This is a genomic window from Nonomuraea pusilla (assembly GCF_900109355.1).
GTDB lineage: Bacteria > Actinomycetota > Actinomycetes > Streptosporangiales > Streptosporangiaceae > Nonomuraea > Nonomuraea pusilla.
In genome coordinates, this window is sequence record NZ_FOBF01000003.1 from 563279 (window position 1) to 652064 (window position 88786).

Annotated in this window: 81 protein-coding genes (1 of these 81 only partly in view); 46 read left to right on the forward strand and 35 right to left on the reverse strand. The window is 72.6% G+C overall.

Annotated elements, in window-relative coordinates:
* The 3 genes from BMX74_RS08575 to BMX74_RS08585 all read left to right on the forward strand — a co-directional run.
* Positions 1–468 carry the 3' portion of a TetR/AcrR family transcriptional regulator gene (locus BMX74_RS08575; protein ID WP_236714961.1) on the forward strand. Its footprint begins 96 nt before the window's first position, so only the last 468 of its 564 coding nucleotides appear in the window; its start codon lies off the left edge, out of view; the stop codon is at positions 466–468.
* A 150-nt stretch (positions 469–618) separates the two neighbouring features.
* A complete protein-coding gene (locus BMX74_RS08580) occupies positions 619–1497 on the forward strand; it encodes a copper resistance CopC family protein (RefSeq protein WP_082535313.1) in 879 nt (292 codons plus the stop codon).
* Positions 1494–2525: a copper resistance D family protein gene (locus tag BMX74_RS08585; RefSeq protein ID WP_055506024.1), complete on the forward strand. Its 1032-nt coding sequence runs from the start codon at positions 1494–1496 to the stop codon at positions 2523–2525. Before BMX74_RS08580 ends, BMX74_RS08585 begins: the two co-directional genes overlap by 4 nt.
* Here BMX74_RS08585 and BMX74_RS08590 read toward each other — a convergent pair.
* Positions 2483–3661 carry a hypothetical protein gene (locus BMX74_RS08590; RefSeq protein ID WP_236714962.1) on the reverse strand — a complete coding sequence of 393 codons (1179 nt, stop codon included), beginning with the start codon at positions 3659–3661 and terminating at the stop codon, positions 2483–2485. The genes BMX74_RS08585 and BMX74_RS08590 overlap by 43 nt on opposite strands.
* 145 nt (positions 3662–3806) lie before the next feature.
* Positions 3807–5114, reverse strand: a complete 1308-nt coding sequence (locus tag BMX74_RS08595) for a cytochrome P450 (RefSeq protein WP_256256834.1) — start codon at positions 5112–5114, stop codon at positions 3807–3809.
* A 136-nt stretch (positions 5115–5250) separates the two neighbouring features.
* Between BMX74_RS08595 and BMX74_RS08600 the strand changes: the two genes are divergently transcribed.
* The 3 genes from BMX74_RS08600 (at position 5251) to BMX74_RS08610 (ending at position 9267) form a co-directional block, all read left to right on the forward strand.
* Positions 5251–5658 (forward strand): PaaI family thioesterase, encoded by a 408-nt coding sequence (locus BMX74_RS08600; RefSeq protein ID WP_218153916.1) that lies wholly within the window; start codon positions 5251–5253, stop codon positions 5656–5658.
* 79 nt (positions 5659–5737) lie between these two features.
* Entirely contained in the window at positions 5738–8395 is a 2658-nt protein-coding gene (locus BMX74_RS08605) for a CocE/NonD family hydrolase (protein ID WP_055506027.1), read from the forward strand.
* Entirely contained in the window at positions 8395–9267 is an 873-nt protein-coding gene (locus BMX74_RS08610) for an ABC transporter permease (protein ID WP_091099421.1), read from the forward strand. The genes BMX74_RS08605 and BMX74_RS08610 overlap by 1 nt, the downstream gene beginning before the upstream one ends.
* Before the next feature lie 69 nt (positions 9268–9336).
* Here the strand turns inward: BMX74_RS08610 and BMX74_RS42925 are convergent, their stop codons facing one another.
* Positions 9337–9525 carry a hypothetical protein gene (locus BMX74_RS42925; RefSeq protein WP_143078594.1) on the reverse strand — a complete coding sequence of 63 codons (189 nt, stop codon included), beginning with the start codon at positions 9523–9525 and terminating at the stop codon, positions 9337–9339.
* 410 nt (positions 9526–9935) lie between these two features.
* Positions 9936–10703 carry a class I SAM-dependent methyltransferase gene (locus BMX74_RS08620; RefSeq protein WP_420538117.1) on the reverse strand — a complete coding sequence of 256 codons (768 nt, stop codon included), beginning with the start codon at positions 10701–10703 and terminating at the stop codon, positions 9936–9938.
* On the opposite strand from BMX74_RS08620, the gene BMX74_RS44905 reads away from it, so the two are divergent.
* Positions 10689–10967: a hypothetical protein gene (locus tag BMX74_RS44905; RefSeq protein ID WP_218153927.1), complete on the forward strand. Its 279-nt coding sequence runs from the start codon at positions 10689–10691 to the stop codon at positions 10965–10967. The two genes, BMX74_RS08620 and BMX74_RS44905, sit on opposite strands and share 15 nt — an antisense overlap.
* 88 nt (positions 10968–11055) lie before the next feature.
* Here the strand turns inward: BMX74_RS44905 and BMX74_RS08625 are convergent, their stop codons facing one another.
* Positions 11056–11661 (reverse strand): XRE family transcriptional regulator, encoded by a 606-nt coding sequence (locus BMX74_RS08625; RefSeq protein ID WP_176573476.1) that lies wholly within the window; start codon positions 11659–11661, stop codon positions 11056–11058.
* Between the two features lie 315 nt (positions 11662–11976).
* Here BMX74_RS08625 and BMX74_RS08630 point away from each other — a divergent pair, with 315 nt between their 5' ends.
* Together BMX74_RS08630 and BMX74_RS08640 are read left to right on the forward strand one after the other, a co-directional pair.
* Positions 11977–13569, forward strand: a complete 1593-nt coding sequence (locus BMX74_RS08630; protein WP_091099426.1) for an MFS transporter — start codon at positions 11977–11979, stop codon at positions 13567–13569.
* Between the two features lie 805 nt (positions 13570–14374).
* Positions 14375–16477: an ATP-binding protein gene (locus BMX74_RS08640; protein ID WP_055506032.1), complete on the forward strand. Its 2103-nt coding sequence runs from the start codon at positions 14375–14377 to the stop codon at positions 16475–16477.
* Between the two features lie 16 nt (positions 16478–16493).
* Here BMX74_RS08640 and BMX74_RS08645 read toward each other — a convergent pair whose 3' ends face one another.
* A complete protein-coding gene (locus BMX74_RS08645) occupies positions 16494–17495 on the reverse strand; it encodes a terpene synthase family protein (RefSeq protein ID WP_143078595.1) in 1002 nt (333 codons plus the stop codon).
* A 305-nt stretch (positions 17496–17800) separates the two neighbouring features.
* Here BMX74_RS08645 and BMX74_RS08650 point away from each other — a divergent pair, with 305 nt between their 5' ends.
* Both BMX74_RS08650 and BMX74_RS08655 read left to right on the forward strand, forming a co-directional pair.
* Complete coding sequence (locus BMX74_RS08650) at positions 17801–18700, forward strand: proteasome assembly chaperone family protein (RefSeq protein ID WP_055506034.1); 900 nt, start codon at positions 17801–17803, stop codon at positions 18698–18700.
* Positions 18701–18719: 19 nt separating this feature from the next.
* Positions 18720–19760: a Gfo/Idh/MocA family protein gene (locus BMX74_RS08655; protein ID WP_091099431.1), complete on the forward strand. Its 1041-nt coding sequence runs from the start codon at positions 18720–18722 to the stop codon at positions 19758–19760.
* A gap of 158 nt (positions 19761–19918) precedes the next feature.
* On the opposite strand, the gene BMX74_RS08660 is transcribed toward BMX74_RS08655, so the two are convergent.
* Entirely contained in the window at positions 19919–20701 is a 783-nt protein-coding gene (locus tag BMX74_RS08660) for a tyrosine-protein phosphatase (protein ID WP_091099435.1), read from the reverse strand.
* Positions 20702–20774: 73 nt separating this feature from the next.
* Between BMX74_RS08660 and BMX74_RS08665 the strand changes: the two genes are divergently transcribed.
* A complete protein-coding gene (locus tag BMX74_RS08665; RefSeq protein WP_143078596.1) occupies positions 20775–21647 on the forward strand; it encodes a hypothetical protein in 873 nt (290 codons plus the stop codon).
* 19 nt (positions 21648–21666) lie between these two features.
* Here BMX74_RS08665 and BMX74_RS08670 read toward each other — a convergent pair whose 3' ends face one another.
* Together BMX74_RS08670 and BMX74_RS08675 are read right to left on the reverse strand one after the other, a co-directional pair.
* Positions 21667–24255: an ATP-binding protein gene (locus BMX74_RS08670; RefSeq protein ID WP_177227285.1), complete on the reverse strand. Its 2589-nt coding sequence runs from the start codon at positions 24253–24255 to the stop codon at positions 21667–21669.
* A gap of 70 nt (positions 24256–24325) precedes the next feature.
* Positions 24326–26434, reverse strand: coding sequence for a M6 family metalloprotease domain-containing protein (locus tag BMX74_RS08675; RefSeq protein ID WP_055506039.1), 2109 nt, complete (start codon positions 26432–26434; stop codon positions 24326–24328).
* Between the two features lie 102 nt (positions 26435–26536).
* Here BMX74_RS08675 and BMX74_RS08680 point away from each other — a divergent pair, with 102 nt between their 5' ends.
* The 3 genes from BMX74_RS08680 (at position 26537) to BMX74_RS08690 (ending at position 29584) form a co-directional block, all read left to right on the forward strand.
* Positions 26537–27700: a PucR family transcriptional regulator gene (locus tag BMX74_RS08680; RefSeq protein WP_143078597.1), complete on the forward strand. Its 1164-nt coding sequence runs from the start codon at positions 26537–26539 to the stop codon at positions 27698–27700.
* Positions 27701–27846: 146 nt separating this feature from the next.
* Positions 27847–29211 carry an MFS transporter gene (locus BMX74_RS08685; protein ID WP_091099440.1) on the forward strand — a complete coding sequence of 455 codons (1365 nt, stop codon included), beginning with the start codon at positions 27847–27849 and terminating at the stop codon, positions 29209–29211.
* Between the two features lie 76 nt (positions 29212–29287).
* The gene (locus BMX74_RS08690) at positions 29288–29584 is read left to right on the forward strand and encodes a DUF5709 domain-containing protein (protein ID WP_082535316.1); all 297 of its coding nucleotides are present in this window, start codon (positions 29288–29290) and stop codon (positions 29582–29584) included.
* Positions 29585–29654: 70 nt separating this feature from the next.
* Here BMX74_RS08690 and BMX74_RS08695 read toward each other — a convergent pair whose 3' ends face one another.
* The 3 genes from BMX74_RS08695 to BMX74_RS08705 form a co-directional block, all read right to left on the reverse strand.
* Positions 29655–30308, reverse strand: coding sequence for an HAD family hydrolase (locus tag BMX74_RS08695; RefSeq protein WP_055506043.1), 654 nt, complete (start codon positions 30306–30308; stop codon positions 29655–29657).
* Between the two features lie 70 nt (positions 30309–30378).
* A complete protein-coding gene (gene hrpA, locus BMX74_RS08700) occupies positions 30379–34251 on the reverse strand; it encodes an ATP-dependent RNA helicase HrpA (RefSeq protein ID WP_055506044.1) in 3873 nt (1290 codons plus the stop codon).
* A gap of 104 nt (positions 34252–34355) precedes the next feature.
* Positions 34356–34715 carry a VOC family protein gene (locus BMX74_RS08705; RefSeq protein ID WP_055506045.1) on the reverse strand — a complete coding sequence of 120 codons (360 nt, stop codon included), beginning with the start codon at positions 34713–34715 and terminating at the stop codon, positions 34356–34358.
* Positions 34716–34772: 57 nt separating this feature from the next.
* Here BMX74_RS08705 and BMX74_RS08710 point away from each other — a divergent pair, with 57 nt between their 5' ends.
* Positions 34773–35204 carry a MarR family winged helix-turn-helix transcriptional regulator gene (locus BMX74_RS08710; protein ID WP_091099443.1) on the forward strand — a complete coding sequence of 144 codons (432 nt, stop codon included), beginning with the start codon at positions 34773–34775 and terminating at the stop codon, positions 35202–35204.
* An 18-nt stretch (positions 35205–35222) separates the two neighbouring features.
* On the opposite strand, the gene ppgK is transcribed toward BMX74_RS08710, so the two are convergent.
* A complete protein-coding gene (gene ppgK / locus BMX74_RS08715; RefSeq protein ID WP_055506047.1) occupies positions 35223–35942 on the reverse strand; it encodes a polyphosphate--glucose phosphotransferase in 720 nt (239 codons plus the stop codon).
* Between the two features lie 102 nt (positions 35943–36044).
* Between ppgK and BMX74_RS08720 the strand changes: the two genes are divergently transcribed.
* Both BMX74_RS08720 and BMX74_RS08725 read left to right on the forward strand, forming a co-directional pair.
* Positions 36045–37181: a TIGR03118 family protein gene (locus BMX74_RS08720; protein WP_091099446.1), complete on the forward strand. Its 1137-nt coding sequence runs from the start codon at positions 36045–36047 to the stop codon at positions 37179–37181.
* 153 nt (positions 37182–37334) lie between these two features.
* The gene (locus tag BMX74_RS08725) at positions 37335–37985 is read left to right on the forward strand and encodes a TenA family protein (RefSeq protein WP_055506049.1); all 651 of its coding nucleotides are present in this window, start codon (positions 37335–37337) and stop codon (positions 37983–37985) included.
* Positions 37986–38004: 19 nt separating this feature from the next.
* Here BMX74_RS08725 and BMX74_RS08730 read toward each other — a convergent pair whose 3' ends face one another.
* The gene (locus tag BMX74_RS08730; protein ID WP_236714965.1) at positions 38005–38583 is read right to left on the reverse strand and encodes an HAD family hydrolase; all 579 of its coding nucleotides are present in this window, start codon (positions 38581–38583) and stop codon (positions 38005–38007) included.
* Positions 38584–38711: 128 nt separating this feature from the next.
* Here BMX74_RS08730 and BMX74_RS08735 point away from each other — a divergent pair, with 128 nt between their 5' ends.
* From BMX74_RS08735 to BMX74_RS08750, 4 genes are read left to right on the forward strand one after another with little or no spacing between them, the layout of a single operon-like run.
* The gene (locus tag BMX74_RS08735) at positions 38712–39530 is read left to right on the forward strand and encodes a DUF4253 domain-containing protein (RefSeq protein ID WP_055506051.1); all 819 of its coding nucleotides are present in this window, start codon (positions 38712–38714) and stop codon (positions 39528–39530) included.
* Between the two features lie 45 nt (positions 39531–39575).
* On the forward strand, positions 39576–41093 hold the full coding sequence (locus BMX74_RS08740) for a hypothetical protein (protein ID WP_055506052.1): 1518 nt from the start codon (positions 39576–39578) through the stop codon (positions 41091–41093).
* Entirely contained in the window at positions 41090–41509 is a 420-nt protein-coding gene (locus tag BMX74_RS08745) for a hypothetical protein (RefSeq protein WP_055506053.1), read from the forward strand. Before BMX74_RS08740 ends, BMX74_RS08745 begins: the two co-directional genes overlap by 4 nt.
* Before the next feature lie 17 nt (positions 41510–41526).
* Positions 41527–43113 carry an MFS transporter gene (locus BMX74_RS08750; protein WP_055506054.1) on the forward strand — a complete coding sequence of 529 codons (1587 nt, stop codon included), beginning with the start codon at positions 41527–41529 and terminating at the stop codon, positions 43111–43113.
* A gap of 148 nt (positions 43114–43261) precedes the next feature.
* Here BMX74_RS08750 and BMX74_RS08755 read toward each other — a convergent pair whose 3' ends face one another.
* Both BMX74_RS08755 and BMX74_RS08760 read right to left on the reverse strand, forming a co-directional pair.
* Complete coding sequence (locus BMX74_RS08755) at positions 43262–44092, reverse strand: SAM-dependent methyltransferase (RefSeq protein ID WP_337959842.1); 831 nt, start codon at positions 44090–44092, stop codon at positions 43262–43264.
* Positions 44093–44281: 189 nt separating this feature from the next.
* Positions 44282–45535 carry a helix-turn-helix domain-containing protein gene (locus BMX74_RS08760; protein WP_055506056.1) on the reverse strand — a complete coding sequence of 418 codons (1254 nt, stop codon included), beginning with the start codon at positions 45533–45535 and terminating at the stop codon, positions 44282–44284.
* 221 nt (positions 45536–45756) lie between these two features.
* Between BMX74_RS08760 and BMX74_RS08765 the strand changes: the two genes are divergently transcribed.
* Positions 45757–46491, forward strand: a complete 735-nt coding sequence (locus BMX74_RS08765) for a hypothetical protein (protein WP_055506057.1) — start codon at positions 45757–45759, stop codon at positions 46489–46491.
* A 197-nt stretch (positions 46492–46688) separates the two neighbouring features.
* Here BMX74_RS08765 and BMX74_RS08770 read toward each other — a convergent pair whose 3' ends face one another.
* Positions 46689–46883, reverse strand: a complete 195-nt coding sequence (locus BMX74_RS08770) for a hypothetical protein (protein WP_143078598.1) — start codon at positions 46881–46883, stop codon at positions 46689–46691.
* A 129-nt stretch (positions 46884–47012) separates the two neighbouring features.
* Here BMX74_RS08770 and BMX74_RS08775 point away from each other — a divergent pair, with 129 nt between their 5' ends.
* The 4 genes from BMX74_RS08775 to BMX74_RS08790 all read left to right on the forward strand — a co-directional run bounded on the left by BMX74_RS08775 (position 47013) and on the right by BMX74_RS08790 (position 51351).
* Positions 47013–47294: a hypothetical protein gene (locus BMX74_RS08775; RefSeq protein ID WP_055506059.1), complete on the forward strand. Its 282-nt coding sequence runs from the start codon at positions 47013–47015 to the stop codon at positions 47292–47294.
* A gap of 85 nt (positions 47295–47379) precedes the next feature.
* Positions 47380–48117 (forward strand): maleate cis-trans isomerase family protein, encoded by a 738-nt coding sequence (locus BMX74_RS08780; protein WP_091099447.1) that lies wholly within the window; start codon positions 47380–47382, stop codon positions 48115–48117.
* Positions 48114–49292, forward strand: coding sequence for an FAD-dependent oxidoreductase (locus BMX74_RS08785; protein WP_055506061.1), 1179 nt, complete (start codon positions 48114–48116; stop codon positions 49290–49292). Before BMX74_RS08780 ends, BMX74_RS08785 begins: the two co-directional genes overlap by 4 nt.
* Before the next feature lie 115 nt (positions 49293–49407).
* Positions 49408–51351 carry a hypothetical protein gene (locus BMX74_RS08790; protein WP_055506062.1) on the forward strand — a complete coding sequence of 648 codons (1944 nt, stop codon included), beginning with the start codon at positions 49408–49410 and terminating at the stop codon, positions 51349–51351.
* A gap of 76 nt (positions 51352–51427) precedes the next feature.
* Here BMX74_RS08790 and BMX74_RS08795 read toward each other — a convergent pair whose 3' ends face one another.
* Entirely contained in the window at positions 51428–53350 is a 1923-nt protein-coding gene (locus tag BMX74_RS08795; RefSeq protein WP_055506063.1) for a Xaa-Pro dipeptidyl-peptidase, read from the reverse strand.
* Positions 53351–53542: 192 nt separating this feature from the next.
* Between BMX74_RS08795 and BMX74_RS08800 the strand changes: the two genes are divergently transcribed.
* Entirely contained in the window at positions 53543–54205 is a 663-nt protein-coding gene (locus BMX74_RS08800; RefSeq protein WP_055506064.1) for a FadR/GntR family transcriptional regulator, read from the forward strand.
* A gap of 130 nt (positions 54206–54335) precedes the next feature.
* On the opposite strand, the gene BMX74_RS08805 is transcribed toward BMX74_RS08800, so the two are convergent.
* Positions 54336–54905 carry a YybH family protein gene (locus BMX74_RS08805; RefSeq protein ID WP_055506065.1) on the reverse strand — a complete coding sequence of 190 codons (570 nt, stop codon included), beginning with the start codon at positions 54903–54905 and terminating at the stop codon, positions 54336–54338.
* Between the two features lie 347 nt (positions 54906–55252).
* On the opposite strand from BMX74_RS08805, the gene BMX74_RS08810 reads away from it, so the two are divergent.
* The gene (locus tag BMX74_RS08810; protein ID WP_082535369.1) at positions 55253–55468 is read left to right on the forward strand and encodes a CDGSH iron-sulfur domain-containing protein; all 216 of its coding nucleotides are present in this window, start codon (positions 55253–55255) and stop codon (positions 55466–55468) included.
* Positions 55469–56513: 1045 nt separating this feature from the next.
* Here the strand turns inward: BMX74_RS08810 and BMX74_RS08825 are convergent.
* The 7 genes from BMX74_RS08825 to BMX74_RS08855 all read right to left on the reverse strand — a co-directional run bounded on the left by BMX74_RS08825 (position 56514) and on the right by BMX74_RS08855 (position 65810).
* A complete protein-coding gene (locus BMX74_RS08825; RefSeq protein WP_091099450.1) occupies positions 56514–57518 on the reverse strand; it encodes an iron-containing redox enzyme family protein in 1005 nt (334 codons plus the stop codon).
* Positions 57518–58261 carry a class I SAM-dependent DNA methyltransferase gene (locus BMX74_RS08830; protein ID WP_256256835.1) on the reverse strand — a complete coding sequence of 248 codons (744 nt, stop codon included), beginning with the start codon at positions 58259–58261 and terminating at the stop codon, positions 57518–57520. The genes BMX74_RS08825 and BMX74_RS08830 overlap by 1 nt, the downstream gene beginning before the upstream one ends.
* 49 nt (positions 58262–58310) lie before the next feature.
* On the reverse strand, positions 58311–58631 hold the full coding sequence (nirD, locus tag BMX74_RS08835; RefSeq protein ID WP_055506068.1) for a nitrite reductase small subunit NirD: 321 nt from the start codon (positions 58629–58631) through the stop codon (positions 58311–58313).
* Positions 58628–61057 carry a nitrite reductase large subunit NirB gene (nirB, locus tag BMX74_RS08840; protein ID WP_055506069.1) on the reverse strand — a complete coding sequence of 810 codons (2430 nt, stop codon included), beginning with the start codon at positions 61055–61057 and terminating at the stop codon, positions 58628–58630. The genes nirD and nirB overlap by 4 nt, the downstream gene beginning before the upstream one ends.
* Positions 61054–62448: an FAD-dependent oxidoreductase gene (locus BMX74_RS08845; RefSeq protein WP_091099455.1), complete on the reverse strand. Its 1395-nt coding sequence runs from the start codon at positions 62446–62448 to the stop codon at positions 61054–61056. Before BMX74_RS08845 ends, nirB begins: the two co-directional genes overlap by 4 nt.
* Positions 62445–64421, reverse strand: a complete 1977-nt coding sequence (locus BMX74_RS08850) for a molybdopterin oxidoreductase family protein (protein WP_091099593.1) — start codon at positions 64419–64421, stop codon at positions 62445–62447. Before BMX74_RS08850 ends, BMX74_RS08845 begins: the two co-directional genes overlap by 4 nt.
* 78 nt (positions 64422–64499) lie before the next feature.
* Positions 64500–65810, reverse strand: a complete 1311-nt coding sequence (locus tag BMX74_RS08855) for an MFS transporter (protein WP_091099456.1) — start codon at positions 65808–65810, stop codon at positions 64500–64502.
* Between the two features lie 226 nt (positions 65811–66036).
* Here BMX74_RS08855 and BMX74_RS08860 point away from each other — a divergent pair, with 226 nt between their 5' ends.
* Positions 66037–66324, forward strand: a complete 288-nt coding sequence (locus BMX74_RS08860) for a hypothetical protein (protein ID WP_055506072.1) — start codon at positions 66037–66039, stop codon at positions 66322–66324.
* 311 nt (positions 66325–66635) lie between these two features.
* The gene (locus BMX74_RS08865; RefSeq protein ID WP_055506073.1) at positions 66636–67331 is read left to right on the forward strand and encodes a GntR family transcriptional regulator; all 696 of its coding nucleotides are present in this window, start codon (positions 66636–66638) and stop codon (positions 67329–67331) included.
* Between the two features lie 16 nt (positions 67332–67347).
* Here BMX74_RS08865 and BMX74_RS08870 read toward each other — a convergent pair whose 3' ends face one another.
* Positions 67348–67830 (reverse strand): GNAT family N-acetyltransferase, encoded by a 483-nt coding sequence (locus BMX74_RS08870; protein WP_055506074.1) that lies wholly within the window; start codon positions 67828–67830, stop codon positions 67348–67350.
* Between the two features lie 91 nt (positions 67831–67921).
* On the opposite strand from BMX74_RS08870, the gene BMX74_RS08875 reads away from it, so the two are divergent.
* The gene (locus BMX74_RS08875) at positions 67922–68899 is read left to right on the forward strand and encodes an aldo/keto reductase (protein ID WP_091099462.1); all 978 of its coding nucleotides are present in this window, start codon (positions 67922–67924) and stop codon (positions 68897–68899) included.
* 23 nt (positions 68900–68922) lie between these two features.
* Here BMX74_RS08875 and BMX74_RS08880 read toward each other — a convergent pair whose 3' ends face one another.
* On the reverse strand, positions 68923–69198 hold the full coding sequence (locus tag BMX74_RS08880; RefSeq protein WP_091099465.1) for a hypothetical protein: 276 nt from the start codon (positions 69196–69198) through the stop codon (positions 68923–68925).
* 208 nt (positions 69199–69406) lie between these two features.
* Here BMX74_RS08880 and BMX74_RS08885 point away from each other — a divergent pair, with 208 nt between their 5' ends.
* The 8 genes from BMX74_RS08885 (at position 69407) to BMX74_RS08915 (ending at position 76147) form a co-directional block, all read left to right on the forward strand.
* Entirely contained in the window at positions 69407–69556 is a 150-nt protein-coding gene (locus BMX74_RS08885; protein ID WP_082535319.1) for a putative ATP-grasp target RiPP, read from the forward strand.
* A 105-nt stretch (positions 69557–69661) separates the two neighbouring features.
* Positions 69662–70711 carry an MvdC/MvdD family ATP grasp protein gene (locus BMX74_RS43940; RefSeq protein WP_177227286.1) on the forward strand — a complete coding sequence of 350 codons (1050 nt, stop codon included), beginning with the start codon at positions 69662–69664 and terminating at the stop codon, positions 70709–70711.
* Positions 70708–71781 carry a TIGR04500 family putative peptide maturation system protein gene (locus BMX74_RS43945; protein ID WP_177227287.1) on the forward strand — a complete coding sequence of 358 codons (1074 nt, stop codon included), beginning with the start codon at positions 70708–70710 and terminating at the stop codon, positions 71779–71781. Before BMX74_RS43940 ends, BMX74_RS43945 begins: the two co-directional genes overlap by 4 nt.
* On the forward strand, positions 71766–72041 hold the full coding sequence (locus BMX74_RS08895) for a hypothetical protein (protein WP_055506079.1): 276 nt from the start codon (positions 71766–71768) through the stop codon (positions 72039–72041). Before BMX74_RS43945 ends, BMX74_RS08895 begins: the two co-directional genes overlap by 16 nt.
* Entirely contained in the window at positions 72041–74179 is a 2139-nt protein-coding gene (locus tag BMX74_RS08900; protein WP_091099468.1) for a peptidase domain-containing ABC transporter, read from the forward strand. The genes BMX74_RS08895 and BMX74_RS08900 overlap by 1 nt, the downstream gene beginning before the upstream one ends.
* Before the next feature lie 178 nt (positions 74180–74357).
* Positions 74358–74600 carry a hypothetical protein gene (locus BMX74_RS08905; RefSeq protein ID WP_055506081.1) on the forward strand — a complete coding sequence of 81 codons (243 nt, stop codon included), beginning with the start codon at positions 74358–74360 and terminating at the stop codon, positions 74598–74600.
* A gap of 109 nt (positions 74601–74709) precedes the next feature.
* On the forward strand, positions 74710–75561 hold the full coding sequence (locus BMX74_RS08910; protein WP_055506082.1) for a TIGR03619 family F420-dependent LLM class oxidoreductase: 852 nt from the start codon (positions 74710–74712) through the stop codon (positions 75559–75561).
* Positions 75562–75667: 106 nt separating this feature from the next.
* Entirely contained in the window at positions 75668–76147 is a 480-nt protein-coding gene (locus BMX74_RS08915) for a YcxB family protein (RefSeq protein WP_091099470.1), read from the forward strand.
* 34 nt (positions 76148–76181) lie between these two features.
* Here the strand turns inward: BMX74_RS08915 and BMX74_RS08920 are convergent, their stop codons facing one another.
* The gene (locus tag BMX74_RS08920) at positions 76182–77216 is read right to left on the reverse strand and encodes an alpha/beta hydrolase (RefSeq protein WP_091099473.1); all 1035 of its coding nucleotides are present in this window, start codon (positions 77214–77216) and stop codon (positions 76182–76184) included.
* Between the two features lie 249 nt (positions 77217–77465).
* On the opposite strand from BMX74_RS08920, the gene BMX74_RS08925 reads away from it, so the two are divergent.
* Positions 77466–78311, forward strand: coding sequence for a hypothetical protein (locus tag BMX74_RS08925; RefSeq protein WP_143078599.1), 846 nt, complete (start codon positions 77466–77468; stop codon positions 78309–78311).
* A gap of 145 nt (positions 78312–78456) precedes the next feature.
* Here the strand turns inward: BMX74_RS08925 and BMX74_RS08930 are convergent, their stop codons facing one another.
* Positions 78457–80028 carry a TROVE domain-containing protein gene (locus tag BMX74_RS08930; protein ID WP_091099480.1) on the reverse strand — a complete coding sequence of 524 codons (1572 nt, stop codon included), beginning with the start codon at positions 80026–80028 and terminating at the stop codon, positions 78457–78459.
* A gap of 1317 nt (positions 80029–81345) precedes the next feature.
* On the opposite strand from BMX74_RS08930, the gene BMX74_RS08940 reads away from it, so the two are divergent.
* Positions 81346–81804, forward strand: a complete 459-nt coding sequence (locus BMX74_RS08940; protein WP_055506087.1) for a glycine-rich domain-containing protein — start codon at positions 81346–81348, stop codon at positions 81802–81804.
* A gap of 63 nt (positions 81805–81867) precedes the next feature.
* Here the strand turns inward: BMX74_RS08940 and BMX74_RS08945 are convergent, their stop codons facing one another.
* Positions 81868–82128, reverse strand: a complete 261-nt coding sequence (locus tag BMX74_RS08945; RefSeq protein WP_091099481.1) for a hypothetical protein — start codon at positions 82126–82128, stop codon at positions 81868–81870.
* Positions 82129–82232: 104 nt separating this feature from the next.
* Between BMX74_RS08945 and BMX74_RS42935 the strand changes: the two genes are divergently transcribed.
* Positions 82233–82451, forward strand: coding sequence for a hypothetical protein (locus tag BMX74_RS42935; protein WP_143078600.1), 219 nt, complete (start codon positions 82233–82235; stop codon positions 82449–82451).
* Positions 82452–82470: 19 nt separating this feature from the next.
* Here BMX74_RS42935 and BMX74_RS08950 read toward each other — a convergent pair whose 3' ends face one another.
* Positions 82471–83277 carry an MBL fold metallo-hydrolase gene (locus tag BMX74_RS08950; protein WP_091099482.1) on the reverse strand — a complete coding sequence of 269 codons (807 nt, stop codon included), beginning with the start codon at positions 83275–83277 and terminating at the stop codon, positions 82471–82473.
* Between the two features lie 59 nt (positions 83278–83336).
* On the opposite strand from BMX74_RS08950, the gene BMX74_RS08955 reads away from it, so the two are divergent.
* Entirely contained in the window at positions 83337–83753 is a 417-nt protein-coding gene (locus tag BMX74_RS08955; RefSeq protein WP_091099484.1) for a MerR family transcriptional regulator, read from the forward strand.
* Between the two features lie 101 nt (positions 83754–83854).
* On the opposite strand, the gene BMX74_RS08960 is transcribed toward BMX74_RS08955, so the two are convergent.
* Positions 83855–84226, reverse strand: coding sequence for a DUF5997 family protein (locus BMX74_RS08960; protein WP_055506091.1), 372 nt, complete (start codon positions 84224–84226; stop codon positions 83855–83857).
* A gap of 54 nt (positions 84227–84280) precedes the next feature.
* On the opposite strand from BMX74_RS08960, the gene BMX74_RS08965 reads away from it, so the two are divergent.
* Positions 84281–85009 carry a LysR substrate-binding domain-containing protein gene (locus BMX74_RS08965; RefSeq protein WP_256256837.1) on the forward strand — a complete coding sequence of 243 codons (729 nt, stop codon included), beginning with the start codon at positions 84281–84283 and terminating at the stop codon, positions 85007–85009.
* A gap of 735 nt (positions 85010–85744) precedes the next feature.
* Here the strand turns inward: BMX74_RS08965 and BMX74_RS08970 are convergent.
* Entirely contained in the window at positions 85745–87157 is a 1413-nt protein-coding gene (locus BMX74_RS08970) for an FAD-dependent monooxygenase (protein ID WP_091099487.1), read from the reverse strand.
* Between the two features lie 74 nt (positions 87158–87231).
* Here BMX74_RS08970 and BMX74_RS08975 point away from each other — a divergent pair, with 74 nt between their 5' ends.
* The gene (locus BMX74_RS08975) at positions 87232–87873 is read left to right on the forward strand and encodes a TetR/AcrR family transcriptional regulator C-terminal domain-containing protein (RefSeq protein ID WP_055506094.1); all 642 of its coding nucleotides are present in this window, start codon (positions 87232–87234) and stop codon (positions 87871–87873) included.
* Positions 87874–87912: 39 nt separating this feature from the next.
* Here BMX74_RS08975 and BMX74_RS08980 read toward each other — a convergent pair whose 3' ends face one another.
* Positions 87913–88227 carry a transposase gene (locus tag BMX74_RS08980; RefSeq protein ID WP_337959843.1) on the reverse strand — a complete coding sequence of 105 codons (315 nt, stop codon included), beginning with the start codon at positions 88225–88227 and terminating at the stop codon, positions 87913–87915.
* Between the last annotated feature and the right edge of the window lie 559 nt (positions 88228–88786).

The following is an 88786-nucleotide window of genomic DNA, read 5'->3' on the forward strand; positions in this document are numbered from 1 at the left end:
CTCTTCTACCACTTCGAGACCAAGGAAGGGCTGTTCGCGCAGGCCTTCGGCTACGCGGCCCGGCTCCACCTCGGCACGCTGGAGGACATCGAGCAGGCCGACGGCAGCCCCCTGGAACGGCTGCGCATCCTGCTCAGACGCTGCTCCCCCGCCGCCGGGGCAGACGGCTGGCGGCTCTGGATCGACGCCTGGGCCGAGGCCATGCGCAGCAGCGAACTGGAGGAGATCTCCCGCAGGATCGACGCCAGAGGCCGCGCCCTCCTGCTGGACATCATCAGGGAAGGCACCACGACCGGCTGCTTCACCTGCGCCGACCCCGAAGGCGCGACCTGGCGCATCCTGGCGCTGATCGACGGTCTGGCCATCCAGATGCACGTCCACCCGAAGAGCCTGACCAAGCGCCGCGCCAACGCCCTCGTCCGCGAGGCGGTGGCCCAGGAGCTCGGAATCACCACCGAAGACCTCTGACCAGGGCTTCCACCTCCGCCCCGGCGCCCTGAGGACCGGCCCGCGCCACCGGACCTCCCCCGACCACCCGCACGCCGCACCACGGGCGGACCGGTTCGCCGCAGGTGGCACCATAGACGGGTTCCCAGAAGGCTCGACGGAAGGTGCTCGGTGCGGCGCTTGCTCACGGTCCTGCTGCTCGCCTGTTCGGCTGTGACCTGCTCCGTGGTGGCGGCGGGCACTCCCGCGCTGGCCCACAACGTGCTCGTCGGCAGCGACCCCAAGGACGGCGCCACCCTGACGGCCGCGCCCGCGCGCGTGACGCTCGTGTTCGACCAGGCGGTGCGCCAGGGGTACGCCCACGTCTCCGTGACCGGCGCCGACGGCTCGTCCTGGGCCGACGGAGCGGCCGAGGTGGCCGCCGAGCGCGTGTCGGTCAAGGTCGGGGCGCTGCCCGCGGGCGGCCCGTACGTGGTCGGCTACCGCATCCTGTCATCCGACGGCCACCCCGTGACCGGCAAGATCACATTCACCGTCTCCGCCACCGCCACCAATGCCGCTCCCGCTCCTGGAGACCCGGCCCAGCCCGGCTCGGGCGCCCCGTCCCCCGGCGCCGTGAGCGCATCGCCCGGCACCGCACCGGCATCGCCCAGCACCCCGGAGGCGTCACCCGGCACTGCGGAGGCGTCGCCCGGCACCGCGGGGGCGTCACCCGGTTCCGCGGAGGCGGGATCGGGCTCTGAAGCGGCGCGGCCGGGGGCGGCCGAGGCCGCCGAGGCGGCGGCGAACGGCGGCGCGGGCATGGCCGTCGTGTGGATCGTCGGCGCGCTCGTCGTGCTCGCGGCGGGCACGGTCGTGGCCCTCCGCCGCACCCAACCGGCCGCGGCCCCCACCGCCGCGCAGACCACCGCACCGGCCACAGCACCGGCCACAGCACCGGCCACAGCACCGGCCACCGTGCCTCCCGCCGCTCCGCACCCCGAGGACGCCGCCGGGGCCTCCGGTGACGATGGCGGTGCCGGCGGCTCCGGTGAGGGGGTGCGGGCGTGAGCGTCGTCGCGTCCGACGTGCGGCAGCGGCGGGCGGGCGGCGGGGCCGTCGCGGGCGCCTTCGGCGTGTGCGCCGTCGTCGCGGCCGTCACCGCCAGCACGCTCACCGCGCAGGAGGCCGTGCCGGGCATCGCCATGCCGGGCCCGATGGTGACGTTCGGGCTGCCGCTGGTTCGGGTGCTGCTCGACGTCGCCGCCGTGGCGGTCGTCGGGCTGAGCCTGCTGCCCAAGCTGCTCGGTTTCGACGATCCCGCACGTACGGAGCCGGTGCTGCGGCGGGTCAGGCCGCTGGCCGTGACCTTCGCATGGGCGTGGGCGATCTGCGCCCTGCTCACGATCGTGTTCCAGACGGCCGAACTGAACCCGGGCGCCGTGCCGACGTTCGGCATGATCGCCGCGTACGTCGACGGCGTCGGCACCGGGCAGGGACTCCTGTTCAGCGCGGCGTGCGCACTGGCGGCGGCCGGCATCGGGCTGATGGCGGTGCGGTTCGGCGAGAAGGTGCCGGCCGAACTGCGGGTGATCGTGGCGCTGTTCGGGCTGCTGCCCATCCCGGTGACCGGGCACGCCGTCGACTCGGTGTGGCACGACCCGATCATGATCTCGATGGAGATCCACGTCATGGGGTCGGCCCTGTGGACGGGCGGGCTGATCACGACGGTGGCGTTCGTGGGGCGGCACAGGGACCTGCTGGCCGAGGTGCTTCCCCGGTTCTCCAGGCTGGCCACGCTCTGCCTGCTGCTGGTGGGGGTGTCGGGCCTGGCCAACGGCCTCGGCACGATGGCGCTCACCCCCGGCGTCGAACTGCCTGGCGCGATCGTGACCAGCCACTACGGCCTGCTCGTGGTCGCCAAGACCGCGCTGGTGGCGCTGCTGGTGCCGCTGGCGGCGCACATCCGCTTCCGGCTGCTGCCCGCCGTGCGCAGGGCCGAGGCCACCGCCCTGATCGGCTGGGCGGCGGCCGAGGTGGCCGTGATGGGGCTGGCCTACGGCGTGGCGGTGGCGATCACGCGGGCCTCGATCGGCTGAAGCCCGCGCCTGGCGGCGAGCCATTCGACGGTGAGCCAGACGGCCATCAGGCCCAGCCCCGCCCACAGGGCCGACGCGGGGACGAGGGGCGGCGCGCCGAGGAGCCCGTTCTGGCCCTTGACGGCGCCGTACAGGTGGCCCAGGAGCACGCTCTGCGCGGCCAGCGCGCCGTACGCGACCGCCGTGACCCCCGCCGCGCCGAGCACGGCGCGGGCGGCGGGCATCCTGACGAGGAACGCGACGTCCACCACCAGGCCGCACGCCACCAGGAAGAACGGCACCGCCGACGGCGGGAAGCCGGTGAAGGTGAGCAGCGGCCAGATCAGCGTGCGGAAGCCGACGTACGCGCCGGCGACGAGCGTGGCGGCGCCGAACCTGCCGATCATCAACCGGGCCGCCACCAGCACCGACGCCCCCACGACCACGGCGTAGACCGGGTAGAGGTAGTCGGGCACGGGCAGGGCGAAGCCGACCATCATGACGCGGTCGACGGGACGGCCCATCTGGTCGGCGGCGAACTGGAGCAGGATCGGCTCGGCGTACGTGGCGTGGTTGTCCCACGCGCCGATCGACAGCACGCCGTACTCCTGGTGCTGCTCCGGGAAGTGCACGTTCTCCAGGAAGAACGCGAAGAGCGCGCCGAGCACGACCGTGCGCTCGCGCCCCGGCGGCGCGCCCATGAACCAGCCGCGGACCACCCCCGCGATCATGAAGAACGTGCCGAGGTACAGCATCATGTGGGACGGGCTCCACGAGGTGATGTCGAGCCCGTTGACGCGGTGGTTGATCAGGTCGAGCGGCACCGCGACCAGGAACACGCCGGTGCCCCACTGGATGAGCCTGAGCGCGATCTTGTCGACGCCGTAGCCGGTGTAGCCGTGGATCACGGTGAGGGCGACGACGAGGGCGGTGCCCGCGGAGTTGAGCAGGTGGGGCGGGGCGAGGTCGTCGCGCAGCCACTTGAAGTGCCACGAGACGTCCCAGGCCGAGCCGAGCAGCTTGAGCGTGAGCGCCACCAGCCACCCCAGGTAGAGGACCCTGAACAGGTCCTGCGGCGTTTCGCGCCCGGCCTGTCCCCTGGTCCAGTACGGCAGGGCCCAGGCGGCGGCCCTCTTGACGGTTGCGGGAGGCTTCACGGGAGGAAATCTTACGGTCCCCGCGGACCAGCGCCCCAGACGCGCCGAACGCCTGACATGGGCTCTTCGCCACGCTCCCGCCCGGCGACCCGACGACGAGGGCCCGGCCCGCGAGGAGCCCGACCGGCTTCAGGGAGGGCCGGGTCTACGAGGTGGCCGGCCGGCTTCGGGAGGGCGACGGCCCCGAGCGTGGCCGGAGCCGTACGGGGAGGTGCTTGAGACCGTTCTGGAAGTTGGACGTCAGGCGCTCCGGCGGGCCCGCGGGCTCCACGTCCCACGAGAGCAGTTCGCCGAAGACGGCGCGCATCTGCACGCGGGCGAGGTGCGCGCCCAGGCAGACGTGCGGGCCGAACCCGAAGCTGACGTGGTCGTTCGGGCTGCGCGTGACGTCGAAACGGTCGGGGTCGGAGAAGACGGTCTCGTCCCTGTTCGCCGAGGCGTGGTAGACGACGACCTTCTCGCCCGCCCGGATCCTCGTGCCGCCGAGGGTGAGATCGCGGGTGGCGGTGCGGCGGAAGTCCATGACCGGAGGCCAGAACCGCAGCATCTCCTCGACGGCCGGGCCGAGCAGGGACGGGTCGGCCCGTAGCGCGGCCAGCTCCGCCGGGTGGTCGAGGAGGGCGAGCAGCCCGCCGGGGACGGCGTTGCGCAGGGTCTCGTTCCCGGCGACGGCGAAGAGGAAGAACATGTTCTCGAACTCGGCCTCCGTCAGACCGCCGCGCAGCATGGCGGACATGACGGACTCGTCGTCGACGGGGGTGCGCGCCAGGGCGTGCGCGTACGCGAACATGTCGGCCAGCGCCACGCGCGACCGGGGGTTCACGCCGGGCCGCGGCGCCGGTCTCGACGCGACCGCCAGCCGGCCCATCGGCGTGAGCGAGGCGGCGTCGGCGCTGGACATGGCCGCGTAGTCGGCGTCCTGGTAGCCGATGACGCGCGACGCCCAGTCGTACAGCAGGCGCTTGTCCTGCGGCGGCACGCCCATGACGTGGGCGAGCGTCCAGACGGGCAGGTCGGCTGCCACCTCCACGAAGTCGCACTCGCCCTCGGCGAACAGCGCCGCCGCCCGCGCCGCGATCGTCCGTTCCAGGGCGCGCACGGCGCGCGGCGTGAAGGCCGCCGCGACGATCCTGCGCAGCCGGGAATGGTCGGGAGGGTCCATGTTGAGCATCATGGACCGGACGAAGTCCAGGTCGGCCGGGGTGTCGGGGTCGCGGATCTGCGTGGCGCCGAGGTTGGAGGAGAAGTCCTGCGGGGTGCGCAGCACGTGCTTGACGTCGGCGTGCCGGAACACGCCCCAGTAGCCCGGCCCCGCCCGCCAGGGCCCGACGGCGGGCTCGGGGATCCAGCACACGGGCGCCTCCCGGCGCAGGCGGGCGAACAGGGCATACGGCACGCCCCGCCCGTAGGTGGACGGAAGGAACACCGTGGCGCGAACATCATCGGAAAGCACCTCCCCACGGGACGATCCGCCCGCAGAGGCGGCGGCCCGGGAGGGGTCGTCCACAGGCTTCGCGGTTTTGGGCGAGTCATCCACAGGGCGGTCGCCGTACTCCTCGGCCATGGCACCCAGCGTGCATCATGGGCGCGTGACTTCAGAAGACGCGCAGGCGATTCTCCGGGAATACTTCGCCCCCTGGATCCAGCGGCTCGGCCTCGTCGTCGAGGAGGTGGGCGAGCGGCACGCCGTCCTGCGGCTGCCGTGGTCCGACGATCTCGCCCGAGAGGGCGGCGGGCTGTGCGGGCAGGCGATGATGGCCGCCGCCGACACCGCCACGGTCGTCGCCGTGTCCGCCGCGCGGGGCGGGTTCGTGCCGATGACCACGGTGCAGCAGTCCACCACCTTCCAGCGGCCCGTGGTCGGCAAGGACGTCCAAGTCCACGTGCGGCTGACCAAGCTGGGCCGTACGCTCGCCTTCTCCGAGATCACCCTCACCGCCGACGGCGCCGAGGAGCCGGTCGCGCAGGCGAGCACCGTGTACGCCGTCCTCGGCTGACGGTGACGGCCACGCGCCGTCTCAGCGATCTCTGCGGCGTCTCAGCGATCTCTCAGGATGCGGAAAGTAGGCTCACCACATGAAGCGTGTGGCCGCGCTGGTCGTGGCGCTCGCCCTCATCGGGGTGGCGGGGTGGCTGGTGTGGCCGTCCGCCCCTGCGGTGCGGGGCCAGGACCAGACCATAACCGTCGTCGACGGACCCTCCGACGACCAACGCGTGCAGCTCGACGCGACCTTCTTCCCGCCGCCCGGCGGGGGCAGGGCGCCCGTCGTGCTGATCGCTCACGGGTTCGGCGGGAGCAAGGAGGGCGTCCGCGAGCAGGCGGTGCGGGTGGCGCGCGAGGGCTACGCCGTCCTGACGTGGTCGGCGCGCGGCTTCGGCCGTTCCACCGGCGAGATCGCGCTCAACTCCGCCGACTACGAGGTCAAGGACGTCAGGCAGCTCATCGACTGGCTGGCGAAGCGGCCCGAGGTGCGGCTCGACGCGGCGGGCGACCCGCGCGTCGGCATCGTGGGCGGCTCGTACGGCGGCGCCATCGCGCTCATGACGGCCGCGTACGACCAGCGGGTCGACGCGATCGTGCCGCAGATCACCTGGTCCGACCTGGCCGACGCGCTCTTCCCCGACGCCTCCGGCCAGGGCGCCGCCAACGGCGTCTTCAAGCGCATGTGGGCCGGCATCTTCTTCGGACAGGGCGTCTCGCTCGACAGCCTCAGGCAGCGCGGCCCCCAGGAGCGCGCCGAGCCGCTGACCGAGGAGCAGGCGCGGTGCGGCAGGTTCCTGCCCGCGATCTGCGACGTCTACCAGCGGGTCGCCACCGAGGGGAAGGCCACACCCGAGGCCGTCGAGCTGCTGCGCAGGTCGAGCCCGTCCGCCGTCGCCGCCCGGATCAAGGCGCCCACCCTGCTCCTGCAGGGGCAGCGCGACTCGCTGTTCCCTCTCGGCCACGCCGACGCCAACGCCAAGGCCATCGCCTCGGCGGGCACGCCGGTCAGCGTCGCCTGGTTCGACGGTGGGCACGACGGCGGCGACGGCGAGGCCGACTGGCTGTTCGAGCAGACCACGGCCTGGTTCGCCCGCTATCTGAAGGGTGAGGGAGCGCCGGGCACGACTCCGGTCAGCGCGTTCACCGTCACCCGCGACGGCGGCCGCGACCCGGGCACCCGCCAGCGCATCAGGCTCCATCCCGAGGCGGCCTCCTACCCCGGCCTGTCCGGCACCGCCACCACGGCTGTGGAGCTGCGCGGGCCCGAGCAGGTCGTCGTCAACCCGCCCGGCGGCTCGCCCGCCGCGATCTCGGCGGTCCCGGGCATCGGCGGGCTCCTCGGCGGCCAGAGCGCCGCGGGCGTCGCGCTCGACATGCCGGGGCAGAGCGCCGCCTTCGAGTCGGCGCCGCTCACCGCGCCGCTGCAGCTCACCGGCAGCGGCTCGGTCAAGGTCAGGGTGTCGGGCAAGGGCCAGGCCACGCTGTTCGCCAAGCTGTACGACGTGGCCGACGGCACCCCGCCGGTGCTGCCCGCCGGGCTCGTGGCGCCGTTCCGCGTGACCGTCCCCGACGGCGCGGGCAGCGTCGAGGCCACCGTCACCCTGCCCGCGGTCGACCACCAGTTCGCCGCGGGGCACCGGCTGCGGCTCGTCGTGACCACCACCGACATGGGGTACGCCACGCCCGCCCAGCCTGCCTCGTACCGGGTGGCGCTGGCCTCGCCTGCGCTGGCCGTCCCGACCGTCGCGACGCTGGCCGCCGCGCCCACGGGGCTCGCGTGGTGGGTGTGGGCGATGCCGCTGGCCGCCGTGGTGGTCGCCGCCGTGCTGCTGGCGACCGGCCGCACCACGCGCCGCCGCCGCGCCGCGGCGTCCGCCGCGTCCGGGCCCGGCGTCGCGCCACGGGAGCTCCAGCTCGCGGCGGCCGCCCGGGAAGCCGGCTCCGCCGCGTCCGGCAACGGCCACGTCACCGCGCCGGACGGGAAGGAGACGGGCGCCGGCGTTCCCGGCGACGGGTCTCCGGCGCCGCTGGAGATCGTCGGGCTGACCAAGGCGTACAGGAACGGCGAGCGCGCCGTCGACGGCCTGTCGTTCCGTGTGGAGCAGGGGCAGGTGCTCGGCCTGCTCGGCCCCAACGGCGCGGGCAAGACCACCACGATGCGGATGATGATGGGGCTCATCCATCCCGACGACGGCGAGATCCGCATCTTCGGCGAGCCGGTCACGCCCGGCGCGCCCGTCCTGTCCCGGCTCGGCTCCTTCGTCGAGGGCCCCGGGTTCCTGCCGCACCTGTCCGGCCGCGACAACCTGGAGCTCTACTGGGCCGCCACCGGCCGTCCCGCCGCCGACGCGCGGTTCGACGAGGCGCTGGAGATCGCGGGTCTCGGCAAGGCGCTGGAGCGGGCCGTACGCACCTACTCCCAGGGCATGCGCCAGCGGCTCGCCATCGCGCAGGCCATGCTCGGTCTCCCCGACCTGCTCGTGCTCGACGAGCCCACGAACGGTCTCGACCCGCCCCAGATCAGGGAGATGCGCGAGGTGCTCAAGCGCTACGCCCGCGACGGCCGTACCGTGATCGTCTCCAGCCACCTGCTCGCCGAGGTGGAGCAGGCGTGCAGCCACGTCGTGGTCATGCACCGCGGACGGCTCGTGTCCACCGGCCCGGTCTCGACCCTGCTCGCGTCGGCCACCACCAACGGCCACGGCCCACGGCTGGAAGACGTGTTCCTCGACCTCATCGGAGAGAAGTGATGACCGCCGCGACCGGCCATGCGGCCAGGCAGGCCCCCGGCTACGCGCCCGGCCGCACGCTGCCCCTGCGGGTGGAGTTCGTCAGGCAGTTCAAGCGGCGGCGGACCCTCGTCATGTTCGGGCTGCTGCTCGCCCTGCCGTGGATCCTCGTGATCGCGTTCCAGTTCGGGCCGCAGTCCAGCGGCCAAGGGCAGTCCGCGCTGCGCATCTCCGACCTGGCCACCGCCGGCGGGCTGAACTTCGCGGCGTTCGCCCTGTCGGTGTCGGCGAGCTTCCTGCTGGTGGTGGCGGTGGCGCTGTTCTGCGGCGACACGGTGTCCAGCGAGGCCAACTGGTCGTCGCTGCGTTACCTGCTCGCCGCGCCCGTGCCCCGCGACCGGCTGCTGCGCCAGAAGCTGATCGTCGCCCTGGGCTACTCCGCCATGGCGGTGATCTGCCTGCCGCTGATGGCGCTGCTCGCCGGCACGCTCGCGTTCGGCTGGAACGACGTCCAGGTGCCCGGCACCGGCGAGATCATCCCGGCGCTGGAGGTGCTGCCGCGTTTCGGCATCGTCATCGGCTACGCGCTGGTGAGCCAGCTCGTGGTCGCCGCCCTGGCCTTCCTCGTCTCGACCATGACCGACTCTCCCCTGGGGGCGGTCGGCGGCGCGGTCGGCCTGTGGATCGTCTGCAACATCCTGCAGGCGGTGGAGGCGCTGGGGTCGCTCAGGGAGTTCCTGCCGACGTTCTGGAACAACGCCTGGCTCGACGCCCTCGCACCCGAGCCCGACATGAGCGGCATGGCGAAGGGCGCGTCCCTCTCGATCACGTACGCGGCCCTGTTGATCGCGTTCGCCTTCCGCCGCTTCCGCCACAAGGACGTGGTCAGCTAGACGGGCAGGCGGTGCACCGCTCGCCGGGGGATTCGGGGGGAAGGTATGGGGTCCCGGGTCGTTGATCTGTCAGCAGGCCCGGGTCGTTGATCTCGACAGGCCCGGGTCGTTGATCTTGGCGTTGGCGACGATGTCGGCCTTGCCGTTCGCTCCGGCGAGCTGCTCCCACCGGCCCTGACGCCAGGCTTCGCAGCCGGCGGGCACGCCGTTCGCGACGTCGGCCATCTGCTGAACCAGCCCGAACAGCGCTCCGAGCAACCAGCCGCTGTGGTGGATGACGGCGAACGCGGCGTGTTGGAGGCGGTCTGAGGTGCGGTCATGAAAGTGCTCCCTGTCCTTCTGCCGCGCCGTTGGGGGTGCAGCGGTAGCGCCGGGCCCTGGGAGCGTGCGACGGTAACGCCGGGCCCTGGGAGCGTTCGGCGGTAGCGCCGCGTGCGGCAGTGCGTGGGCTCTCCTTTCCGCCGCGCCATGGGACGTGCGGCTGCTCTGGTGCTCAGCTCGACGAAGCGCACGGCGCTGCGCATGGCGGTGCCCGTGGCGGTGCCCGTGGCGGTGCCCGTGGCGGTGCCCGTGGCGGTGCCCGTGGCGGTGCGCGTGGCGGTGGTTGCCTTTGCGGCGAGTAACGGGGTGCTGGGGCTGCGCGGCGGGGGGTTGGGCGCGGGCAGGGCTCAGGCGCGGCGGGCTGCCCAGACGGTGCGCTCAGTGCGTACGGCGAGGTCGTCGCGGCGCAGGATGCTGTGCGGGCTTTCGGTGTCGAGGAGCTCGTCGAGTGCGGCGAGGTCTTCGGGGCTGAGCGCCGGTGCGGCGGCGCCGCGGATGCGCTGCAGGCTGCCCTGGGCGTAGCGGCCGATGGCTTCGCTGCCGTCGCCTTCGATGTTCACGGTGATGGTGCGCACGTCTTCGACGGTGAAACCGGCGGCGGCCAGCATCCGTCCCCAGTCAGCGCCCCGGTGCCGGACGTGCTCGGCGTGGAAGCCGTCGGTCGCCCTGTGGCAGCGTTCTTCGAGACCGGGCCTGTTCTCGGGGGCGTCGGCGGGCAGGAAGCGGGGGAAGCCGTCCAGCTCGACGACGGCGAACAGGCCGCCCGGGGCGAGCAGGTCGTGGACGCCGGCCAGGGCCCGGTCGGGGTGGGCCATGTGGTGCATCGAGGCCGAGGCCCACACCAGGTCCGGCGTCCCGAGATCGGGCCAGTCAGCGGCGTCGAGGTCGGCCTGCACGGTGCGCACGCGCTCCTCCACCCCGCGGGCGCACGCCTTCTCGCGCAGGCGCTGCAGGTACCCGGTCGAGGTGTCGACGGCGGTGACGTGCGCCTCAGGGAAACGATCGAGGAGCGCGAAGGTGCCCGCCCCCGTGCCACAGCCGAGATCCACGATGTGGCGCGGCTCGGCCTTGAGCGGCAGCCAGGCGGTGATGAACGCCAGGTGCTCGGCGAGCACCTCGGCATCCAGGTCGAGGATCTCCGCCTGGCTGCCATCATCGTGCGCCGGGTGGTGGCCACCGTCTCCGTGACCATGGCCGTGGCCACCGTCACCGTGACCAAGGCCGTGGCCACCGTCGCCGTGACCAAGGCCGTGGCCACCGTCGCCGTGACCATGGCCGTGGCCGTCTTCGCCGTGACGGTGGCTGTGGTCGCCTTCGCCGTGCGGGGTGTGCTGGTGTGTTTGGGTCATGGCGACACCGTAAGACGCTCATGCGCCTGAAGCACAGCCACTTGCGATATACGCAAGAAGCTCGCATCACCTGCTGCCCCTCACGCAAGGTCCCGCGCGTGCCGGTCCTCTGGCCCCGTCATTCGTAGGGGGTCTGAGCGTCGCCGCGGTCGCCGGCCTCGGCGACGTCGCGTTGGTGGCCGCGGCGGGCATCGCGGTCGAAGATGCCCAGGATCTCGCACGGCCCACCCTCAGCGCCGATCGCGTGCGGCATCATCGTGGGGAACTCGGCGGCCTGGTTGGTCTCGATGCGGAACCGGCGGTGCCCGAGCATGAGGATGGCGGTGCCGGACAGGACCACAAGCCATTCGCGGCCGGGGTGGGCGCGCATGCGGGCAGGGTTGTCGGGCGGCGGGTCGGTCATCCGCTGACGCATCACGCTCATGCCGGGGTCGCCCTTTATCGGCCAGCGCATCAGACCGTGGGCGCCGTCGATCATCGGGCTGATGACGACGTCGTCGGCGGCGTTCTCCACCAGTTGGTCCAGGCTGGTGTCCAGGGCGCGGGCGAGGGTGACGAGCTGGTCCAGGGCGAGGCGGCGCCGGCCGTTCTCGATGCGGCTGAGCGAGGACTGGCTGAGGTTGGCGCGGGTGGCCAGTTCCTCCAGGGACCAGCCCTGGGCGACCCGCAGGGCGCGGATCCGTTTGCGTACGAGGCTTTCCAACTGCCCATCTTCTTGCGTCATAAGCAACATGCTATGCCCATACGGCAAGGCTGACTTAACGTCGACTACGGGTGGCTCGGAACAGGGGCCACGCACGACGAAAGGGCGCGACATGTCTGCGCACATTCGCCGAGCCCTCCTGGCCGCCGGGGACGACGGCGCGGCCCCCGCTGCAGCACGGAGCGAGGACGCCACCGTCTGAACCCCTCCGCCGCTGAGCCGCGCGGCCGCACCCGGCGGTCCTCGCGGTGAGCGAGTACGGGCCTTCCCCTCATCGATTCGGCGACCGGCCCTGCTCCGGCGCTGATCCCGTCTGCCCTCTTCTGAAAGGAAAGCATGAGTACGAACCAGCCTCCCCAGGCGGCACCGGCGAGCGGCGGGGGCACACCGGACGAGCGCGAGCTGCGCGCGATCCTGATCGCCGTCTCCGTCGCGCTGATGGCCGTCATCGCGTCGGTGTCCGGGCTGAACGTCGCCCAGACCCACCTGGCTGTGGAGTTCGGCGCCCCGCAGAACACCGTTCTGTGGATCATCAATGTCTACACCCTGGCCCTGGCCGCGCTGCTGCTGCCGCTCGGCGCCATCGGTGACCGGCTGGGCCGTAAGCCCATGCTGATCACCGGGCTGACCGTCTTCGGTGCCGCCGGCATCGTCGCGGGGCTGGCTCCGTCGACCGAGGTGATGATCGCCGCGCGCCTGGCCGGCGGTGTGAGCGCTGCGATGATCATGCCGATCACGCTGGCCGTCATCACGAGTACGTTCCCTGAGGGGCAGCGGAGCAAGGCGATCGGCGTGTGGACGGGTGTCGCCGGGGGCGGCGGCATCCTGGGCATGTTCCTGTCCGCGCTGCTGGTCGACGTCGCCGACTGGCGCTGGCTGTTCGTCCTGCCCGTGGTCCTGGCCGTCGTGGCTCTGGCGATGACGCTGAAGTCGGTGCCCGACTCCCGCGAGCGCTCCGCTCATTCCTTCGACGGCATCGGCGCCTTGCTGTCCGCCGTCGCGGTGATCGGTCTGATCCTTGTCCTGCAGCAAGGCCCCGAGAGCGGCTGGGCCGCCCCGGCGACTCTGATCAGCCTGATCGCCGGTGTCATGGCCGCCATCGGGTTCGTGGCCTGGGAGCTGCGCCGCCGCGACGCCTCACTGCTGGACGTGCGCCTGTTCCGTGAGCGTGGCCTGGCCGGCGGCTCGATCACGCTGCTGGCGGTCTTCGGGGTCCAGGCGGGTATCGCCGTGGTCCTCTTCCCGTTCTTCCAGGCCGTGCTGGGCTGGTCGGGGCTGTTGTCCACCGTGGCGATGATGCCGATGGCCGTCATGATGATGATGGCGTCCGGCCTGGCCCCCAAGATGGCCGCGCGCTTCGGCGCCCGCTCCACCATGACCGTGGGCGTCGCCCTGGGCGCCCTCGGCCTGGCACTGATGGCTCTGTTCGTCTCCGTTGACGGCGGATACCTCTCCATCCTGGCCGGCATGCTCGCCATGGGCGTCGGCATGGGCCTGTCGATGACGCCCTCCACCGAGGCCATCACCAGTTCCCTGCCGCGCGAGAAACAGGGCGTCGCCTCCGCACTCAACGACGTCACCCGCGAGTTCGGCACCGCTCTCGGTGTCGCCCTGCTCGGCGCGCTGCTGTCGGCCGGCTACCGCGGCGCCATCGACGGCAGGCTGCACGGCATCCCGGCGGGGACCGCGGACACCGCGCGAGAAGGCATCGCCAACGCCGTCGAGGCTGCGCGTAGCGCGGGCTCTCACGCACAGGACCTGGTTCACGCCGCTCAGCAGTCCTTCGTCGACGGCTGGCAGCAGGCGATGTGGGCAGGCGTCGCCGTCATGGGCGTGCTGCTCGTCTACGTCGCTTTCCGCGGCCCGAAGGACTCGGCTTCCACCACCGCGGACGAGACGGAGACCGCAGAGACCGTCGCCGCCCGATGACCGCGTAACACCCGGGCCGGATCATCCGTCAGGCATCGCGGTACCGCGATGCCTGACGCCCCAGCCGCCGGACGGGCTGCCGGACCGCGAACCGTCCCTGGCCGAAGACCGGCCCGGCCTGCTCGTCATCGCGGACAAGGGCTTCGCCTCCCCCGTGTTCGAGACCGATCCCGCCTTCCGGGGCGCCGAGTCACTCCGCCCGTCCTTCAAAGCGGGAGAAGCGCCGCAAGGGCGAGTCTCCGCCGAAGCCGGTACGGCACCTGATCGAGTCCGTCAGTCACATGCCCGAGGCCGGCTCGATCTGGAACAACATGGTGGACGGACCTTCGAGGCCGTCGCCTGTCGCGGAGAGCCGAGGGGCGGGGGCTGCCGACCCGTACGAGTGGCCGCGGCGGGGGGCGAAGGCGATCATGCCCGGACGGCCGGGAGCGGCGGCGATTGCCGCTGCGGAGAGCCGGAGGAACCGAGCGGAGGGCCGCTGCACGCGGGCACCCAGCGGTCGAGCGCTCCTGGAGGTGCGGGCCGCGATGACGGGCTGGGGAGGGCGTCGGCCGGGTGGGAGAAGGTCAGCTCCAGTGGGGCGGCTTGTTCTCCAGGTAGAAGGTGTCGGGGTTGTCGTCGCGCCAGTCGCCCCAGCCGAGGTCGGTGTCGTCGGACGTCTGCTCCGGGAGAAAATCGTTCACGCCTTTCATGCTACCTAGAGGGAGAAAGCCAATCCTCAGGTCTCGGTGGCTGCCCAGACAGGCGGGTTTCCCGGCGGTACGATGCGAGGGCAGGTGTCCGCCTATCCCCCGTGAGGCTGCCCATGGCCACCCCGACAGGTTGGCGGCGAGAAGGCAATCTACCGGCGGAGCTCACAAGCTTCGTGGGACGTACGCGCCTACTCGCCAATCTGAAGAGGCACCTGAGCGAGTCGCGGCTCGTGACCGTGACCGGCATCGGCGGTGTGGGCAAGTCCCGCACGGTGCTGCGGCTGGCGCACCAGGTGCGTGCGCAGTACCCCGACGGCGTCTGGTTCGCCGACCTGGCGCGCCTGCAGGACGCCGGCATGGTGAAGCACACGATCGCGTCGGCGCTCGGCATCGCCGACCAGTCCTCGCGCGCCACCTCCGAGTCGCTCGCCGAATGGGTGGGCACGCGCGACATGCTGCTCATCATCGACACCTGCGAGCACCTGGTGCAGGGCTGCGCCGAGCTGATCAACGAGCTGCTGGAGGCCGCGCCCAATCTGAAGGTGCTGGCCACGAGCCGGCAGTCGCTGCATCTGCCGTACGAGCACGTGGTGCCGGTGCCGCCGCTGCAGGTGCCGGGCGACGACCCCGCCGAGAACCTGTTCGCGAACGAGTCGGTGCAGTTGTTCGCGGCCAGGGCGGGCGGGGTGGTGCCCGACTTCGTCCTGGACGAGGAGAACATCGGCTCGGTGGCCGAGCTGTGCCGCAGGCTCGACGGCATCCCGCTGGCGATCGAGCTGGCGGCGGTGCGGCTGCGCGCGCTGTCGGTCGACCAGATCCTGGCCCTGCTGACCGACCGGTTCAGCCTGCTGGCCGGGGCCAGCCGCACGGCGCTGCCGCGACACAAGACGCTCAGGGCGGCGATCGGCTGGAGCCACGAGCTGTGCGAGCCCGCGGAGCGCCTGCTGTGGGCGCGCCTGTCGGTGTTCGCGGGCGACTTCGAGCTGGACGCGGCACGTTTCGTCTGCTCCGACTCGCGCCTGCGCGCCGAGGAGATCACAGACCTGGTGTCCGGCCTGGTCGAGAAGTCCATCCTGCTCATCAGGAGCAACCACGCGGGCGTCCGCTACAAGCTGATCGACACCCTGGCCGAGTACGGCGAGGAGTGGCTGGACAAGCTGGGCGAGACCGAGCGTCTGCGTCAGCGGCATCTGGAGTACTACCTGAGCCTCGCGTTGCGCAGCGAGGACGCCTGGTCGGGGCCGCGGCAGATCTACTGGTTCGTACGGATGCGGCAGGAGCACGACAACGTCCGCATGGCGCTGGAGCACGCGCTGCGGACTCCCGGGATGAGCGCCCTGGCGCTGACCCTGCTGTCGTCGCTGTGGTTCATGTGGGTGTGCTGTGGTTTCGCCAGAGAGGGGCGGGTCTACCTGGAAAGGGCCCTTCAGGCGAACCCGGGGTACAGCAAGGAGCGCTGCAAGGCGCTCTGGGTGCTGTCGTACGTGTGCAGCGCGCAGGGCGACAGCGTGGGCGCGCTGGAGGCGGCGGAGAAGTGCAGCACGGAGGCGGTCCGGGTGGGCGACTCCAGGGCGGTCATCCTCGCCTCGAAGATGCAGGGCACGGCGGCACTGCTCCAGGGAGATCTGCAGAAGGCGAGCGCGCTGCTGGGCGTGGCGATCGAGTTCAACACCGACAACAAGGAGCTGAACCCGGGCCTGCTGCCCGCGATCGTCGAACTGGCCATCGTGCTCACCTCCCAGGGCGAGCTGTACGAGGCCGAGTCACTGCTGATCGACTGCCTGCAGGTGTGCAGGGAACGCGGCGAGCTGTCGGTCAGCTCGTACGCGCACTGGGCTCTGTCCTCGACCCGCCTGCAGACCGGCCGGGCGGACGCGGCCCTGGAGAACGCGCAGGAGAGCCTGCGGATCAAGCGCCACTTCCACGACACCCTGGGCACGCTCATCGCGTTGGAGACGACCGCCAGGATCTACACGGCTCTGGAGGAGGTCGACGTCGCGAGCCAGTTGCTGGGCGCGCTGCAGGAGAACTGGCGGACGGCCGGTCTCCCCATGCTGGGCGCTCCGTTCCTGCAGCTCGAACACGAGAAGTGCGTGAAGGAGCTCGAGCGCCTCATGGGCGAGGACGCTTACCGGGAGGCCTTCACCCGGGGAACGAACCTCGACCTGGACGAGGCGACGATTCTCGCCCTCGGCGACAACGCCGCCTCGCCCTAGGCCGTCTGCGGAGGTCTCAGGAGAGCTGCTCCCAGTGGGTGCCCGCCGGCCAGGCGTGCACGTAGCGCGCGCTGCCGAGGGAGTACTCGATGTGGCCCCGTACCCAGTGTTCGAGGCCCTGGATGTACGCGAGCACCGCGGGCGACCCCCACTTCTCGACCGCGGTGCGGAGCCGTACCATCTCGGCGACGGCCTCGTCGTGCATCGAGGCGACCTCGTCGAGGGCGTCCTGCAAGGAGTAGCCGCGGTGGGTGACGAGGACGTTCACCAGGTTGTGCCGTGCCTGGTCGTGCTTGCGCTCCTTGGCGTAGGAGAACAGGTCGTTGTCCCAGACGACAAGGTCGTTGGCGTGCTCGGTGAGCGCCCGGACGTCGGGGTGGTGCCATTCCTCGGGCGCCAGCCGCCGGCGTCCGGCGATGTCGATGAGCGCGTAGACGGGGTACATGGCTCCGGTCCTGCGCCGCATGAAGATGTAGTCCTCGGGCGTCGGCACGATGTCGGTCTCCCGGTTGGACGCCTCCCACACCTGCGCGAAGATGTACTCCTTCGTGGCGGTGCTCCACCGGTCGAGCTGGTCGCGGTCGGCGTGGACGGCGATGCGCTCCTTGAGCCCCTGCAGTGATTTGGCGAAGACGTTGGTGATCGGCTGATCCGTCTCGATGTCGTGCAGGACGCGGAACATCTCGGGGAGCGCCCTGGCGATGAGCGCGGTGTGCTTGCTGAGGTCTTCTGACTCGCAGAAGCCGTCGTCGAACGCGAACAGCCAGATGCACCAGTCCATGAGCAGCTTGAGCATGTCGCGGTCGACGAGGGGGTAGGCGCGCGCGGTGAGCCAGCCGAACCTGGCGCTGCGGTAGCGCTCCAGGATTTCGGGATCTCGCAGCATGCCGGATTCGAGGAGCCAGGCGAAGCTGTCCTCGCTGGCCTCGGCGACGTGCGGGTTCACCTCGCTCGCGAAGGGGCACAGCAGCGGCGGGATCCGGAGGGGGAGGCTGGCGTGCGCTGGGGTAGCAGACATGCCATAGATGATCGCAATGATCAACCCTATTGCCTATATAGCGGGATGACCGCTTTTATTTACCTCGCTTGATTGGTCTTTATGAAGCGAGCCAATCTCCCGGGCCGGGCATTCGCCTCGTTCCGGCCCCTGACGGTGGCCGGAGGCGATGACGTGGTGCGCGGCCTCTCAGCCTGGTGACGGTCCGGCAGCTCCGGGGCTTGTGGGGTTGGCGGGGGTTGGGGGTCGGTAGGGTGCCGTGCGCGGAATCGTTCTGACTCGCCGTAGGTTCTGGAGAAGAGTACCTAGGGAAAGGCTGTCCAACCGTGTTCGACCCGAAGGATCTCTACGAGCTCGCCGACGACGTGCCCGAGCTGACCGATCCGGTGATGTTGTACCACTTTGACGGGTTTGTCGACGCGGGCGGCGCCGGGCGCCTCGCGCTGGGCCACCTGCTCGCCGAGCTGGAGCACCGCGTTGTGGCGACGTTCGATGTGGACCGGCTGCTGGACTACCGGTCGCGTCGGCCGATCATGACGTTCGACACCGACAGGTGGGTGGAGTGCGAGAGCCCCGAGCTCGCGCTGCACGCGACGAAGGACGCGACGGGCACCGACTTCCTGATCCTCAGCGGGCCCGAGCCCGACAGGGAGTGGGAGCTGTTCGTCAGGGCGGTGGCCGCGCTGGTGGAGCGGCTGAAGGTGAGCAAGCTCGTGACCCTGCACGGCATCCCCATGGCCGTGCCGCACACGCGCCCGCTCGGCATCACCGCCCACGCCAGCAAGCCGGAGCTCGTCACCTCGCAGTCGAGCGTGTTCGGCCGCGTGCAGGTGCCGGGCAGCGCGGCGGCGCTGCTGGAGCTGCGGCTCGGCGCGATGGGCCACGACGCCGTCGGGTACGCCGTGCACGTGCCCCACTACCTGTCGCAGGCGGAGTACCCGACGGCCGCCGTGACCGGGCTTGAGGCGGTCACCCGGGGCACCGGCCTGGTGTTCCCGATGGAGCAGCTGCACGAGGCGGCCCGCCGGACGACGACCGAGATCGAGGAGCAGATCCAGGCCTCGACCGAGCTGTCCACCGCGATCGTCGGCCTGGAGCAGCAGTACGACGCGTTCGCCGCCGGGGCGGAGCGCGAGAGCCTGCTCGCCGAGACGGTGCCGATGCCGACGGGCGACGAGCTGGCCGCCCAGTTCGAGCGCTTCCTGGCCGAGCGGGACGAGGAGTGACACCCGTTAGCCTGTGGGGATGAGTGAGATCCGGGTCGGGCTGATCGGTTACGGCACGGCAGGGGCGTTCTTCCACGCCCCGCTCGTCGCCGCGACACCCGGGCTGCGGCTGGCCGCCGTGGTGACGCGGGACGCCGGCCGGGCCGCCGAGGTCGCGGCGCGTTACGGCGCCGAGGCGGTGCCGGGCGTGGACGAGCTGTGGCCGCGCTGCGACCTGGTCGTGGTGGCCTCCCCGAACCGGACGCACGTCGCGCTGGCGACGGAGGCGCTCGGCCAGGGGCTGCCCGTGGTCGTCGACAAGCCGGCGGCCCGCACCGCCGAGGAGGCTCGGGGTCTGGTGCGGCTGGCCGAGGAGCGCGGGCTCATGCTGACGGTGTTCCAGAACCGGCGGTGGGACGGCGACTTCCGCACGGTCCGGAGGCTGGTCGCGGAGGGGGCGCTCGGCGAGGTGCGGCGGTTCGAGTCGCGCTTCGAGCGGTGGCGTCCCGTGCCGAAGGGCGGCTGGCGGGAGGCCGGCGGCCCCGAGGACGTCGCCGGGCTGCTCTACGACCTCGGCAGCCACCTGGTGGACCAGGCGCTGCTGCTGCTCGGGCCGGTCCGCGAGGTCTACTGCGAGAGCGACGTCAGGCGTGCCGGGGTGGCCGCCGACGACGACACGTTCGTCGCGCTGACGCACGAGAGCGGCGCCCGCTCACACCTGTGGGTCAGCTCGGTGGCGGCGCTGTCCGGGCCACGGCTGCGCGTGCTGGGCTCGGCGGGCGCGTACGTCAAGTACGGGATGGACGTGCAGGAGGAGCGCCTGCGGGCGGGGCGCTCGCCCGGCGAGCCCGGGTTCGGCGTGGAGGACGACGGCCGGTGGGGCCTGCTGGGCACGGACGCGGAGCAGCGCCCCGTCCCGACGGAGCCGGGGTCGTACCTCGACTTCTACGTCGGGGTGGAGGCGGCGCTGCGGGAGGGGACGCCGCCGCCCGTCGACCCGGCCGCCTCGATCGACACGCTGGCGGTGATCGAGGCGGCCCGCCGGTCGGCGACGGAGCGGACGGTCGTCAGCCTGCCCTGACCCCCTCGGTGTCCGTCGTGCGGAGTCCGTCGTGCGGTGTCCGTCGTGGCGGGCCCAGGTGCGTGGTGCGGTCGGCCCTCGCAGGGGCGGTCGGGGCGATGGTCAGTTGCCGCGGGGGGCGGGCGGGGGCGGTGGCTTGGCGCGGGAAGCGGGCACTGTCAGTCGCGGAGGCGGGCGCGCAGGGCGGCGGTGTCCGCGTCCGTCCAGCCGTGGCTGCCGAGCCAGTCCATCGGCCCGCCGAAGCGGTCGTCCAGCACGCCGAGGAACTGCTCGATGTAGCGGGCGCGGGGCAGGTGGTCGTCGGCGGGCCGCGAGTCGAGGTCGTCGCGGTACGTGGCGCTGGAGCGCAGCCGCTTGAGTATCAGCTCCAGCCGCTCGCCGGTGGCGGTGTAGTCCTCGACGACGGCCTCCCTGGTCACCCCGGCCACTTCGAGCGCGAGCGCGCACACGACGCCGGTGCGGTCCTTGCCGGCGGCGCAGTGGACGAGGGCGGCCCCGTCGTCGAGCGACAGCGCGCGCAGCGCGGCGAGCACCGAGTCGGGCCTGTCGCGCAGGTAGCCGAAGTAGAAGCCGGTGACGCGCAGTTCCTCGTCCACGGCGCGTTCCTGCCAGGGCAGCACCTTGTCGATGTCGATGCTGTCGGCCTCGACGTCGGTGTGCCTGCCGCCTTCGGCGAACAGGGTCAGGTGGTGGTGGGTCACGTCGGGCACGCGGGTGAGGGGTCCTGGCCCTTCGAGGGTCACCTCGGCGGTGGAGCGCAGGTCCACGACGTGCCGCAGTCTCAGGTCGCCCACGAGGAGTGCCACGTCGGCGGGAGTGAGCGCCTGGAGGTTGTCGGCCCGCAGGATCCGGCCGTGGCGGGTGACGCCGCCGTCGCGGGTGGGGAGTCCGCCCAGGTCGCGCGCGTTCACCGCGCCTTCCAGATCAATCCATCTCGTCATCTCTTTCACCGTAACGACCTTATATGTCCGCCAAATCTCAGCGAATTCATCGTTCATAACGCAGCATGAACGTATGGATCCACGAGCACTGCCTCCACGGCTGGTGGTCGATCCATCGCTGCCCCCGGAGATCTCCGCCGAGCTGAAGTCCAGCCCGCACATCCTGCGGATGGCGAGATCCGGCCGGCGCATGGACCCCTCCTACAACCCCGCCATGCTGTTCGTGCTCCCCGGCTTCCTGGTGCTGATGATGGTGCTGCTCAACTCCCCCGGCCTGATCGTCGCCGCCGCGGGCAGCACGCTGGTCATCCTGATCAGGTGGCTGGCGCTTGACGGCCCGTACCGGGCGAACAAGCGCAGGCTGCGGCTGGCGCAGGAGTACGCGAACCACTACATCCTCCCCGAGGACGTCGATCACCCCTGCCAGATGCTGCTGCGCCGGGCGCAGAACGCGGCCGAGGCGATCATCTCCTCCCGGGTGAACAGGGACGGCCTGATCGACACCATCGACAACCAGGTGACTTTACGGGAGGAGGTGTGGCAGATCGCCCAGCGATTGCGCCGCCTGTCGGCCATGCACGCCGAGCACGGCAGGATCGTCCCCCGCGAGCTGCCCCCGGGCATGGAGGACGCGTTCAAGCCGTACGGCGAAGCGCTGGACGCCGCGTGGACGTCGCTGGCCAGGCGGGTGCGGCACCTGGAGAAGTACGCCAAGCAGGTGCTCAAGGCCGACCGGGTCTACCACGCGCACCGGCGGCTGGAGACGCTGGCGGCGCGCACGCCCGACTACCAGCGGCTGATCGCCGACACCGTGCGGGACGAGCTGGCGAACGTCCGCATCAAGGAGCTGGGCGACCAGGCGGCGCACGTCCGCAGGATGTTCGAGGACAGCATCCTGCAGGCCAAGCTGGCGGCGGGCGAGCTGTTCAGAACCCCGCTCCCCTGACCTCCGTCCGGAAAGCCGTTCACCTGACCGCCGGCCCCTCTCCGCCCCCGCCCGGCGCCGGCGGTCCGGACTCCGCGCGCCGCAGCAGCTCCAGGGTCCTGCGCATGCCGGCCTCGTTGCCGAGGCTGCGGTAGATGTCCCTGGCCTGCCGCAGCGGCGGGACGGCGGCCGGCCGGTCGCCCGCCTCCAGGTGCGCCTCGCCGAGGTGGCGCAGGCTCAGCGCCATCCACCAGCGGTCCTCCAGCTCCTCGAACGCGCGCATGGCCCGGCGCAGCTCCGCGTCGGCCTCGGCGATGCGGCCGAGCCTGGCCAGCACGCGCCCGGACGACAGCGCCGTGCGCGCCACCCCCCAGGCGTCGCCCAGCGCGGTCAGGATCTCCTCCGCCCTGCGTACGTGGTCGAGCTCGCGCAGCCCGTTGGACGGGTCGCCGACCTCGCCCGCGGCGCGCAGGCAGCGGGCCTCCTCCCACAGCTCGCCGCGCTGCCTGAACATCTCGCCGGCCCGGTCGAGGCTGAAGCCGGCCCGGGTGAACAGGTTGGCGGAGGAGCGGGGGTCGCCCTCGCGGTGGGCGTTGCGGGCCTGGGCGGCGAGCACCTCGCCGTACACGCGCAGCGTCTGCGCCTCGGAGTAGCGGTTGCCCTCGCGCTTGAACACCTCGAGCGCGGTCTCCAGCAGTTCCCTGGCCTCCTCGGGGCGGCGTTCGGCCATGCGCATCTCGGCCAGGTTGCGCTGGGTGCGGGCCATCCACCAGACGTCGTCTTCGCCCTTGAAGGCGGCGATGGCATCGATGAGGTAGTCCTGGGCGCGGTCGAGGTTGCCCTCGGCGAACAGCGTCATGCCGACCGCGCGCATGGCCCTCGCGGCCCACCAGCTCTCGCCCAGCTCGGTGAAGATCTCCAGCGCCTGCCCCGACTCCTTCAGCGCCCGCTCGCGCACGCCCATGCCGCCCCGCGCGGCGGCGCTGTCGAGCAGCGCGATGGCGAGGGCGCGGCGGTCGCCGGTCCGCCCGGCGGCCTCGCAGCCCAGCTCGGCGACGCTCGCCCAGTCCGCCCAGTACGCCCGCAGCGAGTGGCACAGCGAGCAGAACGCCCTGGCCAGGCCCCCGGTCAGCTCCCACAGCCCGAGCCGGCGGGATAAGTCGATCATGGCGAGCAGGGAGAGGCGTTCGGCGTTGAGCCAGTCGCCGGCCCGGACCTGCACCTCGGGGGTGGAGCGGCGGCCGCCCTTGCTCCAGTCCTGCGGCCAGCGGTCCTGCGCGGCCTCCTCTGCGCGGCGGCGGTAGCCGTACAGGACGCGCTCCACGGCGGCCCTGCGCCGCTCCTCCTCGTCCTGGCCGGCGAGCTCGGCGGCGAACACCCTGACCAGGTCGTGCAGCCGGTAGCGCAGGGCGCCGGTCTGGTCGGCGCCCGAGCACTCGGCGAGCTGGGCGTCGATCAGCGCCTCCAGCTGGTCGGCGCCGTCGAGGACGGAGATGTCGAGCAGCTCCCCCGCCACCCAGCCGGGCACGTCGGGCGCGGGCAGCGCGCTGAGCAGGCGCAGCAGGCGGCGCTGGATGCCGGTGCAGTCGTCGTAGCTGAGCTGGACGGAGGCGCGCACGCTCTTGTCGACGGTGGCGGCGACCTGGAGCTGGTCGAGGCGGCGGCGCTCGTCGGCCAGCCGGTCGGCCATCTGGCGCAGCGTCCACTGCTCGCGGGTGGCCAGGCGTCCGCCGCAGATGTTGATCGCCAGCGGCAGGTGGTCGCAGATCCTGACGATCTCCTTGGCGGCGTCGAGGTCGTCGACGACGCGGTCGCCGCCCGCGAGCCTGGCGAGCAGCTCCACGCCGTGGGCCTCGCTGAAGACGCCGAGCCTGGTGTCGTGGGTGCCGTTGAGGAACAGCGGCTGGCGGGACGTGACCAGCACCGCGCAGCCCGGCTCGGCGGGGATGAGGGGACGCACCTGGTCGGCGTCGTGGGCGTTGTCGAGCCCGATGAGCAGCTTGCGGCCCTTGGTCCAGGTGAGCCAGAGCTTGCGCAGCTCCTCCAGCCCGCCCGGGTCGGTGGTGAGGCGGACGCCGAGCGCCCGCAGGAACCCGATCAGCACCTCGTCGGGCCGCACCGGGGCGTCGGCGCCGCCGCGCAGGTCGGCGTACAGGCGGCCGTCGGGGAACCAGCGGGAGACCTCCTGGCCGAACCTGGCCATGAGCGCCGACTTGCCGACGCCGCCCCGGCCGTACACGGAGACGACGAGGGGTGGGGCGAGGTCGCCGGCCTTCCTGCGGGCCGAGAACACCTCTCGCAGCTCGCTGAGCGCCTCGGCGCGGCCGGTGAAGTGCTCGGGGCCGGGCGGCCAGTGGTCGGGCAGCATCGAGCCGGGGTCGGCCGGGGCCCGGCGCCGGGGCTTGACCTCGGTGGTGGCCCAGGTGGTGACGCCGACGAGCGCGGCGGCAGCGAGGGTCACGCCGATCTTGGCGACCGGTGGGATGTCCCATTCGAGCGAGGCCGCCAGGATGCTCGCGGCGGCGGCGGCGAGGCCCGCGGAGACGGGCGCGGCCACGGGCATCCTGCGCCACCGCTGCGGATGCGGCTGGGGCCGCGACTGCGGCTTGTCAGGCAGCTCCCCTGTCAAAGAAAACCCCCTTCGGGGGTGATTCAAGCCGATGGGGTACGGCCTGCGCCAGCCGTACCCCATCGTTCATCTAAAGGCCGACGACGTGACAGGTCGCCGTCACCGTCTTGGTCGGATCGCTCTCCGAGGTGGCGGTGAGCGTCACCTTGGCGAGCCTGTCGCCGCCGCCCGCGCGGACGGCGTTGACCGTGACGAGCTCCTTCTCGCCGAAGTCCACGGCGGCCAGGGCGTTGGGCAGCTGGGCGGTCCAGCCCTTGCCCTGCACCTCGGCCTTGAGCCGGTAGACGTCGCCCTTGAGGTACGCGCTGACGTCCTCGGGGTGCTGCCCCTGCGCGGGGGCGGCCTTCCCGGTGTTGAACAGCGGGAACCTGCAGGTGGACACGTCGCGCCCGGCCGGGACGCCGGCGGCGGGCAGCAGCCGCACGCCGCGCCGCTGCGGGCCGGCGCCGTCGAGCGAGCGGACGGCCACCGTGTACGACAGGACGCCCGCCTTGTCGCGCTTGACGTCGGTGACGTAGAAGTGCAGGCGGTTGGCCTCGTCCACGTACTCGTACTCGCTGCCGGAGTCGGTGCCGGCGTGGAAGAGCGCGTCGGACAGCTGGCGGTAGTCGCCGATCGTGATCGGCACCTTGGTGCCGTCGGGCATCACGTAGTCGGTCATGCCGATGTCCTGCGGGTTGGCGTCGATCACCCACTCGAACGGGGCCCGGTCGGCGTTCTTGGTCTTGGCCAGCAGGACGCCGGAGTCGGGGGTGAAGGAGTCGGTGCCCATGCGGTCGACGACCTCGACGGTGTAGTTGTCGTAGCCGCCGCCGTCGCACAGCGGGTCGGTCCTGGTGTCGCAGGCGGGGGCCTTGTCGCCGCTGTCGAAGGAGATGTTCACGCCGGACAGCCCGGCCGGGCCCGGCTGGACGGCGCGGGCGGTGATCCTCGCGGTGACCAGTCCGGAGTCGTCGAGCGCGTCACGCGAGAGCCGCAGGACGTTCTGCTCGTCCACCATCTCCAGCTTGATCTTGTTGCGGAGCATGTGCTGGGCGCCCATGGACGCGCCCGCGGTGGGCGGGATGAGCCAGCGCGAGTGCGGGCCGCCGGGGCCGTTGAAGCTGCCGCGGCTGAGCATCTCCCAGATGCCGGTGTAGGCCCGGCGCGGCGGCACCCCGTACGGGTTGTTGTAGTTGTCGGCGATGCCCATGATGTGGCTCAGTTCGTGGGCGTAGACGGCCATGCCGGAGCTCTCGGCCTGCACCGAGTCGATGCCGAAGCGGGCGTTGGGCCAGAAGGTGGACCCGGCCTGCCACGACGTCCAGTCCACGTAGCGGGTCTTCACCCAGTTGGGAAGGTTGGGGTCGGGCGGGCCCCACTCGTCCGGCACGTCCTCCTTGGTGGGGAACTTCATCATGCCGAACTCCTGCCAGGTGGACGACTCGTCCTGGCCGGCGCTGAGGTAGAAGACGAAGTCGAACTGCTTGGCGGCCTCCTCGCCGATGTCGGCGAGCCAGGCGGCGTTGCCCTCGGTGCGCAGGTTCTTGTCGCAGCTGTCGCCGGACGGGCAGCCGGTGCCGCCCTGGAACTCCATGGCGTACTCGTGGTCCTTGCCGGACAGCGTGTACGGGCCGAAGCCGGTCAGCTCGACGCCGTACCGGCCGCCGGAGTCCTCCATCCAGTACTCGTGGATGGTGTGCCCCTTGTTGAGGGCGTTCGGGGTGTTGAGGAAGTCCTGGTAGAACGTGGCGACCTGGTCGCGGGGCACGTCGTGCGCCTCGGCGCTGGGGTTGCCGAAGATCGTCGAGCCCTTGGGCTGGGTCACGACGAAGGGCTGGTTCGGGTAGTCGAGCAGCACCAGCGCGCCCTTGAAGGTGCGCTTGGAGCCCTTGACGGCGGGGTCGTTCCAGGCGGTGCCGGGGACCTTGGTGTAGTCCGCCCACGTCATGTGGTCGGGGTTCTCCCAGTTCTGGGGGTCGATCGGCGCGATGCCGCCGCCGGGGCGGCCGCGCAGTGCCTGCGCGTCACCGGGCTGGTCCTGCTGCCACGGCTGGGTCTGCGGCCAGTGGGCGCGCCGCCAGGGGTGCTCGGGGTCGTCGGCGGGGGGTGCTGCGGAAGCGGGGGTGGCCACGAGACTCGCCGGAACCAGGACGAGTACCGTCAGCAACCCCTTGAGCAGCTTCTTCGGGGCATTCACGCCCTGACGGTATAGACGTTCTTGACGGAGATCATCGATCAGTTGTAGGGAAGACGGATACCGACTCTTCCGACAGATGTTGAAATGCGCATGTAGACGGGTGTGACTGTGGCGGACCTCCAGCGGACCGTGGACGACCTCGCCGCGCGGCTGGGCCGCCCGCTGCTGCTGGAGGACCGGGTGCAGCGTGTCGTCGCCTACAGCGAGCAGAGCGGCCCGATGGACGACATCAGGCGCGAGTCGATCCTGCGCAGGCGGACCACGCCCGAGGTGCGGGAGTGGCTGCGAGCCGCCGGCATCCAGGACTCCCCCGGCCCCCTGCGCACCCCCGGCGCGCCGCACCTGCGCCTGCTGCCGCGCGTGTGCGTCCCGCTGCGGCACGCCGACGGGCTGCTCGGCTACCTGTGGTTCATCGACGCCGGGCCGCCCATGACCGACGCGCACGTCGCCGAGGCCGCCGCCGCCGCGCCCGGCCTCGCGCTCGCCCTCTTCCACGAGAGCCTGGCCACCGGGCTCGCCTCCCACAGGGAGCTGGAGGCGGTGACCGAGCTGCTGCGCGGCGAGCCGGGCGCCGCCGCCAAGCTCATCGAGGCCGGGACCGTGCCGCAGGCGCTGCCGGTGACCGTCCAGGTGGCCAGGCCGCTCGCGGCCGAACCGGGCGAGGGGCTGCGGCTGGCGCTCGAACAGGGGCTGCTCACGCTGCGCCGCCGCCTCGGCGGCCACCACCCGCTCCACCTCGTCCGGTACGACCACGCGGTGCTCCTGACGTCCGGGCCGCCGGTCTCGCCCGACGAGCTGCACGCCGCCATGCCGGTGCCGGTGGTCGTCGGCATCGGACGGCCCAGGCCGGAGCTGTCGGAGGCGGCGGGCTCGTACGAGGAGGCCAGGCACGCGGCGGAGGTGGCCGCCCGGGTGCCGGGGCTGGGCCGGTCGGCCGAGTGGGCGCGGCTCGGCGTCTACCGGATGCTCACCGGCCTGCCGGAACGGGAGCTGCACCCCGGGCTCGAGTACCTGCTCGGCGACCGGCAGCACCTGCCGCTGCTGGAGACGCTGGAGACCTACCTGGACCTGGCGGGCAGCGCGGTGGCGACGTCGCGCGCGCTGCGGCTGCACCGTACGTCCCTGTACTACCGGCTGCGGCGGGTGGAGGAGCTGGCGCGCACGGACCTGAAGGACGGCGGCGAACGGCTCGCGCTGCACCTCAGCCTGAAGCTGGCGCGGCTGTCGGGCCGGTACCGCCCGCGCGGGGCACGGGACCCGGAGTGACCTCGCCGGATGTCCGGTGGAGGCCGAGGAAGATCGTTAAACCCATCCCAAACGTGCCGTTCATCACATAACGGGCAAAACGGAAATCGGTTCCCAGGAGCCGCACGTTCTAAACCCCGGTATTCCGTCAAGCCTGGGAAAAGTTCTTGTCCACGCCCTCAGCGGCGCCCTCGGCCGCGCCCGCAGCACCCGCACCCGACGCTCCCCCGGCCCCCTCGGCCTCCTCCGCCGAAGCCGCACCCGAGCCGCACAGATCCTCCTCCCGGGCGTCGGTCACGTTCCGCGCCTTCCGCCACCACAACTACCGCCTCTGGGCGGGGGCCGACGTCGTCTCCGTGACCGGCACCTGGATGCAGGTGCTCGGCGTCAACTGGCTCGTCCTCAGCATGACCGGCTCCGCCACCAGCGTCGGGATCAGCCTCGTCATGCAGGCGCTGCCGACGCTCCTCCTCGGCATGTGGGGCGGCGCGCTCGCCGACCGGCTGCCCACCCGGCCCGTCGTGGTCGGCGCGCAGCTCGCGCAGGCCGCGCTCGCCGCCGTGCTGGCCGTCGTCGCGCTCACCGGCACCCAGTCGGTCGCCCCCATCTACGCCGTGGCGCTGGCCGGCGGCGTGGTGTCGGCGCTCGGCGGCCCCGCGCTCGGCCGTTTCGGCGCCGAGGTCGTGCCGCCCGGCGACCTGCCCAACGCCATGGCGCTCGGCTCCGTCATCAACTCGGCGGGACGCATCCTCGGCATGAGCCTGGCCGGCGCGCTCGTGCCGGTCATCGGCGCCGGCGGGCTGTTCGCCGTGAACGCCGCCAGCTTCTTCGTCGTCATCGCCGCCGTCGCCCTCATGCGGCGGGACGAGCTGCACCCGCTGGGCGCGGCCGAACGGCAGCCGGGCGCCGTCCGCGAGGGCCTGGCGTACGTGCTGCGCACCCCCTGGCTGGTCGTCGTGCTCGCGCTGTCGCTCGTGCTCGGCAGCCTCGGCCGCAACTACCAGGTGACCATGGCCGCCATGAGCGCGGGCCCGCTGGGCTCCGGAGCCGCCGGATACGGTCTGCTGTCCACCGCGTTCGCCGTCGGCACCGTCGTCGGCGGCTTCCTCGCCGCGGCGCGTCCCAGGCTGACGATCAGGCTGCTGCTCGTCACCGGGGCCGTCACCGGCGTCGCGCAGGCGCTCAGCGGCCTCATGCCGGGCCTGTGGACGTTCGCCTCCGTCATGCTGCCCATCGCGGCGGGGGCCGTCGTCATCGACACCACCGTCTCGGCGCGGGCCCAGCTCGACAGCCCCGAGGCCATGCGCGGGCGGGTCATCGCCGCGCTCGGCATCGTCGGCGCGGGCGCGGGCGCGGTCGGCGGCCCGCTGCTCGGCTGGTTCAGCGACGCGTTCGGCCCCCGGGCCGCGCTGGAGATCGGCGGCGTGAGCTGCGTGGCCGCCTCGCTCCTCGCCGCGGCGGTGCTCGCCAGACTGTCCGGCAGAACCCTCTGGCAGGCCGCCTGGGCGCGTCCCCTGCTCAGGAGCGCGTGAGGCTCGCGGCCGGGATTCGCCGGTGCACGGTGGGTAGGGGGCGCGTATGAGTGAACTACCTCCGGACCGATTCGGGATGAGCGACGAACAGGACATCGAGGTCAGGGAGTGGACCGACGACCTCGGGCTCACCCACGAGATCACCGAGGACGACCCGCGCCACGAGGACACCCTGGACGAGCGGCTGCGCCGCGAACTGCCCGACGACCGCCCGCGCCGCCGCCGGGAGACGCACCGGCTCACCCAGCCCGACGAGGGCCTGGCCCCCGACACCGAGGACGAGGAGATCGCCGAGGACTGGGGCAGCGACGACGAGGGGGCCTCGGCCGAGGAGCGGGCCGTCCGCATCGACCCCGACGAGAACCTCAGGTGAGAGCCGGGGAGCACCGGCCCTGGCGAGAGCGTCAGGTGAGAGCCGGGGAGCACCGGCCCTGGCCAGAGCGTCAGGTGAGGTCGCGCAGGCCGGGCAGCAGGCCGTGGAGGTCGTCGACCACCAGGTCGGCGGCCGCGGCCTCCGGGCGCGCCGCGTGCAGGTAGCCCCACGGGCCCCTGCGCAGCAGCGCCGTCCGCATGCCCGCGCGCGCCGCCGGCAGCACGTCGTTGTCCAGCCGGTCGCCCACGTACAGGACGGCTTCCGGCTCGACGCCCGCCACCTCCGCCACCCTGGCGAAGAACTCCGGCGCCGGCTTGGCCACCCCCCACCCCTCGGACGTGTGCACCGAGTCGGCGGGCAGGTCCATGGCGACCAGCGCGTCGTAGGCGCGGCTCGGCTGGTTGCCCGCGATCACCACCTGGTACCCGGCCTCCCTGAGCGCGGCGAGGGCGTCGCGGACGTCCGGGTACAGGTCGCCGGCGTCGAAGTGGTTGCGCAGGCCGCGCGGGTCGTCGCGTTCCCAGGCCGCTTCCTCCGCCTCCAGGTCGAAGCCGGGGCGTACCAGGGCGAGGGCGTCGGTGGCGGGACGGTCGAGGGCGGCCATGCCGCCGATCACCCCGAGCAGCGCGAACCTGGGCACGGCGAGCCGGTCGGCCCAGCGCGACCAGATGCGCGTCTCGTCGACGAGCGTCTCACCGACGTCCAGCACCACAGCCTTGATCATCGATCCCCCTGCCGGATTTGTAGCGGACAGGGGGATTTTTCCATGCCAGGCGACCGGACGGCACGGCCGGTCAGGGCGCCAGCCGCTCCATCGCCTTGGTGATGCGCTTCTCCGAGACCGGCGTGGGCGTGCCGAGCGTCTGGGCGAAGAAGCTGACCCGCAGCTCCTCGATCATCCAGCGCACCTCCACCACGTCCGGGTCGCCCCGCCGGGCCGGCGGCAGCTTCTCCAGCAGGTCGTGGTAGTCGTCCTCGACCTTGTGGACGCGCCGCATCCACTCCTCGTCGCGCCACGGCTCCTCGGGCAGCTTGGTGAGCCGGCGCTCGACCGCCCTGAGGTAGCGCAGGATGTCGGGCAGGCGCCGGTGTCCGGTGGCCGCGACGAAGCCCGGATGGACCAGGCGGCCGAGCTGGTCGCGGACGTCGTCGGTGGCCGCGCCCGGCCGCAGCGCGTCGAGCCTGGTGCCCGCCGCGTGCCAGACGCTCAGGATCTGCTCCACCCGGCCCAGCACCTCGGCGGCGGTGTCGTGCAGCTCGGCCCGTACGTGCTGGTGGAGGCGGTCGAAGCCGGCGGGGTCCCAGGCCGGGCCGCCCAGGTCGTGCATCAGCTTGTCGACGGCGGCGTTCACGACGTCGTCGAAGAGCGCCACCGCGCCGCCGTGCGGGCTGCGCGACAGGGCCAGCTTGGCCTGGTTGGACAGGCCGCCGAGCAGCGACTTGGCCGGGTTGGTGACGTTGAGCAGCAGCAGGCGGCGGGTGCCCGTCCAGTGGGAGCGGCGCTGCTCCGCCTCGGTCTCGAAGATCTTGATCGACACCGAGTCGCGGGCGTCGACCAGCGCCGGGTAGCCCTTCATGCGGCCCTGCTCGAACACCTTCGGCAGCGTGCCGAAGCTCCAGCCGCGCAGGCCGGTGCGTTCGAGGTCGTCGCCGGCCTCGGACAGCGTCCTGCGCAGCCGCGGCGCGAGCCGCCTTTTCAGCGCGTCGAGGTCCTTGTCCTCGGCCACGGTGCGCTTGCGCTCGTCGATCACCCGGTACGTGATGCGCAGGTGGTCGGGGACCTGGTCGAGCTGCCAGGCGTCGCGCGGCACCCGTACGCCGGTCAGCCGCAGCAGCTCGCGCTCGACCGCGTCGAGCAGCGGCTCGGAGCCCGCCCTGACGGCCGCCAGGACCTGCTTGGCGTAGTTGGGCGCGGGCACGAAGTTGCGGCGCAGGTTCTTCGGCAGCGACCTGATCAGCGCGGTGATCAGCTCCTCGCGCAGGCCGGGGATCTGCCAGTCGAAGCCGTGGGAGCTGACCTGGTTGAGCACCTGGAGCGGGACGTGCACGGTGACGCCGTCGGCGTCGGCGCCCGGCTCGAACTGGTAGGTCAGCCGCATCCGCTGGCCGAGCTGCTTCCAGGTGTCGGGGTAGTCGCGCGCGCTCACCCCGGCGCCCTCGTTGACCAGCATCTCCGGCGAGAACGTCAGCAGGTCGGGCTGCTCCTGCCTGGCCTTCTTCCACCAGGCGTCGAAGTGCCTGGCCGAGACCACGTCGGCGGGGACGCGCTGGTCGTAGAAGTCGAACAGGGCCTCGTCGCCGACGAGGATGTCTCGCCGCCGGGCCCGGTTCTCCAGCTCCTCGACCTCCTCCAGGAGCCGGCGGTTGTCCTTGAGGAAGCGGTGGTGGGTGTCCCAGTCGCCCTCGACCAGGGCGTGCCTGATGAACAGCTCCCGCGACAGGTCGGGGTCGATGCGGCCGTAGTTGACCTTGCGGCCCGCCACGATCGGCACGCCGTACAGGGTGACCTTCTCCAGCGCGATGACCGCGCCCTGGTTCTTCTCCCAGTGCGGCTCGGAGTACGTGCGCTTGACCAGGTGCTGGGCGAGCGGCTCGACCCACTCGGGCTCGATCTTGGCGTTGACCCTGGCCCACAGCCTGGACGTCTCGACCAGCTCGGCCGACATCACCCACTGCGGCTGCTTCTTGGCCAGCACCGAGCCGGGGAAGACGGCGAAACGGGCGTTGCGCGCGCCGATGTACTCCTGGATGGGCCTGCGCCCGTCGGAGGCGCGCTGCTTGTCCATGACGTCCTTGACACCGACGTGCGACAGCAGCCCCGCCAGCAGCGACACGTGCACGTGGTACGGGTCGGCGGGCGCGCTGTTCGGCTGGACGCCGAGCGACTGGCGCAGCTGGCTGTAGATGTCCTGCCACTCGCGCACGCGCAGGTAGTTGAGGAACTCGGCCTTGCACAGCCGGCGGAACGCGCTCGACGACAGCTCCTTCTGCCGCTCGCGCAGGTAGTTCCACAGGTTGAGGTAGGCCATGAAGTCGGAGTCGGGGTCGGCGAAGCGGCGGTGCTTCTCGTCGGCCTGCTGCTGCTTGTCGGCGGGGCGCTCGCGGGGGTCCTGGATCGACAGCGCCGCGACGATGACCATGACCTCGCGCAGGCAGCCGTGCTTGTCGGCCTCCAGCACCATGCGGCCGAGCCGCGGGTCGACGGGGAGCTGGGCGAGCCTGCGGCCGACCGGGGTCAGCGCGCCGTGGGCGTCGAACGCGCCGAGCTCGTGCAGCAGGTTCACGCCGTCCTTGACCTGGCGGCGGTCGGGCGGCTCGACGAACGGGAACGCCTCGATGTCGCCGAGGCCGATCGACGTCATCTGCAGGATGACCGACGCCAGGTTGGTGCGCAGGATCTCCGGGTCGGTGAACTCGGGCCTGGAGAGGAAGTCCTCCTCCTCGTACAGGCGGATGCAGATGCCGTCGGAGGTGCGGCCCGAGCGGCCCTTGCGCTGGTTGGCGCTGGCCTGCGAGACGGGCTCGATGGGCAGGCGCTGCACCTTGGTGCGGTGGCTGTAGCGCGAGATGCGGGCGAAGCCGGGGTCGACGACGTACTTGATGCCGGGCACGGTCAGCGACGTCTCGGCCACGTTCGTGGCCAGCACGACGCGCCTGCCGTTGTGGCGCTGGAAGACGCGGTGCTGCTCGGCGGCGCTCAGCCGCGCGTACAGCGGGAGGATCTCGGTGTTGCGGAACTCGGCCTTGGACAGCGCGTCGGCGGCGTCGCGGATCTCCCGCTCGCCCGACAGGAAGACCAGGATGTCGCCGGGGCCCTCGGTGACGAGCTCCCTGCACGCCTCGACGATGCCCTGCGTCTGGTCGTCGTCCTCGCCGAGCGGCCGGTACCGCACCTCCACCGGGTACGTGCGGCCGGACACCTCGACGACGGGCGCGCCGCCGAAGTGCCGCGAGAACCGCTCGGGGTCGATCGTGGCGCTGGTGATGATCACCTTGAGGTCGGGGCGCTTCGGCAGGAGCTGCTTGAGGTAGCCGAGGATGAAGTCGATGTTGAGGCTGCGCTCGTGCGCCTCGTCGATGATCAGCGTGTCGTACTGCTCGAGGAGACGGTCGTTCTGCAGCTCGGCCAGCAGGATGCCGTCGGTCATCAGCTTGACCAGGGTGCGGTCGCTCGCCTGGTCGGTGAAGCGGACCTTGTAGCCGACCACCTCGCCCAGCTCGGTGCCGAGCTCCTCGGCCACGCGCTCGGCGACCGTGCGGGCGGCGATGCGGCGCGGCTGGGTGTGGCCGATGAGGCCGCGCACGCCGCGGCCCAGCTCCAGGCAGATCTTGGGGATCTGCGTGGTCTTGCCGGAGCCCGTCTCTCCGGCGATGATCACGACCTGGTGGTCGCGGATCGCGGCGAGGATGTCGTCCTTGCGCTGCGAGACCGGCAGGCTCTCCGGGTACGTGATCTCCGGCACGGCGCGCCTGCGGCGGGCGAGGCGTTCCTCCGCCCGCTCGGCGTCGGCGAGGATCTCCGCGATGATCTTTTCGCGGGCCTCGCGGGAGCGCACCCGGCGCACGCCGTCGAGCCTGCGCCGCAGCCGCCGCTGGTCGCGCGGCATGAGCTCGGGCAGGCGTGACTGGAGCTCGGTGAGTGGAGAGGACAACGCAGAGGATCCCATATCGCTCTTCAGGATATTCAAGGCGCCGCGGCCGGGGTCCGTCCGGGAGCCAACGGTCCATGCTGCCCGAGGTCACCGGCGCGCCGCACCTCAATATCCGGGTTTCAGCGGTCGTGGACGGTGACCACGTACCCCTCGGGGTCGGCGAACGAGAACGTGCGCCCGAACGGGCCGTCCACCGGCGGGGCCACGATCGGGACGCCCGCCGCGCCCAGCTCGTCGTGCAGGCGCTGGGCGTCGTCGGCCTTGAGCCAGAGCGCCACGCCGGTGCCGGGCCGGTCCGGGAGCTCGACGCCGGGGAGCGGCTCGCGCACGGCGAAGGGGATGGGCTCGGTGTCGAACACGACGGCGTGCGGCGGCCCGGCGGGGGAACGCCTGAGCCCGAGGCGCTGCTCGTAGAAGACGGCGGCGGCCTCCAGGTCGCGTACCTGGAGGGCGACGAAGTCGATTCCGGTGACGGTCATGACGGTGCTCCCTATGTCAGAGTTTTGACATAGGGAAGCTTATGTCAGAATCCTGACATGAGACAAGAGGACCTCGGGCGCCTCGTCGGCTACCAGCTCAAGCGGGTGCAGGCCGCCCTGCGCGCCGCCATGGACGACACCCTGCGCGCCCACCGGCTCACCACCCCCCAGTACGTCTGCCTGGAGCTGCTCGGCCAGCGGCCCGGACTGTCCAACGCCGAGCTGGCGAGGGACGCGTTCGTCACCCGGCAGTCCATGAACGCGATGCTGCAGAACCTGCAGGACGCCGGCCTGGTGGAGCGGCCCGCCAGCGCGCCCCACGGGCGCGCCCTGCCCACCCGGCTCACCCCGCTCGGCGCGAGCAGGCTCGCCGCGGCCAGGGCGGACGTCCTCGCGATCGAGCGCCGCATGACGTCCGCCCTCGACGAGGCGCAGACCCGCATCCTGCTCGCCCAGCTCGACTCGATGGCCACGGCCCTGTCCGGCTGACGGGGCCGCCTCCCCCGGTCAGCCCCGGGCCGCCGCCAGGGCCGCGCCGATGATGCCCGCCTGGTTGCGGAGCGCCGCGGGCACCACCGGCGTGTCCAGCCGCACGTACGGCAGGAACTTGTCCGCCTTCCTGCTGACGCCGCCGCCCACGACGATGAGCGACGGCGAGAACAGCATCTCCACGTGCCGCAGGTACTCCTCCACGCGCTGCGCCCACTTCTCCCAGCTCAGGTCGTGCTCCTCACGCACCCTGGCGGCCGCGCGGTGCTCGGCGTCGCCGCCGTGCAACTGCAGGTGGCCCAGCTCGGTGTTCGGGACGAGTGTGCCGTCGGCGAACAGCGCGCTGCCGATGCCCGTGCCGAACGTCAGCACCAGCACCGTCCCCGCGCGGCCCCGGCCCTCGCCGAACGCCATCTCCGCGATGCCCGCCGCGTCGGCGTCGTTCAGCACGGCCGCCGCGCCGAACAGCTCCGCCGCGTCCACCCCGACCCACGACCTGTCCACGTTCGCCGCCGTCCTGACGACGCCGTCGCGCACCACCCCGGGGAAGGTGACGCCGACGGGGCCGTCCCAGCCGAAGTGCGCGCGGATCTGCCGCACCGCCTCCGCCACGCCCTCAGGAGCCGACGGCCGCGGGGTGGGGACGCGCAGGCGCTCCGCCGTCAGCGTCCCCGACTCCGTGTCCACCGGTGCGCCCTTGATCCCCGAACCTCCGATGTCGATGCCCAGCACCAGCATGGCTTCCCCTCTTCCCTCAGTGGACGGCGAAATCCGGACCCTACTGAACCCGCTTCCCGCCGCGCGCGTATCCCCCGTCACAAGCGCCAACTAGGAGGCACGATGCGGTCACGCATCCTCACGCTCTGCGCTGTCGCCGCCGCCGCGGGAAGCACGCTCACCGTCCCCGCGCAGGCGGCGGGGACGACGGCCGCCTTCCCTGCCAGGACGGCGGCCGCCGCGACCCGGTTCGACGTCGTCAACCTCGTCTCCGACGTCAAGGGCAAGGCTCCGGTGACCGACCCCAAGGTCGTCAACCCCTGGGGCATGGCCATGGGCAAGACCCTCTGGGTGTCCAACACCGGCACCGGCACCGCCACCGTCTACTCCGGCGCCGGCAGGAAGGAGCGGACCGAGGTCGCCATCCCCGGCGGGGCGCCCACCGGGCAGGTGTTCAACCCCGGACGCGGCTTCACCGTCAAGGGCCTGCCCGCCACGTTCATCTTCGCCAGCCCCAGCGGCGCCATCACCGGCTGGAACGCCCAGGCCGACCCGGCGAACGCGATCATCGCGGCGTTCACGCGGGGGGCCGACTACAAGGGGCTCGAACTCGTCCAGGGCGACGACGGCGACTTCCTGCTCGCCACCGACTTCGCCCACGGGCGCGTCCACGCCTTCGACCAGGACTTCCGGCGGGTCCGCCTGGCCCCCTGGCAGTTCAGGGACCAGGCGGTGCCGTCCGGGTACCACGCCTACAACGTCGCCGCCTTCGGCGGCAGCGTCTGGATCTCGTACGCGCTGCGCGACCCCGCCACCGGCAAGCCGGTCTTCGGGGCAGGCAAGGGGTTCGTGAGCCGCTTCACCCCCGGCGGGAAGCTCACCGGCCGCGTCTCGAAGGTCGGGCTCAACGCCCCGTGGGCCATGGTGGCGGCGCCGCGGGCGTTCGGCCCGCTCGCGGGGGCGCTGCTCGTGGGCAACTTCGGCGACGGGACGATCCACGCGTACAAGGGCGACCGGCACCTCGGCGCGCTGCGCGGCGCGGACGGCCGGGCGATCAGCGTGCCGGGCCTGTGGGACCTGGAGCCGGGCACGGCGCGGAACGGCGGCGCGAACGCCCTGTGGTTCTCCGCCGGGATCGACGGCGCCAAGCACGGGCTCATCGGGCTGATCCGCCCCGCCGGGGCCGCCGCGCCGCGTCAGCCGGCCCCCTCCTCCACCGCCACGGCGCCGCCGACCCGCGCCCCCGGCGGCGGCTACTGACCCCCTCCCTTCGACCGCCGCCGCCCCCGGCCCCGCCCACGCGGCCCACCCCGCCAGGGGGCGGCGGCTCCGAGCAGGGAAGGACGCCGCCCCTCCCCCGAGCCCCAGCCCCCTCCCCGGAAAGGACGCCGGCCCCCGGCTAGAGTCGGGGGTGTGAGTGAGGGATCCTTCAGCGCCTGGCTGCGTGAGCAGTGCGCGTCCGAGTGGGACGCCGTCGTCGCCCATCCGTTCGCGGCGGCCATCACCACCGGCGACGTCCCCGACGCCGCCATGCGGCGCTACCTGGAGCAGGACTTCCAGTTCGTCGACTCCTTCACCGCCCTGCTGGGCGCGGCCGTGGCCGCCGCCGACACCTTCGAGGCCCGCGTGCCGTACGGCAGATTCCTGGGCCAGGTGGCCACCACCGAGGAGAAGACGTACTTCCACCGGGCGCTGGAGGCGCTCGGCGGCAGCACCGAGGCCGCGACCGAGCCGGTGACGGCGGAGTTCGCGCGGCTGATGGACGACGTGCGCCGGTCGCTGGACTACCCGCTGATCGCGGCGGTGCTGTGCGTGGCCGAGTGGTGCTATCTCGGCTGGGCGTCGCGCCTGTCGGGGCCGCCGCCCGAGAACTGGGTGCACCGCGAGTGGATCGAGCTGCACGAGGGCGAGGAGTTCCGCGCCTGGGTGGCGTTCCTGCGGGGCGAGCTGGACCGCCTGGGCCCCGCGCTGGACGCGGCGCGCCGGGCGGAGGTGCTGGCCGTGTTCCGCCGGGCGGTGGAGCTGGAGCGGCGCTTCTTCGACATGGCCGGCGCCGGGCACTGACGGTCCCCGAAGCGGGCGGTCAGCCGAGGGCGGTGGCGAGGTCGTCGTAGGTGCGGTAGTGGACGCCGGTCATGCCCAGCTCCCTGGCCGCCGCGACGTTCTCCAGCCGGTCGTCCACGAACAGGCAGCGCTCGGGCGCGGCCCCGGCCCGCTCGGCGGCGATCTCGTAGATCCGCCTGTCGGGCTTGGCCACGCCGACCCTGGCGCTGCTGACGACGTCGTCGGCGAAGTAGGTGAGGCCGAGCCTGTCGAGGTGCTCCTCCAGGGTGTCCATGGCGTTGGTCACGAGGACGACGGGCACACGGGCCTGCGCCTTGGCCAGCAGCTCCCTGACCTGCTCGTCCACCCAGAACCGCACCTGCATGAACTCCGCCACGGCCAGCCTGGCGGGCTCGTCGCCGCCCAGGGCGGCCGCGATCGACTCGGCCCACTGCGCCTCGGTGACGCGCCCCAGCGTCGCCGGCATGATCAGCTCGGGGGCGAAGGCGGTGGCGGTGAGCGGGAGGCCGTAGCGGGCCTCGATGTCGGCCTGCTGGTCGTGGTCGAAGTGGCGGAGCACGCCGTCGAGGTCGCAGAGCACCGCGTCGAAGGGGGTCACAGCCCACATTCTGCCCCGCGCGCGGCACCCCGGGGGAACCCCGCGGAGATCGTCCACCGCGGAAGCCGCGGGAGCCGGTCGCGGCACTACCATCTCCGAGACGGGATTCGGCATCGGAACGGTAGGGCATGAAGGATCACCAGCTGCCGCGCGAGCTGTCGCAGCTGTTCGCCGACGGCGGCAGGGGGCGTACCCTGCCGGCCCGGCTGCCCGCGGGCGACGCCGTCTGGCCCGACCCCGGCTACACCGGGCTGGGCAGGGCGGCCAGGCCTGCGTTCTGGATGAGCGACGAGCCCGTGACCGCCGCGGAGTGGGCCCGGTTCCGCAAGGGGCACGCGCGCAGCGGGCTGTGGCCGATCCTGCTGGACGAGTCGGCGCAGCCCTGGGCGATCGGCCAGATCGTGCCGGACGATCCCCGGCAGATCGACCATTTCACGGCCGAGGGGTTCATGGCCGAGGTCTGGCAGGAGTGGGTGGCGCAGATGCCGCCGGAGGCGCTGGGCGAGCTGGAGCCGTTCGGGGCGATCTGCCCCGGGCTGGCGCCGCCCGGCGTGCTGCGCGCCGACCCCGGCGCGGTGGCCGACTGGTACGCGGGCGAGCTCGCGCCGAGGGGCATGCCGCTCGGCCTGGTGGCGGCGCACCGGGGCGCCGACGCGCTGGCCGTCATGGGCTGGCAGGGGGCGCTGCACCACAACGAGTGGATGGTGCCGATGGCGGCGGTGGTGCGCAGCTGGGAGGACCGGTTCGGCGCCCGGGTCGTGAGCGTCGGCTTCAACACCCTCGACCTCAGCGTGGCGGCGCCGCCGACCGAGCCGGAGCACGCGCTGCACGTCGCGGCCGAGCACTGGGCGTTCTGCCCCGACAACGTGGTGCAGGGCCCCGGCGACCTCCAGAGCTACGCCGAGCAGATCGCCGGAGGGCACGCCTGGTCCTTCTGGTGGGACTGAAACCGGATTTACGTTACCTTTACCCTCCGGGGAGGGAACGTGACCATGGCCCACGGGGATCTGACGCCGGAGCTGATCGGCTCGTCGGTGTGGACCGACTGGCTGGTCCAGGGGGCCGGCATCCCCGTCTACGACGTGCCGCTGGTGTCCGTCGGCGGCGGCTTCGGCTCGTTCACGCTGCTCGACGTCCTGCGCGTCCGCGGTGTGCCGACCAGCCACCTGCGCGTGCTGTCCACCAGTGACACCCCGTGGCAGACGTGGGAGTACCTCACCCGGGTCTCCCAGCTGCCCGCGCACGAGCGCATCCGCTCCGACTCCGGCGCCCGTCCCGACAACATCTGGGGCTTCCCCTCGTACGCGCTGCAGGAGGCCTGGCGCGACCGCTCGCTCAAGCCGCTCGCGCAGGTGCTGACGGAGCCGCTGCTCGCCGACTTCTACGCGCCCCGCGCCGGGCTGGTCATGGCGTCGGTGCAGCGTGAGGCCGAGCGCATCGGCTACTGGGAGATGCTGGCCAAGGGCCAGGTGCGCATGGTCAGGAAGCGCGCGGGCGGCGGCTACTACACGGTGCTCACCCCTCCGGCGGGCGCCTCGCCCACCAAGCGGGTGGCCCTGCGCTCCCAGTACGTGCACCTCGCGGTCGGCTACCCGGGGCTGAAGTTCCTCGACGACCTGCAGGAGTTCCGCCAGGCCAGGGGCGAGCGGTACCGGGTGGTCAACGCGTACGAGCCGCACGAGCACGTCTACGACCAGCTGAGGAGGCGCCCGGGGACGGTGGTGCTGCGCGGCGCGGGCATCGTGGCCTCCCGCGTGCTCCAGCGCCTGATGGACGACAGGGAGCGGCACGGCCTGCACACCCAGATCGTCCAGCTGTTCCGCACGTACGTCACCGGGCCGCACGGCCCGCACCCGTTCATGCGGCGCAAGGGCGGCGACGGGTGGGCCTACCAGGCGTTCACCATGCCGAAGTCGGCGTTCGGCGGCCAGCTCAAGGCGCGCTTCCGCAGGGCGTCGCCGGAGCGGCGGGCCGAGCTGGCGAAGCTGGTGGCGGGCACGACCACGCCGAAGCTGCGGCGCTGGCAGGAGCAGATGGACACCGGCAGGCGGCAGGGCTGGTACCACCCGCTGCAGGCCGTCGTGGAACGCATCGACCAGGCGCCCGACGGCCGGCTGGTGAGCTTCACCCGCAGCGCGAACGGCGCGCCCGCGCAGTTCGTCTCCGACTTCATCATCGACTGCACCGGCCTGGAGGCCGACATGCCGGAGCACCGGGTCCTCGACGACCTGCTCACGCACGGCGGCGCCCGGCGGAACAAGGCGGGCAGGCTCCAGGTCGGCGAGAGCTTCGAAGTGCTGGGCGCCGAGAGCGAGGGCGGCGTCCTGTACGCCTCGGGCGCCGCCACGGCGGGCAACCACTTCCTCGCCGTCGACAGCTTCCTCGGCATGCAGACCGCCGCACTCGACATCGCCGACGACCTGACCAGGCGCGGCTTCTGCGAGGGGCTCGGGCCGGTGCGGTCCGCCGCCCAGTGGCTGCGCTGGGCGGCCAACAGGAGGCCGGAGTGATCCCCACTCTTGCCGGGCGGATCCAGACCCGGCTGTTCGCGCTGTCCACCATCGGCGTCGTGCTGACCGCGCTGGTCACGCTGGTGCTGCCGATGTCGTTCACGCACGCCTTCCTCGTGCTGCTGGCCGTCGCCGTCGTGGGCGTCGGCTGGGAGCTGCTGTACCACCTGCTCATGCAGTTCCGCTGGGACAAGGACTGGCCGACCCTGTTCGGGCTGGTCACGGCCGTCCCCGAGGGGCTGCTCATGTGGGTGCTGCTGGACGCGGGCCTGGTGCCTGGAGTGCCGGGGCCCGTTCCGGTGTGGGCGTTCACGGTCATGTTCGCGACGGTCTGGCTGGGCCAGTGGCTGTTCGTGAACGGACCGATGCGCGTCCTGTTCGTCAAGTGGCGGCTGCGGGGGGGCCGCCTCCTGTGAATCCGAGGAGAGAGAACATGGGGGGCGTCGCGTTAGCCCGGCCGCTGTACTTCTGGCTGGGCTTCCTGGCCACGGTCGCGGGGGTCGTGCTCCATCTGCCGATGTACCTGCACGGCGCGGACATGCACTACCACCTGGCCGGGATGCCGATGGACACGCCGATGGCCGTCGGCATGGCGCTCATCGTCGCCGGCCTGCTGGTCACCGCCTACGGGCTGGTTCCGCCGGGGGCGCTGACCGCCAGACCCGCCGCCGAGGTGCGGGTCAGGGCCCTGGACGACGCGCGGATGCGTCCCGCGCACATCGGCCTGATCGTCGTCATGTCGGTCGCGGTCGTGATCGACGCGATGAAGCCGATCACGCTGGGCTTCGTCGCGCCCGGCATGGCCAAGGAGTACGGGCTGAAGTCCGCGCTCAACCCGGCGGGCGACCTGCCGGTGGCGCTGCTGCCGCTGGCCGGGCTCACCGGCACCGTGCTCGGGTCGCTGCTGTGGGGCTGGATGGGGGACAAGATCGGGCGCAAGCCGTCGATCCTGTTCGCCGGCGTGCTGTTCATCGGCACGGCGATCTGCGGTGCCATGCCGGACTTCGGCTGGAACCTCGCCATGTGCGTGGCCATGGGGCTGGGCGCGGGCGGCATGCTGCCGATCACGTTCTCGCTGCTGGCCGAGACGATCCCGCCCAGGCACAAGGGGTGGGTGATGGTGCTCATCGGCGGCAACCTGGCCGTGGCGTACCTGGCGGCGAGCTGGCTGTCGGCCTCGCTCGCGCCCACGTACTCGTGGCGGATCCTGTGGCTGGTCGGCATGCCGACCGGGGTCTTCCTCATCCTGCTCAACCGGTTCATCCCCGAGTCGCCGCGCTTCCTGCTGGCGCACGGCCGTGACGAGGAGGCCCGCGCCATCATGGCGCGCTACGGCGCGGCGGCCACGGCGCAGGCGCGGGAGGAGGAGGTGGAACGGGTGGAGGACGACCACGGCGGCGGCTACTCGCGGCTGTTCCGCCCGCCCTTCACCGGGCTGACGGTGGCGGTGGTGGTCCTCGGGCTGAGCATCGGGCTGGTGACGTACGGGTTCCAGCTGTGGATCCCGTCGAACCTGCAGCGGCTCGGCCTCGACCAGCAGACGGCCGATCGGGCGCTGCGCGACTCGACCCTGCTGGGGCTGCCGCTGATCCTCGTGTCCGCCGCGATGTACGGGCTGTGGAGCGCCAAGAAGACGATCGTCGTGCTGACGGCGCTGGTGGGCGCGGCGCTGGCGGTGCTGTCGTTCGCGGGTGAGACGCTGGCCCAGGACCGCACCTGGCTGTACCTGCTGCTGGCCGGGCCGATCGTCGGCACCGCGGCCATCGCGGCGGTGCTCGCGGCCTACAGCTCCGAGATCTACCCGACCCGGGTGCGCTCGCGCGGCTCCGGCCTGTCGGCGGGGGTCGGCAAGCTGGGAGGCGTGGCCGTGACCGCCGTGCTGGTGGCGGGCGCGACGGCCCCTTCCATCGGCGCGACCGCGCTGCTCGGCGCGGTGCCGCTCGTCCTGGCCGTCGTGGCCGTGCTCGCGTTCGGCGTCGAGCCGGCCAAGGGGTCGGCCGAGACGCCGGTGACCGCCTGACACGCCGCCGCCTGACTCGATGGCGGCCTGACTCGATGGCGGCCTGACTCGATGGCGGCCTGACTCGATGGCGGCCTGACTCGATGGCGGCCTGACGCGCCGTCGTCCGCCTGACGCGCCGTCGCCGGCCTGAGTGAGGGGCCGGAGGTCAGGGCAGGCGGGCCACGGCCCCGTAGTTGCCGGACGTGGTGGGCTGGTCGGCGCAGGCCGCGCCGCGGCCGTCGGGACGCCACTCGGGCACCCAGACCAGGCCGGGCTCCACCAGGTCCAGTCCGTCGAGCAGCGCCTCCACCTCGGCCCGGGTGCGGATCGCGTGGCCGGGCAGCGTCATCGCCAGCAGGTCCCTGATGGCGGGCACCAGCTCGGCCGGCACGCCGTCGAACGTCGTGTGGATGAGCGAGAGGTAGCTCCCGTCGGGGACCTCCTGGCGCAGCCGCTTGACCACGTAGTGGGCGTACTCGTCGTCGTCCAGGCTGTGGCTGGAGACCAGCAGGACGGCCATGGGCCTCTCCCAGTCGAGGAACGTCTGGACGACGTGGTCGTCCAGCAGCTCGTCGATCTCCCGCACGTCTCCCTCGACCACCCGCACCAGGTCCGTCACCGGCTCGATGGTGGCGCGCGCGGCGGCCAGCACCATCGGGTCGCTCTCGACGTACACGACGCGGGCGGCGCACCCGTACGCCTCGCGGGCGACGTCGTGCAACTGGCTGCCCGGCGGCAGCCCGCTGGGGACACCACTGCCGATGACCACGAACTGGTCCACACCCGACGCGGCCAGGTGGCGTACCACGCGGCCCAGATGCTCAAGGACGGCACGCGCCGCGGTGGTGGTGACGGGGGCCGCCATGTCGTACCGCCGCACGGCATCGCGGTCCGCCGTGAAATGGTTCTTTCCACCCGCGGCCGCATCAAGGACGCGAGTGATTCTCGCTTGGGTCATCTCGAGCTTCGCCAGGTTTCGGATAGCACGCTGACGCATTTGAGTGTTGCCCCTTTCCCCTCGCCCACTACGTCGGGAAAGAACGATCTTTTGGACCCCACTCGATGACCCAGACCATATGATCCCCCATGGCCCAGAGAAGACAACACAAATGCCCCTGAATTTTCAGGAAATATGCCTTACTGGCATAGCGCCTGATCATTGACATAAATGATCAAAAAGGCGCGATCAATGGCCGATCGTGCGCGAGATCCGTTCCCGGTGCCGAGTCAGCAGCTCCACGGTCTCCTCGCGGGTGGTGGTGGTGACCGACAGCTTCGTGAACGCCTGGTGGTACGCCTCCACCGCCCCCGGGTCGCTGATCAGCGCGTCGGACTCCACGCCGTGCACGCACGCCACGTCCGGCTCGAACGCCTCCGCGAAGCGCCACAGCGTGAACGGGCCGGTGCGCGGCAGGTACGCGGGATCGTCGACCGGCACGACGTGCAGCGAGACCGTCGGCCGCTTGGCGTGGCCGATCAGCGCGTCGATCTGCTCCAACTGGAGGTGCGGCTCGCCGATGCCGCGCAGCAGCACGCTCTCGTCGATCACCGCCCACAGCACGACCCCGTCGCGGCCCAGCGCCTCCTGGCGGGCCAGCACCAGCGGCAGCGCCTCCTCGACCGACGGCTGGCCGAGCGTCTCCGGGCCCGTCACGGCGAGCGCGGCGCGGGCGTACTCCTCGGTCTGCAGCAGCGGCGGCACGAACTGCGGGTGGTAGGTGCGGATCAGCGTGGCCCGCTCCTCCAGCGCGTACGAGGCGGCCAGCCAGACCGGCACTCCCTGCGCGTCGTACCAGGCGGCCTCGCGCTCTCCCCTGGCCAGGGACAGTACGTACTCGCGGATCGCGGGGGCGCTGACGCCGTACAGGCCGAGCAGCCGCTCGACGACGGCGGGCGCGGGTGCGAGCCTGCCCTCCTCGACGGCGGGCACGGCCGCGGCGCCCCTGCCGAGCGCCGTCTCGACCTGCTCGGCCGACATCTCGGCGGCCAGGCGCAGGCCGTGCAGCCGCGCGCCGAGCGCCCTGCGCTGCGGGCCCGACAGCGGGGCGGACGCCTCGGGGATGCCGGCGGCCCGCTCAGGCTGCTCCGGCAGGCCCTCGGCCCTGCGCGCGAGCTCGACCACGCCGCGCAGCAGGGCGAGCGACCCCTCGGACAGCCCGGAGGCCGACAGCCCGACGGCGGCGGCGCGGAACTGGAGGTCCTCGACGCTGCCCGACTCGACGTGGTCGTCGCCGACGAGCCAGCCCACGCTCACCTGGAGGCAGGAGGCCAGCGCGCGCAGCACCTGGAGTGTGGGGTTGGCCTGCTTGCCCGTGCGCAACTGACTGACGTACGCGCGCGTGATCGGGATGCCCGCCTCCGTCAGGGCGGAGGCGACCTGGGCGCCCGTGTAACCGCGCTTCGTCAGTGCGAGATCGAGCCGCTCGGCGAAGTTCGCCACGGCGTACCTCCTACCACCCGTGAACGCCTCCAGCGTAAGGGACTCCGGAGCCGGTGTCCTCTCCCGACGGGGCCACCTCTGCCGGGCATCGGGGTATCAACGTATGCGAAAACTGACAGTTGACATATCCCGGCGTGCCCGCACAGTATCAGAGACGCGTGGAAAGTGAGGCTTAACAGCCGGATGGGTCTCGGGAGTCTCCGGCGAGGAGGTGGCCGCACGTGACCAAGGAATCGCCGAGCGGCTCCTGGTTCCTGAAGGACCCGGACGTCCCCGGTCAGGAACGGGCGATCGAGCGGATCTGCGCCCGCACGGCGGGGACCCCGGTGCACGTCACCGGGCTGCCCTTCGGCGGCGCCCAGGTCTGGCTGGACTGCGCCGCTCACCGCTGGCGGCTGCACCACCGGATGGCCCGCGAGCTGCGGCTGGCCGGCTGGCACACGGAGACGGGCGCCGACCGGCTGCTCGTGCTCGGATGGAGCGCCTCCTTCCTGCGGCACCGCGTCAGGATGCTGAGCGCGGCGCTGAGCGGGCGGCTCGCCGACTTCGACAGGACGGCCTTCACCGCGGTCATGATCGCCACCCGGCTGCGCCACGACGGGTTCCCCGCCGCGGAGCTGCCCGGCGAGGTGCGGGCGCGCTGCGCGGCGGCGCTGCGCTGGCCCGACCGGCTGGCCGACCTGCGCGGTCTCGAACGCACGTCCACGCTGGAACCGCTGCGGCTCAGGCTCGCCCAGGTGGCGGGGCTGGAGGCCAAGGTGGGGCGGCGCTGCGCCGAACACCTGGCGCTCGCCGCGAAGGTGGCCAGGGCGGTCGCCGGAGGCGCGCCGCCCGGACTCGGACTGGTACCCCAGCCCCGCGCGCCGGGTCCGCGCGCCGGGCTGACGGAGCGGATGGTGTGCGTCTGCGTGCCCAACCGCCCCTGCGCGACCGCGACCGCCGGGACGTCGCCATGACGTCGCCGCGCCGTCCTCGCGCGACGGCGCCCGCCCGCCCCCTCGCGGGGCGGGCGGCGCCCACGACGCCGGCCCCGGCGCCGTCCCATCCCCCTGGCACCGTGTGTCACGTGCTCGACCAGGTCGGCACGGTGCCGCCGACCGGCGCGGAAGCGGCTGGCGCGCCGGTCAACCAAGGGGACGGCGCCTGGGGCCGGTTAGACCACGGAGGAGCGGCCTGGCGGCCCGGTCGGCGCGACGGGCGCCACCGTGCCGGCCGACCGGCCGTCACCGGACGGGCCGATGCCCGTGCGCGCCTCCGTGCCGGCGGACGGGCGCGGGTGGGTGCGCCTGGATCCGCCGTCGTGCTCGCCGCCACGGCGCTGGTGCGGGTCGCCGTGGCGTCGGGTCACGAACCGGTTCACAGGTCGGCTCACGGGTCGGCTCACGGGGCCGCGCCCGGCGGGGTGGGCCCGCCGGCCCGTCGGCGGAGCCACGCCGCCCGCCCCGAGCACGTCACGTCACGACGAACAGGAGCGACCATGCTCACCGACGAGCTGCCCACCCCGCGGCCCCACGGCCTGCGCGGCATCCGGCCGCGTCCGAGGCCCGACGCCCCCGAGCCGCGCGACGGCGACACCGGCCAGGCTCCCGCCGCCCGCGCCGTCCACGGGCTGCGCGCCGTACGCGCCAGGCCGGCGCACGCCGAGCGCCGCCGCGCGGACCGGCAGGAGCGGCCGCTCCCGACCGACCTCCTAGCCGGGCCCCCGCCCCCCGGGCAGCCCCGCCCCGACACCGGCCAGGCGCCGCGGCGCGCCTCCTGAACCCCGCCACACCCTCCCAGGAGGAGAGACAACACATGCTCCTTGACGTCCTCGCGCCCGCCGGATCCCCGCCCGGGGGCACGCCGTGAGCCGCGGCAGGGTCGGCGTGACCGTGGCGCCCGCCAACCCCTGGGCGGAGCCCGAGCTGACGCGCCTGCTCGGGTCGCGCGCCGACATCTACGTCACCCGCTTCCCCGTACGGCCCGGCCTGGACCACCACGAGCGCCTGGAGGGCTACAACGAGGCGCTGCCCGACATGGTGTCGGCCTTCGACGGCCTGCCGCTGAACGCCATGGTGATGGCCTGCAGCGAACCCCGGTACCTCCTCGGGCCGGAGGAGGACCAGGAGCAGTGCGCGATGCTCTCCGCGGAGACCGGCGTGCCGTTCGCGTCGTCCACGCTGGCCGTGCGGGAGGCCGTGGAGCACGCGGGGATCCACGACGTCGTGCTGGTCTCGCCGTACCAGCCGTGGCTGACCGAGCTGGCCGAGCGGTACTGGAAGAGCGCCGGGCTGGGCGTCACCCAGGTCGTCCAGCTGCGGGCCAGGAACGGCTACCTGCCGTACGCGATCACGCCGGCCGAGGTGGTGGACCAGGTCGAGCTGGCCGAGCCGCCGAGGGACGCCGTGCTGCTGCTCACCGGCACCGGCATGCCGACCCTGCCGGTGCTCGAACCCCTCAGCAAGGGCAACGACCGGGTGCTGCTGACCTCCAACCTCTGCACCGCCTGGTGGGCGCTCTCGCGGGCCATCGGCAGGCCCGTCACGCTCACCCGGGTGCCGTACCGGCGCTTCGCCGCCGCGCGAGGAGGGCGCACCGCATGAACGGCGTGATCGTGGTCGGAGCGGGACCGGCCGGGCTGACGGCGGCGCTCACGCTCGCCAGGGCCGGGATCCGGGTGGTGGTGCTGGAGCGGGAGAGCGGCCCGAGCCGGCAGCCGCGCGCCTGCACCTTCCATCCCGCCACGCTCGACCTGCTGGACGACCTCGGCGTCGCCGCCGGCCTGGTGGCCGACGGGCGGGTCGTGGACCGGGTGCAGTGGCGCGACAGGTCAGGCATCGTCCCCGCCGAGATGGGCATGCACCGGCTGGACGGGCTGACCAGGCACCCGTTCCGCGTCCACGCCGACCAGGCGGCGCTCACACCGCTGCTGCTCGCCGCCCTGCAGGCGCGGCCCGAGGCGGAGGTGCGCTTCGGCACCCGGGTGGACGGCGTGGCCGAGGGCGGCACCGGGGTCCGCGTCCGCATCGGTCAGGTCTGGGCCAGGGCCAGGTACGTGATCGCGGCCGACGGCGCCCACAGCACCGTGCGGGGCTCGCTCGGGCTGCCGTTCCCCCGGTCGTCGTACCCGACGCAGGCGCTGCGGGTGTTCACCGACTCGCCGCTCGACCGGCTGCTGCCCGACCTCGCGCCGCTCACGTACGTACGGGACGTGCAGCAGTCGTGCACGCTGATGGCGCTGCCCGACCACTGGCGGATCATCTTCAGGATCCCGTGCGACGCGCGCGAGCCGCTGTCCGTGCCGAACCTCTCCCTGCTGCTGCGCAGGGCGCTGCCGGGCACGAGCGGGCCGATCCGCATCACCGGCGCCGACAGGTACGGGCTGTCGCGGGGCGTGCTGACGTCGTACCGGTGCGGCCGGGTGCTGTTCGTGGGCGACGCGGCGCACCTGACCTCGACCGTGGGCGGGCTCAACATGAACGCCGGCATCCACGACGCCGCCGAGGCCGGGCAGGTGCTGGCGGCCGTGCTGGGCGGCTTCGCCCCGCCCGCCGCGCTGGAGGCGTGGGCGTGGCGGCGGCGCTCGGTGCTGCTGCAGCGGGTGATGCCGCGCGGCGAGACCCGGCTGGCGGGCGTGCGCGAGCGCGACAGCGCCAGGCTGGAGGCCGCCATGGCGGGGCTGCGCGCCATCGCGGGCGACCCCGACGCGACGCGCGCCTACCTGGCGCAGGCGTCGCTGCTGGACACCGTCCCCTCGCACGCCGCCGGGCGCGGCTGAGAAGGGGGAGCCGACATGACCGAGCCGAGGTCGAGGCCACCGCCGCGGCGGCGCGCCTCCGGTCCCGCGCACGACTGAGCCCGACATGGGCCGAGGTAAAGAGGTGTGACCCCGGATGTGGCAAGCCCTGTCCGACGAGGCCCGCCGGGCCGTCCGCGAGCTGTGCGCCGCGCACGGATCCCGGCTCTACGACTACTGCCGCACCGAGCTGGGCGCGTCAGGCGCCGAGCAGGCGGTCGCGGGGACGCTCCTGACCGCGCACCTGTACGCCGACCGGCTCGGCGACCCGGCGCTGCGGCGCGCCTGGTTCTACGCGCTGGCCCGCGCGCACCGCGCCGTGGCCGCGGAACCGGCGAGCATCGGCTCCTGGTCGCGCCCCGGACGCGTGTCGGAGCTGCTGCCCGAGGCGCTGCTCTCGCTGGACCGTCCGCACAGGGAGCTGCTCGACCTGTCCGTACGGCACGGGCTCGCCGACAGCGAGCTGGCCCTGATCTTCGAGCTGCGCGCGCAGGAGGTGCGGGCCGTCGTCACCCGGGCCGCGCGGGGCCTGGAGGGCTGGTTCGCCGCGGTGATCGCGGCGCGGTCCGGTGACGGCTGCCCCGAGCTGGCCGCGCGCGTGGACGCCTGGCTGGCGGCGCCGGGACGGCGGGCGCGCGCCAGGATCGGCCGCCACATCCCGTCCTGCGACGCGTGCAGGACGGCCCCGAGGACGGTGTCGGCGGGCGCGCTGCTGCGCCGCCTGCCGATGGCCGCCCTTCCGGACACGCTCGTGGAACGGCTGGAGTCGGCCGCGCCCCTGCCCGGCGAGGGGCCGATGTGGCGGGCGGACGGCTTCCCTGCGCAGGCCCGCCTCCTCCCGGAGCCCGCGCCGACGGCCTTCCCCGCCGTCCCCGAGCCCGCTGTTCCCCCCTTCCCCACCGTCCCCGAGCTCGCTCTTCCCTCCTTCCGCGCCGGCTCGGAGCACGGCGTGCCGCCCTTCCCCGCCGCGTCGGAGCCCGCCGTGCCGCCCTTCCCCGCCGTGCCTGACCTCGCGGGGGCGGGCGCCGGGAGCGGGGTGCTGAGCGCGCCGGTCGCGGAGGAGCTCCTGGACTCCCCGGTCGCCGACCCCACGACGGCGACCGGGGAAACCTCCTGGCCGGCGGCGGGCGCGGCCGCCGCCGGCCAGGAACCCTCGGCCCTGCAGAGGGGCAGGGCGGGGGGCACGGCGCACGGGCGTCATCCCTTCACCCCGCCCAGCCGGACCCGGGGCGTGCGCGGCGGTTCGCACGGTGGGGCCCACGGCGGGGCACCGGGCGGCGGCGCGTACGGCGACAAGCTCGTCTACGGCGCGGCCGCCAACGGCAAGGCGATCATCAGGTACGGCGGCATCACCTCCGCCGCGGACCGGCGCCCCGTGCCGGCCGGCGAGCGGGAGGAGCCCTGGCGCGACCGTCCGCCGCAGGACGACGAGGCGGGCCAGCCGGTCAGGGTCGTGGTGCGGGTCGCGCTCATGGCGGGCGTGGGCCTGCTGGTCGTCGGCCTGGTGTGGTCGCTGGCGAAGGCGCAGGAGCAGCAGCCGGTGACGCGGGCCTCCGCGCAGGCGGGCGCGCTGCCCGACCGGCCGGACCGCGCCGCCGCGCAGGACGGCCCGGCCGCCCGGGCGGGCGCGCAGCAGGAGGGGACGCTCACCCCCGCGGGCGCGCAGGAGGAGGGGACGCTCACCCCGGTGCGCAAACAGGCGGAACTGCCCCGCCCCGAGCCGCCCGCGGCCAGGCTGAGCCCGGCGTCGCTGCGCCTGGGCACGGCGCGGACCGGGTCGTTCACGCTCTCCTGCGGTGGCGCCTGCGCGATCGTCTCGGCCACCGGGACGGGCGGCGTCACGGTGTCGGGCACGACGTTCCGCGTGAAGGAGGTCGCCCCGCGTCCGGGCTGCCCGCCGGTGCCGGTGCGGCAGTCGGGGAAGATCGTCGTGCGCTGGAAGGGCACGGCCACGGGTGACGGCAGGCGCACGGCGGGCACCGCCCGCGCGTCGGGCACGCTGACGCTGCCGGTGTCCTGGACCGCCTTCAGATGCGGCTGAGGGCCCCGGACGGATGCCCGGAGCCCTCGGCCAGAATGCGACCCGCCGCGCCGGACACCGGCGCGGCGGGAGCCGGTCAGAAGAAGTCGAACGTCCGCTCCGGCTGCGGCAGCTCGATCCTGCCGGGCCCGCGGAACCTCGCCTTGTCCTTCGGCATGTCGGACAGCGGCAGCGACAGCGCGAACGGCACCACGACCGAGCTCTTCGCCAGGTCCACGGTGACGGCGGCGCCGGTGCCCGCCTCGCCGCTGTAGGTCGCGTCGGTGCCCGCGATCACCAGCGCGATCCTGTGGCCCTTCTTGAAGGTGTAGTCGTGCGGCATCGTCAGCCACTTGACCTTGCCGTACGTGCCCACGGGCAGCGGCGACGGCGTGTCGAGCGAGCCGCGGTTCTGCACGTCGATCCAGCCGCGGGCGACGATCTCCAGGGGCCGGGTGGCGACGTTCGTGGCGACCTTGTGGTAGCAGGCGTCGTCCTGGGCGGTGCTCTCGCCGTGGCAGTCCTCCTCGGCCAGCGTGGTGATGCCCTGGCCGGTGCGCCAGTCGACGCGGGTGTCGTCGCCGAGGTCGACGAGGAGCGCCGTCAGGTTCGCGGTCGGCTTGTCCAGCTTGACGCGCAGGTCGGCGGTCGGCGTGCCGGACAGCCGCAGGCTCAGCGGCAGCGCGCCGGTGGTGAACGCGACCCGGCCGTCCTTGGCCGTGCCGATGTCGGCGACCATGGCGTTCTCGCTCATGCGCACGTCGGTGAACGACGCCGTCTCGCCCTTGCCCGCGGGCAGGAGGCCGAGCGTGCCGTCGGCGGCCGGGCGCAGCGCCACCTTCGTGGCGAACGGGGCGGGCCAGTCGCGCTGCTTGATCCACTGCGTCGGGCCGAGCTGCACGTCGGCGCGGGGCTCGCGCATGACGCCGTTCTCCACGTCGAGCAGCCAGTAGTCGAACCAGCGGTGCAGTGTGTCCACCCACAGGTCCCTGCGGCCCTCGAAGTCGAACGGGTCGACGTGCTGGTACTGGCCGACCCAGATCTTGCGGGGCACGCCCCTGTCGGCCAGCGCCTGCCACCAGGCGGAGAAGTTGTCGGGCTTGACGTTGAGGTCGTTGGCCGTGTGGACGACGAACACGCTCGCCTTCACCTTGGAGGCGTCGCCGAGCAGGCCGGAGATGTAGTCGCGCTCGGCCCAGAACGGGTTGTAGTCGCCCGTGGCGTCGCCGTCCTGGGCGTCCATCTGGTCGCGCACCGCCTGGCACTTGGCCTCGGGGTCGGTGTCGACGTAGTTGGCCAGCCAGGACGCGTAGTCGTAGTTGTAGACCACGCCGTTCGCGCGCTGGTACTTGTACCAGGAGCTGATCGCGGAGATCGGGACGATCGTCTCCAGGCCCTCGACCCCGGTCGCGGCCACGGCGTTGGCCAGTGTGCCGTCGTACGACTTGCCGATCATGGCCGCCCTGCCGGTGGTCCAGTCGGCGGCGGCCGGGGTGCCGTCGGCGCGGTACGCCTTGGCGCGGCCGTTCAGCCAGTCGATCACGGCCTTGCCGCCCAGCACGTCGGCCTTGCCGCCGACGTCGGGGCAGCCGTCGGACTTGGTCGTGCCCAGCATGTCGACGTTGAGCACGGCGTAGCCGCGCGGCACGAAGTAGTTGTCGTAGAACAGCGGGAACTTCACCAGGTTGCCGTCGGGGCCGTAGACCTTGCGCTCCGACTCGTTGCCGCGGCCCGAGTTGTCGTAGTAGGGGCTCTCGTCGATGATGACGGGGACCTTCAGCCCGGGGCCGGACTCCTTGGGCCTGATGATGTCCACCCGTACCCTGTCGAGCTTGCCGTCTGCGTCGCTGTCGACCTCCGACTCGACGTACACGTGCTCGCGGACGGCGTCCGCGTAGGAGAAGACGGGCTGCGTACGGCCGTTCTCGATGGTGATCTCGGGACCGTTCGCGGCCTGGGCCGGTGTCGCGATCACCAGCGTGAGCGCGACGGACAGCAGGGCCGGGCGTATCTGTGGCACGCGTGACCTCCGTGACGTGCGGGAAAGTACCCGCAATGTCTCAGAGCCCCTGGCACCTGGCAAGATCCCTGACGTGTGTCGCGGCGGGTTGTCAGGACCCCGGCCGGTCCGGCCCTTCCCCAGGGCGCGGAGGGCGGGTGTCACAGTCGGTGCGGGCGGGCTGCGGCCTGCCCGGCAGGGAGAAGAGGGAACATGCGGAACGTCGCGCGGACCTCGCTGGTGGACGCCGCGATCGAGGAGCTCCGCAGGGAGATCGCCGGCGGGGCGTGGCCGGTCGGGACGAAGATCCCGTCGGAGAGCCGCCTGGCCGAGAGCCTCGGCATGAGCCGGCTGTCGGTGCGGGAGGCGGTGCGGGTGCTGGTCCACGCGGGGCTGCTCACCACCCGGCAGGGCGACGGGACGTACGTGACCGCCACCGACGAGTCGCGGGTGGCGCTGCGCAGACGGCTCGACACGGCGGCCGCCATGGAGATCATCGACGTGCGGCGCGGCCTCGACCTGGTGGCGGCGCGGCTGGCGGCGGCCCGGCGCACCGGCGAGGACGTGGCGGGGATGCGCGCGGCGCTGGCCCGCAGGGAGGAGGCGGCGCGGGCGGGCGACCTCGACGGGTTCGCCGACGCGGACGTCGACTTCCACCTGCGCGTGGCGGACGCCGCCCACAACGATCTGCTCGCCGACCTCTACCGGGGCATGGGCGAGGCGCTGCGCGACAGCGTGCGCAGCCTGGAGGAGGCGGCGCTGGAGCCCGACTCCTCGCACGAGGAGCTGCTGCGCGCCATCGAGGACGCCGACCAGGCGCGGGCGGTGGCCGTGTCGATGGCCATCCTCGACCGGCAGGAGCGGTCGATGGCGTGACGACGGGGGCCGGGGATGTCACCGGGCGTGCGGGCGGGCGCGCGGGGAGGGGCGGAACCGGGGGGAAGAAGGATCGGGCGCCGTGCCGTCGGTGCGCGCCGCCGCACCGACCGCGCGGCCGGTCACCCGGTCAGCCCTTGTTGCTCATGAGACGGGCGATCTTCCACTTGCCGTTGTCCTGCTTGGTGAGGATGAAGAACGCGCGCATGACCTGGCCACCTTGCATGGTGCTGGTGGTGCGGACGAACGCGTCCTCGCCGCCGACCGTGTGCACCTCGTCGATGGTGTGCGTGGCCTGGGCGTTCTGGCCGCCCTGAACCTGCTGCTGGATGACCTTGCGGATGGCGGAGGAGCCCTCCGCGGTGGGCACGCCGTCGAGCTCGACGACGGCGGTGTCGAGGAACAGCTTCATGATCTCGTCCACGTTGCCCGACTTGAGGGCGTCGAAGTAGGCCATGACGGCCGCGCCGACCTTGCCGCCCTTCACGGTCCCGGTGGGGGACGGCGACATCGTCGCGGAGCCGCTCTCGGTCGGGGACATCGACTCCGTGCCCGACTCGGTCGGCATCATCGACTCGGTGGGCTGGCTCTCCGCGCCCTTCATGGCCTGCGGGTTGCCGCTCGCGCCGCAGCCCGCGACGAGGAACGCGGGGATGACCGCGGCCAGCAGGAGCGCCTTGCGCTGTGAAATCGTGCTCATGGCCGCTTACTTCCCGCGCGGATCGCGAGCGAATGCGCGGTTTATGCACTTCGCACGACGCCTTTACCTGGTGCCGGTATTACTCACGGTAACGGTTCACGGAGTTTGGTGTGATCGTTCAGAGGTTCGATCGTTGCCGTACCGAGACCAGCGGGGGCCACCCCACCGCTACCGTCCGGCAGGTGCCGCGAACCGATACCGAGCCACTCCCCCAACGTGAGGACGCGGAGCGTTGCGAGAGCGTCGAGTCCGGACGCCGCTGCGTCCTTCCCGCCGGCCACCCCGGCGCCCACGTCTACCCACCCGCCGGTAGGTGAGAGCGGCTAACCCCGGGGCAGGTGACCGGGATGCGAGACCCTGTCACCGTGATCCCGTGCGAGGACGGCCCGCTGCTCGTCAGGGGCGACTTCGAGATCCTGACCCAGGACGGCGAGCGCGTCGACCCGGGCCGCGCGACCGTCGCGCTGTGCCGCTGCGGCCGCTCCTCGGCCAAGCCGTTCTGCGACGGCTCGCACAAGCTCGCGGGTTTCCGCGCGCCGAGCCGTCCCGGCCCGCCGGCGTAGCGCGCGCACCGAGTGGGCGGCCCGCCTGATCCTGCCCCCCGCGTACGGCACGCCGCCGGTGAGCGCCGCGCCGAGCGCGAGCCAGCCGCACACGGCCCTTTCGAGCACCCAGACGGGCGCGAGGAGCGAGGCGGAGAACGGGAACACCCGCCGTCCCCCCGCGCGGCGGCGTCCGCGTTCCGCGAGGCACACGAGCAGCGCGGCCCCCACGAGCGCGCGCCGCGCCCCGGGGCCGGTGCCGCGCGTCAGGAGGAGCGCGGGCAGCACCGGGAGGAACACCGCCAACCTGGCGGGCTGCGCCAGGTCGTCGTAGGCCTGCCTGACCCGCTGCGACCAGAAGCGCCGCGCGTCGCACGGCAGGCGGCGCACGTACAGGCCGGGCGGGCGCGCCTCCCTGCCGCCGTGCGCGCGGACGGTGCGGATCAGCTCCAGGTTCTCGAACAGGACGTCGCCGTCGTAGCCGCCCATCGCGCTGAAGAACGACCTGCGCACCCCGAACGTCCCCGGGTAGTCGGCGCCGAAGGCGCGGTTGAGCAGGGTGCGCGCGGTGTCCCAGCGGGCGTGCCACGGCAGCGGGTGGAAGTAGTTCTGCGGCCTGACCAGCTCGTACGCGCCCAGCAGGTCGTGCACGGCGGCCAGCGAGTGCCGGTCGTGGCGCACGTCGTCGTCGGCGATGACGACGCGCTCGCCCTCGGCCAGCCGTAGCCCGGTCGTCACCCCGCCGACCTTGCCGTTGGCGAACCGCGGCTCCGGGTCGGGACGTACGTGCCGCACCAGCCCCGTCCACCGGGCGGCGTGCCGTTCGAACAGCGGGCCGGGGCTGCCGTCCACGACGGTCACGCGGGCGTGCCGCGACAGCTCCCGCAGGTACGCGGTCAGCTCGTCCAGCCCGGCGTCGTCGTCCCAGCGCAGCGGCAGCACGTAGTCCAGATCGAGGTCCGGATCGAGGTCCGGATCGAGGTCCGGATCGAGGTCCGGTTCGGGGTCCGGTTCGGGGTCCGGTTCGGGGTCCAGGCCAGGGTCCATGTCCGGCCGCTCCCGCCGCTCAGGCCGCCACCGGCTCGCCGAGCAGCGACGTGCCGCCCCGCTCCCAGTACGCCATGACGTGCCCGGCCCAGCGGCGTTCGAGGGCGAGCGCGCAGGCCGCGCCGTACAGGACGTCGCCGGTCAGCTCCGGGTGGGCGGCGGCGAACCCGCCGCACAGGTCGGAGGCGGCGATCTGCTCGTGCACCGCGTCGGCCTGGACGTGCTCCTCGTAGAAGCGGACCGCCGTCGCGTCGCCGCCGAGCCTGCGCAGGCCCGCCGCGTACCGGCGGTTCGGCAGCGACGAGGTCATCTCCAGCGCGGCCAGGTGGCCGAGCAGGGCGCCGCGCAGCCGCCTGTGCAGCCCGAACAGCGACATGACGTTCGAGACGGCCAGCGTGACCCCGGGGACGTTCGGCACGTACGCGCCGTAGGAGTCGTCCAGGCCGACGGCGCGCATGGTGGCGCGGAACAGCTCGCTGTGCATCCGCTCGCGCCTGCCTCCGCCGTACTCGTCGGCCTGGATCTCCACCAGCGCCGCCTTGGCGCGGCCGCGCAGGCGCGGGATGCCCCAGGTGTGCGGGTCGGCCTCCTTCAGGTGGTAGACGGAGCGGTGCACGACGAACTCGCGGAAGACCTCCGGCCCGGCCTCGCGCTGGAGGAACAGCGACAGGGACGGCCCGCCGGCCGCGTCGTCGGCGGCGACGAGCGCGGTCAGCGCCCTGCGGACGTGCGAGGGCGGCACCGGCAGCGGCCGGGGCACCATCTCGGCCAGCGCGGACTCGAAGCGCCGCTCCAGCTCCGCCCGGTGGCGCAGCAGCGCCGGGTCCCACTCCCAGAGGTCGTCCACGCCGTCGAAGCCCTGGTAGTGCAGCTCGTAGCAGGCGAACAGGGCGAGCTGGAGGTCGTCGTCGTCCAGCGGGGACGCCGCGCCGGCGGGCGGCTCGGGCAGCGCGGTCCCCGGCGGCCCCGCCAGGCGGGCGAACAGCTCCTCGGTGACGGGTCCGCGCGGGGGCGGCAGTCGCATCAGTCGCTCCTGCGGTAGACGGTGACGTGCTCGCGGCTGTCGTCGGTGAACGGCGTGCCGAGCCAGTCGGACCAGCGGTGCTCGCGCTCCATGCCAGCCAGCCTCGCCATGAGGTCGAGCTCCGACGGCCAGGCGTAGCGGTGGTTCGCCGGGAGCAGCCGCACGCCGTCCCGGGTGAGCCTGACCTTGGTCGTGCGCATCAGCTGCTCGGCGGGGAACAGCCTGGCCGCCTCGGCGACGACGGCGTCCTCGCCCAGCGAGAGCAGCCGCAGCGCCGCGCCGTCCCTGAACGCGCCGGGGTCGGGCACCCACGCCTCGACCACGAACCTGCCGCCGGGCCGCAGGTGCGCCGCCGCGTTGCGGAAGCACCGCACCTGCGCCTCCTGCGACGGCAGCGCGAACACGGTGTTGAGCGTGAGCGCCACCAGCGCGTACTCGCCCTCGACCCGGGTCGTGGCGAAGTCGCCGACGGCGACGTGGACGCGGTCGCCGCCCGGCTTGGCGCGCAACACCTCGACCATCTCGGCCGAGCCGTCGATGCCGGCCACGCGCAGGCCGCGCGCCGCGAGCGGCAGCGCCAGCCGGCCCGTGCCGATGCCGAACTCCAGCACCGGCCCGTCACCGGCCAGCTCGTGGAGCCGGTCGACGGCGGGCCCGGTGGGGAGGTCCTGGACGGTGACGTCGTAGATGTCGGCGATGGCGCGCCCGTCGGCCGACTCGTCGAACGCAGGCGCCACACTCACCTCCCCTCGTCCCGCGAGTTTCCGGGGTGAATGCCCTGGCGACCCCCGGCTAAACGCTCACCTCCACCCGGCCGCCCGCCACCCGCGCCCGGTAGACGGCCACGGTGACGTCGTCCTGGTCGAGGCAGACGCCCGACACGAGCGAGAAGACCTGCTTGTGCAGCGGGGAGGCGACGGTCGGCTCGCCCTTCCTGGTGCCGACGATGCCGCGCGACAGCACGTACGCGCCGCTGAACGGGTCGAGGTTGTCCAGGGCGTGCACCCCGCCGTCGTACGTGCGGAAGATCGCCACCTGGACACCGTCCACCAGGGCGCACACGCCGCGCTCCGGCGGGATGGCGTGGTAGTCGCAGACGGGCACCCAGCTCATCGCGCCATCACCGGCCTGATCTGGCCGCGCTCGGCGGAGAAGACGATCGACGGGTCGGGCACGCCGGGCGCGTTGACGAAGCTCACGAACCTGGCGAGCTTGTCGGGGTCGTCGAGCGTCGCGCGCCACTCGTCGGCGTACGTGGCGATGTGGTGCTCCATCTGGGCGTCGAGGTCGGCGCAGATGCCGAGGGAGTCTTCCATGATCACCTCGCGGAGGCGGCCGAGCCCGCCGTCCAGCGACTCCAGCCAGGCGGAGGTGCGCTGGAGCCGGTCGGCGGTGCGGATGTAGAACATGAGGAACCGGTCGATGGTCCTGATCAGCTCGTCGGTGGTCAGGTCGGTGGCGAGCAGGTCGGCGTGGCGGGGCCGGAAGCCGCCGTTGCCGCCGACGTACAGGTTCCAGCCCTGCTCGGTGGCGATGACGCCGAAGTCCTTCGACCTGGCCTCGGCGCACTCGCGGGCGCAGCCGGAGACGGCCGACTTCAGCTTGTGGGGCGAGCGCAGGCCCCGGTAGCGCAGCTCCAGCGCGATGGCGAGGCCGACGGAGTCCTGCACGCCGTAGCGGCACCAGGTGGAGCCGACGCACGACTTCACGGTGCGCAGCGCCTTGCCGTACGCGTGGCCGGACTCGAACCCGGCGTCCACGAGCCGCCGCCAGATCTCCGGGAGCTGCTCGACGCGGGCGCCGAACAGGTCGATCCGCTGCCCGCCGGTGATCTTCGTGTAGAGCCCGAAGTCGCGGGCCACCTCCCCAATCACGATGAGCTTGTCCGGCGTGATCTCGCCGCCCGGGATGCGTGGGACGACCGAGTACGTGCCGTTCTTCTGGATGTTGGCGAGGAAGGCGTCGTTGGTGTCCTGGAGCGCCGCCCGCTCCCCCTCCAGGACGTGCCCGTTGTGCAGGGAGGCGAGGATGGAGGCCACGACCGGCTTGCAGATGTCGCAGCCGCGTCCCTGCCCGTGCCGGGCGATGAGCTCGGAGAACGTCGTGACGCCCCGCACCCTGACGATGTCGAACAGCTCCGCCCTGGAGTGGGTGAAGTGCTCGCACAGCGCCCTGCTCACCTCGACGCCCGACTTCTCCAGGAGCTGCTTGAGCATGGGCACGCAGCTGCCGCAGGTCGTGCCCGCCCCGGTGCACGCCTTGACCGCCGCGACGTCCCGGAGCCCCCGGTCGGCGACGGCGGCGCGGATCTCGCCCGCGCCCACGTTGTTGCAGGAGCAGACCTGCGCGTCGTCGGGCAGGTCGAGGGCCGCGCCCGAACCGCTGAACAGCAGGTCGGACGGGGAGGCCGGCAGCCGCTTGCCCACGTACGGCCGCAGCGTCGAGTACGGCCCCGCGTCGCCCACGCAGATGCCGCCGAGCAGCGTGCCGGCGTCGTCGCTGACGAACAGCTTCTTGTAGACCCCCGCCACCGGGTCCATGTAGGTGACGTCGAGCGCCCCGCTCATCGCGCCGAACTGGGCGACCTCCACGCCGAGCAGCTTCAGCTTCGTCGACAGGTCCGCGCCCTCGAAGACGGCCGTGCCGCCCGTGATCCGGTCGGCGGCCACCTCGGCCATCGTGTTGCACGGCCCGACGAGCCCGTACACCGTGCCTCCGGCGAGCGCGCACTCGCCGATCGCGTAGACGTGCGGGTCTGAGGTGCGCATGCCGGGGTCGACGACGACGCCGCCGCGCTCCCCCACCTCCAGGCCGCACGCCCTGGCCAGCTCGTCGCGCGGCCTGACCCCGGCGGAGAACACCACGACCTGCGCCTCGATCAGCGTGCCGCCCGACGTGCGCAGGCCCGTGACCCGTCCACCGCCGTCGGCGACGACCTCCTCGACGCCGGCGCCCGCGTGCACGCTCAGCCCGAGCCCCTCGATGTGGGACCTCAGCACCGCGCCGCCGCCCTCGTCCACCTGGCGCGGCATCAGCCACGGGCTCAGCTCGACGATGTGGGTGCGCAGCCCGAGCCCGCGCAGCGCGTCGGCCGCCTCCAGGCCGAGCAGGCCGCCGCCGACGACGACGCCCTCGGCGGCGTCCTTCGCGGCCGCCCTGATCGCGTCGAGATCCTCGATCGTGCGGTAGACGAACGCGTGCCCCGCCCCCGGCACGGGCGGCACGAACGGCGCCGAGCCGGTGGCCAGCACCAGCACGTCGTACGGCTCGACGCCGCCGTCGGCGGTGACGACGTGCCTGGCCCGCCGGTCCACGGCGGTGACGCGGGTGCCCAGGCGGGTGACGACGCCGCCGGGCACCGGGTAGGTGAGGTCCTCGGCCGAGGCGCCCGACAGGTAGGAGGTGAGCGCCACCCGGTCGTACGCCGGGCGCGGCTCCTCCCCGATCACCGTGACGGCGCCCGCGAACCCCTTCCGCGCCAGCGTCTCGACGAACCGGTGCGCCGCCGGACCGTACCCCACGACCACGATCTTGTTCATACGGTGATCCCTTCCTGCTCGCACAGCCAGCCGACGATGCCCTCCACGGCGTCCCTGCAGGTGCCGCACCCGGTCGTGGCCCTGGTGGCGGCCGCCACCCCGGCCACGTCGCGGGCGCCGGCCTCCCAGCACGCCCGGATCTGTCCCTTGGTCACGTCGTTGCACCGGCAGACCGTGGCCGCGTCCGGCATGAGGACGGGGCTGCCGGCCACCGGCGCCGCCGACAGCCCGGGGAACAGCAGCCCGGCCCGGTCGCCCGGCACCGGGCCGCCCCGGTCGAAGAGCTGGGTGAGCGTGCCCACCGCGTCGCTCTCGCCCAGCAGGATCGCGCCGACCAGCCGGCCGTCGCGGATGACGAGCTTGCGGTACGTCCCGCGGGCCCGGTGGCTGAACCGCACCACCTCGGCGTCCTCCTCGGTGAGCTGCGTCTCGCCCATCGCGGCGAGTTCGACGCTCCTGGCCTTCAGCCGGGTGACCAGCCGGGAGCCGCGGTAGAGCGCCTTGCCGCCGGTGATGACGTCCGCGGCGACGGCCGCCTGCTCCCAGGCGGGCGCGACCAGGCCGTACACGGTGCCGTCGTGCTCGGCGCACTCGCCGATCGCGAAGATCGACGGGTCGTCGGTGCGCAGCTCGTCGTCCACGACGACGCCGCGCCGCACCTCCAGCCCCGCCTCGGCGGCCAGCCCGGTGAGCGGGCGGACGCCGCAGGCCAGCACCACCAGGTCGGCCTCGGCCGGTTCGCCGCCGGTCAGCCTGACGCCGTCCTCCAGCACCGCCTCGGCGCTCACGCCGGTGCGGATCTCCACGCCCAGGCCCGCCAGCGTCTCGCCCAGCACGAGACCCGCCTCGACGTCGAGCTGCCGCTCCATCAGGTGCCCGGCCAGGTGCAGCAGCGTCACCGGCAGGCCGCGCCCGGCCAGGCCGCGCGCCGCCTCGACGCCGAGCAGCCCGCCGCCGACCACGACCGCGCGGCGGGCGCCCTCGGCGGCCCGCAGGATGCGCTCGCAGTCGTCGAGCGTGCGGAACGGGATCGCCCGCTCCACGCCGGGCACCGGCGGCACCACCGGCTCGCTGCCGGTGGCCAGCACCAGCACGTCGTACGGCTCGCGCCGCCCGTCGCCCGTCACCACGTGCCCGGCGTCCCTGTCGATCGACACGACCGGGCTGCCGAGCACCGCCTCGACCCGGTGCGCGCGGTACCAGGAGGGGTCGAGCAGCCGCACCTGTTCGGGGCGGGAGGTGCCCGCCAGCACGTTCGACAGCAGCACCCGGTTGTACGGGGCGCACGCCTCCGCCCCGAACACGGTGATCCGCACGTCCGGGTCGCGCTCGCGCACCTCGGCCACCAGGCGGGAGCCGGCCATCCCGTTGCCCACCACGACGAGTCTCATGAGTCCCTCTCCACCCTCACCGCGCAGACCTTGAACTCCGGCATCCTCGACATCGGGTCGAGCGCCGGGTTGGTGAGGCGGTTGACGCCCTCCCAGTGGAAGGGCATGAACACGGTGTCGCGCCTGACGGCGTCGCTGATCCTGGCCGGGGCCCGGTCCTCGCCCCTGCGGCTGCTGACCCGCACCACGTCGCCCGGCCGGATGCCGAGCCGCTCGGCCAGGTCGGGGTGCAGCTCGACGAACGGCTCGGGCGCGGCCCGCACGAGCGGCGCGATCCTGCGGGTCTGCGCGCCGCTCTGGTAGTGCGCGAGAACCCGGCCGGTCGTCAGGTGCAGCGGGTAGTCCTCGTCGGGCTCCTCGGCGGGCGGGCGGTGCCCGACCGGGACGAACCTGGCGCGGCCGTCCGGCGTGGCGAACCGGTCGAGGAACGGGCGCGGCGTCCCCGGGTGGCCCGGCTCCGGGCAGGGCCAGAACACGCCCGGCCCGGCCTCGACGCGCTCGTAGGTGATGCCGGAGTAGTCGGCGGCGCCGCCCGCGCTCGCGCGGCGCAGCTCGTCGAACACCTCGCGCGGCCGGGAGGGGAAGCGGTGACCGAGCCGCGCCGCCAGCTCCGCGATCACCTCCAGGTCGCTCCTGACGCCGTCCGGCGGCTCGACCGCCCGGCGGCGCAGCAGCACCCGGCCCTCCAGGTTCGTCATCGTGCCGGTCTCCTCGGCCCACTGCGTCACCGGGAACACCACGTCGGCGCGGGCGGCCGTCTCCGACAGCACCACGTCGCAGACGACCAGCAGGTCCAGGCCGGCCAGCCGCCCGGCCACCCGTTCGGAGGCCGGCGCCGACACCAGGGGGTTCGAGCCGAACACGAGCAGCGCGCGCGGGCCGCCCGGCGTGCCGAGCGCGTCCAGCAGCTCGTACGCCGACCGTCCCGGCCCGGGCAGGCTCTCCGGCGCGACGCCCCACACGCCGGCGACGTGCGCGCGGGCCGCCGGGTCGTCGATCCTGCGGTAGCCGGGAAGCTGGTCCGCCTTCTGGCCGTGCTCCCTGCCGCCCTGCCCGTTGCCCTGCCCGGTGAGGCAGCCGTACCCGGAGCCGTGCCTGCCGGGCAGGCCCAGCGCGAGCGCCAGGTTGACGAACGCCGTCACCGTGTCGGTGCCCTTGGCGTGCTGCTCGACGCCCCTGCCGGTCAGCACGTACGCGCGGCCGGCCGCCGCCAGCGCCCGCACCGCCTGCCGCATCCGGTACACCGGCACCCCGGTGATCCGTTCGACCCGCTCCGGCCACCACGACGCCAGCGACGTGCGCACCTCCTCGAAGCCCGACGTGCGCCCGGCCACGTACGCCTCGTCCACCAGGCCCTCGGCCACCACGAGGTGGAGCAGCCCGAGCGCGAGCGCGAGGTCCGTGCCCGGCGCCGGCTGCAGGTGCAGCCAGGCCCGCCTCGCCGTCGGCGTGCGGCGCGGGTCGACCACGATCGCGCGCGGCCCCTCCAGGTGGCGGACGAACGGCGGCATCGTCTCGGCCACGTTCGCGCCGGCCAGCAGCACCACGTCGGCCCCGGCCAGGTCGGTGACCGGGAACGGCAGGCCGCGGTCCATGCCGAACGCCCTGATCGACGCGGCCGCGGCCGACGACATGCAGAACCTGCCGTTGTAGTCGATCTGGCTCGTGCCCAGCGCGACCCTGGCGAACTTTCCCAGCGTGTACGCCTTCTCGTTGGTGAGGCCGCCGCCGCCGAACACGGCCACGGCGTCGGGGCCGTGCTCGGCGCGGATCTCGGAGAGCCTGGCGGCGACGTGGTCGAGCGCCGCCTCCCAGGCCACGGGCTCGCCGTGCAGGAGCGGGGTGGTCAGGCGGCTGCCGTTGGTGAGCAGCTCGGCCGCCGTCCAGCCCTTCTGGCACAGCGCGCCGGACGCGTTGGCCGGGACGTCCGTCCTCGGGGTGATCCTGATCTCCCGCCCGGTCCCGATCTCCATGCCGCACTGCAGCGCGCAGTACGGACAGTGCGTCTTGTGCGTCTTGTCCGTCTTGTGCGTCCTTCCCGCGGTCACGGCTCACACCCGGGCGTGGGCGAGGCTGGCGACCCTGGACACGCCCACCCTGCGCGTGTAGCACCACCAGGTCAGGGCCAGGCAGGCCGCGTAGAAGGCGGCGAACGCGGCGAACGCGGCGGCGGGGCTGCCGGTCGCGGCGAACGACATGCCGAACGCCCGGTTGATGAGGAACCCGCCGAGCGCCCCGACAGCCGAGATGACGCCGATCGCGGCGGACGCCTGACGCTTGCCGTACAGCAGCGACTCCTCGCTCCGGCCGCGCTCGGCCACCGCCTTCGCCTGGAAGATCGCCGGGATCATCCGGTACGTGGAGCCGTTGCCCACCCCGGCCGTGACGAACAGCAGCTGGAAGGCGAGGAAGAACAGCCAGAACGAGCCGGAGCCGCTCGCCGTCCACACGAGCACCACACCTGCGCCCATGGCGGCGAAGTTCCACAGCGTCACCGGCGCGCCGCCCAGCCGGTCCGCCAGCAGGCCGCCCACGGGCCTGACCAGCGAGCCGAGCAGCGGGCCCGCGAACGCCACCGCCGGCCACGGCGAGTCGGGGAACAGGCTCCTCGCCAGCAGCGGGAAGGCGGTCGAGTACCCGATGAACGAGCCGAAGGTGCCGACGTACAGGAACGACATGATCCAGGTCTGGGCGCGTCCCGCGACGGCGAGCTGCTCGCGCGGCGCGGCCTTCGCGCTCGCCAGGTCGTCCATGAAGAACCAGGCGCACCCGGCGGCCACGACGATGAACGGGATCCAGAACCACCCCGCCGCCGCCAGGCCCAGCGAGCCGATCACCAGCGGCATGACGAGCTGCACGGAGCTGACCCCGATGTTGCCGCCCGCCGCGTTCAGCCCGAGCGCCACGCCCTGCCGGTGCCGGGGGTAGAAGTACGTGATGTTCGCCATGCTGGAGGCGAAGTTGCCGCCGCCCACGCCCGCCGTAGCCGCGATCACCAGGAACAGCCAGTACGGCGTCTCCGGGTCGCTCACGGCCACGCCGAGCAGCACGGCGGGCACCAGCAGCAGGAGCGCGCTGACGGTGGTGAAGGTGCGTCCGCCGAACCGCGCCGGGCCGAACGTGTAGGGGACGCGCAGCGCCGAGCCGACGAGGTTCGGCAGGGAGACGAGCCAGAAGAGCTGGTCCGTGGAGAACGCGTAGGCGCCCATCTTGGCCGCCACGACGCTCCACAGGGTCCACACGGTGAAGCCGAGGTGCTCGGCCAGGATCGAGAAGATCAGGTTGCGTCGCGCCACCCTCTTTCCCGAGCTCTCCCAGAAGGCCGGGTCATCGGGGTGCCACTCGGTGATCCAGCGCGCCATCGGTCTCTCCTCGCTCGGCGTCGATGGCGCCACCGTAGGAAGGGCGCGTTACGCACTTCGACGCAGAGCCGCTGTGCGCTCGTTACAGGTGGCTCACCCGTGTAACAGGGCCCGCACATGCGTCACGGGGAAACGCGGCCGTAACACGGGGCCCGGACGCGGGGCGCGACCGAGAGGTTATGCCTCCTCACGGTGGGTAACAGCAATCACAGCAAAGGGGGACATCATGATCAAAATGCTCCACAAGATGGGCATCAAGTCCAACCACATGTACATCGCCGGAATCGCCTCCATCGGCCTCTCCGTCGCGAGCTGGGTGGCGTCGCGGAACCTGGAGACCAGAGGCATCGACAGGGCCGACCGCTGGGGGATCTTCGTCGGCCAGTGGGCGCCCACGCTCTTCTGCATGGGCGTGGCGCTCAAGCTGGAGGAGACCCACCCCGAGCCGGAGGAGCCAGGCATGGAGATGTTCGAGGGCACGCGCGAGCGGGCGACGACGCGCGCGGGCGTGTGACACGCACATCACGCGGGCCGCGCGAGCAGCGCGGCCCGCGCACCCCCTCGGACGCCGCCTCCCCGCCAGGCCTCACCCCCGCCGGACGCCGCCTCCCCGCCAAGCGTCACCCCCCGCAGGCCCGCGCCGCCTCTCCTGGACGGCGCCACCGCGTCCCGCGCGCCCGGGGCCGCCAGGGCTCTTTCACGCCCAGTCCGGGCATGCCCATTCATCCCATCGCGTTCGGCGCTGTTCGTGCGCATGAGGAAAGTGGTCTTGCCCAATGGGGGTGCCCCTCACGGGTAGACTGGCGCGGTTTTGAGGGAGGTCTGATGGCGGGGAAGTCCGCGCGGCTGCGCGAACACCTGCTGGCCCTGCTCCGCGACGGGCTCGCCCCGCACGACCGGCTGCCGCCCGAGCGAAGCCTGGCGGAGGAGTTCGGGCTGAGCAGGCTCACGGTACGCCGCGTGCTCGACGAGCTGGAGCAGGAAGGGCTCGTCTACCGGGTACGCGGCTCGGGCACGTTCGCCGGCGAGCCGCGCATCGCCAAGTCGGTCGAGCTGACCTCGTTCACCGAGGACATGCGGGCCAGGGGGCTGCGCCCCGGCTCGTCGCCGGTGACGCGCGAGCTGGTGCCCGCGGGCGCCGACGTCGGCTACGCCCTGCGGCTCAGCCCGTCGGAGGAGGTGCTGCGCCTCACGCGGGTCCGCACCGCCGACGGCGAGCCCATGTGCCTCGAACGCACCCACCTGCCCGCCGCGCTCGTGCCCGGCGGCCTCGACCTCGACGGCTCCCTGTACGAGGAGCTGGCCCGCAGGTACGACATCGTGCCGAGGCGCGCCGAACAGACCATCAACGCCACCGTGCTCGGCCCGGACGACGCCGAGGCGCTGCAGGTGGCGGCGTTCTCACCGGCGTTCCTCGTGCGGCGCACCGCCTACGACGACCGGGGCCGCCCCGTGGAGCGGGCCGAGTCGCTCTACCGGGGCGACCGCTACGCCTACCACCTGACCATCTACCGCACCTGAGCGGCGGAGGCCGGGGTCAGGAGGCGGTCGCGCGGACGGCCAGACGGCGCAGCGGCTCATCCGTCAGCCGGTACTTCACCCACTCGTCCTGCCGCTCCGCGCCCAGCGCGTCGTAGAAGCCGATCGTGGGGGCGTTCCAGTCGAGCACCGACCACTCCAGCCGCTGGTAGCCGCGCTCGTCGCAGATCCTGGCCAGCTCCGCCATGAGCGCGCCGCCGTACCCGGAACCGCGGTACTCGGGGCGTACGAACAGGTCCTCCATGTAGATGCCGTGGACGCCGCGCCAGGTGGAGAAGGTGAGGAACCACAGCGAGAACCCGGCGACCGCGCCCTCGTGCTCGGCGATGTGGGAGAAGGCCGCGGGCGTGTCGGAGAACAGCGCCACGCGCAACTGCTCCTCGGTGACGCGCACCTCGTGCGGCGCCTTCTCGTACTCGGCCAGCTCCCGGATCATCGCGTGGATCTCGGGCACGTCGTCAATGGTCGCGGGACGAATCATGCGGCCAGCGTAGGGGCAGGCGCCCGGTGCCCCGTCCCCGGACCCCGTCGTGGAGACTGGTACGTCGACGACGACGGAGGAGAGGTCGGCCATGGAGGAGCGGGTGCTGGGGCGTACCGGGCGGAAGGTCGGGGTGGTGGGCCTCGGCGCCTGGCAGCTCGGCGCCGACTGGGGCGCGGTGAGCGAGGACGACGCCTTCGCGACGCTGCGCGCCGCCGTGGAGTCGGGAGTGACGTTCATCGACACCGCCGACGTGTACGGCGACGGACGCAGCGAGCAGATCGTCGGCCGCTTCGCCAGGGAGCACCCCGGCCTGACGGTCGCCACCAAGATGGGCCGCCGCCTGGAGCAGGTGCCGGAGAACTACGTGATGGCCAACTTCCGGGCCTGGAACGAGCGCTCCCGCAGGAACCTCGGCGTCGACACCCTCGACCTGGTGCAGCTCCACTGCCCGCCCACGCCCGTGTACTCGTCGGACGCCGTCTACGACGCCCTCGACACGCTCGTCGCCGAGGAGAGGATCGCGGCGTACGGCGTGAGCGTGGAGACCTGCGAGGAGGCCCTGACGGCGATCGCCCGGCCCGGCGTCGCCACGGTGCAGATCATCCTCAACGCGTTCAGGCTGAAGCCGCTGGAGCGGGTGCTGCCCGCCGCACGGGCCGCCGGGGTGGGCGTCATCGCCCGGGTGCCGCTCGCGAGCGGCCTGCTGTCGGGCCGGTACGACGAGCGCACGACGTTCGCCCCGGACGACCACCGGGCCTTCAACCGGCGGGGCGAGGCGTTCGACGTCGGAGAGACGTTCTCGGGCGTGGACTTCGCGACCGGGCTGGAGGCGGTGCGCCGCCTGTCGCCGCTGGTGCCGGAGGGGGCGACCATGGCGCAGTTCGCGCTGCGGTGGATCCTCGACCAGCCGGGCGTCTCCGTGGTCATCCCGGGCGCCCGCAACCCGGGCCAGGCCACCGCGAACGCCACCGCCGCGAACCTGCCCCCGCTCCCCGAGGCCACGGCGGAAGCGGTGCGGGAGGTGTACGACACCCTGATCCGCCCGCAGGTGCACGACCGCTGGTAGGAACGCCGCGCGGTGATCGCGCTTCAGGCGGGGCAGAGTTCGGGGCTGGGCCGGGCGCCGGGGACCGGGACCCGGGGCGCCCCGGCGGCGGCCCCGTCACGGACGCCGAGGCCGGCGCGCCGGTCGCCCGGGTCGTCGAGCTCGTCCGGGTCGTCGTCGAGACCGTCGAGCAGGACCGCGGCCAGCTCGCGCCGCTGGGCGGGCGTGAGCGTCATGGGCAGGACGATCGGCATCAGCTCGATGCCGCCTCCGGCGAGCCGCCGGACGTGGCACGGAAGAAGGGGAGAGGTCTGAAGCACCCGCCCACTCTCGCACCCCGCACCGACATTTCCGCCCAGCCCTTCCCTTCTCCCCCAGGGCCCCTCACGTGACTTGTGTCTGGCTTGAAGCCGCCGCACAAGTTGATCACAAGCCAGCCTCAAGATCGTCTCCTTACTGTTCTCGCCAGGCCGGGGCGGATCCCCGGCCGCCGTCCCCCAGATCGGGGCCGGAGGACGAGAGGAACACATGTCGAAGATCACGATCGACGACCTGCCCTTCGAGGGCGCGGAACTGACCGACGCGGAGCTGGGCGAGGTCGCCGGCAGCCGCCAGAAGGAGTGGGTGGCCAGCGCCTGGACGCTCGACGACGTCGCCTACGAGTGGTGGCTCATCTGAGCCCTGCCCTCTGACGGGCGCCGCGGGGTGGGACGCGAGGTCGCGTCCCACCCCGCGGCTTGAACAGGCGGAGACGGGCGGGACGGACCGGTTGTGATTCTGATCATGAGCAAGCGCGGCGACGGCGCGGCGGAACGCGTGCTGGGCGGGCTGCTCCGGCGCGGCGCCCACCTTCTGGACCCCCACGGGGAGGAGCCGCCGGACGGCGGCGTGCCCGTCCTGTGGTGGGACAACGGCGAGTACCCGGCACGCAGCCGGATCACCGCGTCGTTCGCGGGCGGCCGGCGCAGATTGCTGCTGCACATCGACCGGCCCGACGGCGAGGGGCCGACCGTGGATCTTTCGCGGGTCACCGCCGTCTGGCGCAGCCGGCCGAGCGGCCCGCAGGCCCATCCCGCCGTCACCGACCCCACCCAGCGCGCCCACGCCGAGCTCCAGGCCGAGGTCATGCTCGACGGCGTCGGCAGCCTGCTGCCCGCCCGCTGGCTGCCCGGCACCCGGGCGGACGAGCTGCGCGCCCACAACAAGGTCCTCCACCTGGCGCGGGCCGTGGACCTGGGGTTCACGGTGCCGGACACGACGTACACCAACGACCCGGACGAGCTCGCCGCCGCCTACGCCGCCGCGTCCGGCCGGCTGGTGGCCAAGCAGATCGCGGCCGAACGGTTCCGGATCGACGGCGCGCCGCACCGCGCGTACACGACGGTCGTCACGCGGCGACACCTCACCTCGCGGCACCGGCTGCGGCACGAGCCCGTCATCCTGCAGCCGTACGTGGACAAGGCGGTCGAACTGCGGGTGATCGTGGTCGGCGAGCGGGTGTTCGCGGCCGAGATCGACGCGTCGGGCTCCACCGCGGCCAGGGACGACTGGCGGCACTACGACAACGACCGCGTCAGGTACGGCCCGCACGAGCTGCCCGCCGACGTGGCGCGCCGCTGCGCGCGCCTGGTGGCCGACGTCGGCCTCACCTACGCCGCGCTCGACTTCATCGTCACGCCCGCGGGCGAGTACGTGTTCCTGGAGCTGAACAGCAACGGCGCCTGGGGCTTCGTCGAGCTGTGGGCGGGGCTGCCGGTCAGCGACGCCATCGCCGCCTGGCTCATCGGGACGCCGGCAGAAGGACCAGCACCCACGGACGGAGTGAACCCGTGACCGATTTCGCCGAGGCCCTGGAGTCCGGGGTCGAGCTGCTGCGCGCGCTGCCGCGCCGCCGCGCCGCCGTCGCCGGTGCGCGCCGGGCCGCGGCGGACTGGGCCGCCCGCCGTCCCTGGCTGCGCGCCCAGCTCGTCGTGGACGAGCGTCCCGGCACCCCCGTCGTGGACTACGACCTGCTGCTCGACCACCCGGACGGCGGCACGGTGGCGCTGACGGCGCCGTCCGAGGACGGTGTGCCGTGGCTGGTGGACCACTCGACGCACTGGGCCGCCGGGCACCTGGTCAGCGTGGACGGGGTGCACGTGTCGGTGCCGCAGGCGCTGACGATGCTGCGTTCGCTGTCGCGGCGCGACGCCTCGCCGTACGAGGAGATCGTGGACCAGTGCCTGATCGCGGCGGCGGCCGAGGACGACACCGAGCCTCTGACCGCGGAGGAGCTGCAGGCGACGGCGGACGAGTTCCGCCGCGGGCGCGGCCTGCGCGACCGCGCCTCGACGCTGGCGTGGATGGCGGCGGCGGGGCTGTCGGGCGACCGGTTCGACGCCTACATCGCGGGGATCGCGCGGCGCCGCAGGTTCCGGCGGGCGAAGGAGGCGGAGCTGGCGCCGGCCCGCCTGGCCGCGCGCCCGGAGGACTTCGCCCGGGTCAGGGCCGTCTGGGTCGCGGCGCCGGAGCCGGTGACGGCCACCTCGCCCGCCGAGCTCCTCTCGGCTCCCACGGGGACCGCAGGCCCGGGGGCGGACGCGGCGGCTCCCGCCGGAGCCGCAGGCCCGGAGGTGGACGCGGCGGCTCCCGCCGGCGGGTCGCTCGACGGGCTCGGCGACCTGGTGGTGACGGTCGCGACCCGGTGGGAGGCGGAGCTGCCCGAGCCGCTGCGCGGGGCGCCGCCCGGCCGGGTGGTGGGCCCGGTGCGCGGCGACGACGGCCTCTTCCTCACCGGCGCCGTGCTGGCGAGGACGCCGGCCGCCGCCGACGCCGGGACGCTGGCCGCAGCCGGGCGCGCCGCGTTCTCGCAGTGGCTGGCGGAGCGCCGCGCGGCCGCCACCGTCGAATGGCACTGGACGTGACCGCCGACGGCCGGCACAGCCGGCCCCGTCAGGCGCCCCACCCGAGCACGCCGCATCCCGGCCCCCGGCAGGCCGCCGGTGCGAACGGGCGGCGCGGCGTGTACCGGGAGGAGGCGGTGCGCAGGCACATCCAGGCGCGGGCGGGGGCCCGGATGCCCCTGGTGATCAGCAGCCCGTCGTTCCTCGTGCTGTGGCTGGCCGTGGCGGCGGTGCTGGCCGCCGGCGCGCTGCTGACGGCGCTCGCCCTGGGAGCGTTCTGATGCTGCGCCGCATCCCGGTCGTCCTGCAGAACAGCGTCACCGAGTGCGGCGCGGCCTGCCTGGCGATGGTCCTGTGCCACCACGGACAGCGCACCACGCTGCACCAGGTGTCCGAGCGGCTCCAGGTCGGCAGGGACGGCCTGAACGCCAAGGCGATCGTGGACGGCGCCCGCGAGCACGGGCTGAAGGCGAGGGCGTTCTCGCTCGCCCCGGAGGACCTCGCGCGCGTGCCGCTCCCGGCGGTGGCGCACTGGGAGTTCAACCACTTCGTGGTAGTGGAGCGCTGGTCCCCCGACCGGGTGGACGTGGTCGATCCCGGCCAGGGCCGCCGCAGGCTGACGGCGGAGGAGTTCGGCGCCGGGTTCACCGGGGTGCTGCTGGTCTTCGAGCCGGGCGAGGGGTTCAGACGCGGCACGTCGTCGGTGGCGGGCGCGTGGCGGCGGGAGTTCGTCCGCACCCTGTTCCGCCGCAGGCGCGGCCTGCTCGCGCAGGTCGTCGCGGCGTCGCTGCTCCTGCAGCTGCTCGGGCTGGGCCTGCCGCTGTTCTCCGAGCTGCTGATCGACACCATCGTGCCGTCGGGCGCGGCGGACGTGCTGCCGATGCTGGGCGGCTCGATCCTGCTGGCGGGCGTGGCGCAGTTCCTCGTCGGCTACCTGCGGTCGGCGCTGCTGGTGGCGGTGCGGGCGCGCGCCGACCAGGAGCTCACCGAGGGGCTGGTCGGCCATCTCGTGGCGCTGCCGTACCGGTACTTCACCCAGCGCGGCAAGGGCGACCTGGTGACCAGGGCGGCGAGCGTGTCGACGCTGGGCGACATCCTGACGGGCCAGGTGGTGGCCGCCCTGCTCGACGGCCCGCTCGCGGTCGGCTACCTGGTGCTCGTGTTCGCCCGCGACCCGATGTTCGGGGCGGCGCTGAGCGGCGTGGCGCTGGTGCAGACGGTGCTGCTGGCCGTCACCGCGAACCGGATCGCCACGCTCACCCAGCAGGAGCTGACGGCGCTGTCGGCGTCGCAGAGCAGCCTCATCCAGGCGATCACCGGCATCGAGACGCTGAAGGCGTCGGGCGCGGAGAAGCGCGCGGTGGAGCAGTGGTCGGCCCACTTCACCAAGCAGCTCAACGCCGACGTGCGCACCGGGCTCACCCGGGGGCTGCTGGAGTCGGCGCTGTCGGCGATCCGCGTGATCGCCCCGCTCGGGCTGCTGTGGCTGGGCGCGTGGCGGGTGCTGGACGGGGAGCTCACGGTCGGCGCGCTGGTCGCGCTCAACGCGATCGCGCTGGCCGCCCTGACCCCGCTCGGCTCGCTGATGACGGGCCTGCAGAGCCTCCAGCAGGCGGGCGCCCACTTCGACCGGCTGTCCGACATCCTCGCCTCCGAGCCGGAGCCCGGCAACGGCATCGAGGTGCTGCGCCTGCGCGGCAGGGTCGAGCTGCGCGGCGTCAGCTTCCGCCACGACCCGCGCGGGCCGTGGACCGTCCGTGACGTGTCGGTGGACATCCTGCCCGGCCAGAAGGTCGCCCTCGTCGGCGCGTCGGGGTCGGGCAAGAGCACGCTGGCCAGGCTGCTGCTCGCGCTGCACACCCCCGTCGAGGGCGAGATCCGCTACGACGGCGTGCCCGCCTGCGAGCTGAACCTGCGCACGCTGCGCCGCCAGTTCGGCGTGGTCACGCAGGACCCGTCCCTGTTCAACGGCTCCATCAGGGAGAACATCGCGCTCACCGACCCCGGCGCCTCGCTGGAGCGGGTGGCGGCGGCCGCGCGGCTGGCCGGCCTGCACGACGAGATCATGGCGATGCCGATGGGGTACGAGACGGTCCTGACCGACGGGGGCGGGCTCTCCGGCGGCCAGCGCCAGCGCCTGGCCCTGGCCCGCGCCGTGCTGTCCCGGCCCAAGATCCTGCTGCTGGACGAGGCCACCAGCAACCTCGACAGCGCCACCGAGGCGCTCATCGAGACGAACCTGAGCGGGCTGTCGCAGACCAGGATCGTCATCGCGCACCGCCTCAGCACGGTCAGGGACGCCGATCTCATCCTGGTCGTGCACGGCGGCAGGATCGTCCAGCGCGGCACCCACCACGAGCTGATCGCCGTGCCCGGACCGTACGCGGCCCTCGTCGCCGCCCAGGCCGCCCGCGCCTGACGCCAGGACTTCCCCCGAGGGTGGAGGTTCCTCCCTCCACGGCTCGCATGTCTCTACCGGAGAAGGCGGCGGGGCTCATGGACGGGACGGGCGTTCGTGGGCAAGCTTGCCCCGAGTGGCCGTGCCGGCGCGAGCGGCACGGCCGCCGCCCCCCGTCCCCCCGAGGAGGAAGCGCCAGATGAGCACCGAGGTCATCAACACCGAGGCCACGACCACCTCTGCGACCAGCGCGGGCGCCGTGGCCGCCGGCCGCGTGACGGCCAGGCGGACCAACGACCACGTCGAACTCGTCCACGCCGACAGGCCGGACATCGTCCTGGACGTCCCGCGCCGCGACTGGCCGGCGTTCGTCGAGGCGGTCAAGGCGGGCGCCCTCGACCTGGAGGTGCTCAACAGGGCCGCCCAGGAGCACTCCGCCTGACCTCGTACGTCCCCGCCCCTCCCGCTCCCTCCGGAGGGGCGGGGATTTGCCCTGACACCGGCGTCAACCTTCTAGGGTGCCCCGTGCGCAGGGCCGAGGAGGGGGAACCATGAGGTTCGGAGTCAGCTACAACACCGCCTACTACGGCGTCGACCCCGACGCGCTGGTCGCGTTCGCGCGGCACGCCGAGGAATGCGGCTTCGAGTCGCTGTACGTGCCCGAGCACGTCGTGCTCCACCCCGGCGCGCGGGCCGGGCGCTTCGAGCTGCCGCCGTCGCTGCCGTACGCCGACCCGCTGGACCTCCTGGCCTTCGTCGCCGCGGCGACGCGGCGCATCCTGCTCGGCACGGCCGTGCTGCTGCTGCCGTACCATCACCCGGTGGTGCTGGCCAAGCGCCTCGCGACCGTGGACGTGCTGTCCAAGGGCCGCATGCGGCTGCTGACCGTGGGGCTCGGCGCCCTGCCCGGGGAGGCCGACGCGCTGGGCGTGGACTTCCGCAGCCGCGGCAGGCGCGCCGACGAGGCGATCGACGTGCTGCGGCTGCTCTGGGCCGGGGACGAGGAGGGCGTCAGCTTCGACGGCGAGTTCTTCACCCTGGACCGCGCGTGCAGCTTCCCCAAGCCGTACCGGGCGGCGACCCTGCCGGTGCACGTCGGCGGGTCGAGCGCGGCGGCGGCGCGCCGGGCGGGGCTGCGCGGCGACGGCTACTTCCCGGGCGGCGCGCTCACCGCGCGGGAACGGGCCGACCAACTGGAGCTCGCCCGGTCGACCGCGGCCGGGGCGGGGCGCGACCCGGACGCGCTGGAGTACACCCGCTGGGGTTCCGCCCAGATGACCGACGAGGAGATCGAGTCGATGGCCGCGCAGGGCGTCACGCGGATCGTCGTCACCGCCGTCTCCGCCGACCCCGCGGAACGGCTCGCCGAACTGTCGTCCTTCGCCGACCGCCACCTGCGCTAGAGCGTCGGCACGAGCCGGCCGGCCGGTGCGACCGATCTTGCCTCGTGGCGCGGTCCCGTCCAGGATGGGCCGCTGAACCCCGACGAAGGCGGCATGAGGCGACACCGTGGACTTCACCCTTACGTACCATCCCACGCCTGACGAAGTGGGGCGTGCGCTCCAGCACGGCGTGGGGCGGCAGCTCAGAGCCGTCCGCGTGGCGCTGCCCGCCGTCCTGGCCGCGTCCGGACTCGCCTGCCTCCTGCTCGGCACCGTCGGCCTCGGCGCCGGCCTGCTCGCCGGGGCCGTCGCCTTCCCGCCGGTCCTGACCGGCGTGATCCGCCGCACCGCCCGCAGGCAGCTCGGGTACCTCTGTGTGCCCACCACCCTGCACGTCACCGGCGACGGGTACAGCATGAGCACCGAGCAGTCCACCTCGGCGGTGAAGTGGTCGCTGTTCAGCGACGTCGTGGCCACGCCGGAGTTCTGGCTGTTCTTCGTCAACCGGCAGTTCGCCGGCTTCCTGCCCAGACGCGCCTTCGACCCGGCCCAGCAGACCGCCCTCGACGCCCTCTTCGCCCCCCAGCCGACCCCCGCCTCCCGCTGACGCCGGCCCCGCGGGGCAGCGGTGGAGGGGCTCCTCAGCGCGTCCCGCCGCCGGAGCGGGCCCGCCGGACGTGATCGAGGACGACCCCCACCACCACGTCCGGCCGGTACCGGTGGACGTGGTGTCCCGTCTCCTCGGCCACGACGTGCACCGCGTCCGAGGACAGCCGCGCCAGATCCTCCTGCAGCGGATACCAGACGGAGTAGAAGCGCCGCCGCTCCGCGATCGCCCGCGGGTCCGCGCACAGCGGGTCGTCCCGGCTGGACGACAGCACCGTCAGCGGGATCGCGCCCAGGCCGGCCGACCGGCGACGCACCTGCGCGGGCGTGACGGTGACCATGGCCGCCGTCTCCCGCAGCCCCGCGCGGCGCTGCCGATGGCTCAGGTCGAACGCGATCCTCACGGGGACCAGCTCCGGCGGCACGCACCGGGCCTCGGCCGCGCCGCGGGCCCGGCCGCTCCACCCCGCGTCGAACGCCAGGCGCCGCGGCCCGAGCGGCGTCAACACCTCTCTCAACGTCAGGCGCACCAGCTCCGCCCGCGACCCGGCCAGCCGCCGGAACTGCTCCGGATGGCTCGAATCGACGAGCACGACCGCCGCCACCTGGCCGGGCCGCTCCGCGGCGAACAACCGCGCGACGTGCCCGCCCGCCGAATGCCCCACCACCACGTACGGCGGCGGGATCTCCGCCTTCCGCAGGGCCCGCCGCAGGTCGCGTGCCGCCCGCAACGCCGACCCCGACCACGGCGACGGGTCGCTCCACCCGAGCCCGGCCCGGTCGTACAGCACGACGGACGACTCGGCCGACAGCTCCGGCAGCAGCCCGGCCCAGTTCAGCCCCGACTCGGCCAGCCCCGGCACGACCACCACGGTCGGCGAACCGGTGCCCGCCGTCCACAGATGAATCCGCCGCCCGCCGATGTCCACCATCCGCCCGGGAGGCGCGAACCGCCGCCGGTCCCGCCTCGCCCCGCGCACCTGGTACAGCACGCTGGCGGCCATCCCGCCCACAGCCACGCCCGCCACCGCCTTGGCGAATCCGCCCGCGCCGAAACTCCCGCGCCCCATGCACGTCCTCCCGCTGCCTCTGAACCGGTCCCCTCGCGGATCATCCACGGCCGAGCCCGCCTTGCCCAGAAGGAAAAGCGAACAAAGAAAGGAGCAGGAAAAACAGAGAGAGAAACCCGATTAACGAACCAACCGAAAACTGAGGCGTTTCTCGAACCGCTCGCTCCCAGATCGAATCCGCATGTAACGCAACAACTCCTCGCCGTCGAGCGTCTCCCCTCACCGAGACGCGTACACCAGGAGTCCCCCATGTCCCAGTACTACGGACCGCCACAAGGCCCACCCCCAGGACCGCCGCCCTCGAACTGGGCGCCCTACCCGCCCGTCACCCCGCCCCCGCCGAGGAAGAAGCACACGGCGCTGAAAGTGATCGCCGGAGTCCTCGGTGCGCTGCTCCTCATCGGGATCGGCGCTCGCCTGGGCGGCGGCGACCGGGCCGAGCCAACGGCGGAGCGCAGCGGACTCGACGTGGCGGCCCAGCCCGAAGCCGAGGCTCCGACACCTGCCGCCCAGCAGGACACTCCGGCGGTCACGCCCACTCCGACCTCGAGCCCCGCGGAGAAGCCGAAGACGTACCAGGGCGTCGGCGCGAAGGTGGTCAAGGTGAAACAGACCGAGCACGCCCTCCTCGCCGAACTCACCCACAGCGGCTCGTCCAACTTCATCGTCAGCCCGGTCGATCCTGGTGGCGCCGAGCAAGCCTCGATCGTCAACGAGATCGGCCGCTACAAGGGAACCGTCCTCGTCAACGAGGAGGACGGCAAGGTCCTCCGCGCGTTCAAGATCCAGGCGGACGGACCGTGGACACTCACGCTCAAACCGCTCGCCCTCGCCCGCGTGTGGGACGGCGGCAGCATCCGCGCCTCCGGCCGTGGCGACGACGTGATCGCCCTTGCCCCTCCGGCCTCCGGCCTGACCACCATGAAGGTCAACCACTCGGGCAGCCACAACTTCATCGTCGACTCCTACAGCGAGTCGTCCAGGGACCTGCTGGTGAACGAGATCGGCTCCTACCGAGGCGAGGTGCTGCTGCCGGACGCGACGTTCCTGATAGCCGTCCACGCGGACGGAAAGTGGAGCTTCACCAAGGGCTGAGCCACCACCGCGGCCCGCGCAGCGCACCACCTGGGGCCTCCAGGAGGAGAACCGTCGCATCCTCACTCGCCGTTCCGCCGGCGGTGCTCAACTGCTCACCATGCCGAGCGTGACGACGGCCCTGCGCCAGCGCGCGGCCCGCCGGCTAGAACGGCCAGTCGGCGTCGCGGCCGGCTTCGAGCAGCGGGACCAGGCCGAACGCGGCATCGGAGAGCCCGCCGAACGTGTGCCGGTTCCCCGCTCCCGAGGGGCCGTGACCGTGCCGGTAGCCCGCCAGGTTCCACGTGTAGACGGGAACGCGCGCCGGGACCTGCGCGGTCGGATCGGCGCCGCCGGGCCCGTCCCACACCTGCTCGTCGGTGAGGATCACCACCCGGTCGTGGCCGCGGTAGTGGGCGCGGACGGCCTCGGCGGTGTCGGTGCCGCCCAGGTTCCCGAACCGGTCCACCATGCGCAGCAGCGACTCGCCCCCGCCGAACCGCACCGCCCGGTGACCCGTGCCGAACTCGACCAGGTCCGCGGAGTGCGCGCGCAGCGCCAGCGCCGACCCGAAGACCGCGGCCGAGTCGGCCCGGTTGAGCCCGGACCTGTCCGAGATCGGTCCGAACATCGAGCCGGACCGGTCCACGAGGATCAGCGTCCGCCCCTTCAGCGCGGGCACGTTCGCCAGCGAGTGCGCGAGCGCCTGCTCCAGCGCGTACGCCCAGCGCAGCGACGGAGCGGCGCGGTAGGCGGCGAGGAACCGGAACGGGAACTGCTTCGACCGGCGCACCTGGCCCGCGTCGGCCAGCTTCGCGGCGACGCCGGCGGCGACCTCGTCGGAGACGCCGGCCTGGTCGAAGTTCCGCAGGTTCCTGGTGAGCGCCATCAGCCCCATCGACGGGATGACGGCCTCCCACGCCTCAGCGTCCATCGGCCCCTGGAGCCAGCCCGCGAGCGCCTCCCACGTCATCCCGGCCAGGGTGAGGCGTTCGCGGACGTCCGGGCGGGACAGGAACTCGCGGCGCCGCTCGACCGGGAGCGCCATGAGCTTCTCCCGCTCCGCCAGCGTGCGCAGCGAGGCGGGTACGTCGTCGCCGCGCTGGTGACGCCGGTCGAGGGCGTGCCTGAACAGGTCGCCCTGCCAGTGCTTGCCCGGGTCCGGCGCGGGATGGACGAGGTCGATGACGTCGCCGAAGCGGAAGCCCCTGCCGCCGGTGTCGTACTTGAGCAGGCTTCGCTCCGTGTAGAGGCGCTGGACGGCGTCGGCGACGCCCCGCTTGACCGGCTTGGGAACGGCCCGGCCGTAGGTGGAGGTCCAGTAGGCGAGCGCCTCCCCCGGCTCGTCCGCGCGCTGGAGGACGCTGCCGACGAGCTGCCGGTTCAGGCCCTGCTCGCCCGCGGCGAGGCGGGCCTTGACCGCCTCCAGGACGGCGACCATGGGCGCCGTCCGCATGTTCGCCTCACTGCGCAGCCACGGCAGGAACCGGGCCAGCCACCCGCCGTCCTCGACGGCCACCTGGTGGACGAGGGCGCGGAATCGCTGGTCTCGGTCGGACGCCTGCTCGTAGAAGGTGCCCTCGCCGGCCATGTTGACGACCGCGAGGAGGAACAGCTCGCCCTTGGCGTCCCGCGCGTAGCCCGGAGCGCCCTCGTAGGTGTGGCCGGACGGGGCCGCCTCGGTCCTGACCGGGCTGGACGCGGCCGTCCTGGTGGTCACGCGATTGAACTTCGCCATGCTGCGACGAGGCCCCCTGCTCTTTGTCGTACGGAGGGAGCCTCTTTTCCGGAGAACGTGCCCGAGAACCAGGTCGGCTACAGGAAACAAAGCGCTCTGCCTGCTGAGCTACATCCGCCGTGAAGGGCGGATGGCGGGACTCGAACCCGCGACCACTCGATCCCTAATCGAAGTACCTGTCGCCTGCGCACCGGGCACGCGCTCCGAAATCGTGTCCCTCCCGAGATCCGAGGTCGGCGACGGTGACACAAGTGTCCTGGGCCACTGGACGACACCCACCGGAGGTGGGAGGCGGGATTCGAACCCGCGTTTCTCCTATGGAGAGGAAGTAACCGTTGCCTGCGCACCGGGAGGTGCATATTCGGTTGTGAGCTTCAGAGGTCGAGGCGGCGCCGGGTCGGTTTCATTTAACAGATGAAGGAACCGGAGCCTTCGCACCTGAAGCGGTTCCCACGATAGCGAGCAAGATTACGGACCACATCTGATTTTCCGCCGTTCCCACGAAATATCAGGACATCGCACATAAGCAGCAGATCCAGCCACTTTCGCGAGCGTTCCGCCGACTCGCCCTTACGGACACCCCTCCCCGCTCCCCGCCTCGGACACGTCGGGCCACCTGCCGATGATCTCGACGCCGATGACGCGGCCGTCCTCGTCGAGGTCGAATCTCCGGGGGTAGGGCTGACACCGCTCCGCTGAGTGCGATCATCCCGCCATGACCGCCACTCCTCGTCCCCGCAGCGGCCGTTCCGGCGTCATCGGCTTCGCGATCTCGGCCTTGCCGGCGCTCGTCGGCCGTGCGCTCCTCCTGTGGAGGGCTTGGGCCGCGTGGGCGCCGCGCCCGGCACGTGGTTGCTGCCGGTGGCCGGAGCCGGGCACCTCTGGTTCCTGATGCTCGACGACCTGTAAGGAAGCGACCGTCCGCCCCGCGGAGGAGGACATCCGGGCCTCCGACCGCTCCCTCTGCCGAACGCCCCTGGGCTCGCTGCTGAGCCTGCACGTCCATCCGGGCGATCCCCTCCGGGATCTGCCGAGTGCGGGCACCGGGGTGTCCCTACCCGCCGCCGCAGCCGCCGCCACAACCGCCGCCCCCGCCGTCCCCACCCCCAGAACTTCCGCCCCCGCCGCCGCCCCCGCCGCCGGAGTTGTCCCACTTGTCGCGCCGGCTCGCGTCGTCGTCGGCCTTCCGTACGAGCCACCAGACGATAAGGACGCCGAGTCCGATCACAATCGCCATCTCCATCGATACAGTGAATCCCGCTTCCAGCCGGGGAGGTAGGGGTGTTCTCGATACACCGCAGAATCAGCATCGATCGCATGGCCCGGGTCGTCGACGGCTTGGACCTGCCCGATGCCGTCTTCAGGACATGCCCCTACCAGCCGCGCGAGCTTGTCGAGACCGGGCTGCGGCAGTGGCTGCGCTGCTGCGGCGCGGCGATGCGGGACCACCGCATCATCGGCATGCCGTCGCACGCCGTGGACGAGGCGTGGCACGGGTTCATCCTGTGCACCGCGCGGTACGCGGCGTTCTGCTCGGCGGCGTACGGCCGGTATCTGCACCACCACCCTGAGGGCGGCGGCCTGCCGGGCACGGCCGTCGCGGGCTCGATGCGCGATCAGCTGGACCGCACCGTCGTCGCCTGGACGATGGTGGCCCGGCCCGGCGAACGATGCGTCCTGTGGGACCTGGACGCGCAGGTCGGCGTGCCCGAGCCGTGGGGCGTCCCGGCCGAGCGGGTCGCCGCGATCGAGACACGGCTTCGAACCACCGCCTGAACGGACGAAAGAACCCGATCACCAGCGAAGGACCGCCTCCAGGAAGCTCGCCTGAGCCGATCCTCATCCCCCGGGGCAGTCGCTGTGCTCAGCGCAGTAACCGGACGGCAGCGGGGGCACAGGACGGTACAGCTCCGCCTGGCGTGCGTCGACGTACAGGCTCGCGTGAACGAGGACCCCGCACACTGCCGCGACAGGACCGAAGACCCAGGCACCCACCGCCCTCCGGGTGAGGACGCAGACGCCGGCGGCGAGGACGGGCGTCGCAACGAAGATCACCCCGGCCGCCGTCATCCACGCGTTCGCCTTGTCACCGTCGGTCATGCCGCCGACACCACCCGGCCCCCTGCCCCGTGCCTTCATGGTTGATGACGATCTCACGCACGGGGCGGTGCCTCGCTGGGCGAATCCGAGGAGCACGACGTTCAGTGGTGTGGGCGCATTCCGTCGAAGAGGACGGCCAGCGTTCGGGCGCGCAGCTCATCGCCCCACTGGTTGCGTTCCGCGGCCATACAGGTGGCCGCCAGCAGGGCCAGCGGCACCACCCCGACGGCATCGACCTGCCGCCCGCAGCGGCCGATCACCTCGGCGAGGTCTTCCGGTCCTCCCGCGGCACACTCGTCAACGGCATGAACACCGGCCGGTAGAGGAACACGCGGCCGAAGCTCATGGTCGGAGGCGGTCGAGCTCCCAGGGATCGTGCGCGGACACGACGGTCACCTCGTCGCCGTGTTCACGCACGAGCGCGCGCAGCCGGGCCTGGGTGGCGACGCGGGCCGCCCGGTCCACCTCGGATTCGTGCTGCACGACGTCCATGAGCGGGTGCCCGTGCGGCGTGTCGTCGTCCAGTTCACGGTGGTAGAAGTAGGCGTCGCCCGCGTGCAGCAGCCACCGGTCGTCGTGCCGTACGGCCACTCCTGCATGACCGGCGCTGTGGCCGCCGAGTGGCACCAGCAGGATCTCCGGCGGCAGCCCTTCCAGCGGACGCGCCCCGGGGAACCCGAACCAGTCCCGACCGCCGTCGCCGCCGTAGGTGATCCAGTGCGGATCGTGTGCCCAGTGGGCGGGGCGGTAGCGGCGGCTGGGGGCCTCGGCCAGTGCGGCCCGGCGTTCGGCTTCGAACACGTGCACCCTGGCGTGCGGGAAGTCAGGGAGCCCGCCGGAGTGGTCCACGTCGAGGTGCGTGACCACGATGTCGTGAACGTCGGCGGGGTCGTACCCGAGACGGACGATCTGGCGGACGGCGGTCTCGTCCGGGTCGAGAAGCGGTTCGGCCAGCGCGACCCAGTCGGCGGCCAGCGACTCCCCGGGCCGCCGGACATCGTCCAGCCCGAGGCCCGCCTCCACCAGTACGAGGCCGGCGTCGTCGGTTTCGACCAGCAGAGCGTGGCACACGATCGGCAGGGGAGCGAGGGGGCCGTAGGTCGGCTCGATCTTCCGCAGCGACCCGACGTTCAGGTGATGGACCTTCATGCGCCCTAGACTGCGACTTGAACCGCGGTTCAAGTCAAGGAGACGAGGAGGCCGTCGGGGTGGACGAGACGCTGCTGGACATCGGCGAGGTGGCCGAGCGCACGGGGCTGGCCCCTTCGGCGCTGCGGTTCTACGAGCGCAAAGGTCTCATCTCCAGCACGGCGCGCAACGGTCTGCGCCGCGCCTACCGGCCCGAGGTGCTGGAACGCCTCGGGCTGATCATGTGCGCCCGCGGTGCCGGCTTCACCGTAGCCGAGATCAGCTCGTTTCTCAGCGCGGGCCCCGGCGACCGGGAGGTACGCGAGAAGATGGCGGTCAAGGCCGGGGAGTTGAACCAGCGCGTCGCCCAGTTGACGAGGTTGCGCGACGCGCTCGACCACGCCGCGACCTGCGACCACGAGCCTCTGACGGACTGCCCCGACTTCAAGCGAGCCGTGTGGAACGCCCGGCCCGAATCGACAGCCTCTTCCCCCTGACGCGGAGCCACAGGCCCTGGCCCACCAGCACCGCACGGCGGAAAAGGATCATGATCCGTCAATGGCACAAGCCCCGCGTTCCCGCGCGGGATCCCAGCTGTCTAGCGCTGCTTGAGGCGGAGCGCTTCCTTGCGGGTCTCGGCCTGGACGGTCCGCTCGCGCTCCAGCCACGCCGGATTCTCCGCTTTCAGCGCATCGATCTCAGCGGTGGTGAGGGGCTCGGTGATCCCCCCTCTGATCAGGCCCGAAACGGAGACCCCGAGCTTCGCGGCGACGACCTGCTTCGGGTGCGGGCCGTTGCGGCGCAGGTCAGTGAGCCACGCGGGCGGCTTCGACTGCAACTCGTTCAGTTCGTCCCTGGAGACGACGCCCGCCTGGAACTCGGCGGGAGTGGCCGAGAAGAGGACACCCAGCTTCTTGGCCGCGGTCTCGGGCTTCATCGTCTGGACGGTCTTCGGTTTGGGCGAGGTCATGGCGCCAAGCGTAGTCAGTCGGAACGCGTTCCCTGACATCGGTACTCTGAGGCGGTGACTGATGGGGAGACCGGCAGGGTGTTCCGGCTGGCGTACGCACCCGGTGTGACACCGGCGAAATGGGTCAACGTCTGGACCGAGAGGATGCCCGGCGTGCCCCTGACCCTGGTCGCGGCTCCCGCCGCGGAGGTCGCGCAACTCCTGCGGGACGGCGGCGCCGACGCCGGATTCGTCAGGCTGCCGGTCGACCGGGACGAGCTCAGCGTGATCCCTCTCTACGTCGAGACCACGGTGGCCGTGGTGCCGAAGGACCACGCGGTGGCCGCCGCGGACGACGTGGCCCTCGCCGACCTGGCCGACGACGAGGTGTTCCACCCCCTCGACGACGTCATCGAGTGGACGGCCCGGCCCGGGCTGCCCGCGTTCACCCGCCCGGCCACGACGGCGGAGGCGGTCGCGCTGGTGGCGGCCGGCACCGGGCTTCTCCTGGTTCCGCAGTCGCTCGCACGCCTCCACCACCGCAAGGACCTCACCTACCGGCCGGTGCTGGACGCCCCGCAGTCCCAGGTCGCGCTGGCCTGGCCCACGGACGCGACCACCGACCTGGTGGAGGATTTCATCGGCATCGTCCGCGGCCGGACCGTGAACAGCTCGCGCGGCCGTACCCCCGCCTCCCCCGTGGAGAAACCGGCACCGCGGCAGGCCCAGAAACCCGCCAGGAACGGCTCCGGCCGCCGCGCCGTACCGGCGGGCCGCAAGAGAAAGGGTCACCGACCTCGGTGACCCGCGGCCCCCGAACCTCCGGCCCGGACGCTCGGGAGCAGCCGCCAAGCCCCCGTCCCCACGCTCCCGCGGCACGCCGACCCGCAGCGTTTCCGACGTGCTCGTCAACGGAACGGCACCTGCGTGATGTCACAGCACCCACGCCGACCTGGCAGCGGAGAGGAGCCCCGGCGCTGCACCGCGGACGCGGCTCGTGCCCGTCGCGATCGTCCTGGAACCCAGGCCCTCACCGGTGTCACGAGACCTTGACCAGCCCCGCGGCGGCGGACACTGTGGTTGGAGCGGTCACGACTGAAGGGGCAGAGGCATGCTGGGGTTGGGCTGGCTCGAAGTCCTGTTCATCTCGGCCCTGATGTTGGCCGTCGTAGTCGCCATCGCGCTCCTACTGCGCCGGCGCCGTTGACACCACGGGCGGGCTGCTCGGGATGCGCCCACGCGGCCTCCCTGGCCTGCACTTCCATGGTCTCCGGCTGGAGGGCGCATCGGCCGATGGCACGAAGCCCCGTTTCCGTGGTCGGAAACAGGGCTCATCCTGATGGTGGGCGGTACTGGGTTCGAACCAGTGACCCCTCGCTCGTAAGTCAACCCGAAAGGGGCGGGATCAGCACCGGCACCCGCCTTGATCTGGGCGCACACGACCACAGCTCCAACCGCTCGTCAGGTCGCGCTGGTGCTGTGCTGAAGGAGAGTGTGATCGAGCCCGTCTTCGTATCCGATCGAGTTGATCGAACGATGTCAACACCAGGGTCGCAGGGCTGTGGACAACGCTTCACGGCCCAGCGACTCTTTCCAGGCCAGGTGCCCGTCGGGCCTGATCAGCAGCTGTTCCCCGAAGCCCTTGAGCTGGCTCACCAGGCAGCCGTCCACAGGCTCGCCTGAGACATCGGCCAAGATCGGGCGACCCGTGCGAAGGTGCTCGAACAGCCGCGTCCCGTCGGGCAGGTCCCGGTCGGGTACGCGCGGTCCGAGTCCATAGGAGATGTCCAGCCCCGTGATCATCATGGCGATCTCCCGGGTCGCGTCCGGCGTCGCGAGCATGTCGCCGACGTGCACTCGAAGCGCATCCACATGCGCGCCGGGTGCGCTCAACGCGCTCTGCGCGCGCGTGTTCGACAGCACCCGGGCGCCCACGGGGTGCCGCTCTTCGTGGTACGTGTCGAGCAACTCCTCGTCGGCGCTCCCTCGCACGACGAGCGCCAGCTTCCAGCCGAGATTGAACGCGTCCTGCAGCCCGGTGTTCAGCCCCTGACCCCCGGCCGGCGAGTGGACGTGCGCCGCGTCCCCGGCCAGCAGCACACGCCCGCAACGATAACGCGCCGCCTGCCGCGCGACGTCGGTGAATCGCGAGATCCACCGTGGACTGTGCATCCCGAAATCGGTGCCCGCCACCCGAATGAGCATCGCCCGCAGATCTTCGAACCCGATGGCCATCCAGTCGGCAACGGTCGCCCCGGCCTCGTCCACGATCACCCGCCGCCAGCCCTCCTCGAAGCCGAGCACCGAGAAGTTGCCTCGTGGCGTTCGCTGGAGCAGAAAATGCTCCGCGGGCGGGTCGGCAAGTTCGACGTCCCCGAGGATCGACGTGGTGGTCGCCGGCGTGCCCGGGAAGTCGATGCCCGCCAGCCGGCGCACCACACTGCGGCCACCGTCACAACCGACCAGATAACGCGTCTCCACGGGCCCGGCCGTGGTCTCGACCACGACCCGCTCCGCGGCTGCCGACGCGGCTGCCGCCCCCGCGTCCGGCGACGCCGCACCCGCCGACGCCGGCCTGGGGCGTAGGCCCGTCACCTCGACCCCGCGGCGAATCCGAACGCCCAACTCCCGGGCGCGGGCCTCGAGCAGCCGCTCGATCCGACGCTGAACGATCACCAGCAGGAACGGATACCGGGTCGGCAGCCCCGACAGGTCGAGCGGCAGTCCGGCGAAGCGCGTGCCCGGCAGCGGACGCCCCTCAGCCAGGAACGGGTCGAGCATCCCCCGCTGATCGAGCACTTCCAGCGACCGCGGATGCAGTCCGCCGGCCCTCGATTCACGCGTGGGCTCGGCCAGCCTTTCGATCACCAGCACGTCCACCCCGGCCAGCCGCAGCTCGCACGCCAGCATCAGGCCGGTTGGGCCGGCGCCGACGATGACTACGTCCTCCATGATCGCCCCCTAACGGCATTAGACTCATCTCGAACATCGTTAGATTAAGCTCTAACGGTGCTAAATTGTCAACCGTGCCCATCACACCCGACCTGATCGCACGGACCGGCCTGCGGCTGCTGAACGACGTCGGCCTCGACGGCCTGACCATGCGGCTGCTCGCCAAGGAGCTGGACGTCCAGGCGCCCACGCTCTACTGGCACGTCAAGAACAAGCACGAGCTGCTCGACCTGATGGCCGGGCTGATCGTGGCCGAGGCGGCCGACGGCATTGAAGGCCCCAGTCGCAACGAGACCTGGCAACAATGGATCGCCGGCCTCGCACACAGAATGCGCGACGCGATGCTTCGCTACCGCGACGGCGCCAGGATCACTGCCGGGTCCTACTCCACGGGTCCGTCCATCGGGCGGATGCTCGAACTGGTTCTGCGTACGCTCACCGACGCCGGCTTCTCGGCCGCCGAGGCAGCCCGCGCGTTCCCCGCCGTCCTGCACTACGTCGTGGGCTTCACGATTGAGCAACAAGCGCGCACGGGCGAGAATTACGAAGGCCCCAACCCCTACGCACAGAAGATGACCATCGACGCAACCCGGTATCCCCTGACGGCAAGCGTGACGAAGGAGCTCTACGCCCTCGACAGCGACGACAATTTCGAGTACGGCCTGCACATCGTGCTGGCGGGCATGGAGGCCGTGCGTCAGAAGGTCAGCGGATAACGCTGGGAGTCAGACAATGGTATTGGACCCAGTGCCGCATCAGGCGACGTTCGCCCTGGTGACGACCGTGCGTAGGCAATGGTCGTCGGCGTGGCGGTTTGACCAGATGAGGTAGCGGCAGATCATGCGGGCCTGGGCTTTGTGGCCGGGATGGTCGGTGCCGTCGACGGTGAAGTAGCGCAGCGCGGCGAACAGGGCCTCGATCGGGTTGAGCCAGGAGGAATCGGTCGGGGTGTAGGCGATCTCGACGTTGTTCGCATCGGACCAGTCCGCCACCCGGCGGCAGCGTTCGGTGGTCAGGCGCGGGGAGCAGTTGTCGCACACGATCGCGATGCGGACGATCGCGGGATACAGGCTGCGTGGACAGCGCCAGAACTATTGCGGCTGGAGGTTGAGCGGGCCGAACTCATCCAGGCTGAAGACAACGTCGGGTTCGTCTTCCTCGGGGATGACCTCACCGTCCGCGATGGCGTACAGGTGCTCGATGCGCGCTGAACCGCCAGATCAAAAGGCCGAGATCCAAAGCTGATGGCACGTCAATGGCACCAAGCCCCGTTTCCATGGTCGGAAACGGGGCTCTTCTGGCTGGGTGGGCGGTACTGGGTTCGAACCAGTGACCCCTCGCTTGTAAGGACCGCCCGGACAAAACCGTCACCTGCCGGGATGCATCAAACCCCAGGTCAGACCGCGTTTCGGAGTGCGTTCAAGCGCGTTCGGAAACGTTCATTGGGAGACGTGATCTCCCATTCGTCTCCCACTCGGCGGCGGGCCGCCACAGAGCGAGCAGTGACGCGCCTTCCATGAGTAGCGCTCCCGGACCCCGTGCGGCTCGCTCTTCTCTTGGCCGGTGGTAGTGCGGCAGGGCTCGTACTCCAGCGCGCCACAGAAGTCATAGGGGCAGGCTGTCTCATAC

What these genes read in the sequence shown, in the direction of transcription:
- BMX74_RS08605 (WP_055506027.1), top strand. Translation starts at nt 5,738, where the DNA reads ATGAAGCGTGTGGCCGCGCTGGTCGTGGCGCTCGCCCTCATCGGGGTG.
- BMX74_RS08610 (WP_091099421.1), top strand. Translation starts at nt 8,395, where the DNA reads ATGACCGCCGCGACCGGCCATGCGGCCAGGCAGGCCCCCGGCTACGCG.
- BMX74_RS08625 (WP_176573476.1), bottom strand. Translation starts at nt 11,661, where the DNA reads ATGACGCAAGAAGATGGGCAGTTGGAAAGCCTCGTACGCAAACGGATC.
- BMX74_RS08630 (WP_091099426.1), top strand. Translation starts at nt 11,977, where the DNA reads ATGAGTACGAACCAGCCTCCCCAGGCGGCACCGGCGAGCGGCGGGGGC.
- BMX74_RS08640 (WP_055506032.1), top strand. Translation starts at nt 14,375, where the DNA reads ATGGCCACCCCGACAGGTTGGCGGCGAGAAGGCAATCTACCGGCGGAG.
- BMX74_RS08645 (WP_143078595.1), bottom strand. Translation starts at nt 17,495, where the DNA reads ATGTCTGCTACCCCAGCGCACGCCAGCCTCCCCCTCCGGATCCCGCCG.
- BMX74_RS08655 (WP_091099431.1), top strand. Translation starts at nt 18,720, where the DNA reads ATGAGTGAGATCCGGGTCGGGCTGATCGGTTACGGCACGGCAGGGGCG.
- BMX74_RS08660 (WP_091099435.1), bottom strand. Translation starts at nt 20,701, where the DNA reads ATGACGAGATGGATTGATCTGGAAGGCGCGGTGAACGCGCGCGACCTG.
- BMX74_RS08665 (WP_143078596.1), top strand. Translation starts at nt 20,775, where the DNA reads ATGGATCCACGAGCACTGCCTCCACGGCTGGTGGTCGATCCATCGCTG.
- BMX74_RS08690 (WP_082535316.1), top strand. Translation starts at nt 29,288, where the DNA reads ATGAGCGACGAACAGGACATCGAGGTCAGGGAGTGGACCGACGACCTC.
- BMX74_RS08695 (WP_055506043.1), bottom strand. Translation starts at nt 30,308, where the DNA reads ATGATCAAGGCTGTGGTGCTGGACGTCGGTGAGACGCTCGTCGACGAG.
- hrpA (WP_055506044.1), bottom strand. Translation starts at nt 34,251, where the DNA reads ATGGGATCCTCTGCGTTGTCCTCTCCACTCACCGAGCTCCAGTCACGC.
- BMX74_RS08705 (WP_055506045.1), bottom strand. Translation starts at nt 34,715, where the DNA reads ATGACCGTCACCGGAATCGACTTCGTCGCCCTCCAGGTACGCGACCTG.
- BMX74_RS08710 (WP_091099443.1), top strand. Translation starts at nt 34,773, where the DNA reads ATGAGACAAGAGGACCTCGGGCGCCTCGTCGGCTACCAGCTCAAGCGG.
- ppgK (WP_055506047.1), bottom strand. Translation starts at nt 35,942, where the DNA reads ATGCTGGTGCTGGGCATCGACATCGGAGGTTCGGGGATCAAGGGCGCA.
- BMX74_RS08720 (WP_091099446.1), top strand. Translation starts at nt 36,045, where the DNA reads ATGCGGTCACGCATCCTCACGCTCTGCGCTGTCGCCGCCGCCGCGGGA.
- BMX74_RS08735 (WP_055506051.1), top strand. Translation starts at nt 38,712, where the DNA reads ATGAAGGATCACCAGCTGCCGCGCGAGCTGTCGCAGCTGTTCGCCGAC.
- BMX74_RS08740 (WP_055506052.1), top strand. Translation starts at nt 39,576, where the DNA reads ATGGCCCACGGGGATCTGACGCCGGAGCTGATCGGCTCGTCGGTGTGG.
- BMX74_RS08750 (WP_055506054.1), top strand. Translation starts at nt 41,527, where the DNA reads ATGGGGGGCGTCGCGTTAGCCCGGCCGCTGTACTTCTGGCTGGGCTTC.
- BMX74_RS08755 (WP_337959842.1), bottom strand. Translation starts at nt 44,092, where the DNA reads ATGCGTCAGCGTGCTATCCGAAACCTGGCGAAGCTCGAGATGACCCAA.
- BMX74_RS08775 (WP_055506059.1), top strand. Translation starts at nt 47,013, where the DNA reads ATGCTCACCGACGAGCTGCCCACCCCGCGGCCCCACGGCCTGCGCGGC.
- BMX74_RS08785 (WP_055506061.1), top strand. Translation starts at nt 48,114, where the DNA reads ATGAACGGCGTGATCGTGGTCGGAGCGGGACCGGCCGGGCTGACGGCG.
- BMX74_RS08790 (WP_055506062.1), top strand. Translation starts at nt 49,408, where the DNA reads ATGTGGCAAGCCCTGTCCGACGAGGCCCGCCGGGCCGTCCGCGAGCTG.
- BMX74_RS08800 (WP_055506064.1), top strand. Translation starts at nt 53,543, where the DNA reads ATGCGGAACGTCGCGCGGACCTCGCTGGTGGACGCCGCGATCGAGGAG.
- BMX74_RS08805 (WP_055506065.1), bottom strand. Translation starts at nt 54,905, where the DNA reads ATGAGCACGATTTCACAGCGCAAGGCGCTCCTGCTGGCCGCGGTCATC.
- BMX74_RS08810 (WP_082535369.1), top strand. Translation starts at nt 55,253, where the DNA reads ATGCGAGACCCTGTCACCGTGATCCCGTGCGAGGACGGCCCGCTGCTC.
- BMX74_RS08825 (WP_091099450.1), bottom strand. Translation starts at nt 57,518, where the DNA reads ATGCGACTGCCGCCCCCGCGCGGACCCGTCACCGAGGAGCTGTTCGCC.
- nirD (WP_055506068.1), bottom strand. Translation starts at nt 58,631, where the DNA reads ATGAGCTGGGTGCCCGTCTGCGACTACCACGCCATCCCGCCGGAGCGC.
- nirB (WP_055506069.1), bottom strand. Translation starts at nt 61,057, where the DNA reads ATGAACAAGATCGTGGTCGTGGGGTACGGTCCGGCGGCGCACCGGTTC.
- BMX74_RS08845 (WP_091099455.1), bottom strand. Translation starts at nt 62,448, where the DNA reads ATGAGACTCGTCGTGGTGGGCAACGGGATGGCCGGCTCCCGCCTGGTG.
- BMX74_RS08850 (WP_091099593.1), bottom strand. Translation starts at nt 64,421, where the DNA reads ATGGAGATCGGGACCGGGCGGGAGATCAGGATCACCCCGAGGACGGAC.
- BMX74_RS08855 (WP_091099456.1), bottom strand. Translation starts at nt 65,810, where the DNA reads ATGGCGCGCTGGATCACCGAGTGGCACCCCGATGACCCGGCCTTCTGG.
- BMX74_RS08860 (WP_055506072.1), top strand. Translation starts at nt 66,037, where the DNA reads ATGATCAAAATGCTCCACAAGATGGGCATCAAGTCCAACCACATGTAC.
- BMX74_RS08865 (WP_055506073.1), top strand. Translation starts at nt 66,636, where the DNA reads ATGGCGGGGAAGTCCGCGCGGCTGCGCGAACACCTGCTGGCCCTGCTC.
- BMX74_RS08870 (WP_055506074.1), bottom strand. Translation starts at nt 67,830, where the DNA reads ATGATTCGTCCCGCGACCATTGACGACGTGCCCGAGATCCACGCGATG.
- BMX74_RS08875 (WP_091099462.1), top strand. Translation starts at nt 67,922, where the DNA reads ATGGAGGAGCGGGTGCTGGGGCGTACCGGGCGGAAGGTCGGGGTGGTG.
- BMX74_RS08885 (WP_082535319.1), top strand. Translation starts at nt 69,407, where the DNA reads ATGTCGAAGATCACGATCGACGACCTGCCCTTCGAGGGCGCGGAACTG.
- BMX74_RS43940 (WP_177227286.1), top strand. Translation starts at nt 69,662, where the DNA reads ATGAGCAAGCGCGGCGACGGCGCGGCGGAACGCGTGCTGGGCGGGCTG.
- BMX74_RS08895 (WP_055506079.1), top strand. Translation starts at nt 71,766, where the DNA reads ATGGCACTGGACGTGACCGCCGACGGCCGGCACAGCCGGCCCCGTCAG.
- BMX74_RS08900 (WP_091099468.1), top strand. Translation starts at nt 72,041, where the DNA reads ATGCTGCGCCGCATCCCGGTCGTCCTGCAGAACAGCGTCACCGAGTGC.
- BMX74_RS08905 (WP_055506081.1), top strand. Translation starts at nt 74,358, where the DNA reads ATGAGCACCGAGGTCATCAACACCGAGGCCACGACCACCTCTGCGACC.
- BMX74_RS08910 (WP_055506082.1), top strand. Translation starts at nt 74,710, where the DNA reads ATGAGGTTCGGAGTCAGCTACAACACCGCCTACTACGGCGTCGACCCC.
- BMX74_RS08920 (WP_091099473.1), bottom strand. Translation starts at nt 77,216, where the DNA reads ATGGGGCGCGGGAGTTTCGGCGCGGGCGGATTCGCCAAGGCGGTGGCG.
- BMX74_RS08925 (WP_143078599.1), top strand. Translation starts at nt 77,466, where the DNA reads ATGTCCCAGTACTACGGACCGCCACAAGGCCCACCCCCAGGACCGCCG.
- BMX74_RS08930 (WP_091099480.1), bottom strand. Translation starts at nt 80,028, where the DNA reads ATGGCGAAGTTCAATCGCGTGACCACCAGGACGGCCGCGTCCAGCCCG.
- BMX74_RS08940 (WP_055506087.1), top strand. Translation starts at nt 81,346, where the DNA reads ATGGCCCGGGTCGTCGACGGCTTGGACCTGCCCGATGCCGTCTTCAGG.
- BMX74_RS08945 (WP_091099481.1), bottom strand. Translation starts at nt 82,128, where the DNA reads ATGACCGACGGTGACAAGGCGAACGCGTGGATGACGGCGGCCGGGGTG.
- BMX74_RS08950 (WP_091099482.1), bottom strand. Translation starts at nt 83,277, where the DNA reads ATGAAGGTCCATCACCTGAACGTCGGGTCGCTGCGGAAGATCGAGCCG.
- BMX74_RS08960 (WP_055506091.1), bottom strand. Translation starts at nt 84,226, where the DNA reads ATGACCTCGCCCAAACCGAAGACCGTCCAGACGATGAAGCCCGAGACC.
- BMX74_RS08970 (WP_091099487.1), bottom strand. Translation starts at nt 87,157, where the DNA reads ATGGAGGACGTAGTCATCGTCGGCGCCGGCCCAACCGGCCTGATGCTG.